Raw genomic sequence first — 113,981 nt, forward strand, 5'->3', positions numbered from 1 at the left:
CCAGCACCCTTCCGGCACCACGAGCGGCAGGTGGCAGACCAGCCGGGTGTTGTCGACACCGACGTGCGGCGGGATCGCGGTGCGCGGTGCCAGCAGCGAGAACATCGCATTCGGCGATGCGCCCGGCACGCGCGGCTGTGGAATGCGCGAGAGAATCTCCATCGTACGCGGCGCCTGAACAGCGTTTTCCGGCACTTCCACGCCTTGCTTCAGCAAGTGGATCGCGGACCAGTCGGTGTTCCGGTTCAGCGGCCGCCACTGGTCCAGCGCCTCTCGCTCCTCGTACTGGATGTAAGGCTCCAGTTCCGCGCGCCCCGACTTGAGCAGCGCCAGCATTTCCTCGCGGATGTCCTCGAAGCCGGCTTCCAGCTCCGCCAGCCAGGGCGTGGTGTGGCGCGGATGGAACTCGCGCTCGACGAGGCCCGGATAATGGAAGTGCGTGGGCTGCGAATGATAGACCCGGGTCTTGCGCAGCACGTTGTCGCGAAAGCGCGCGATACGCCAGTTCTGATCTTCGTCCGCGGCCGAGGCTGCATCCCTGCCGGCCTGCGTCAGCCTCTGTTCGCGCTCTGCCTGCCACGCCGCATGGAAGGCCTCCCCTGCCGCAAGCGCGGCAGCCAGCGGCGGAGCCAGCGGCGTATCGGGCTTCTGCAAGATCGCCTCGGCCCAGGCCTCGCCCGCGCCGGGATCGCCGAGCCGTTCGAGCAGCCCGGCCCGCATCACCAGCGCCATGAAATCGAGCGGAACCAGTTCCAGCGCACGATGCACCGCGTCCAGCGCCCGGCGCGGCTGGCGCAGCGCTCGGCGCAGGCCTGCCAGCTTGAGCCAGTGTGCTGCGGCCTCCCCGCCCGTGGCCGGATGATCCGCCAGCAAGTCTTCGAGCTGCTGGGCGGCTGCGGGCAACTGGCCGGCGGCGACAAGCCGGTCGACATCGGCGAAGGCGGGTGCGCTCGTCATGGCCGGAACGGCGTCCTCAAGCGGTTTCCACCGAAATCCCGGAAGGCTCGCCCCATTGCGGCACCCGGTCGTCTTCCAGCGAATAGCCGAAGCGTTCCACCCATGGCCGCAATATGTCGAACACAGGCTCAAGGTGCTTCTCGTAGCGGTGCCAGCGCCCGGCCGCACGGGTGTAGATCGGTTCGGTGACTTGCGAATAGCTCGCCGTGCGCACCACCCCGCGCGCGCGCGCTGCCTCCCGGTGATCGAAGTCCTCACCCTGCCAGGGCAGGCCGAGCCAGTCGAACAGCGGTGCAAGCTCGCGTGACTGATCGGCGACGAGGCGTTCATAGACGACCGTGCGCACGTCGAGACCAAAGACTTCCCGAGCCTGCGTCCAGTAGGCGAAGCTGCGGTCGTAGAGCCGTGCAGCCGTTTCCAGCTCGAGGAAATTGCTCATCGCATGATTGGTGCGGAAGTTGGTGATGTAGCAGCTGAGCAGCACGTCGCACGGATGGCGCAGCGCCAGAATGAACTTCGCATCCGGGAACAGGCGCCGGATCACGGGCACCTTGTTGAGATGCAATGGATGCTTGTCCAATACCAGCGTATCGGGCTCGAGTTCGCCCAGCGTGGCGACTTTCCCGAAATACTGCGCTCGGGCATCGGCGATGACGTCGGGCGTCAGGCCCGAAAGTGCTTCGATACCGCCAAGCTCGCGCTCGATATCGGCAATGAAGGGCTCCTCCTCCATGACCAGCGTGCCGGGCGCGGCCATCAGCATCGTGTCGAGCAGCGTGGTGCCCGAACGGGGGAACCCGAGCAAAATCACCGGCGCGGGCCGCTCCTGCGGCGGCGAGGCACTCCAGCCGGACACCCATTCTGGCGTCAGCGTGCGAATGCCGTCATCCACCATGTCGCGATAGGCCGTCGCCCGCACCCTCGGGTCCGACGGTTCTTCGAGATGGCGCTGGTTCATCTCGGTGAATTCGGCAAAGGCCTCGTCATGACGCCCCAACCGGTCGAGCAGGATGCCGCGCAACTGGTGCTTTCGGTTGGCCACGACGACATCGCCCGACGCCTCCAGCGCGGCAAAGGCCTCTTCGATCTGCCCCGACCGCTTGAGCCGCAGCGCGTCGATGAACGACAAGGTTTCCGGATCACCGCCCGCAGCCTCGGCCCGCTCACGCAGGGGATCGAGCTCGGCCTCGCGGTTGGTGCGCTCGTAAAGCGCGGCAAGGCCGACCAGCGAAGGCCACAACGCGGGCTCGATCGCCAGTGCCGCCTCGAACGCGGGTTCCGCAATGTCATATTCGTTACGCTTGCTGGCCTCCTGGCCGTAGTCGGACAGGACGCCGGCATCGCCGGGCGCGCGCCGCACGGCTTCCGCCAGCATCTCGTATGACCGGTCCTCGGCGCCGGCGCGGCGATAGAACGTGGCCAGCGCCAGCACCGGTTCGACATCGCCGTGATCGGCATCCGCCGCAGCCTGCAGGATTTTCTCGCCCTCTTCGAAGCGTTCGGCTTCAAGCAGCGCATTGCCCAGGTTGACCCGGATCGGCGCGGCATCGGGTGCCAGCTTCAATGCCCGCTCCAGCGCCTCGGCGGCTTCGCCATGCTGCCCAAGACAGCTCAAGGCATTGCCCAGATTGTTCCACAACGCCCAGTCATCCGGAAACCTGGCAAGCACCATGCGGTACAGGCGTGCCGCCCGTTCGAACTCCCCTGCCTCCTGCGCCAGATGAGCGCCAAGGCTCGCCAGCCGCAGGTTCGGCTCGGCAGCCGCCGCGGCGTCGTCGCAGAGCGCCAGTGCGTCGGCAGCACGCCCTGTATGAAACAGGGCTTCGGCCAGGTTCGTGCGTACTGTCAGATCCTGCGGACGGTGCCGGTGGGCAACCTCAAGATAGGGGACCGCCCGGTCAAAACGGCGGCGATGCGATTCCACCGCACCAGCCAGCGCGCCGAGAACAGGATCGTTGCCATGAACTGCAAACGCGCTCGCTGCCATTACGGCGGCCTCGTCCAGCCTGCCCGACCGCGCGAGACCGGCGATCTGCTGAATGTGTTGCTGGAGGGGTATCGATGCCATGTGCTGTCCGGACAATCTGGATAGCCGGCGCCGGGCCGGCCGGAAATAATAAGGCGGCGGCCATCCGTGGGGAAGGCCGCCGCCCAGGCTAATCACATTTGGATGCGATTAGAAGTTCATCGTCACGCCAGTGAAGATGTAACGGCCGAGCGCATCGTAGGTGCCCGGATAGGTATTGCCGTTACAAACGGTGCTGGCGCACGCGTTGCTGGTGACCAGCGGCGGCTGACGGTCGAACATGTTGTTCACGCCCAGACGCCACTGCAGGTGATCGCCGATGTCCCAGGTTGCCGTCAGGTCGAAGTAGTCCTGAGCGCCAATCTTGTAATCGAGTTCGTTGAGGTCACGCGTATCGCGGGTCGAAGCAAGGACCGGCGAGGAGCTGGTGTATTCCACCTTGACCGAGTTGAGGTGACGCCACTGAAGCGACACACCGAGACCCGATGCAGTGCGGAACGTCATGCGTGCCTTGTGACGCCACTTCGGAAGCGGAGTCGCCGCCGAGCTGCCGCACGTTGCACCGTAGAGGCCAGCGCAATCGTAAGGCGCGTTGAGACCGTCGTTGACGATGTAACGGTCAAGCAGCGTGCCCACCAGGTTCAGCGACAGCGTACCGGCGTTGCCGATCTCGGTCGACCAGTTGCCGTTGAACTCATAGCCACGAGTCTTGACGCCACCGACGTTCTGCGGGGTGTCGAGCACGTAGCCGTCCGAGCTCAGCCACAGCGAACCGGCCGCGTTGCGCTGCACCAGGGCGCAGGCATCGAGGTTCACGTCGTTGACGCACGAAGCCAGGATGGCGTCCGCACCGTAGCCCTGGATCGCGTTCTTCACCTTGATGTCGAAGAAGTCGATGCTCAGGTTGAAGCGCGGGATGAAGCGCGGAGCGAGCACCACGCCAAGGGTCTTGGTCGTGGCCTTTTCCGGGTTCAGGTCCGGGTTGCCGCCGATGAGGCCGTTGTACTGCTGCGCCGGGTTCGAGTTGACGCGCTGGCCCACCGAAAGACCCTGAGCAAGACAGCCAAGCTCGGTCGCCTCGATCTGGTGATCGGCGCAAGGATCGGTGATGCCGTCCAGAGCGACGATCTGCGGAGCGAACAGTTCCTGAATGTTCGGCACGCGAACCGCACGGTTGTAGCCGGCACGGATACGGATGTCCGAAACCGGAGCCAGATCCACACCGAACTTGAAGGTATCGGTGTTGAACGTGCGGCCGTTCGAGATCTTGTAGTGCGAATAGCGATAGCCGCCGTTGAACGACAGGTTCTGAACGAACCCGTCCTGAATCAGCGGGATATCGATTTCGCCGAAGAGCTCGGTGACCTTGTAGCTGCCGGCGGTGTCCAGCGTCGGAGCGCCCTGACCCGTCAGGTCGCCGGTGCTGAACGCGTTGTCCGCCTTCAGTTCCAGAGCATCGCGGCGATACTCCGCACCGATTGCGACGCTCACCCCGTCAGACGCCAGCGGCGACTGGATGCCGTATTCGCCGAGCATGCCCGAGAAGGTGGCGCTCATGACCTGCTGCGAGGTCTGACCCTTCAGGAAGCCGGTCGCGCTTAGGTAGCTGGTGGCAGCCTGCGACGGACCTGCCCCCGTGAAGATGTCATAGGGAACGCAGTTCGGGTCCTGGCCAGTCACGGCGACGCGGCAAGCCGGGTTGCCATTGGCATCGGTTACGATGTCAAGCGCATTGGCAAGGCGGGCAGCCGAGAACTCGTTGGAGTAAACCTGCGAGTAGTTCACCCGACCATACTGGTAGTACGCATCGTATGACCAGGCCGGGCCGAGATCACCCTTCGTGCCGATAACCGCGCGATACTGGGTGTGCTGAAGGTCGTTCTGACGCGGACCGCCTTCAACGTTACGGCGCAGGAGCTGGAAGAACGCCTTGTTGTAAGACGCGCCCGTGATCGGGTCGATATAGTCGACCGCACCCGGAGCAGCCGAGCCGTACACGGATTCATAGAGGCTGGGCACCAGCGGGAAATTGCCGATGTAGCCATTGACCAGGTTGCTGTCCGCGCAAATGACCGACTTCTGCTGCGCCGACATCAGGGCGTTGTCGCAGTTGATGGTCAGCGTGTTGCCGAAGTCGCCCGAAGGAGCGATCTGCGCCACGGTGCGATCGTCCATGAACATGAATTCCATGTACGGATGGATCGCTTCGTTGATTTCGTAATCAGCGAAGACGCCGGCGGTGTAGCGCTCGTCCGGACGCTGGAAGTAGTTCAGCGGCGCGTAGTTGTAGCGCTGGACCAGACCGCGGGTGAAAGTGCCCGCGCCAAGACCACCGATAGTCGACGTGTAGGCGGGCGCGCCTGAACCGGTCGTGCCGGAGGTGTCGTAATAGATGCCGGTGCCGATCGCGTTGGTCAGCGAGCCGCCGCAGCTGAAAGCACCGCCGTTGCTGACACCGATCGTGCACGAGGAATAGTCGCGCTTCTTCTGCAGGACAGCCTGGGCCTTGCGGTAGGTGACATAGGCAGTGGCATGGCCACGGCCGTCGTCGAACCCGGTGCCGAACACGGCCGAGATGTCGTACTGGCCGCCGTCGGTGACGTTGCCGCTCGGGTAATCGAAGCCCGAGAAGCCTGAAGCCTGGCGCGCGTCGAGCAGCGGCGTGATGAAGCTGTTACGGTTGTTGTGGTTGTACAGACCGTAGTTGGCATCGATCTTGAAGCCTTCGAACTCGGTGTCCATCACGAAGTTGACGACGCCTGCGACGGCGTCGGCACCGTAAGTCGCCGAAGCGCCGCCAGTCAGCACGTCGACGCGCTTCACGAGCGCGGCGGGGATGAAGTTGAGGTCAGCTGCCGAAGTAGTCGTGTTCGGGTCACCGGTCATCAGACGACGGCCGTTGATCAGGACCATCGTGCGCGACGGGCCAAGGCCGCGAAGGTCGACGGTCGCGGTGCCGGTCGCGCCGTTGGCCAGCGTCGAGCTCTGAGCTGCAACAACCTGCGGCAGCGAGTTAAGCAGATCCTCGGTACGGGTCGTGCCGGAAAGCGAAATGTCGTCCGACGTCATGGTGGTGATCGGCGCAATCGAGGCCTGGTTCGGCGAAGCGATGCGCGTACCGGTGACGATGATGGTATCCGTCGGAGCCTCGTCCTCGGCATCCTGCGCGTAAGCCGCGCTGCTGAACAGAGCAAAGCCCAGCACCAACGGCGCTGCACCCGCCCGAAGAGCGGTTAGAGTATGGTTTTTCACTTGCGTGTCCCTTTTTCTAAGGCGCGGTGTGACCCTTTGCGCCTTCGATTCCCCGGCATGCCATCAGCCTGTGACTGTCTGACCACAGCCGGTAGATGTGCTTTCAATACCCAAAGCAGGACTTGATCAAAGACCTTAGGACATCAAATCGCAACATTACCTCCCCCTTGTGGCAAATTCGCCACAACACCCCCTGTTCATCTGCCACACGCCTAGGATTACAGAGAATTCACTTTGCAAATTTCGTTCAAACCGGCGTCACCCGAACGCAACATCATTACTACTCAACGACATGAGACATTCACTTTGCTACAACCTCAAGCAGGGTAGCTAACCGGGCGGCAATGACAGTATCGCCGGGGCAGCTTGCACAAAAATGCATCTCGGATAAAATCGACAACTTTCCCCTGCCCCGCTGAACGACGCGCTTGCCGCAGAGCCGGGCCGATTGCTACACCCCGGCCACCATGACGATACGGGGAGGCGCGCCTTGAGCCGCAGTTATCTGGCAGCACTGGTTGCGGTGATCATGGCCACACAGCCGGCCCGGGCGAGAGCTGGTGAGCAAGACGCACCGCCGGCAGAACCCTACCTTCAACTGATGGCTTGCCGGGCCATATCTGACGCCTCGGAACGCCTCGCCTGCTACGATCGGCAGACCGCCGCATTCGAGGAAGCGACGCGCAGGCGCGAGATCGTCATCTCCGACAAGAACGCGGTCAAGGCCGCCCGGCGCGGCCTGTTCGGCTTCACCGCGCCAATCGGCAAGCTCATGGGTTTCGGTGGCGACGACGACGAGGCCGAAGAGATCAAGGAAATCGAGAGCACTGTGACCGGGGCTCGCCACACGAGCAACGGCTGGCGCCTGGAACTCGAAGACGGCAGCACATGGGAACAGAACGATACGCGCGACTTCGTTCTCTCACCCAAGCCAGGCAATCCCGTGAAGATCACCCGCGGCGTGCTGGGCACCTACTTCGTGTCGGTGAAGGGCCAGCGCGCGGTCAAGATGCGCCGCATCAACTGACAAAGCCCGAAAACGGCGTTACCCGAAAAGGGACCGCTTCCCCAAAAGTCATTCCAGCCGAGGCCCGGCCATGGCGGAAAGCGGGGGCGGACCGCTGTCAGACCGCGCTAGAGTTACCATTCAAGGCTAACGGCCGGTAACACTTTCTTCAATCGCCGTGGTGTAAGGGCAACGCCGACGAGCCTTTGATGCCGGATTCACACTTGGCGATGGCGACCACGCACTTGGAATAACAAACGTGCAGTACGAGCAGGATCAATCCGCAAGACGAGGCCCGTGGCCAACAGGTTACAACCGCCACCGATTTTGTCTGACCTGTTCGAACAGGCGAATGCCGGTTCGATCGAGATAGACTTCAAACACGGGCAGCAACGCGTCCTGCACACAAGACGCAGATGAGCCCCAAGGATGGTCAGCCCCTATCCTGCACCGGCAGGCAATGGGAATGCCCAGGGTAACAGGGAATACAGGACGTGAAATCAGCACTCATGAGGACTGCCCTGCGTGGCGCAACGTGTCTTTCCGCTGCCACTCTGGTGGTAAGCGTTGCCGGCACCGCAAATGCGCAGGACAGCGCAGCGCTTCCCGCTGCGGACGAAACCGCCGATGCGACCGACACTATCATCGTCACCGGATCGCGACTGGGCACGGAAGATGTCAGGGCTCAACCGGTCTCCGTTCTCACCGGTCAGGCGATCACCCAGCAGGGCTACACCAACGTCGGGCAGGCGCTCACCGCGCTCCCGAGCTTCGGCGTCCCGGGCAACTCGGTAACCGGCTCGCAAGGCACGTTCGGTGCTGGCCAGACCTTCGTCAACCTCTACAATCTCGGTGCGCAGCGCACGCTGACGCTGATCAACGGCAACCGCTTCGTCAGTGCTGGCACCTCCTCGATCTTCGGCGCCGTTCAGGGCTCGCCGGTAGACCTCGCGCAGATCGCGCCTGACCTTGTCGACCGCATCGACGTCGTCTCGGTCGGCGGCGCGCCAATCTACGGTTCGGACGCCATCGCCGGTACCGTCAACGTGATCCTCAAGAAGGACTACCAGGGCATCTCGCTCACCGGTTCTTCCGGCATTTCCGAACACGGGGATGCCCGGGACTACAACGCCTCGCTGCTCATCGGCCAGAATTTCGACGGCGGCCGCGGCAACATCACGGTGAACGTCTATTACGATCACCAGAACGGCCTGACCACTGCCGCCCGCAAGGCGACAAACGGCGACAAGACCTTCTTCGGCACCGATCCCTCGGGCCAGTACACCTATGCCCGTTTCGACGGCGGCCTTCACTACTCGATATTCACCAACACGGGCCTCCCGGCGGTGGTCGACTCGGTCGCGCTCTATGGCGGTGGCGTCTACGCCGGCTTCACCGATGCGAACGGCAATGCCCTTTACTTCAACAAGGCCGGCCAGCTCACCTCGTTCCAGAACGGAACCCCGCTCGCCAACGGCATTACGGAGGCAGGCGGCGACGGCTTCGCGATCAACGACTACTCCAATCTGCTGACGCAGAGCCAGCGCATCCAGGGCACCGCTCTGGCCAACTACGAGTTCTCGGATCACCTGCGCTTCCACGGCGAGTTCTGGCTTGGCCGCAACCAGGCATCCAACCTGGCCGACCAGCCTTACTACTCCACCTATTTCTTTGGCCCTGCCGGCAGCGCGAACGGCAACCTGATCCTGTCGACCAGCAACCCGTTCCTGAGCGCGGCTGATCAGGCGACTCTGCAGAGCCAGCTCGCCGCCTACGGTCTGCCGACCGACACGTTCTACATGGCGCGTGCCAACACCGATCTTTCTACCGGCGCCTTCAAGACGACCACGACGCTCTGGCGCGTGGTCGGCGGACTCGATGGCGACTTCTCGGTCGGCGATCACGACTTCACCTGGGATGCGACCGTCAACTACGGTCACATCACCTCGCACACGAAGTCGCGCGAACTGGTCACGCAGAATTTCTTCAATGCGCTTGATGCCGTAACCGACGGCAGCGGCAACATCATCTGCAATCCGGGCTACACCAGCGCCACGATCGCGACGATCAGCAGCACCTGTGCACCGCTGAATATCTTTGGTTACGGCAACGCCAGCCAGGCATCGCTCGACTATGTCACCGCGCTGTCCCGCACCAGGCAGGTCAACACCCAGCTCGACATCGTCGCCGATGTGAAGGGCGATCTCCTCACCCTGCCGGCCGGCAAGGTCCAGGCCGCGCTCGGCTACGAGCACCGCCGCGAGAGCCAGAGCTTCGATCCGGGCCTCTTCTACACCGGCGAATTGCAGGCAGACGGCAGCTACGCCGGCTATGGCAACTCGGTTCCGATCGACCCGGTTTCGGGCGCCTATCACACCGACGAAATCTTCGGCGAGATGAACGTGCCGGTGGTCTCCTCGGACATGCACCTCCCGGCGATCTATCGGCTCGATCTGAATGGCGCGGGCCGCTACACGAAGAACAGCCTGACCGGCGGCAACTGGTCCTACACCTTCGGCGGGTCGTACGCGCCGATCAAGGACATCGCCATCCGCGGCAACTACACGCATTCGTTCCGCGCGCCGTCAGTGACGGAACTCTTTGCACCCTCCGGGTCGGTTTACGAATTGGCTAACGATCCCTGCGACGCGCGTTTCATCAACGACGGCCCCAACCCATCCGTACGCGCAGCAAATTGTGCCGCGGAAGGTCTGCCGGGCAAGTTTGTCACTGCCGACAACCCCAATGGACTGTCTTACATCTCGGAATATTCGCAATTGGGTACGGGTGGCGGCAACCGCGACCTTGAGAACGAGTACGCCAGGAGCTGGACCGTCGGCGCTGTCCTGACGCCCACCGTCCTTCCGGGACTCCGGATCACGAGCGACTATGTCAGCATCGACGTCTCGAACGAGATCACGTCACCCGGCGTCGAGGCATTGCTCGCGGCGTGCTATGATTCCGCCGATTACCCGAACTTTTTCGCATGCGACACATTCACCCGCGACGCCACCGGCCAGATCGTGGACTTCACGGATGACTACTTCAACATCGCGATCGAGAAGTTTCGCGCGTTGCAGAGCACGCTGTCCTACGCGCTTCCGCTGAACAAGCTGGGACTGCCGGATGGCGCCGGCATGCTGAACCTTTCGGCGAACTGGCTGCACACCTTCAAGCACTACTACCGGGTCGGCACGTCGGACCAGCAACTGGTTCTGGACAGCTATACCGATCCCAAGGATGCAGTGACCGGCAACATCGACTGGCAGACGAAGGACTTCGACTGGAACTGGCAGGTCATCTACTACGGCCCGTCGAAGATCGACCCCAACGCGGCAGACAGCGCGTACGAGTATCCGAACATGTCAGCCTACTGGATGGTCAACACCTCGATCGGCATCAAGGCGAACGAAAACTTCGACCTGCGCCTGATCGTCAACAACGTGTTCAACCTGGGCATTCCCTCGCCCTACACCTCGTACAGTGCCAGCAAGTACTACGACGCTCTCATGGGCCGGTACTTCCGCATGAACGCGACCGTAAAGTTCTGATCAAGCCGTAACGCGCGCGTCTTGCGTGCGACAAAAAAGAAGGGCGGAACATCACTGGATGTTCCGCCCTTCTTTTTAACTGCAGGCCACCATCGCAGGATCTGGCCTGCCTGCTTCGTCACGCGACACCCGTCAAACCACCCCGATCGCCAGCGCGCCGTCGCCTTCCTCGATCCGCACGGTCGAGCCGTCGGGGATCTCGCCCGCCAGCAGCTTTTCGGCCAACGGATCCTGCAGGTAGCGCTGGACCGCACGCTTGAGCGGCCTTGCGCCGTAGACCGGATCGTAACCCACCCGGCCGAGCCAGCGCTTGGCCGCATCGGTGAGATCGAGCACGATCTTGCGGTCCTTGAGCAGCTTCTGCACCCGGTCCACCTGGATATCGACGATCGGCCCCATGTGTTCCTGACCGAGGCGGTGGAACAGCACGATCTCATCGAGGCGGTTGAGGAACTCGGGGCGGAAATGCGCCTTGACGACATCCATCACCTGCGGCTCGACGCTATCGACGTCCTGCCCTTCCTCAAGGCTCGACAGGAACTGGCTGCCAAGGTTGCTGGTCAGGATGATCAGGGTGTTGGTGAAATCCACCACCCGGCCCTGACCGTCGGTCAAACGGCCATCGTCGAGTACCTGCAACAGCACGTTGAACACGTCCGGGTGCGCCTTCTCGACTTCGTCGAACAGCACGACCTGATAAGGCCGGCGCCGCACCGCCTCGGTCAGCACGCCACCCTCGTCGTAACCGACATAGCCCGGAGGGGCGCCGATCAGGCGGGAGACCGCGTGCTTCTCCATGAACTCGCTCATGTCGATGCGCACCATCGCGGTGTCATCATCGAACAGGAAGCCGGCGAGCGCCTTGGTCAGTTCGGTCTTGCCGACACCCGTGGGGCCGAGGAACAGGAACGAGCCGAGCGGGCGGTTCGGGTCCTGCAGGCCCGCGCGGGCGCGCCGCACGGCCTTGGACACGGCCGAGACGGCATCCTTCTGCCCGATCACGCGGGCGCCGATAACCTCCTCCATCTTCAGGAGCTTCTCGCGCTCGCCTTGCAGCATCTTGTCGACCGGCACACCGGTCCACTTGCTGACGACACCGGCGATGTCGTCCTCGGTCACTTCCTCGCGCAACAGGGCGTTCTCGGCCTGAGCCTGCGCCTCGGCAAGCTGCTTCTCCAGCGCCGGGATGGTGCTGTAGGACAGCTCGCCCGCCTTGGCATAGTCACCGCCACGCTGCGCCTGCTCCAGTTCGATGCGCGCCGCATCGAGTTGCTCCTTGATCTTGCCTTCGGCCGCAATCTTGTCGCGCTCGTTCTGCCAGCGGGTGGTCAGCTCGCTCGACTGTTGCTCGAGATTGGCGAGTTCCTCGCGCAGGTTCTGGAGTCGGTCGGCGCTAGCCTCGTCGGTCTCCTTGGCCAGCGCCATTTCCTCGATCTTGAGCTGAACGATACGACGGTCGAGCTTCTCGATCTCCTCCGGCTTGCTTTCCACTTCCATGCGAATGCGGCTCGCGGCCTCGTCCATCAGGTCGATCGCCTTGTCGGGCAGGAAGCGGTTGGTGATGTAGCGGTTGGAAAGCGTCGCCGCCGCCACGATCGCGCCGTCAGTGATGCGCACGCCGTGGTGCAGCTCGTACTTTTCCTTGAGGCCGCGCAGGATCGAGATGGTATCCTCGACCGTGGGCTCGCCCACGAAGACGGGTTGGAAGCGGCGCTGCAGCGCGGCGTCCTTCTCGACGTACTTCTGGTACTCGTCGAGCGTGGTCGCGCCGATGCAGTGCAGTTCGCCGCGCGCGAGGGCGGGCTTCAGCAGGTTGCCCGCATCCATCGAACCTTCGGAGGCGCCCGCGCCGATCAGCGTGTGCATCTCGTCGATGAACAGGATGATGTCGCCTTCGGCACCCTTCACTTCGTCTAGCACGGCCTTGAGGCGCTCCTCGAACTCGCCGCGATACTTGGCGCCCGCAATCAGCGCGCCCATGTCGAGCGCCATCAGCTTGCGGTCCTTGAGGCTGTCGGGGACGTCGCCATTCGCGATGCGCAGAGCGAGGCCCTCGGCGATGGCGGTCTTGCCGACACCGGGATCGCCGATGAGGACGGGGTTGTTCTTGGTGCGGCGCGCGAGGATCTGCACGGTGCGGCGGATTTCCTCGTCGCGGCCGATCACGGGATCGAGCTTGCCGTCCTTCGCGGCCTGGGTCAGGTCGCGGGCGTACTTCTTCATTGCGTCGTAGGCGTTCTCCGCCCCCGCGCTGTCGGCGGTACGACCGCCGCGCAGTTCGGTGATCGCGGCTTCGAGTGCCTGCGCAGTGACGTTGCCGGCCTTGAGCGCCTGACCGGCGGGCGTCGTGCCGGCGAGCACCAGTGCCAGCAGCAACCGCTCGACGGTGACGAAGCTGTCACCCGACTTGGTGGCCAGCTGCTCCGCGGAATCGAGTACACGCACGGCATCGTTGTCGAGACCTGGCGAGGCCTGCGCGCCGCTGCCCGAAACGGCCGGCACCTTGGCCAGCGCCTTGTCGAGCTCCTGCGTGGTGAATGCCGCATTGCCGCCCGCCCGCTGGATCAGCCCGGCGGCCATACCCTCACTGTCGTCGAGCAGCGCCTTAAGCACGTGCTCGGGGCTGATGCGCTGGTGGTTCAGACGGATCGCAACGGTCTGCGCGGCCTGAAGGAAACCCTTGGCACGATCGGTGAACTTTTCGAGATTCATGGTGTGAGATGCCTCCTGATCCCGGATATATAGTGTTGCATATTTGCAACACAAGAGCCTCTACCCAATTATAATGCGCGCCTAATGTGGGCGGTCTTTGACAGTGCGCAACCATGCGCACACGAAAAAGGGCAGCCCGTTGCCGGACCGCCCTTTCACCACGTTTTCAGATGGTTCAGTGTTCGCCGATGGGATCGGGATTGCCATCCGGATCGCCAATGACGTCCTTCGGGGCGTTCACTGCCCCCAGAAGCAGCAAGCCCGCCAGATGCGGCGTCGCCATCGAAGTCCCGCTGATGGTGTTGTAGCCGTCCCCCTTCCAGGTCGACTCGATGTTCACCCCCGGCTCGGAATAATCGACGATGGACCCGTAGTTCGAAAAGTACACCCAGGTGTCGGTTTGCTGGAAAGCGGAGACGACATAGATATTTGTCGCCGCCGGATCGGCGCCGGCATGGGCGGGCGAATAGTTGCTGGCATCATCCCCGCTGTTGCCCGCAGCAATCGCGAACTTCACCACCGATGACGCGGCCAGTACGGCAGAATCGAGCGCACTATCGACGGGGCCACCAAGGCTCATGTTCGCTACATCGCCTGCCTGGCCGTTCTGCCCAACCCAGTCGACACCGGCGATCACGCCCGCGTAGGACCCGCTGCCGCGCCGGTCGAGTACGCGAACGGGGATGACCGTCGCCCCGGCGGCAACGCCGATCACGCCGATCGAATTGTCCTTCGCACCGATCGTGCCCGCCACATGCGTGCCGTGGCCATTGAGGTCATCAGTCAGGCCCGCTTCGCGCGTGACGAAGCCATTGCCCAGCGATGTATTCACCGTGAGATCGGGGTGCGTGGCATCAATGCCCGTGTCGATGATCCATGCCCGTTTGCCGACGCCGGAAACGCCACCCTTGACGCGCGTCACGCCCCATGGCGTCGTCTGGCCGGTGCTTCCGCCGCCTCCGCTACCCGGCTTGCCCTTTGTCGCCTGGATCGGCGAAAGTTCGATCACCCGGTCTGGCTCGCAATAGGAAATCGACGGATTGCGGGCCTTCATCTGCGTGACGGCCTGCGCACTCATGTGCGTGGAAAACCCGTGGATCGTGTACTTGTACACGTGGCCGACCTGCCCACCGGCGGCATTGGCAGCGCGATTGGCTTCGGATTGCACGGCCCCGCGATTGACCGCCTTCTTGTTGAACACGCAAATGTAGGAATTCGGGATCACATCTCCCGTTTTCGCCAATGCGGGTCCTGCCATCAGAAGCGCAGCAGTCGTACATGCCAAGGTTGCGACGAGTTTCTTTTTCATGTGCCCTCCTCACTGAAACCAGCTTTTTCGAACGCCTGGAAATTCAGATTAACCCATTGATTTTCAACGTCGAGTAATTCCTGCCCTATTAGGTATACAAAATTTGGCCGACCAGCCGGACACACCGATAGCAGCCTGTATTCATTGAGGTATCGGTCCATTCGTCCGGTTCCATTTCAATGTGTAAAACGAGAGTGAACCTTTGCCGCTAACCTTTGTCTGCGCTTCGAGAAACGGAATCGCACGCAATTTCGCGCGGCTACTGTCGCGCGCTCCGTCGCGTCAGCGTTAAATCGACAGCGCTGTTCACTGGCTTCTTGGCGCGCGCACGGCCATCGCCTAGCCTTGCCGGATAGAACGTGCAGCAACAGGCGAGAGGTATCGAGACGTGGCGAAATTCACCCCCCAGCAGGCAGCGGACGTCCTGGCGATCAAGCAGGTCATCTACGAATGGGGCGACGAACTCGACATCAACAACGGCCTGTCGATGCGCAAGGCGGACTGCCTGTCTGAGGACGTGCAGTATTTCGTGGGCGGTGAATGGCGAGACGGACTGGCGGGCGTCGAAGCCTTCTACAAGGGCCGCGCCGAAGCCATGCAGGCAGGCGCCGGGCTGATGACCATGCGCCACATCATCACCAGCCTGCGCGTATCCTTCGACGATGCCGATCACGCCAAGGTCGGCTACCTGCTGGTGTTCTTCGCCGCGCTCACCGATTTCGACAAGTACTGCGACCCGCTGGCGGTCGCCGACGTGAAGATGGAGTGCCGCCGCGATGCCGACGGCGAATGGCGCATCACCCGCTTCGACAGCGGCCAGATCTTCAAGCGGGGCTGACCCGCTGCGCGTGGTACGAATGCCACCACGCGTCGATCGCCTCGGCGCGGTCTTCCAACACGCAGAACAGCGGATCGGCGAAACGGGCCCATTCGGCGCGGCAGCCGGGCGAAACATACGTCAGCACCGGCACGCCCGCGCCGATGGCAGCCATGAACGCCGACAACAGGCCCGCTCGCGCCGCTTCCAGCTTGCCGAACTTGTTCAGGATCACGAGATCACAGCCTGACGCGATCTCGCCCTCTACCGTATGACTGGCGAGCGCCGCCCCTTGCGGATCGACGTTGCACACCCCGTCCTGACACAGGTCGGGATGATAGAGCCGGAACACCGCGCCGGTGCCTATGAAGTGCAACTCCCCCGCACCGCCCCGCTCTCCCCGGTCGGGACGGGACGATTCGATCACGCCGCCGATTCGCACCCGTGCCTGCCAGCGACGCGTGAAATCGCGGAACAATTCCTGAGCCGCCTTGCTGGATTCGGCCTCAACCACGCCGACCGGGAACATGCTGACAATCATGGGCCACCTCATGTGCTGACGCGCGCAGCAGACGGCAACCCCATACTATATCTATGAAAATATAGAAAGAGCACGGTGACGGCGCGAGCCGAACGGCCCGTCGTGGCCGCCAGGATCCTGCTGCAACGCAATGACTTTGATGCGTCGCACAAAGACCGTTTTCAAACTTCGAACAAAACTATATACATAGAGATATAGATAAGGGATGAACCAAGGGGCGGCAGGGAGCGTCCCGAGAACTGGCACAACAGGAGGATTTTCTATGGTTTTCCGCGATTTCGTGGAGGATTTCGTGCGCCCTGAGGGGGGCTGCACATCGGGTAGCAATGGCCGGCACCGGCGGGCCTTATTCCAGCAGGCCTTCTCCATACTGGCGTTGGGTACGGCACTGGCCGGGGTCTCGGGCGCGCGGCCCGCCAAGGCGCGGGATGCGGAGGCCCTTCTCGCCGACACCGCCGATGCCGCGTCCCCAACGGACAGCGGCGGCAGTCCCATACTGGTCACGGTCCGGCGGCGCACCGAGGATTCGCAGAAAGTCCCGGTCGCGATGTCCGTGGTCAGTGCCGACACGATCACCCGCACATACACGGTCAACACCAGGTCCCTGACCGAACTCGTGCCGACGCTCGCCTACAGTTCGCCCAATCCGCGCAATACCACCTTCAAGATCCGCGGGCTCGGCGCGGGCGTCGCCGCGATCAGCGCTGGCAACGACGGGCTGGAGCCGGGCGTCGGCTTCTATGTCGACCAGGTCTATCACGCGCGGCCGGCCACGGCGTCGTTCGACTTTTCCGACGTCGAACAGATCGAAGCGCTGCGCGGCCCGCAAGGCACCCTGTTCGGCAAGAACACCACCGCTGGCGCCATCAACATCACCACCAGGAAGCCGCAGTTCGACTGGGGGGCCGATGGCGAACTCTCGCTGGGTTCCTACGACATGGTCCGCGCCAGCGCCGCCGTTACCGGCCCGCTCGTGGACGACACGCTCGCCTTCCGCTTGTCCGGCCTCATCAACCGGCGCGACGGGCTCGTCACCAATGTCCGTTACGGCAAGAAGCAGAACGACATCGACAACAAGGCCTTCCGCGCCCAGTTGCTGTTCAAGCCCGCCAGCAATTTCAGCTTCCGCCTCATCGGCGACTGGTCCAACGTCAAGGGCGACTGCTGCGTTCCGGTATACTGGAAAGTGGTGCCGACGCTGCGCTCCGCATCGCGCCAGTATGCCGCACTGGCTGCGGGCCAGAACTACGAAGTGCCCAGCACAAATGTCTACGACCGCGAGACCGACATCGACAGCGCTCTCAACGTTGATACCAGCGAGGGCGGCCTCTCCGGCACGGCCGAACTGGACCTTGGCGCCGTGACGCTGACATCGGTTTCCGCCTGGCGGTTCTGGAAATGGGACGTCAACAACGATCGCGACTACACCGGCCTTTCGATCCAGACGATCCAGCGCATCCCCTCTCGCCATGACCAGTACAGTCAGGAACTGCGCCTCGCCTCGAACGGGCACGGCAAGCTGGAATATGTCGCGGGCCTCTATTTCCTCGATCAGACGATCACGGCCAACCAGAACACCGTCTATGGCCCGCTGGCCGCCTACTGGCTGCTGGGCTCGACCTACCCGGACAATCTGCTCGACGGCTACGGGCTCACCAACCACACGAAGTTCACGGCAAAAAGCTACGCGATCTTCGGCGAAGTGACCTGGCGCCCGCTGCCCCGCCTCGCTGTTACCGGGGGTATCCGCTATACTTACGAGGACAAGGACGGCAGCTACAATGCGACGACCTCCGGCGGCCTCGAAACCACCGACGCCGCGCTCATCGCCGCCAAGAACTCGATCCTGCGCGCCCAATCCTACACCGGGCACGTCGGCGACGGCAGCGCATCTGGGCGGGTCAACCTGGCTTACGACCTGACCGATGGGATCATGGTCTACGCCGGCTATGCCCAGGGGCAGAAGTCCGGCGGCATCAACATGGCCGGTCTACCGGTGGACACCGCAGGCAACCCGGTGCTGAGCAAGGCGGTCGTCGGGCCGGAAACCCATTCCTCCTGGGAAGCCGGCATCAAGGCCAGGGCATTCGGCGGCGCGCTGACAGTCAATGTCGATGCCTACCACACCGACGTCACGGACTTTCAGGCCAATACCGTCGACACCGTCGCCCCGGCTGCCCTACGCACATACCTTTCGAACATTCCCAAGGTACGCGTGCAGGGCGTGGAACTGGACGGCGCCTTGCGCATCGGAATGCGCTTCTCGCTGCGCTTCGCGGGCGCCTATACCGACGCCAAGTACGTCTCCTACCCCAAGGCCCCCTGCCCGATCGAAATGGTCGGCGGCAGCAGCACCGTCTGCGACCTAAGCGGAAAGCCGCTGCCGGGCACATCGAAATGGTCCGGCTCGGTGGGCGGCGAATATGCGCTGCCGGTCCCGGTCGGCCCGGTCTCGGGAGACCTCTACTTGCGCGCCGACGTCAGCGCGAAGAGCAGGCAGTACGGCGACGGCTCTGACTCGGCCTATCTGATCATGCCCGGCTATGCGCTGGTGAACGCCAGCATCGGCTACCGCACCGGCGCATGGGAAGTGGCCCTGTTCGCGCGCAACCTGTTCGATCGCAACTATCTGGAGAATGTGACGGCGCAGACCGGCAACAGCGGCCTAATCCTCGCCAATCCGGGCGAGCCCCGCGTGGTCGGCGTCACACTGCGCCTGCACCATTAGCCCGGCAATTTGTGCGAAGAGGTCCAGCAGCCTCTTCGCACCCCGCTTGCGGCGGCCTGCGTCTTTGCTAGACAATCACTTATGCGCAAATCCCCCCTGTCGAGCACTGCCGCTCTCGCTGCCGCCCTTCTCCTTTCAACCAGCCTTGCCGCACCGCTGGCGCCGCTGCGCGCCGCGCCGGTTGCAGAACGGACCCAGCCCGCTCCGGTCTCTCCGCAGGAACTGGTTTCCAAGGTCGATATTCCCTACGAAAAGTTCGTCCTGCCCAACGGGCTGACGACCATCGTCCACACCGACCGCAAGGCGCCGGTTGTGGCGGTCACGATCTACTACAAGGTCGGATCCAAGAACGAACCGCGTGGCCATACCGGTTTTGCGCATCTCTACGAGCACCTGTTCTTCGGCGGCTCGGCCAATGTGCCCAATTTCGACGTTCCCCTCGAAGCGGCCGGATCGACGCCGACCAACGGCTCCACCTGGTACGACCGCACCAACTATGTCGAGACCGTTCCCACCGGCGCGCTCGATCTGGCGCTGTTCATGGAAAGCGACCGCATGGGCCACCTGCTACCAGCGGTGAGTCAGGACAAGCTCGATAAGCAGCGCGGCGTCGTCCAGAACGAGAAGCGTCAGGGCGACAACCAGCCCTACGGCCTCTACGACTACTATCAGGCCGATGGGCTGCTGCCGGTCGGCCATCCCTACCGCCATTCCACCATCGGCTCAATGGCCGATCTCGACGCGGCGACGCTCACCGATGTGCGCACATGGTTCACTGACCACTACGGCCCCAACAACGTCGTGCTGGTTCTGTCGGGCGACATCGATGCGGCCACCGCGCGGCCCAAGGTGGCAAAGTGGTTCGGCGATATCCCGCGCGGACCGGACATCGCGCCGGTTGCAGCAGGGCCCGTCACTCTGCCCGCCCCCGTCTCGCGTGACATCACCGATCAGGTCCCGGTCCTGCGCCTTACCCGCAACTGGACCGCGCCGGGCCTGAACGATGCCGAAACACCCGCGCTGAAGGTCGGTATGCATATCCTCGGCGGCCTTGCCAGCTCGCGGCTCGACAACGAGCTGGTGCGCGGACGGGAAGTGGCCGTCTCGGTGACCGCCTACGACCAGATCTTCCAGCAGCTGAGCTTCCTGACGATGTCGATGGACGTGAAGCCAGGCGTCGAGCGCGCCACGGCCGAAATGGCTTTCGACAAGGTACTCGCCGACTACCTGCGCGACGGCCCGACCGAAGATGAAGTGCGCCGCGCCGTCACTTCGCTGCTCTCCGGCGAGATCGGCGGTCTGGAGCGCGTCGGCGGTTTCTCCGGCAAGGGTGCGACGCTGGCCGAAGGGCAGGTCTATTCGAACGATCCGGCGCACTACAAGACAGACCTTGCCGCCATGGCCGCCCTTACCCCGGCCTCGGTCAAGGCAGCGCTGAACAAGTGGCTCTCGCGCCCGGTCTATGCCCTGAACGTGGTGCCCGGCGCGCGCACCGAAAGCGGCGACCAGATGGGCGGCTGGGGCGACGAAGCCGATCACGCCGCGCCCCCCGCCGATCCGCACGCAAAGGTGCCTGCGCTGCCCGCGGGCCCCGCCCGGACCGCGCCGGACGTGCAGCCTGTCGCCGCACTGACATTCCCGGCCATCGAGCATGCGACGCTGTCGAACGGCATTCCGGTAACCCTTGCGCGGCGCACTGCCGTGCCCAAGCTGGTGATGGCGATTGACTTTGACGCCGGCTATGCAGCCGACGCGCTGGATACGCCGGGCACGCAGGGGCTGATGCTCTCGATGCTTGATCAGGGCACCGCAACCCGCGATGCCACGCAGATCGCCGAGGAGCAGGAACGCCTTGGCGCGGACATCAATATCGACGGTTCGGTCGATGCCAGCACCGTGACTCTGAGCGCGCTGACGGACAACCTCGCTCCATCGCTGGCGCTCACGGCCGACCTGATCCTGCACCCGGCGTTCAAGGACAGCGACTTCGCACGCGTGAAGGCGCAGGCACAGGCCGCGCTCGCGCAGGCATTCTCTTCGCCCAGGGACCTTGCCTCGCGCACGCTCAATGCAGAACTCTATGGGCGACATCCCTATGCTCAGCCGGCCGATGGCCTTGGCAACGCGGAATCGCTCGCGGCCCTCACCCCGGCGGAAATGCGCGCCGCGCATGACGAGTGGCTGCGTCCCGATCTCGCCCGTATCGCCGTGGTCGGCGATGTGACGATGGCACAGCTCAGGCCGTTGCTCGAACAGGCCTTCGGTGGCTGGAAAGCGCCCGGGGCCCCGGCACCGGTCAAGCCGCTCGATGCCCCGCTCCCGGCAGCGAAGAAGGGCCGGATCATCCTGATCGACCGCCCGAACTCGCCGCAGTCCGTGATCATGGCCGGGCGCGTGCTGCCAATCACGGGCCGCACGCCGGGCGAAGAGCCTCTGGCCCTAGCCAACGACGTGCTAGGTGGCGATTTCCTCTCGCGCCTCAACCTCGACATTCGCGAGGACAAGGGCTGGTCCTACGGCGTCAGCACCGGTGTGGCGCAGCCCGCCGGCCCCAGCATGCTGGAAATCTCCGCCCCGGTGCAGGCTGACCGCACCGGCGACACGATCAGGGCCGTGATTGCCGACATGAGGGCCTTTCCGGCAAAGCAGCCGGTCAGCGACGAGGAACTGCAGCGCGTCACCGAAGGCTCGATCCGTGCGATGCCCAACCAGTTCGAAACGAACGCCGCCGTGCTCTACGCGATCCGCAAGAACGCGCGCCTCCACCGTCCGGAGGACTACTACGAACAGCTTGCGGGCAAGTACCGCGCTATCGGTGCGGACGCCATCGGCAAGGCGGCAGCGCAGTACCTGCAGCCTGATGGTCTCACGTTCGTCGTCGTCGGAGATCGAAAGGTTGTCGAACCGCAATTGCAGGGCCTCGATCTGCCGGTAGAAGTACGCGAAGCCCCTTCGGGCCCGGAAGAGGAGTAAACCGCATGACTGTCGCCGGAAGCTACGACTGCATCACAAAGACCCCGATGGGCCCGCAAAAGGGCGTGCTGACGATCGTGCCGGGTGAAGGCGATACCTTCACCGGGAACATCGCCGGAGACCTCGGCTCGATGGACATCAAGAACGGCACGATCAGCGGCAACACGCTGACCTGGCAGATGAAGATGACCATGCCGATGCCGATGGACCTCGACTGCACCGCCACCGTCGAGGGCGACGCGCTGACCGGCAAGGTCAAGGCCGGCATGTTCGGCACGATGGATCTGACGGGAACACGGCAGGGCTAAGGCTGCTTTCCAGAACACACGAAAAGGGCTTCGCAAGCATCTGCCTGCGAAGCCCTTTTCGTATGCCGAAAGCGCCGGATCAGGAGGCCAGCTTGGCCTTCAGGATCTCGTTCACCACCTGCGGGTTGCCCTTGCCCTTCATGGCCTTCATCGTCTGGCCAACGAAGAAGCCGAACAGGGCTTCCTTGCCTGCCTTGTACTGCTCGACCTTGTCGGCATTGGCGGCGAGGACCTTGTCGACTTCGGCTTCGATCGCGCCGGTGTCCGATTCCTGCTTGAGGCCTTCGCGCTCGACGATCGCGCCGGCATCGTCGCCGGTCTCCAGCATGATCTCGAGCACCTGCTTGGCGGCAGAACCGGAGATCGTGCCCCTGGCGATCAGGGCGAGCAATTCCGCGCCCTTCTCCGGCGTCACCGGCGACTCATCGAGGCTGGTGCCCGACTTGTTGAGCGCACCGAACAGTTCGGAGATCAGCCAGTTGGAGGCCTGCTTGGCGACTTCGGCGGGCTGCTTGCCCGCGGCCTTGGCGGTTTCAGCCAGCAGCAGCTCGAACCAGCGCGCGGTGTCGACATCGGCGGTCAGCACGCCCGCGTTGTAAGGCGACAGGTCCAGATCGCTCTCGTAGCGGTGGCGCTTGGCGTCCGGCAGCTCGGGTAGCGAGGCGCGGCAATCCTCGAGGAACGAGTCATCGAGTTCGAGCGGCAGCAGGTCCGGATCCGGGAAGTAGCGGTAGTCGTGCGCGTCTTCCTTGCTGCGCATCGAGCGCGTGGAGCCCGTGTTCGGATCGAACAGCCTGGTTTCCTGCACGATCTTGCCGCCGCCTTCGAGCACGTCGACCTGACGGTTCGCCTCGTGCTCGATCGCCTGCATCACGAAGCGCACCGAGTTCACGTTCTTGGTCTCGGTGCGGGTGCCGAACGGCTCGCCCGGCTTGCGCACCGAGACGTTGACGTCGGCGCGCATCGAGCCCTGATCCATGTTGCCGTCGCACGAGCCGACATAGCGTAGGATCGTCCTGAGCTTTGTCAGGTAAGCCCCTGCTTCCGCAGGCGAACGCATGTCCGGGCGACTGACGATTTCCATCAGCGCCACGCCCGAGCGGTTGAGATCAACGTAGGACATCGTCGGGTGCTGGTCGTGCATCAGCTTGCCCGCGTCCTGCTCGACATGGATGCGCTCGATGCCGATGGTCTTGGTCGAATTCTCGGGGTTCTTCTCGTCGAGAACGATCTCGATCGACCCCTCGCCCACCAGCGGGTGGTAGAGCTGGCTGATCTGGTAGCCCTGCGGCAGGTCGGCGTAGAAGTAGTTCTTGCGGTCGAACCGGCTCCACTTGTTGATCTGCGCATTGATCGCCATGCCGGTGCGCACCGCCTGACGGATGCACTCGCGGTTGGGGACCGGCAGCATGCCCGGCATCGCCGCGTCGACCAGCGAGACCTGCGAGTTCGGCTCCGCGCCGAACGCGGTCGCCGAGCCGGAGAACAGCTTGGACTGCGACGTGACCTGCGCGTGGACTTCGAGGCCGATCACGACCTCCCAGTCACCGGTTGCTCCCTGGATGCGGTATGTGCTCATTTGTCGTCTTCCCGCCGATTTGACCGGACAATCTGGCGCCAGAGGCCCTTCTTGTGCCGAGACCATTCTTTTTCGGTAATCTTTTGCCTACGAGGCCCGCTTGCCAGATCGCCAACAACTTCAATGAAGCCCATGACAATCTCGCCTAGGACACTCACCACCACTTATCAGGCTTCGCCGTAAACCCGGCCCGCTGTTCGATCGCGAGGCCCGCGTTCAGCACGCCTTGTTCGTCGAAGGGCTTGCCGATGATCTGCAGGCCCAGCGGCAGCCCCTCGCGGTTGAGCCCGGCCGGGACCGACATCGCCGGCAGGCCCGCCAGCGAGGCGGGCACGGCGAAGACGTCGTTGAGGTACATCTTGAGCGGATCATCGACGTTCTCACCCAGTGCGAAAGCGGCGCTCGGCGCGGTGGGCGCGAGGATCACGTCGCATTCGGTGAAGGCGTTCTTGAAGTCGTGGCTGATCAGCGTGCGCACCTTCTGCGCCTGCGTGTAATACGCATCGTAGAAGCCCGCCGAGAGCACATACGTGCCGATCAGGATGCGGCGCTTCACTTCCGCGCCGAACCCGGCGGCGCGGGTGGCGGCGTACATGTCCTGCAGGTTGGCGCCATCGGGCAGGTCGCGCAGGCCATAGCGCACACCGTCATAGCGCGCGAGGTTCGAGGACGCTTCGGCCGGGGCCACGATGTAATAGGCAGGCAGCGCGTACTTGGTGTGCGGCAGCGAAATCTCGACGATCTCCGCGCCCGCGTCCTTGAGCCAGGCGATACCGTCGTCCCAGCTCTTGGCGACGTCCTCGTCCATCCCGTCCATGCGGTATTCGCGCGGGATGCCGACCTTCTTGCCCTTCATGTCCGCCGAGAGGTTCACAGTCCACTCGGGCACCGGCATGTCGAGGCTGGTCGAATCCTTGGGATCGAACCCGGCCATGGTCTCGAGCATGATCGCGCAGTCGGTCACGTCACGCGCCATCGGCCCCGCCTGATCGAGCGAGCTGGCGAAGGCGACGATGCCCCAGCGCGAGCAGCGGCCATAGGTCGGCTTGATGCCGGTAATGCCGGTGAAGGCGGCAGGCTGGCGGATCGAGCCGCCGGTGTCGGTGCCGGTCGCCGCCGGGCACAGCCGCGCGGAGACGGCAGCGGAAGAGCCGCCAGAGGAGCCGCCCGGCGCCAACGCCGCATTGCCGCCATCGTTGCGGCGCCAGGGCGAGATCACATTGCCGAAATAGCTGGTCTCGTTCGAGGAGCCCATCGCGAACTGGTCGAGGTTGAGCTTGCCCAGCATGCCCGCGCCCGCATCCCACAGCTTCTGGCTGACGGTGCTCTCGTACTCGGGCTTGAAGCCTTCGAGGATGTGGCTGGCCGCGGTGGTCTGCACGCCGACCGTGGCAAACAGGTCCTTCATGCCGATCGGCACGCCGCCCATCTTGCCCAGCGCTTCGCCCGCAGCGCGCTTCGCGTCGATGGCCTTGGCGGCCTCGATCGCCGCGTCAGGAGTGGCGACGATGAACGCGTTCAGCGCGTCCTGCGCCGCCGCGACATTGGCATTGAAGGCTTCGGCCACTTCGACGGCGGTGAAGTCGCCCTTGGCAACACCGTCGCGGATGGCTGCTACGCCGAGTTCGGTAAGATCAGTCATGCTGTTTTCCAGCCGTTGTGTGCCGCCCTTGCTTCGACAAGCTCAGCATGAGCGGGGATAGTTTTGTTTCGTTTCCAAGACCGCTCATCCTGAGCTTGTCGAAGGATCACTCGATCACCTTGGGCACGCCGAAGAAGCCGTGTTCGGCTGCCGGGGCATTGGCCAGCACGGCATCGCGCTTGCCGCCGCCGGTGAGCGGATCGGCATCGATCACGTCGTCGCGCAGGCGCAGGGTGTTGGGGATCACGGCGGTCATCGGCTCGATGCCGGTGACGTCCACTTCGCCCAGTTGCTCGACCCAGGCGAGAATGCCGTTGAGTTCAGGCACCATCGCCTCAAGCTCTCCCTCGGATACCTTGATCCGGGCGAGGCTGGCGATCTTGGCCACGGTTGCGGTATCGACCGACATGGCGGTTCCTCAATGATGGCGGGACCGGCGGGCGGCCCCCAATATGAAAACAGGCTGAAAGCGGGCGCTAGCACCCGCTTCCGGCCTCATCAAGCAGTCAGGGAGCCAGTCAGCTCCCGGCCGCTCAGGGATGGGCCGGAGCCCCGGCGCCCTGTTCGCCATGCGCGCCCTGCATCTGCATCTGCTGGAGCTGCTGCATGATGCGCTGCTGCTGCTCGATCTCGGCGCGGCTCTTGAAGTCCAGCAGTTCGATCTCGAAGGTCAGGTCAGTGTTCGCCGGAATATCGCCCACGGCCTTGTCGCCATAGGCCAGCGACGAGGGAATCTCGACCTTGTACTTGCCGCCGCGCTGCATCTTCACCAGCGCCTTGCTGAAACCGGGAACGACTTCGCCCAGTGCCATCGGCACCTGCTTGGCCTGATCGAACACCTTACCGTCGGGCAGCGTTCCCTTGTAGTTGATCAGCACCACGTCATCCATCGTCGGCGAATCGCCGCTGCCGGCGGTCAGCGTCTCGACCTGGACGGCGGGCGGCATGGCGGCATAGGCAACGCCGCCGGCGGCCAGCGCGAGAGCGGCCACGCCAAGCCAGATCTTGGTGAGCGAGCCCTTAGCGATCGGCTGCAGCGGGACGCGGGTGATCTCAGTCATCGTCGGAAAGACCTCGTTGGGGTTCGCCCCGGACAAGTGCGGATACACAAAGGGCGCGGATGGAATTCCGCGCCCTCATGGCTCAAGCGGGCCTTGCGTTCAAGCGTGAACCCGCGATTTTGAGGTGCCCTGCGCAAATGCGCAGGAAACAGCGCTTACTTGACGCCGTCGCGCTCCATGCGCTTGCGCTCCAGCTTGCGGGCGCGGCGGACAGCAGCGGCCTTTTCGCGGGCGCGCTTTTCCGAGGGCTTTTCGTAGTGACGGCGCAGCTTCATTTCGCGGTACACACCCTCACGCTGCAGCTTCTTCTTGAGCGCACGAAGGGCCTGATCAACGTTGTTGTCGCGAACCATGATCTGCATAAACCGAAACACCTCACAAATCGAAGACCGGAGCCCCGCATGCCGACGCGGGGAAGGCCCTCATATAGAATACGAAATGACGCCGAATCCCACCGGGGTCGGCTCGAAGTTGGGGGCCGCTAGCACCGGACGGACGAAAAGGCAAGCAATCTTGCCGCAGATCTTGCCCTCGCCAATACTTGCAGCGCAGGGGAAACGCAGCTTTCCGCACGCTTGTACCACGGCCCCGCCCTTCACGCCAGCTGGTCGACGATAAGACCGCTGCTCGCAGTAGTGGTGGCGCTCGACGCCGAATACGTCGAACCGCTGGCCAGGCTCGCGCGCAGATTGTCCATGAAGGCCTGCATAGAGGCAAGCACGTCATCCACCGACATCGTCGAATCATCGCTCGACGCACTGTCCGAGCTGTCATCCGAGGAAGACGGCGGCGGCGGTGGCGGCGGGCCGCCCGGTCCACGCGGACCGCCGGGACCACCCATGCCCTGCATCCCGTCCAGACCTTCGGTACCGTCTATGCCGGCGATTTCCGTGCCGTCTTCCGAAGCAGCCATTTCCGGTGGCGTACCGCCGGCACCGGAGGGCCCCTGCGCGAACAGGCTCTGCAGCTCGGCAGCCTGGTCCTCGGTAAGGGTGCCGGCATCGACCTGATCGGAAATCAGCGAATCGATACGGTCCTTCATTTCGGACGGATCGAGCTTGCTCGAGGACGTTCCGCTGCTTCCCGTCCCCAGCGCGCTGTCAATCGAATCGAGCGCGCTTTCCAGTGCCGTGGCATCGGTTTCGCTGATCGATCCGGCCTCAAGCGCTGCCGAGATCTTGTTATCCATATCGGTACGGGGATTCATGGGCGGGCGTTGCATGCCCGCCGAAGACATGACTTGCATACTTCGGTCTCCAATAACTGGAGTGGGGTCGCATCCCTGCGGCGGGAGTAGCCGGTCATGGATAAGACTACCTCAACCAGCTCTAGGCAAATTTCCCTATTTATGGACACAAAGAGCCCCTGCGCGTGGCGGAGATTGGAAATCCGCGCATTCGCGGCTAAGGCGGCCCCATGCCTCAACCTTCCTTTATAGCGGCCTCGCTCTTCGTCGCGCTGGGCGGCGGTACCGGCGCATGGCTGCGTTTTCTCGTCGGCCGGGCCTGGACCGCCATGATCGGCCCCATTCGCGCGAGCGAGTTTCCCTTTGCCACGCTCACCGTGAACGTGCTCGGCAGCCTGTTCATGGGCCTGCTGATCGGCTGGCTCGCCCGCTTTGGCAGTCATGGCGAAGGCACGAGGCAGTTCCTCGCCATCGGTCTGCTCGGCGGCTTCACGACGTTCTCCTCATTCAGCCTCGACATCGTGACGCTGACTGAACGCGGACAGCTCGGCCTTGCCGCGTTCTACACCAGCATTTCGGTGATCGCGGGCGTCGTGAGCCTGTTCCTCGGCCTCGCGATCATGAGGCACGCCGCATGACCGAAGCCGTCCGCCAGTTCACCGTGGGCCATGACGACGACGGGGTACGCCTCGACCGCTGGTTCAAGCGCCACCTGCCGCAAGTCGGCTTTGCGATGGTCTCGCGCTGGGCGCGCACCGGCCAGATCCGCGTCGACGGCAAGCGCGCCGATGTCGATACGCGGCTCGAAGCGGGGCAGGTCCTGCGCGTGCCGCCGGGCGGTGACGTGAAGGCCGACGGCAAGCCTGCCCGTCCCAAGCGCGAGCTGACCGAAGAGGAAATCGAACTCGCCGATTCGATGGTGCTGACGCAGGACCGCGCCGCCATCGTGCTCAACAAGCCACCGGGACTTGCCACGCAGGGCGGTTCGGGGATGAAGCAGCATGTCGATGGCCTGCTGGATGCTTTCGCCAATGACGGCCCGCGTCCGCGCCTCGTGCACCGCCTCGACAAGGACACTTCGGGTGTCCTCCTGATCGCCCGCACGCCGGGCAGCGCCGCCTTCTTCTCCAAGCGCTTTTCCGGGCGCTCGGCCAAGAAGATCTACTGGGCACTAGTGGTGGGCGTGCCCAGCATCTCCGATGGCATGATCGAACTGCCGATCGCCAAGCAGCCCGGCACCGGCGGCGAGAAGATGCATGTCGACGAGGAAGGCGGCCAGCCCGCGCGCACCCGCTACCGCGTGCTCGACCGCGCCGGGAACCGCGCCGCCTGGGTGGAACTGCATCCCCTCACCGGCCGCACCCACCAGCTGCGCGTGCACATGGCGGCGATCGGCCATCCCATCGTCGGCGACGGCAAGTATGGCGGGCAGGACGCGTTCCTCTCGGGCACGATCAGCCGCAAGATGCACCTGCATGCCCGCCGCCTGATCATCGAGCACCCGGACGGCGCCCCGCTCGACGTGACCGCGCCGCTGCCCGAGCACTTCGCCAATTCGATGGCCAATCTCGGTTTCGACGAGGCGGATGGCGCCGAACTGCCTCCCGCGCCGCCCGAGGCGACCAAGGCCGACGAGAAGCGCGCCGCCAAGGCCCACGCCAAGGAATACCGCAAGGAACGCCGCGGCGAGCGCCGCAAGCGCAGCGACAGCCCCTCAGGCCGCGTTCGCTCCGGCAAGCCTGCAGGCAAGCCCGGTTCGAAGGGCCCCGGAAAGCCCGGCGGCAAACCGTCCGGCCGCCCGACCTGCCCCGGCGCGCGCAAGCCGGGCGGCTCCGCGCCACGCGGGTCATCCCCCCGGGGTAAGCGGTGAAACTCGCGGTCTTCGATTGCGACGGCACCCTCATCGACGGGCAGGCCTCGATCTGCGAAGCGATGGAAAACGCCTTCGCGGCCTTCAACCTGCCTGCCCCGCCGCGCGGACAAATCCGCCGCGCGGTCGGGCTCTCGCTGCCGCAGGCAATCCGCCAGCTCCTGCCGGACAGCACACGCGAGCAGCAGCATGCGATGGCCGATGCCTACAAGGACGCCTTCCGCACCGCGCGCACCGAAGGCCGCGTGGAGCAGCCGCTGTTCCCCGGCATCGAAGACCTGCTGCGCACCCTGCACGGCGCGGGCTGGACGCTTGCCGTCGCTACCGGTATGTCCGACCGCGGCCTGACACATTGCCTTGCCAACAACGGCATTTCGGACCTGTTCGTCTCGCTCCAGACCGCCGACCGCCATCCGTCCAAGCCGCACCCGGCGATGCTGGAGGAAGCGCTGTTCGAAGCGGGCGCCCTGCCTGAGGAAGCCGTGATGATCGGCGACACCGCCTACGACATGCAGATGGCGGTCAGCGCGGGCACCCGCGCGGTAGGCGTCGACTGGGGCTATCATCACCCGCACGAACTGGAAGCCGCCGGTGCCGAGAAGGTGGTCGAGACACCTGCCGAACTGCTGGAATACCTAAGCGCATGAGCGAGAAAGACCCCGCCGCCGGACGCTTCGCCGCGATCCAGATGACACGCCTGATCGGCGTCGCCTGCGTGGCGTTGGGCATCGTCTTCGCCACGGACCGCGTCCTGCCGAACCTGCCTGACTGGGTGGGCTATATTCTTATCGCCAATGGACTGGTGGACGTGTTCGTGATCCCCCAGATCCTCATCCGGAAATGGCGCAGCCCGAAATGAAGCGTTTCTACAAGAGCGTAACGGTCGAACAGGCCGCTGACGGCTGGCGCGTGCTGCTCGACGGGCGCAGCATCAAGACGGCGGGTGGCCGCGCACAAGTGCTGCCGACGCAAGCCCTCGCCGAGGCTTTGGCGGCGGAATGGGAGGATCAGGGCGAGGAAATCGACGCCGCCCGCTTTCACTTTCGCGATCTGGCCGATTTCGCCATCGACGCCGTCGCCACCAGCCGCGCGCAGGTGATCTCCGATCTGTTACCCTACGCCGAAACCGACACCCTGTGCTACCGCGCCGATCCGGACGAGGCGCTCTACAAGCGCCAGCTCGAAGTCTGGGAGCCGCTGCTAGCGGGCGCAGAAGCGCGGCTGGGCGTGAAGTTCGCCCGGATCTCGGGCATCGTCCACAAGCCCCAGCCCACCGAAACCCTCGCCCGGCTGCGGCAGGAACTGGAAGCCGAGAGCGACTTCGCCCTTGCCGCGCTCAAGATGCTCTCGAGCCTTGCCGCATCGCTGACGATCGCCATCGAGGCCGTGCGCCCCGGCGCCGATGCGGACGTGCTGTGGAAGGCCGCCGAACTGGAAGCCGACTGGCAGGTGGAACTCTGGGGCGAGGATTGGGAAGCCACCGAACGGCGCAAGGCCCGCTTCGAGGCATTCACTCTGGCGATGCGGGTGGCGGAACTCTCCCGCACGACATGAAGCTTGTCTTCAGCCGCAAGGGTTTCGACAGCACCGCGGGCGGCGCGCCCTCCCCCATTGTCGGAGGCGTTCCGGTCTCGCTGCCGATCCCCACGCAGGGCCGCTCGCGCACGACCTTTGCCGATCGCAGCCTTGGCGAACTCGTCGCCCAAACCACGCGCGGCAAGCTGACCGGTGCGGACCTGTGCCATGACGATCCGATGTTCGCTGACAGACTATGCTGGTTCGGCCAGTGCGGCGCGGCGCAGGGGCATCTGGCAAAACACGGCGTCGGCCCCGGCGACCACTTCGTGTTCTTCGGCCTCTTCGCCGATCCCGAAACCGGCGAGCGGCATCACCGCATCTTTGGTCATATGGAAGTCACGGCCATGGGCGGCCCCGGCACTGTCGAAAAATCGCCGCACTGGCAGGAACCACCCCGGCACCATCCCCACCGTGAGGGAGACTGGCCCGCCAACAACACGATCTGGTTCGGCCCCGGCCAGACCTCCCGCAGCGCCCCCGATGCCCTGCGCCTGACCGTGCCCGGCGGCCCGCTCAACCTCTGGACGGTTCCGCCCTGGCTGAAACGCCAGGGCCTGACCTATCACGACAAGCCGGACCGCTGGCGGCGCGGCGGACTGCTCGATTCCGCCAAGCGCGGACAAGAATTCGTCTGTGACATTGGCCGCGCACGGGAACCGCGCCGCTGGCTGGATGGCGTGATCGCGTTGATCGAAGGCACCTGATACGGAAAAGCCCGCCCCGGACGAACCGGAACGGGCTTCCCGACGGTAGCAGGCCGAAGCCCGCCCCCATCCTTCTTGAGATCAGAACTTCGCGCCGAGCGCGACGATCGCGTTGTGGCGGCTGATGTCGGACTCGTAGTTCGAGTAACGGTATTCGGCCTTCAGGAAGAGGCGATCACTCAGGTCGTACTGGTAGCCCGCGCCGAGACGGAAACCGTCACCGTTGGCGCCGTCCGAAGCGGAATCAACGCCGTCCGTGTAAGTCGCGCGGATGCGGGCGTTGGTGTAGCCGCCCAGAACGTAGAGCTTGCTCTTGTCGCCGACCGAGGTGCCGAGACGGACGACCGCCGCCAGATCGCGGCCGGTCTTCACGCACAGACGGTCACCTACGGTGAGGACGTCGCTGGCGCATTCCTTGACCGTGCTGTCAGCAACGGTGCCCTGAATGCCGACGAACATGCCGCCCGAAAGCGGAAGGTCGTAGCCGGCCGAAATGCCGTAGTTCACGCCTTCATCGGATTCACCGTCCACCGACACCGAATCCAGGCCGGTTTCGACCTGCACGAACGCCTGGGCGTTGGCGGCAGCGGGAATGGCGAGCAGCGCGGCAGCGGCGCCCGCAATGGCGAACTTCTTCATGGTAACTCCTGCTTGTACTTATCGCCCGCACCGGGATCCGGCAGCGGGGAGGCGCCGCTTAGAGGAGAAGAAATTCCCGTGAAAACAATTTTTTGAAAATCTACCGCAACAAAAACGTCATAGTTGCGCTAAAGCAACAACCAGCCAACTACAAAAACAAAAAATCCTTCAGAATTCGGCCAATTCAATCAATTTCAATTCGACAGGTCATTTGGTCATTTTTATTTTTTCGATGAAATGTCATCTAAAACCGACGAACACCTTACCCGTACATTTTGGGCGACATACTTACTCGAGCCAAACCAAGCTCAACCGCCCTTGATCCAGTCCGCCACTTGCCGCGCCACGTCGTTGGCCGCCTGATTGAGTGCCGGGCCGACATATTTGGCCTTGGGCTCCACGCCGGTCACCACGGCCTCGAACCGCTTGGTGACGACCTCGCTGCCCGGCGCGCCGCTGCGAATGGCGTCGAACCGCACGACCACCGCACCACGCGGCACATCGTAGCCCATCTCCAGCAGGCGCCCGCGCAAGAAAGTCTCGCCCGTTACTTCGAAATCTCCACCTTCGACAACCAGCCTGCCGGTCTCGGTGCGGACTGTTTCGGCCAGCAGCGAGCGGAACTCACGCGCGGGCTTTTCAATCCAGGCGGCGTTCTGAAGATACGCCAGCTGCGAGGCATCCACCCGCACCGGAATGCGCAGGACGTCGAGGCTGCGGTCGGTCTCCGGGTCCATCACGACGATCGCGTCGCTCAGCTTGCCACTGGCCGTCGCGCCCGTCGGCGCGGTCTCCTCCGGCGTCAGGCGAAACAGCTGCTCGGGCGCCTTTTCGCCAAGGCTGATGCACCCTGAAAGGACAAGGCAAGACACGGCGAACAGCGCGCCTTTGAGGATACCGGGTGCAGCCGCAGGCCTCATCGCTTTTCCCATCATCGCCCCATTCACGGTTTGTAGTCGGGCAGTGTCTGCCCCTTGATCAGGGCGCCAGCACCCTGCTCGTCGATCTTCTCGGTCACGTTGCGCAGCGCCTTGCTGGTCGCGCGTAAGTCGCGGATGGCCGCTTCAGCCGCCGGCAGCGTACTCTGCGAAACCCGATCGAGCGCTGGCTGCGCGTGTGCCATGGTCTTGTTGAGCTGATCCATCGACTTCTGTGCCGAAGCCAGCGTCTGGCGCAACTGCACGGCGAGCGAATTGCCTTCGCTGCCCAGCAGGTCGCTCGCCTTGTCGGACACGCCCTGAAACGAGGCCAGCGTCTGGGTTGCCTGATCAAGAGTGCCCTGCAGCTCGACCAGCGTCTTGCGTACTTCGGGTGCGGCGACGGCCAGATCACGCGTCATCTTGTTTGTATTCTGGAGGATACCGCCAATCGCCTTGCGGTTATCCTCGGACATCAACAGGTTGAGATTCTCGGTCAGTGTCGCCAGCCGCTCCATCAGCAGCGGGGCATTGGCCAGCACTTCGCTGAGCCCGCCCCGGGTGGTGGGAATGACCGGCACGCCTTCCGGTCCCGGCTCGGTCAGCAGCGGCGCGCCTTTCTTAGCGCCTTCCAGCTGGATGTCGGACACACCGGTAAAGCTGCCCTGTATCGTCGCCGAGGTGCCGATGGTGACCGGCACGTGCTCATCCACCTTGATCCGTACGCGCACAAAGCTGGGATCCTTGCGCCACAACTCTATCCCCTTCACCTGACCGACACGCACGCCGGAATAGGCGACTTCCGACCCCTTCGCGAGCCCGTCGACCGACTGCTTGAAGAAGATGTCGTATTCGTTCTGCGCGCCCTGGTTCAGCCGCGCGAGCCACAGGACAAAGGCCGCCAGCGCCGCCAGCAGCACCAGCGTGACAGCTCCTACCCAGACATTATTGGCCCGTGTTTCCATGCCCTAAGCCTATGCCCCCGTCTTGCCTGTGCTGTCCATGGCGCTTTCCACTTCGGGATCGCCCTTGGCCGCCAGTGCCGCCCGGCCACGCGGGCCGTTGAAGTATTCCTGAATCCACGGGTGATCGAGCGCGAGCAGTTCCGGGATCGTGCCGACCGCGATCACCTGCCGGTCGGCGATCACCGCCACCCGGTCGCAGATCGCGTAGAGCGTGTCGAGATCGTGGGTAATCAGGAAAACGGTGAGTCCCAGCGTCTCCTTGAGCTCGCGCGTCAGGCTGTCGAACGCGGCCGCGCCGATCGGATCGAGGCCGGCGGTCGGCTCGTCAAGGAACAGCAGCTCCGGATCGAGCGCCAGCGCGCGGGCGAGGCCGGCGCGCTTCTTCATGCCGCCTGACAGTTCGCTCGGATACTTGTATGCCGCCTCTTCCGGCAGGCCGGACAGGCGCACCTTGAACCGCGCGATCTCGCTTCGCAGGTCCGGCGCTATCTCCGGGTAGAACTGCTTGAGCGGCACTTCGACGTTCTCGCCCACGGTCAGCGTGGAGAACAGCGCGCCGCCCTGGAACAGCACGCCCCAACGCGAGCGGATGTCGATCCCCGCCTCCTCGTGTGGCTGGAGCATGTCGTGCCCGAGCACTTCGACCCGGCCTGCAGTGGGATGCTGCAGCCCGATGATCGAGCGCATCAGCACCGACTTTCCGGTGCCCGATCCGCCGACGACGCCAATCACCTCGCCCTTGCGCACCCTGAGCGAGAGATCCTCGTGAATCACGTGTTCACCAAAGGCATTGCGCAGGCCTTCGACCACGATCGGGTATTCGCCCTCATAGCCGCCTGACAGATCCGTCATTTCCAGCCGATCTCGGTGAAGAAGATCGCGAAGAACGCGTCGAGCACGATCACCGTGAAGATCGCGGTGACCACCGCCTGCGTGGTGCGGGTGCCCACTTCCTCGGCGTTGCCGGATACCTGCATGCCCTGATAGCAACCGAGCAGCGCCACGATCAGCGCGAACACCGGAGCCTTGATCAGGCCGATCCACACGTCGGTGATCGGCACCACTTCCTGCGTGCGTTGCAGGAAGGTCCAGAACGGGATGTCGAGCGCGAAGTTCGAGATGAAGGCGCCGCCGATGATAGAGAGCACCGCCGAATAGAACCCGAGCAGCGGCATCATGATCATCGAGGCGAGCACGCGCGGCACCACCAGCGCTTCCATCGGCGAGACGCCGATCGTGCGCATGGCGTCCACTTCCTCGGTCAGCTTCATCGTGCCGATCTGCGCGGCGAAGGCCGATCCCGAGCGGCCCGCGACCATGATCGAGGTCATCAGGATGCCCAGTTCGCGCATTGACAGACGCCCGGTCAGGTTGATCGTGTAGATTTCGGCCCCGAACTGCTCGAGCTGCACCGCGCCCTGCTGCGCGATCACGATGCCGATGAGGAAGCTCATCAGCCCGATGATCCACAGCGAGTTGATGCCCACATACTGCATGTGGTGCACCAGCGCCGTACCGCGCAGCCGCGAGGGATGGCGCAGGGTGGTGAACAGCGCCGCAACCAGTTCGCCCAGAAACGCGATGGATTGCAGGAAACCATTGCCCCAGCCGATCATCACATTACCCACGTCGCCCAGCGTGCGCATCAGCAGCGAGGGACGCGGTTGCGGCTCCGCCTCGTTCTCCTGCATGTTTCCAAGGGCAGCGAACAGCCGCCGCGCCTGTTCGCTGGCACCGGTCGTCTCGATGCCCCGATCGCGCGCATAGCTCGACACGAGCCAGGCCCCGGTGGTGTCGATGTCGGTCACTTCGGACAGGTCGATGCGCTGAAACTGGCCGTCGAGCGGCCGCAGCCGCGCGTCCAGATCTCCCAGAGAAAAGACGCGCAAGTGCCCTTTCAGCGCCAGTGTGCGGACGCTGCCATCGTCGCTCTCCGACAGGGTAAATTCCGCGTAATCCCGCATCCCGGCCCGTATTGAGGGAAAAAGCGTGGACCGGCAAGTGGTTCCACGGCTGCGATGAACTGTGTCACCATTCGTCATGAAGCATCCTTGCGGCGAAAGCATGGCACTCTCGCCTTGCGCGCAAACCCGCCCGCTGGCAAAGCGCCCGCGCCATGACAGAAACCACGCCTGAAACCGCCCTGGACAAGACTTTCGACCCCGCCCAGATCGAGGCGAAGTGGTATGCCCACTGGGAAGAAAACGGCCTGTTCCACCCGGAACGCCCGGACGCGCAGCCCTTCACCATCGTGAACCCGCCGCCGAACGTCACGGGCAGCCTGCACATCGGCCACGCGCTCGACAATACGCTGCAGGACATCGTCATCCGCTACGAACGGCTGCGCGGCAAGGACGCGCTGTGGGTGGTGGGCACTGACCATGCGGGCATTGCCACGCAGATGGTGGTCGAGCGCCAGATGGAGGCGAAGCAGGACAAGCGAACCAACTACACGCGCGAGCAGTTCATCGACAAGGTCTGGGAGTGGAAGCACGAGAGCGGCGGCACCATCACCGGCCAGCTCCGCCGTCTGGGCTGCTCGATGGACTGGAGCCGCGAGCAATTCACCATGGACCCGCACTTTACGAAGGCGGTGGTGAAGGTCTTCGTTGACCTCTACAATCAGGGCCTGATCTACCGCGACAAGCGGCTGGTGAACTGGGACCCCAAGCTCAAGACCGCGATCAGCGACCTCGAGGTGGAAACCCGCGAGGTCCAGGGCGGCTTCTGGCACTTCAAGTATCCGCTCTCGGACGGATCGGGCTTCATCACCGTCGCCACCACGCGCCCGGAAACGATGCTGGCCGACATGGCCGTGGCCGTGAACCCGGAAGACGAGCGCTACAAGGCGCTGCTGGCGCGCAAGGCGACCGTGATCCTGCCGATCACCGGGCGCGAGATCCCGATCGTGGCCGACGAGCACGCCGATCCGGAACTGGGCTCGGGCGCGGTGAAGATCACGCCGGGGCATGACTTCAACGACTTCGAGGTGGGCAAGCGCGCCGGGTTCAAGCCCGCCGGGATGCTCAACATGCTCGATGCCGAAGCGCATGTCTGCCAGACCGCGGACGGCCTCATCCCAGAACAGTTCCTCGGGCTCGACCGCTTCGAGGCGCGCGAGCAGATCGTCGCCGAGATGAAGGAACTGGGCTTCCTCATCCCGCACGTGGTGAAGGACAAGGAAGGCAACGACGTCGAGCACGACGCCGAGCCGCGCACGATCCAGACGCCCTACGGCGACCGCGGCGGCGTGGTGATCGAGCCCTGGCTGACCGACCAGTGGTACGTCGATGCCGAAAAGCTCGCGCAGGCGCCGATCGAGGCGGTGCGCTCGGGCGCGATCGAAATCGTCCCGAAGACCTGGGAAAAGACCTTCTTCAACTGGATGGAGAACATCCAGCCGTGGTGCGTCAGCCGCCAGCTCTGGTGGGGGCACCGGATTCCGGCGTGGTATGGGCCTGACCTCTCGAACCCCGACAACTTCAAACAACCGCAATCTGGCAACAGAACATACGTTCCATTCGTAGCTGCTCAGGAAGACCAAGCGCTGGCGTTAGCCAGAGAATACTATGGCCCAGACATTGAAGTCTGCATCCCTGAATCCGGTGAAGGCGAATACCTCTATTCGGTTTCCAATGGTCAGCTTAGTTCTGTGACTCTGACACGTGACCCGGACGTTCTCGACACCTGGTTCTCCTCCGCGCTGTGGCCCTTCGCCACGCTCGGCTGGCCGGACGATGCCGAACTGGTGAAGCGCCACTACCCCAACGACCTGCTGATCTCCGGCTTCGACATCCTGTTCTTCTGGGATGCACGCATGGCGATGCAGGGGCTGCACTTCATGAAGGAAGTGCCGTGGAAGCGGCTCTACCTGCATGGTCTCGTACGCGCGGCGGACGGGGCGAAGATGTCCAAGTCCAAGGGCAACGTCGTCGATCCGCTCGGCCTCATCGACCAGTACGGCGCCGATGCGCTGCGCTTCTTCATGGCCGCCATGGAGAGCCAGGGCCGCGACGTGAAGATGGATGAGAAGCGCGTCGAGGGTTACCGTAACTTCGCCACCAAGCTGTGGAACGCCGCCCGCTTCTGCCAGAGCAACGGCATCGGCGCGAGCACCTCGGTCGCCGCGCCTACCGCCACCAGCGCGGTCAACAAGTGGATCATCGGCGAAGTCGTCGAGACCCTCGCCGAACTCGACAAGGCGATGGCCGACCTGCGCTTCGACGCAGCAGCGAACACCGTCTATCACTTCGTGTGGGACCAGTTCTGCGACTGGTACATCGAACTGGTGAAGGGCAACTTCGACGAGGAGACCAAGGCCGTCGCCGGCTGGGTGCTCGACCAGATCCTCGTCATGCTCCACCCCTTCATGCCCTTCGTCACCGAAGAGCTGTGGAGCAAGATGGGCGACCGGGAAGGCTATCCGCTGATTACCGCCGCGTGGCCTGCTCCCGAGGCGACGGTCGATGCCGATGCCAAGCGCGAGGTCGAATGGCTGATCGCGCTGATCGGCAACCTGCGCGGCGCCAAGGCCGAACTCGGCATCGCGCCGGGCGCGCGCCTGACGGCCTACCTCGCAGATCCCTCGGACGCGACCAAAGCGATCATCGGGCGCAACGGCACGGCGGTGGACCGCCTCGCCCGCCTCGATGCGATCCATTTCGAAGCGGCGCCGGCGGGCGCGGCGATGCAGGTCGGCGCCGGCGATGCGATGCTGACGATCCCGCTCGAAGGCGTGATCGACATCGCCGCCGAAAAGGCCCGTCTCGAAAAGGCGCTGGCCGCCTCGCAGAAGGAAGCCAAGTCGCTCGAAGGCCGGCTGTCGAACCCCAAGTTCGTCGAGAAGGCCAAGCCTGAGGCGGTCGAGAAGGCTCGCGCTGATCACGCCATGCACGCGGCGGAAGCGGAACGGTTGGCAGCTGCGCTCCAGCGACTGGGGTAAGAGCATAACGTCCTCCTCCCCCTTGATGGGGGAGGGATACGAAGGCTTGGCAGCTTGTCTGCCTTGCCGGAGTTGGGTGGAGGTGAAGACGAGCGCCACGCTTCGTCGTCACCCCCCTTCCAACTGCGCCTAGCCTCGCTGCGCTCGTCAAGGCTTAGTATCCTTCCCCCATCAAGGGGGAAGAACAACAGTGCCCCAACCGCAATTTCATTTTCCTACCCGCACAGCTTCTGCCACTCTGGCGCAATGTCCGCCCTGCCCCGCCTCCACCCTGCCTCTTCCACACAAGGTGACAGTCCGGCGCAAGGTGACACATTCCTTTCCCTCTGGACCGTGTAAAGCGTGTCAACCTGATCTGTAACCTTGTGACTTTCACACCCCCATGCTGACTTTGGCCACCACCACTCCGGGCGAACCGGAACTGTTCGCCTCGCTGCAGGGCGAAGGCCCCTCGATCGGGCGGCCGAGCACCTTCGTGCGCCTCTCACGCTGCAACCTCGCCTGCCAATGGTGCGACACCGCCTACACCTGGCGTTTCGAGGGTGATAACCGCCCGCACCGCGACGACGCGGCCTTCGAGCGCAACACCAACCAGCTCACCATGGGCGAGGAAGCAGTGGCGCAGGCCATTGCCGCGCTGCCGCCGGACCGGCTGGTCATCACCGGCGGCGAGCCGCTGTTGCAGGGCGCAGCACTGGCCCGCATGGTGGAAGCACTGAACCGCATCCGGCCGGGAATGCACATCGAAATCGAGACCAACGGCACAGTCGCCCCGCACGCCGCGCTCGATCCCATGGTCCACCAGTTCAATGTCAGCCCCAAGCTGGCGCATAGCGGCAATCCGGCCGATCTGGCCCTGATCCCGGAACGCCTCGCCGCATGGGCCGCCGATCCGCGCGCCGTGTTCAAATTCGTGGTGGCGGAACCCGGCGATCTGGCCGAAGTCCTCTCGCTACAGGAGACTTTCGCCATTCCCGGCGACCGGCTGTTCCTGATGCCCGAAGGCCGCTCCGGCGATGTCCTGCGCACCCGCAGCATCTGGCTGGCGGAATTCTGTTCGCAGAACGGTTTACGCTTCACCGATCGCTTGCACATCCACCTGTGGGGAGACACGAGAGGAACATGAACGAGGCCTCCCCCATTCCAAGCGGTGAAGATCCCACCTGCGAAACCGAAGTTCCGCCGCAGGAGCTTCCCACGATCAGGGGCGACCTCACGCAGGGTCCGATCCTGAAGACGCTGCTGCTGTTCTCGGTGCCGATGCTGCTGTCGAACGTGTTGCAGACCCTGAACGGCTCGGTCAACGCGATCTGGGTCGGCCGGCTTCTGGGCGAAAGCGCGCTGGCCGCCACTGCCAATGCCAACGTGCTGATGTTCCTGCTCTATGCCGCGATCTTCGGCTTCGGCATGGCCACCACGGTGCGCATCGGCCAGCATTTCGGCGCACGCGACATCCTGGCCGCGCGCAAGACGTTCGGTTCGGGCACGGGCTTTTCCGCGGCACTTGCGATTGCCGTGGCCATCGCGGGGTGGGTCTACGGCCCCGCCATGCTCCACGCGATGAGCACGCCCGATGCCAGCAGGGAAGAAGCCCTGGCCTACCTTCGGGTGATGTTCTTGGCGCTGCCCATCGCGTCGGTCGGCCTGATGGTCTCGATGGCGATGCGCGGCGCGGGCGATTCCAAGACGCCGATGTTCGCGATGATCCTGACGGTGGTCATCGACGCCGTGCTCAATCCGGTGCTGATCATGGGCTTCGGCCCGATCCCGCAACTGGGCATCACCGGGTCTGCGGCGGCCACCGCCTTCGCCAACATCGCGGGGCTGGTCTATCAGGTCTGGCGCATCTACCGGCAGGACCTGCCGATGCGCCTGCGTGGGCACGAACTGGGCTATTTCCTGCCGCGCAGCGAGGACTTGCGCTACATCGTCACCAAGGGCCTGCCGATGGGTGCGCAGATGCTGATCGTCTCCTCCGCCAGCCTGATCATGGTCGGTCTCGTCAACCGCGAAGGGCTCGACGCCGCCGCTGCTTACGGCGCATCGCTGCAGCTGTGGAACTACCTGCAGATGCCGGCCATGGCGATCAGTTCGGCGGTCAGCGCCATGGTCGCGCAGTCGCTGGGCGCGGGCGATCATGGCCGCGTCGGCAAGGTGACGATCACCGGCATGTTCACGAACCTCGTGATGTCGACGACCGTGGCAGCACTGATCGTCGGCTTCGACCATACGCTGCTGGCGCTGTTCCTGGGCGGCGACAGCCCGGCCATGCCGATCGCCGAACATATCCAGCTGGTCTGCACGGCTTCGTTCGTGATCGTCTCGATCACCGTGATCCTGACCGGCACGATGCGCGCCTATGGCGCCGTGGTGGCGCCGCTGGTGATCATGTTCCTGGGGCTCTATCCGGGGCGTCTGGGCTTCTACTGGCTGGCGCGTCCGGTGATCGACAGCGAGGCGGTGTGGTGGGCCTATCCGGTCGGCTCGGTGCTGACCGTGGTGCTGACGCTGGGCTACTACCGCTTCGGCAAGTGGCGCAGCGCGTTCAGCATGTGAGGATGCGGTCCTCCCCGGCGCGCGGGGAGGAATGAAGGTCAGCGCCCCTGCGCGCGCCAGCGATGGACCGTACGCAGCACCATTTCCTCCTCGCCGCCTGAGCTGCTCCACAGCTCGGTGAACGAGGGGTCCGCCGAAGCCGGGCGCTTGTGTTCCTCGAGGTCGTCAAAGGACACGCGAATCGGGATCGCCACGCCCTCGCCGCAGATAATGCATTCGCGGTTGCGCAGGGCCGGGATGGAATCGAGGAAGCCGCGCGCGCCTTCGGGCATGGCGGCGCGCACGAAGGCCTGGTCGCGATCGTTGTTGAGGCGCATCGAGATGATCGTGCCGCACTGCGACAGAACGCCTTCGGCAAGGTCCGAAGGACGCTGCGTGATCAGGCCGAGCGAGATGCCGTACTTACGGCCTTCCTTGGCGATGCGCGACAGGATACGCCCGACAGAAGAGCCGTCGGCGTTCTTCTCGCTGGGCACGTAGCGGTGCGCCTCTTCGCAGACCAGCAGCACCGGCCGCGTCTTTTCCTCGCGCGCCCAGATGGCGAAGTCGAAGACAAGGCGGCTGAGCACGGCGACGACCGTGCTGGTGATGTCCGAGGGAACGCCCGAGACGTCGATGATCGAGATCGGCCGTCCGCACGAGGGCATGCGGAACAGCTTGGTGATGAAGCTCGCCATCGTATCGCCGACCAGCATGCCCGAGAACATGAACTGATAGCGCGGATCGCCCTTGAGCTCGTCGAGCTTGTTGCGAATGCGCAGGTAGGGCGCACTGGTGTGCCCCTTGTCGAGCTTGCCCATCTCGTTGTTGATGATGGTGCCGAGATCCGAGAGCAGATAGGGGATCGGTGAATCCACGGTAATCTTGCCCACCTGCTCGGCCAGCCGGTTCTTCGAACGCGCTTCGAGCAGGCACTTGGACAGGATCTCGGAATCGAGCTGCCGATCGTCGCCCCGCGAAGTCAGCAGGATCTCGCAGTGCTCCTCGAAGTTCATCAGCCAGTACGGCATCTGCAGGTTGGTGACGTCGAAGATCATGCCCGTGCTGCGGAATGCCGAAGCGTATTCACCGTGCGGGTCGACCATGATGATATGGCCTTCGGGCGCATGTTCGCAAATCCGGTGCAAGATCAGCGCCGCGCTGGTCGACTTGCCGGTACCGGTAGAACCGAGCAGCGCAAAGTGCTTGCCCAGCAGAGCGTCGACATAGAGGCCGGCACGGATGTCCTTGGTGGGATAGACATTGCCGATCTGGATCGAACTGCGCCCGTCGCTCGCATAGATCTGGCGCAAGTCCTCGCTGGTGGCCGGATAGACCAGCGCGCCGGGGATCGGGTAGAAGGTGACACCGCGGCGGAAACCATGGATACGACCCGTCAGGCGCTCTTCCTGGCCTTCGCCAAGAAAGTCCGCTTCCACGACAATGTCGCCGGGGCTGTGGGGATCCTGCTTCTGGTTGCGCACACTGGCGAGAAGCCAGCCGTTGCCGACACGGATCTTGACCTGGCTGCCGACCTTTCCGGACAGCGCAATCGACGGATCAGGATCACTGGATATCTCGTTCAGACGGTTGGCATCGAAAACGATCCGCGTGCCTGCACCGGCAATTTCCAGAACGACCCCAATCGGTGTCATCCCGTGATGAGCCGTCTGACGGCCCAAGGGGGTTTCGGCAGCCGTCACCTCGTGAGCCTTGTCGAAACCGTCAAGTCGCATCTGATCCATTCAACACCAGAATTTGGGGCACCTGATGCTGCGTAAATCGCCGGCGGTTAATTTACCCCTAAAGCCGCTCAACCTCAAACGAGTGCGAAAAGGCGCCCGGCCAGCCAGCCCATGCCCACCGACACGAATACGGCCAGGAGCCCGTAGGCAAAACCGTAATCCTGCGAAAAGTGGGCGATCGCCAGCTCGACGCCCAGCTTGCGCACTTCCACGTGACTGCTGGCCGAAGCCACAACGCGGCCCTTGGAGATGGCAAAAGTCTCCGCCGTGTAAGTCCCCGTCGGCACGCGAGAAGGCAGGCCGATGCGGGCCTGATAAAGCACCTGCTCGCTGACTTTCACCCCGCCTTCCTCCTCGCGGTAGAGGCCGTTGTGACGATTGAGATCGACCAGACCTGCCGCAAAGCGGGCCTGTTCCGCCGGGTTGATCGCCCCGATCGGCGAAAGCTGCAGCCACTTCAGCCCCAGTTCGTAGATCGCCGCAGTCTTGTCATCGACGATATCCGCGATTGGCCGGGTGGACGCGATGGCATAGTAGGACGGTGCGGAGCGGAGCTCGGTGCTGGCGGCGTTGAGCCAGATTCCGGCCACCTTCTGCTTCTCGCGAAGGACAATCGACTGCGTCGGTCCTTTGAGGACCACGACAATGTCGTAATCCTGCGCCGCGCGCGAACCTTCGGGTGTGAGGATGGCACCGAAGAGCAGCAGTTCGGTGCCGGTAAAGCCCTGCTGCAAGTCCACTTCGTGCTGCGAGACTTCCGGCACCAGGATCGGATCGCGCGCACCGCTCAGCAACGGCAGGGCGCAAAGCGCAAGCAGCGGGGCCAGCCAGCGCCTCACAGCGGCGCCATCGTGTAGATTTCGTCCGGCCGGTAGCCGAGCCCCAGCGCCATGCGCGCAGCGACCAGCAGCACGATCGCGGCCAGCAACAGGCGCAACTTCACCGGATTGGCCTTCTGCGAGAACATCGCACCGATCTGGGCTCCGGTGACCGACCCGAACAGCAGCAGCGACGCCAGGACGATGTCGATCGCATGGGTGGTGAGCGCATGCATCATCGTCGTCGCCATCGTCGTGAACAGAATCTGCCACAGCGAGGTACCGACAACGACATTGGCGCTCATGCCCAAGATATAGAGCATGGCTGGAACAAGGATGAACCCGCCGCCGATGCCCATCAGCATCGTCAGGATGCCCGTCCCCATACCCAGCAGGAGGGGCGCCAGCGGTGAAATGTAGAGGCCCGACCGGTAGAAGCGCCAGCGCATCGGCAGGCTTGCCACCATCGGGTGGTGCCGCCGCTTGCGCGCGGCAATGGGCACGCCGGAGCGCTCCGCACGGATCGCCTGGATGCTCTCTTTCGCCATCAGGCCGCCGATCGAGCCCAGCAGCAGCACGTAGAGAATGTTGATGACGGTATCGATCTGTCCGAGTTTTTCGAGCAGGTTGAAGAGGATTGCGCCGATGCCGGTGCCCAGAATGCCGCCGGCCACCATCACCGAGCCCATCTGATAGTCGACACCGCCACGCCGCGAATGCGCGAACACGCCCGACACGCTGGCACCGGTCACCTGGCTCGCGGCTGACGCAGCTGCGACTGTGGGAGGGATACCATAGAAGATCATCAACGGGGTCGTCAGGAACCCGCCGCCCACGCCGAATATGCCGGAAAGCAGCCCGGTGATCGCTCCCAGGGCAACGATGATCAGACCGTTGACCGAGAGGTTGGCAATGGGAAGATAGACATCCATTTCTGGGTCCTCGCTACCGCAGTGCGGCACGCGAGAAAAGGCGCGATTCAGAAACCTGCGGAAAGTGTTACAGCAGGCCCGGAACCGGGTGCCGCATCGCCAGCCGCACGAAAGCGCCAGTCCACGGCAATCCGGCTGAACACCCTCGCATTCAATGGCATTGTCACAACGGCAGACGGCCCCAGGTCAAGCCGCGAGGCGCCTTTCTGCACACCGCCCCAAACTCCGCCGCCAATGCGCAGCCCGCCGCGTCTCAATGGCATGATGCGCCGGTCGAGCCGTAATTGCCCATCAGCAAACGGTGTCGCGAAGCGGCCGCCGACATAGCCAGCCTGCAGATAGCTTTCAGCCCGCACGCCGAGTGGCAAGGCGAAGGGCGGTAACTCCGTGTAGGTCAGAACTGCAGGCTGCACGGTGGCTTGCCCCTGGTCTGTCAGGCGCCCTTCGACCGCGACGACAAGCGGAAGTTCCGGCAGAGGGCGTGCCGACACCCCCAGAGCCGCAGCCGTCTCGCGCTCCATACCCAGCGCAGCTGTCCCGCGCAGGTAGGCGGCCGGACGGAAGCGAGAGGCCGTATCGAGGCGGTATCGCAAAATTGCCCCTGCTTGACTGCCGCCGTAAACGGCGGGCAATGGACCATGCGATCGTGTCCCCCCGAGATCATGACGAAACAAGGCCCATGCGTCGGCCGACCAACGCCCCGCTGAGGCCCGGCCAATCGCAACTGGCGGCACGCCGCGAGGTACGGCGTCCAAACGCAACGGAGGTCCACCTGCACCTGCAAAGTGCGGCTGCCGGACGCGGTTCAAGCCATATGCCGGCGAGGATGCAGACATCAACATTCCCGCAGAAGCCCCCAAGCCCAGTGGATCTGCATACCACCCTCGGCCGCCAGCCCCCAAGAACCGGACCGGAGGCTGAGGCGTTCTTGCATCGTGTGCATGGCCGGAGGCTTTCCCAGCCACACCAATGAATGATTCGCCTGCAATCACGGGCCGATCATGGTCCGGAATTGCGGCAGCGAGCGCGTAAGTATCCATTCCCGGAAACGACTGCGGCCCACTTCTCCACGGCCCATCGGAACGGGTACGGTCAATTTGTGCGGATCCCGCTTCGGTCATGGCACCGCCAGCCAGCACTGGTGCTTCCCAGGTCGCAACCCTGCCTCCGATCCATCCGGCCAGCACCGCCAGAAGCGCAACGAGTGGCTGCCCACGCGGCTGGGTTGCCACCGTCACAGGGATGACGCCCTGCCGGTAGCAGCCGTCACCGGATGCGCCGCATGCTCGGTCTTGTCCCAACGGACAGCCGCACCGCGCAAAGTCCGCAAGTAGCTGGCGAAGGCCTTGCGGCCCGCGAGTATGGCGATGAAGTTGGCTACAGGCACGCGCACCACGGCCAGCAGCCCCTCAGTGACGCCATATTCGTGGGCCGTAAAGGCGAACCGGGCTACCAGCCGCCACGCAAGGCCGGCCAGGCAAAGCACCAGCATGACATGCAACAGCGGCGGAATGGCCATTGCGCGCCGCGCGCCCATCAGCCATGCGAGGCCCAGCAATCCCTCGATGACCACCAGGGCATAGCCGCAAGTCAACACAAGCGTGGCCAGCGGCCCGCGACGGTCGCGCACCACCATCCAAAGGTCGGCAATTCCCTTCCCCCAGCCGAGGCGGTCCCAGCCCTGAAATGCAATCCCGTGTACCCAACGCGCCTTCTGGCGCACCGCATCGTCGAGACGGGCGGGAAAATAGGCGCGCGTTGCCACGAGGCCGCCCTCTGCATCGCGAACCCGCAGGAAACGGGAGGTACCGCCTTCGCGCCAGACCAGTACGCCCAGTTCATAGTCTTCGGTCAGGCATTCGGCAGCGAAAGGTCCGGGACTCCCTTCGGCCTTACGCCGCCGGGCGATCCCGTCCATGATGTCCCGGGAGAATCCGCAGGCCACGCCCGCAGCCGGGATTGCCGCCCCCAGGGCATCGCGGACAACCAGGACCTTGGCATGGGATTCGGTGAACTCGTCCGAATAGTGGCCCGCCACCCAGGGCGATGCCGGCTGCGGTTCGGGCCTGACCGGCAGTTGTACGAAATCCGCAGCTGTCAGCCCGGCGTCGATGACCGCCAGTTCAGCCGGGTGGACCATGTCTTCGGAATCGTGCAGAACGACGCTGCGGAAGCGATATCCGCATCGGCGTTCATCGTCACACAAGGCGGTGTAAAGGCGATTGAGGCAATCCGCCTTGGTAGTCGGTCCGGCATTTTCGTGGATCACGATCCGGACGCGCGCATCTCCGCCCGCACCGGACATGGCTGCCGCGACAGTGCCCGGATCGTTGGAATAGCAACCGACGTAGAGGGTGAAGTCATCTTGCCGCCAGACAGACAAGGCATGACGCACCGTATGACCGATAACTTCGGCTTCCTGCCAGGCAGCAATCAGGATCGCGGCCCGGCCCTGCAAGGGTCTGGCTGCCTCGTCGCGCGAGATCGTCCGGACCCGCGCCTGGCCGGTCAGCTTCAGCCATATCCAGCAAATATCCACGCCGATGTCATCGATGGCTCCCAGGAGGAACCAGAACCCTGCGAACAGCAGCAGTTCCTGTTCGATGCATTGCGCGGCTGCGATGGCAATCTGGATAGCGTCAGTGGCCCCCACCACTCCCCTTTCCTGCATTCAGATGATATCAAGCCCTCAACTGGCCCGGCTTTGCCGGCCCTCTTCTGAAGAACACCCGAAATCACACATATGACCATGCCCAGACATTTTGCTAATAAATTAGCCAACAGTTTCACAAAGTTAATGGGCGGCGACGCCGCGTCAGGAATCATTCTCATTCTCGTTGCGGTATTGGCGATCATTTGCGCAAACACCGGATGGTCATACGCTTACCACGCACTATTCCATCATGAACTGTCGTGGACGCCGGTGCAGAAACTCGACACTTTGCACTTGTGGATCAACGACGCCTTGATGGCGGTGTTTTTCTTCGTCGTGGGACTGGAGATTAAACGCGAAATACTGGACGGTGAACTTTCCAGCGCGGCCAAGCGCCGCCTGCCGGTGCTCGCTGCCGCCGCCGGCATGGCGATGCCAGCGCTCATCTATCTGCTCGCCGCGGGAACCAGTCAGCCGGTCCAGCGAGGCTGGGCCATTCCGGCCGCGACGGACATCGCCTTCGCCGTCGGCGTGCTGGGACTGCTGGGTAACCGCGTTCCGCCAGCCCTGCGGCTGTTCCTGCTGACTGTCGCCATCGTCGATGACCTTGGGGCCGTGGCGATCATCGCGTTGTTCTATACCGCGCAGATCAAGTTCGCCTGGGGCATCGGCGCGCTGGTCTTCCTTGGCGGCCTGATCCTGCTGAACCGGCGCAAGGTGTTCAGCCTGCCGCTCTACCTCGTGCTTGGTTTCGGCCTTTGGTACTGCGTACTCTATTCGGGCATCCACGCGACGATCGCCGGTGTCGTCTTCGCTTTCACCATTCCGCTCAAGCTGTCGCCCAAGGGAGACAGCATGCTGTTGCGTCTCGAGCACGCGCTGGCGCCATGGAACAGCTACCTGATCGTTCCGCTGTTCGGCTTTGCCAATGCGGGCGTGGCGCTGGGCGGGATTGGCCTGTCCGGCCTGCTTGATCCAGTACCTCTGGGTATCGCACTTGGCCTGTTCCTGGGCAAGCAACTGGGGATCTTCGCAGCCATCGTGACAGCCGACCGGATCGGCTTTGCGCCGCGACCCTCCGGGGCAAGCTGGATGCAGCTATGGGGAATGGCGGTGCTGTGCGGGATCGGCTTCACCATGAGTCTGTTCATCGGCGCCCTCGCCTTCCCCCGCCACCCGCTGCTGGTCGAGGAAGCCAAACTGGGCGTGCTGTTCGGCTCGCTGCTGTCCTCCTTGCTGGGGTACGCCATCCTGCGTCTGGCCAAGGCGCCGGAGGCACCCCGGCCAGACTGAAGGCGGCCCTACCAGACGCCCACGTTGGGCATGCTGGCCCAGGGTTCGGCAGGCTCCAGCTTGCCGTCCTGCAGCAATTCGATCGAAATCCCGTCAGGCGTGCGGATGAACGCCATATGGCCGTCGCGCGGCGGCCGGTTGATGGTCACACCGGCGTCCATCAAACGCTGACAGGTGGCATAGATGTCATCGACCCGGTACGCGAGGTGGCCGAAATTGCGGCCGCCCGTGTACTCTTCCGCCGAGCCGTCGTCCGGCGGCCAGTTGTAGGTCAGCTCGACTTCGACATCCTCCTGCCCTTCGGGCGCGAGGAAGATGAGCGTGTAGCGCCCCTTCTCATCGGAAAACCGGCGGGTTTCCTTCACGCCGATCAGCTCGAAAAAGCGGATCGTCGCGTCCGGATCGGTTACGCGGATCATGGTATGGAGGTATCGGGTCACGGAATCACTTCCTCAGTTCATCGACAAAAAAGAACGGTTCATCGTGCATACAGCCGCATGGCGGCATCTCATGCACACCCACAGGGAGAGCTGCCATGTCCGACGATAGCCCAGAGACCAGCCACCGTTCCAGCCTTACCATGCGCGGTTTCGCAACACCGCGCTTGATCGTGAGTTCCGTAATTCTTGCAGCTGGCATGATCGCCGGCGGATACATGCTGGGCGACGGGCTGAAGCGCGCGCACCGCGCAGACCGCGCCGTGACGGTGCGTGGCCTTGCAGAACGCGAAGTGACCGCGGACCTTGCGACCTGGACCATCACATATTCCGCGACAGCTGGCGACCTTTCGTCGGCACAGGCCAGTGTCGATCACGACACCACGCAGATCCGGGCTTTCTTCCGCGAGCTGGGCTTTCCAGCCGATGCCCTTCAACCAACCGGGGTGAACGTCTCACAGTACAAGGACAACGGAGTCCCGAATTTCACCGTGCGCCAGCGCGTGACGCTTCGCACGCACGACATCAAGCGTGCCGAGGATGCCGTGCGCCGACAGTTTGACCTGGTCCGCCGAGGCGTCATTCTCGAGGAAGGCTCGGGAATGTCCTACACCTTCACCAAGCTCAACGACATCAAGCCGGACATGGTCGCCGCGGCCACGAAGGACGCACGTGCAGCGGCCGAGCTGTTTGCCAAGGACAGCGGTGCGGAAGTGGGCGCCATCAAAAGCGCCACACAAGGCTACTTCTCTATCGACGCCCGTGATGGCGATTCCGGCGGAGGCTGGGGTGTATCCGATACGCCCTACAAGAAAGTGCGCGTCGTCACGACGATCGACTTCTATCTCAAGTAGATATTGACTCAGAAAGATAAAACCCGTCCGGATCGCTCCGGACGGGTCCTCCTGCGAAACAGGTTTCGCGTGTTCGTTCGATCAGAACGAAGCGGTCAGCGTACCGACCACGGTGTCGTCGGTGAAGCCGTCGACGCTCGGACCGGTCACACCGATGTACGACACGCTAACCGAAAGCGGGCCAAACACCGTCGCCGAGGCGCCGATCGACCAGTCCCAGCCCGTGCGGTCATCCAGACCGTTCAGGAATTCCGGAGCGAGAACACCATCGGTGTAACCGATGTGGCCCGAAACTGTGAGCGGGGTGTCGGGGATCGCGACATCAACATTGCCGTAGAGATACAGGTTGTCGTCGTGGCCGAGACCCTTCTGCTTCCAGTCATAGGCCACGCCGACCTTGACGGTCGCCGGACCGATATCGCCCGAAAGCGATGCGTAGGGCTCCCAGTAGTTCGCGTCACCGACATGACCGCTGGGATAGACGTAGTAGAGCAGGCCCGCATCAAGCGTCAGGCCCGACGTGACTTCGCCCGACCAGCCGGCGAGGATGTCCAGTTCCTGCTGACCGTAGACGTCACCACCGTTGATCGATGACGACCAGGTGCTGACATAGAGGCCCGATTCATGCGCCACGGTGATGCCGCCCTGGATGGCCGGATCGCCGCTCGACAGCGAAACGCCGCGGAAACGGTAGTCGGTGGTCAGCGCAACGTTGCCCGAGATGGTGATTGCGGCCGGTGCGTCAGCCTCGTCGGCGAATGCCGGAGTGGCGGCAAGCGCGGTACCCGCAAGAAGAGTTGCGGCAATGGCGCCGCGGACGGACATGGTCATATTTATTCCCTCACAATTTTTTTCAATGCCTCGTCCCACCTGCATCTGCCGTGCCGTGCCTCGTGGCGGGCCGGTTCGCGACAGCACAATAATGCTGCAACGCACCACAGTGGCGCACAAGGAAAATTTCAATTCAGAGACAATCTGGAAACAATGTGTGGACTTTTTGTCACTATTGCACGCATCCGCGCGCATCTCTTGTTTTGCAATGGACCGACTCGTATACCGCATCACAACGAATGCTTGCGAAATTCAGAAACCTGCTGGCTCGTTCATCCGCAACGAAGCCCCGTTCGGTACCCGCCGGAGAGCGCGTTTACGCAATCGGCGACATTCACGGACGCATCGACCTTTTCGAGAATCTGATCCGCCTGATCGAGGATGATGATGCCGCGCGGCGCCCTGCCCGCACAACAGTTGTCCTGCTCGGCGACCTCGTCGATCGCGGGCCGGACAGCGCAGCCGTGGTCGCTCGCGCCCGCGACTGGGGACGGACGCGCAAGATCGAATATATCCAGGGCAACCACGAGGAAATGCTGCTGTCCAGCCGCAGCAAGATCGACGCGCTGCGCGGCTTCGTGCAGTTCGGAGGGTGCGAGACGATCCAGTCTTACGGCGTCGATGCCGAAGCGATATTTGCGGCCGATTTCGAAGAACTGCAGGCACTGATGAACGCGGCCATCCCACAGGATGACGTCGATTTTCTCTCCAGCTTCCAGAAGATGGTCCGGATCGGTGACTATCTGTTCGTCCACGCCGGCATCCATCCTGACACCCCGGTCGAGGACCAGACCGGGCGAGACTGCCGGTGGATCCGCGAGCCGTTCCTCAGCTACAAGGGTGATTTCGGCGCCTGCATCATCCACGGCCACACGATCACGGAGCAGCCGGACGTACGCCATAACCGGATCGGCATCGACACCGGCGCGTTCCTGCACGGCACCCTTACCGCGATCGGCCTCGAAGGCACGGATCGCTGGTTTCTGCAGGCCCACCACGATGCTGCAGCTGGCGAAGCCAGCGTAGCAGCCTGATCCATCTCCGAAGGAATATGCCGGGGAGCCTGTAAGCCGGGTTCTGTACCTGGCGTGGTCTCCCAAAACAGGGACCTTACGCCGCGGTGGCAGCCATTCCTCTTGGCGGTGCATTGCTGCATCGCTCCAGCGACCAACCCGGGCTGCCTGGGTTCGAAACCGACCCGCCATCGGAAGATGGCCAGCAGCCCCTATTCGGTCTTGCTCCGGGTGGGGTTTGCCATGCCGCTTTCCGTTACCGGAAGCGCGGTGCGCTTTTACCGCACCCTTTCACCCTTGCCTGTGCCTGCAAGAGGCCATCGGCGGTTTGCTCTCTGTGGCACTTTCCCTGAGCTTCGGCAGGCCTGAGAACCTCCCTCGCCCGGCGGGCGTTACCCGCCACCCTTGTTTCGTGGAGCCCGGACTTTCCTCGGCATTCTTGCGAATGACGCGGCTGCCCGGCTCCCCGGCGACGCGTGCCCTAGCACGAATTTCGGATAAGGGAAGCTTACCGTGCGCGGCCCGTATCGCGCTCCAGCAGAAGTTCAAACAGGATGCCGCCGATTTCGCCGTCGATCTCGCCATCGATGAACATCGGTCGCCAGCGCCGCTGGAACGCCCGCACCGCGGCGCGGCCATCCGCGATGTCGTAACCGAAGCGCTCCAGCGCAAGATAGAACGCGCCGGGATTGTCGTAGAACAGGTTCATCTTCGCGGCCGGGATGTCGAGCGCGAGCCCCAGTTCGCCGAGGCGGTGCCAGTCGAAATATTCGCCCGGGTCCTGCTTGCGCGCGGGCGCAATGTCGGAATGGGCAACGACATTGGCACGCGGGATGTCGTGCCGGTCCATGATGTCCGCGAGCAGCGGCAGCAGCGCATCCATCTGCGGTTCCGGGAAAGGCCGGTAACCGAATTCGTGCCCCGGATTGGCCAGTTCGATACCGACACTGGCCGAGTTCACGTCGGTAATCCCGCGCCAGTAGGACTGGCCGGCGTGCCAGGCCCGTTTTTCCTCGGGCACCAGCGAGGTGACAATGCCTTCCTCGTCGATCAGATAATGCGCAGAGACTTCCGCGGCGGGATCGCACATGCGCTGCAGCGCCTCTTCGGCGCTCTTCATGCCGGTATAGTGCAGCACCACCATTGAGACGGGCAGTTTGCGCTCGTTCCAGTTGGGCGATTCGACAATGCGGTTAACCAGCCAGCGGTTCATCGCTCTTGCCTCCCGCCCATGCCGTTCGCTCCCTCAGGCTCCGGGAAGGACCGCGCCGAGGACCAGCGCATCTTCCGCAAGAACATATTGCAGCTCGCCCCCCTGCTCTCCGGCCAGCTGTTGGATCATCGCGGCCGGCGCGGTGCGGCTGGAAAGATCTCCGGGCGGCAAGGAGCCTTCAAGTGCCCGGCCAATGTCCCGGTCGAATGCTATGCGCTGCCCAGCGGCGCGCACAACGATTTCGGACGTGCCATCGCGAAATTCAGCAGCGATATCCAGCGTGCCACCGCGGGGCAGTGCCTCCATGCCGAACAGGGCGAAATTGAGCAGGACCTTGATCGCGGGCTTGGGCAGCGAGTCGCTCGAAAGGGCCCAGTTGAGGACGATCCGGGCATTGTTGGCCACCAGACCGTCGACCAGCACGCGCGCCTCGCTGACGGGCACCATCTCGCCGAAACCGCCCGCCGCACCGAACGCGAGACGGAAGAACTTGAGCTTGTCGGCGGAAATCCGTGCGCTCTGGTCCAGCAGCTCGAAACAGCGCTGGCGCATCTCCGGATCCTTCTCGTCCGCCAGCAACTCCAGCCCGTTCGACAGGGCGCCGACCGGGCTGAGCATATCGTGGCAGAGACGCGAACACAGGAGACTTGCAAGTTCGAGCGAGCTCGTGGTCATGAAACAGGCGCTTTCCATTCTCTTGGCTGACCGGGGCCGATATCAGCTTTGCTACGCAAGGTCCCCTCAAACCATGCGAAAGGTCAATTCCCGGAAACCATTCCCGCTATCGCGCCAGAAAGCAACATGCCCGCCAGCAATGATCGCCCAGATCCGCAAATCGCCGGTGGAATGTTCGCAATCCACGGCGGACGGCACCGGATGACCCACCGGATGCGAGTGGTAATAGCCCAGCACTTGCGGCGCTCCCGTCCGCGCGGCCTTGTGTGCGGCCAGCAGGGCAGCGGGATCGATTTCAAATCGCAGGCGCGGCTGATCAGAGACATTGACAGCCTGCATGGCAGCCTCGATGCGCGCTTCCCCTCCCGGTTCGCCGCAGCCCAGCAGCAGCCCGCAGCATTCTTCCGGCGCGGCGCGCTCCGCTTCGGCGCGCAGTGTTGCCAAAACACCACTTGTCACTTCGATAACCATCCCCAAATCCTAACCAAGATGGGGGGAAACGGAAACATCATCGAAGGCCGGATCGGCGATACCGGCGGACGGCTCGACAAGGCACTGGCCGAGGCGAGCGGGCTGTCGCGCGAGCGGGTGAAAGCGCTGATGGGCGAAGGCCGCGTGTCGCTGGCGGGCAAGCGGGCGTCGCAGGCTTCGTTCAAGGCCGAACCTGGCACGCCTTTCGCGATCACCGTGCCCGAAGCCGCCCCCGCCGAAGCGGTGGCGCAGGACATTCCCCTTCAGGTCGTGTTCGAAGATGAGCACCTGATCGTCGTGGACAAACCCGCCGGGCTGGTCGTCCATCCCGCTGCCGGAAACCTTGACGGCACGCTGGTGAACGCCCTGCTGCACCATTGCCGCGGCCAGCTTTCGGGGATCGGCGGCGTCGCACGCCCCGGCATCGTCCACCGCATCGACAAGGACACCTCGGGCCTGCTCGTCGTCGCCAAGACCGACCGCGCGCACGAGGTGCTGGCCGCCCAGTTCGCCGACCATTCGATCGAGCGCGCCTACAACGCCGTCGTCGGCGGGCGTCCGATCCCCGCGTCCGGAACTGTAACCGGAGCGATCGCCCGTTCGAATACCAACCGCAAGAAGATGGCGCTGGTCGAGGACGGACGAGGAAAGCACGCAGTGACGCACTTCAGGACCCTGGAACTGCTGAAAGGCGCGACCCTGATCGAATGCCGCCTGGAGACGGGGCGCACCCACCAGGTGCGCGTTCACATGTCGTCAATCGGCCATGCGCTATTGGGAGACCCTGTCTATGGACGTACACCTTCAGCGATTCGCCCGATCCTCCAGAGGCTCGAATTTTCTCGCCAGGCGCTTCACGCCGCGGAACTCGGCTTCATCCATCCCGTTAAGGGGGAGAAGGTCCACTTCGTCAGCCCGATTCCCGACGATATGCGGACACTGATCGACGAATTGCGACACTGAAATCGGTTTTATGTGCTATCATGAAAAGGTGGCCACAAGCTAAGATGCCTAGCAAGGGTCTTTGACCGCTGGCCGACCTAGAAAGGACGGAAAAGATAGTGAGCACCAAGCAACGCAACCTCCCCGCGGTACCCGCACTGGGTGGCGAGCAGAGCCTCAACCGCTACCTCTCCGAGATTCGCAAGTTCCCCGTGCTGAAGCCCGAGCAGGAATACATGCTCGCCAAGCGCTATCAGGAACACGAGGATCCCGAAGCTGCCGCGCAGCTGGTAACCAGCCACCTGCGCCTCGTCGCGAAGATCGCGATGGGTTACCGCGGCTATGGGCTGCCTGTCTCTGAACTCATCTCCGAGGGCAACATCGGCCTGATGCAGGGCGTGAAGAAATTCGAACCCGACCGGGGCTTCCGCCTCGCTACTTATGCGATGTGGTGGATCAAGGCCTCGATTCAAGAGTTCATCCTGCGCTCGTGGTCGCTCGTGAAGATGGGCACCACCGCCGCGCAGAAGAAGCTGTTCTTCAACCTGCGCCGCATGAAGAAGAACCTCGACGCCTACGAGGATACCGACCTGCACCCCGAAGACGTCGCCAAGATCGCGACCACACTGGGCGTTTCGGAAACCGAAGTCGTCAACATGAACCGACGCATGATGATGGGCGGCGATGCCTCGCTTAACGTCTCGCTGCGCGAGGAAGGCGAAGGCCAGTGGATGGACATCCTGCAGGACGATGGTCCGCTGCAGGATGAAATCGTGGCCGAGGCCGAGGAAAAGACCGTCCGCCATGACATGCTGGTCGAGGCGATGGACGCGCTCAACGATCGCGAGCGCGACATCCTTACCGAACGCCGCCTGACTGACGACCCCAAGACGCTCGAGGAATTGAGCCAGGTCTATAACGTCAGCCGCGAACGCGTGCGCCAGATCGAAGTGCGCGCATTCGAAAAGCTCCAGAAGGCCATGAACCGCATAGCGGGCGAGAAAAGGCTTATTCCCGCCGTCTGACATACTGTCATCCCGGGAATTTCGAGACCGGGCTGCCTTGGGGCAGCCCGGTTTTTCTTTGTCCTCACAAGCTGCAGAAAACTGGGGAAATCACACCAGGTTTAATAATTTGTAAGGCATAAATGTGCCATTTCCAGCGCTGCTATGGCTGCCCGCTTCTTTGCCTGGAAACGCCTGTCAGGTGTCTTGTCCATACTTGCCACCCTGATCCTGTGGAGTGGCTGGGCCGGTGCCGCCGCAGCCGAAGACGTGCTGATCCCGTCCTCCTTGTGTCATGCGGTTTCGCAAACCATGACAAAGCCCCAGACGACGCCGCCCGGCTTCACTTGCAAGGGCAAAGCCTCCGGTTACCAGGCGGGCAGTGTCTGGCTGCGTACACGCGCAAATCAGCACGGCATCGATCCGAACGACCTGGTGCTCAAAGTGCACAGTTCACGGTTCGACCGGCTTGAAGTGGCTTTCACATACACTGATGGGCGCGTCATCTATCAGCACGTCCGCGGCGGCGACTTCGGCACGCATTGGCGCACCGGCGGGCAAATCGCCTTTGAAGCCCCCGTGCGCGACGCACCCGTCCGGTTCGTCACCATGCGGTTCGACCGGCTGGCGAGCGTCAACCTGCTGCGCATGAGGCTGTTGAGCCGCGGCGAAGCCGCGATCCAGTCCATTGCACTGGCGATCTGCGTTACGGCGGCGCTCACGCTGCTGCTGCTCGGCGCGGTCTACAACACATCGCTGGCTCTGGCGCTGCGACGGCAATTTCCTGTCTGGCAGGCGGCCTGGGCCGGAAGCGTTCTGCTATGGGGCGTGATCTGGTCGCAGCTGGGCCTGTTGATCGTGCCGCAGATGGCCGGCACCTTGTCCTCCCAGACCTGTACAATGCTGTCATGCCTAGCGGTGACATTCGCCGCCTGCAGCGCGATCACCGCACTCGATGGTCCCGAACTGTCGCGCGCCGCGCGCTGGTTTACACTGGGGCTCGCCGGCTTCGTCAGCCTTCTGGGCGTCCCCATGTCCTTGATGCGTTCGGGGCCCATCGACGCGGCCGCGCTGGCGCTCGGCATTACCATCATCGCGCTGCTGGTCTGCGTTGCGGGATGCCTCATCTGGGCCTGGCGGCACGGCAGCATCGAGGCCCGCTCGTTCGCCGGCGCATGGTCGATTCCCATTTTGACCCTTGGCGGCATCGAGTTCATCGATACCCGCACGATCTTCTGGGGCGGCGGATCGCAATTGCTGATCCTGTTCGCGGCGGCCTGGCAGACTGTCTGGCTGGCCGTGGCAGCTTCCCGGACCCATGCCCATATGCGTATCGAGCATGATCGCGCACGACAGGCCGAAGCTCAGGCGCACGAACTGGCCCGGCGCGATCCGCTGACCGGGCTGCGCAACCGGCGCGGCTTCGTCGAAGCCGTCGCCCCCATGCTGGAACTGGCTCATTCGGGCAGTAGCCCGGCTGCCCTGCTGCTCTTCGACATCGACATGTTCAAGCGCATCAACGACACCCACGGCCACGATGCCGGTGACACGGTGCTGGCCACCATCGCCCGCCGCATCGAGCGCTGGGAAGGCCCGATGTGCAAGGTCGCCCGCCTGGGTGGCGAGGAATTCGCGCTAATGACCACCGGCATGGACGGTTTCGCGCTGGAACAGTTCGCCGAAAGCGTGCGCATGGGCATCGCCGCCTGCGATCATCACGAAGCCATCGGCCCCGGAACCGTGACCGTCAGCATCGGTGTCGCCCAGGCCGACGAGGACAGCGATTTTCGCGAACTCTACCGGCTCGCGGACGAGGCGCTCTATCGGGCCAAGCGGCTGGGCCGCGACCGCGTCATGTTCCATTCGCCCGGTCAGCCCCCGTCCGCCTCCATCGGCGGCGTGCAGGTGTCCACGCTGCATTGAATGCCGCGCCATTGCCAGACGGCGGGAACAGGCTCTAGAGATCGCAACGTCACCAACACTCGGGTTCTCGCCAGTTCATGCGCTTCATCGCCAGGATCATCGTCTGGTTTCTCGCCATCAGCGTCGGGCTGACCGTGCTCTACCGCTTCGTTCCGCCTCCGGTGACATTCACCATGCTGACCGACGGCAACGGCATTGCAAAGGACTGGCAGCCGCTGAGCCGGATCGACCGCAACATGGTCGCCGCCGTTGTAGCCGCAGAAGACGGGAAATTCTGCAGCCACAGCGGCTTCGACACCGATGCCATCGAAAAGGCGATGGAGCGCAATGCCCGAGGCAAGCGCCTGCGCGGCGGATCGACGATCAGCCAGCAGACCGCCAAGAACGTCTTCCTGTGGCAGGGAGAGGGCTGGACCCGTTACTTGCGCAAGGGGCTGGAAGTCTGGTTCACATTCCTGATCGAGCACTTGTGGGACAAGCGGCGGATCATGGAAGTCTACCTCAACGTGGCCGAGACAGGCATCGGCACTTATGGCGTGGAGGCCGGTGCACAGCGCTATTATGGCAAGTCGGCCGCACGGCTGACGCCGCTGGAAGCCGCCCGCATTGCCGCGGCCCTGCCCAGCCCCAAGACCCGCAGTGTCAAGAACCCGGCCGGCTTCACCCGCCGTTACGGCAATACCATCGCCGCCCGTATCGGCACCGTGAAGCGCGACGGCTACGACGCCTGCGTCTACGAGTAGGCCTCAGCGCGCAGCGAGGCCTGCCGGGTTGTTTTCGGTAAGCCGGCTGCGCAGTGAATTCTGCAGGAACGCCGTCAGCACATAGTGGCCGACCAGCATCGGCAGTTCCAGCAACTGCCGCTCGTCAAGGTGCTGCGCGAGCACGCCCCACACTGCGTCGCTGATCATAGCATCGCTGTGCAGATCGTCGGCGGCCTGCATCACGGCGCGGTCAAGCTCCCCCCACCCCGGCGCCTCGGGGCCTTCGGTGATCCGTTCGATCTCGTCCGGGGTGAACACCTTGCCCCGCGTGGCCTTGACATGCTCGCCCCACAGATAGGGGGCGCCATAGAGCCAGCCGGTCCGCAGGATCGCCAGTTCGCGCACCCGGTCAGGCAGCGCACTGCGGATCGAGGCGGCGACGCCGAGATCGATGTAGCCGGCAAAGAACTCCGGGCTATGGGCGAGCGTTGCAAAGAACGGCGCCAGCGGCATGCCCTCGGGATAGCCATAGAGCACGCGCAACTGCTCCATCGCCGCAAAGTGCCGTTCGTCGAGTTGGTCCTCGCTCAGGAATGGCAAGCGTTCCCTGGCCCCCGTCACCTGCTTGGTTCGCTCGGCGGCGTCCCACGGCATTACCTCGTCTCCCTCATCCCCCGCGCGATTTACGCGTCTGGATCAAGGCTATCGCAGGCGAGCGCCCCGGGGAAGCGGGGCAACTGCCATTACCGCCAGAGGGATGCAGCGTTACCCCGGACAGCAAAAAGGGGAGAAACCTTGCGGTTCCTCCCCCGATTGTTCTGGGGCTCCGATCGGTAGGATCAGAAACCGACAACCAGCGTGCCGCTGATCGCGCGCGGCGCTCCAATGTTGCCGTATGACGAAGAGGTCGTCAGACCGCCCGAAACCGAGCCGTAATAGACTTCGTCGAACAGGTTGGTGATGTTGAGCTGCACGTAGCTCTTCTCCAGCCCATAGTTCTCAAGCGAGAAGCGCACGTCGAGATCAGCCACCGTGTAGCCCTTCAAGGTCACGGTGTTGATGTCGTTCAGGAAGCGCGCGCCAGTACGCTTGACCTGGAAGCCCAGCTCGACCGGCCCCAGCGTGCCCTGCACGCGAGCGCCGTAGGTGTACTTCGGTGCACCTCGCTCACGCTTGCCGTCGGTCGTCACGTAAGCCACGCCGTCGCTAACGTAGCACGAGTCGCCAAGCGAGCTGCTGCACGTGTCGCCGTAGATCGTATCGCTCTTGATGTCCGACTTCAGGTAAGAACCGAAAGCATAGACAAGGATCGGCTTGATCGGACGCCAGGAAATGCTGCCGTCAACACCGTACTTGTCGACCTTGCCGAGGTTTGACGTGATGTTGCAGTCACACTCGACGTTGTAAGCCGAAGCCAGACGGTTGTTGTAGGTGTTGTACCAAGCAGCGACCTGAGCCTGGATATTACCTGACTGGTAGCGGAAACCCAGGTCAAAGGCGTCGGACGTTTCCGGGGTCGGCTTCGAACGCGCGTCCGACTTGGGGTAATAGATCGCCCCGTAGAGGTCGTCGGTCCCAGGCACCGAGAGGTTCTTGGCGTAGCTGACAAACACACTCGCTTCCGGGGTGAACTTGTAGGTCAGGCCAAGGGTCGGCAGGAACTTCTTGTAGTTCAGCGTCCGCGATTCAGGGGCCACGCTATCGGGATTAGCGGCAAGATAAGCAGCCGCGTCTGCCGACGCCACGCAGTCGCCATAGCCATCGCCCGGGCTTGTGTTGAAGCAGTACTGATTGAGCTCACGCTGGAAGAACGGCATGCGGGCGCCGATCTGCACGATCAGGCTATCGTCCACGAACGAACCTCGATACTCGGCTGAGATCTGGTTCAGCATGGCGATCGACTTGCGGTCACGCTTGTTGAGCATGAAGCCGTCGGCCGTGAAGATCGGATCGTTGACCGGGAACACGTCATACGGCTCGCCGTTCGACTGCAGAAGGCCGATCTGGCCGCTCTGGCGGTGCTTCGCACGATCGAATGTGTACGACAGGCGAACACGGTTCTGGTCGTTGATGTCGTAGGCCAGGTTCGCGATCACACCGATGCGGTTGGTCTGGGTCTGGCTCGGCGAGAGAACGCGAACCCTGTCCAGCAAGTCGCCGTCACCGTTGAGGTCGACACCCGCATAATAACCGCCGCCAATCTGGCCGAGCAGGCCATCGGCATTGGCATATTCATATGCAGTCGACGTGCCGCCGCCATTCGCCTTTACATACTGATAGTACGGTTCGACGTTGAGGATCAGGTTGTCGGCCAGCGTGAACCGCGAAGCAACGCGGATGTTCCCGGTATTTGAAGGGTTATAACGGCGTTCGAACGGTGAACCGCAGCTGTTCGGGCTGTCGGCGACACCGGCCTCAGGTGTATCGGTGGTGCACGGCGTGCCGTCATACAGATCGTAGAAACGGCTGGCCGGCGTAAGATCGACCGTATTCCTGTAGGGCGAACCGTTGAAGTTGTTACGGTTCTGGTTGTAGTGGCCGGCGATCGAGATGAAGTCACCGTTGTCGCCGATCGGCTGGTAGATCTTGCCGTTGTACTGCTGCTTGTCGACGCCGCCGTAGTTCGAGAAGGACGAATCGTTGCGGGCTGACGAGGCCGAGAACCAGGCCTTCGTGCCGAACGGCGTGAACACGCCGGTCTGGATCATGCCGAACACGCGGTAGTACGGGCGGCTGCCCGGATCACCGCGAGCAATGATGTCACCGTAAGTGGCGCTGACCATCGCGCCCATTTCGTCGGTAGCGTCGAGTGAGCGGATGTTGATCGTGCCGCCGGCGGCCGAAGCGGTCGGGCTGTCGACGTCGGTCGAACCGAGACTGACGGTCGCGGATTCGATGACTTCGGGATCGAGCATCTGGTTTGTGTAGAGCGCGTAGTTGCCCGAGTCGTTGAGCGGGATGCCGTCAACGGTCTGCGAGATACGGTCCGAGCCGAAACCGCGAACAGTGAAGCTGCCGCCCAGCGAACCCCAGGGGTCATTGTTGGTGAAGCTGACGCCCGGAACCAGGTTCAACGTTTCGTTGATGGTCTGGCCGGCGGTCTGATGCTGGATCAGTTCCTTGGTGATGGCAACTTTCGCCTTGGGCGTCTGGGGCACATCGATGCCGCCGACGGCAGTTTCACGCGCGCCGGTCACGACGATCGCATCGCCCTCGAACTCGGCCGAACCGGTCGACTGTGCAAATGCGGGAACGGCGAGGAAAGCGGTGCCGACGGCCAGCGTGCTGGTCGCGGTCTTGAAAACGGAATGGAACTTCATTCTAGCCCCCTGAGGTCTTGAGACTGGGTGGACACAAAGTGCAGCGATGTGGTTATTGCCCTCCGCCGCAATTTTGCTGCGGCAGCTAAGAGCAGCCAGATATGACAACTCTCTGACGTTTGGGATTCATTTGCGTTCGCATTTGCGGAATTTTGTGACGCCAGTGTCATATTCTCCAAATGAAAAATATTTTATATAATAAAATCAATATATTATTAGGTATCGAAAATATCGCACTGCGGCAAAAATATCACGCAAAAGGTATTCTGCCCCACCCGTGATCCGTGCTCTTGCGGCAACCAGATGCCCTCTTCATTCCCTGCCCCGACGCTGCACGCAGGTGATGTTACGTCATAGCTTGATGAAGCCGTACAGGCCGTGCCACACACGCCGCCTATGAGTGCAGGCCATAACCACCACCATGGGCACAGCCACGGGCGCGGGCACCACCATCCGGCGCCGCCCGCGGCCGGTCATGCAGGCCGCGCCTTCGCCATTGCAGTAACGCTCAATCTCATTTTCGTGGCTGCGGAAGTCGCGGCCGGTTTCATGAGTGGCTCGATGGCGCTACTCGCCGATGCGGGTCACAATCTTTCCGACGTGCTTTCGCTACTGCTTGCCTGGGGCGCCAGCGTTCTGTCGGCCCGGCCGCCCTCAGCCCGCTTCACCTATGGTCTGAAGAGTTCCTCGATCCTCGCGGCAATCGCCAATGCCACGCTGCTCTGGGTCGCCGTGGGGGCCATTCTGGTCGAAACGATCCGGCGCTTTGCCGAACCCGCGCCGGTCGCGGGCACCACGATGATGGTAGTGGCCGGGATCGGCATCGTCATCAATGCCCTGTCCGCCCTGCTGTTCGCCAAAGGCTCCAAATCGGACCTGAACCTGCGCGCCGCCTTTGTTCACCTGCTGGCCGACGCCGTCGTCTCCGTCGGCGTGGTCGTAGCAGGGCTGATCGTGCTGCTGACCGGCTTCGCACTGATCGACCCGATCACCTCGCTCGTCATTACCGCCGTGATCGCGTGGTCGAGCTGGAGCCTGCTGCGCGATTCGCTGCGGATGGGAATGCTGGGCGTGCCGGACAGCATCGATGCCCCACAGGTTCGCCTTTATCTGGAACGCCTGCCCGGCGTCGAACGGGTCCACGACCTGCACATCTGGCCAATGAGCACCACAGAAACGGCGCTGACTGCGCATCTGGTCATGCCCGGCGGTGCCCCCGGCGACAGCTTTCTGCACGAGGTCGCGCACGACCTCGAACATGACTACGGTATCGGTCACCCGACCATCCAGATTGAGACCGACGGCGACTGCAACTGCTCGCTGGAAAGCGAGGCCGTCGTCTAGGGGAGGACACAGGTTCTGCCCCTAGGCCGCTACGAATTCGTGCCGGGCGCCAAGAAAGTCCTCAGGATCGATAGCAAAGCCCGACGAGATGCAACCCTCCTGCGTCAGCCGCAGCTTGAGCTTGCCCTCGAAATGGGTCGTCGCCTGCCCGGCATCGGCAATCTTCCAGACGAGGGCGTAAATCCCGTTCTGCTCCTTTGACAGGAACGCGCCGAGCGGACCACCTGTCGTATCATCGGGCTGGATGAACGCAACACGGGTATCGCCCACTCTGAGCAACACACGCCGCCCGGCCTGAGGCCGTTGGGTGCGCGAATCCTCCAGCACTTCCCCGTCGACCACCTCGGTGAAGAAATGCAGCACCTTCGCCATGTCTGCCGTGACGCAGGCTATGTGGTCCAGGCCGGCTACACCGCAGGCATGGCCAGCCGCCACCAGCGGATTCCAGTTGCCCCGGTCATAGGGATCGTTCGGCATCGCCAGTTCGCAGACCTCCAGCAGGACGCCTCCGGTCGATTCGGGCTTTACGAAGAAGAACACGCCATAGTCACTCGCGACGGTGCACCCCGCTTCACGGAACGCGGCACTGGCCGCCTTGCCGTCCGGAACCTTGATCTCGAACGAGTGGAAGGACTGCCCGATCTTCGCCGCCATGCGCGCAAAGGGCTTGGTCAGGTCATCCGCATGGCGCGGCGCCATGGGCTCGACCATGTGGTCCGTCACATAGAGCAGCGCCGCGTCACGGTCCTCGGCAGGGAAATAGTTCTCAGCGAAGACCAGTCCGCCCAGGGCATCCTGATAGAGCAGCCGGCACTTGTAGATATCGGTCGTGGCGTGGATCGTGTGGATTATGCGTGAAACCGGAATACGGCTGCCGGTCATGGCACTTCCCCCCTGTTCGTTCTTTGTCAGCGAAAGTGTAGGGCACCAGCCGCACAGACCAAGCGCACTCATTGGGGAGAGCAGCGGATATCGCGGCCGCGACGCGGCGGCTGGACGCCACAAATCCCTTCAGTCATGCTCTGACTGGAGGTAAACGATGACCGATCAGATTCATGAAGGCGGCTGCGGTTGCGGCGCTCTGCGCTACCGCGTTGAGGGAGAGCCCATCTTCGTCAACAACTGCCACTGCAACCAGTGCCAGCACCAGACTGGCTCCACCTCTGTGGTCAATGCGTTCTACGAAGGCGATCGGATCGAAGTGCTGGCTGGCTCCTTCACCGAACACGAAGTCAAGGCCGGCAGTGGCGGGCCACATGTGATTTGCCGCTGCGCGCAGTGCGGCACCGCGGTGCTGAGCTATTACCCCCGGTTGGGAAGGCTCGGCGCGGGACTGCGGGTGGGAACGCTTGACGATCCCTCATGGGTGCGGCCGGACGCCGTGATCTTCACCTCCGAGAAGATGCCCTGGGTTGCCCTGCCCGAAGGCATCCCCGCATTCGAAAAGACCTACGCCTTCGCAGACGTGCTCCCACCCGAACGCATCGCCCGCATGATGGCACTGGCAGAACGGCGGCAGGCCGGAGAAGGCTGACACAAACGCAAAGGGCGGCCCGCGCTTGCGGACCGCCCTTCGTATTCTGGCTGTGCCGGGCTGAAAAATCAGGCCGCAGCTTCGGTCTTGTCGCCCTTGTGCACGCGGACTGGTTCCTTGCGGCCTTCGACCACTTCCTTGTCGACCACGACTTCGGCGATGTCGCCTTCGGTCGGCAGGTCGAACATGGTGTCGAGCAGCAGGCCCTCGACGATCGAGCGCAGGCCGCGAGCGCCGGTCTTGCGATCAATGGCCTTCTGGGCAATCGCCTCGAGCGCCTCGTCAGTGAAGGTCAATTCAACATCTTCCAGCTCGAAGAGCTTGGCGTACTGCTTGACCAGTGCGTTCTTCGGCTCGCGCAGGATCTTCACCAGCGCAGTGATGTCGAGATCCTCCAGCGTCGCGATCACCGGCAGACGGCCGACGAATTCGGGGATCAGTCCGAACTTGAGAAGATCCTCGGGCTCCGCCTTCTGGAGCAGCTCGCCCACGCGGCGCTTGTCTGGATCGGCGACATGCGCGCCGAAGCCGATCGAACGCTTCTGCAAGCGGTCGGCGATGATCTTTTCGAGACCGGCAAAGGCCCCGCCGCAGATGAACAGAATGTTGGTCGTGTCAACCTGCAGGAACTCCTGCTGCGGATGCTTGCGGCCGCCCTGCGGAGGTACGCTCGCAGTAGTGCCTTCCATCAGCTTGAGCAGCGCCTGTTGCACGCCCTCGCCCGAGACGTCGCGCGTGATCGACGGGTTCTCGGCCTTGCGGCTGATCTTGTCGATCTCGTCGATGTAGACGATGCCGTGCTGCGCCTTCTCGACATTGTAGTCGGAAGCCTGGAGCAGCTTGAGGATGATGTTTTCCACGTCCTCACCCACGTAGCCCGCTTCGGTGAGCGTGGTGGCATCGGCCATGGTGAAAGGCACGTCGAAAGTCTTGGCCAGCGTCTGGGCCAGCAGCGTCTTGCCGCAACCGGTCGGGCCTACGAGCAGGATGTTCGACTTCGACAGCTCGACGTCGCCCTGCTTGCCGCTGTGCTTCAGGCGCTTGTAGTGGTTGTGGACAGCCACCGACAGCACGCGCTTGGCGCGCTGCTGGCCGATCACGTAGTCGTTCAGCGTCTCGCAGATTTCGAGGGGAGACGGCACACCGCCGTCCTTCTTCCCCGCGATGCCAGCCTTGGTTTCCTCACGAATGATGTCGTTGCACAGCTCGACGCATTCGTCACAGATGAAAACCGTGGGGCCCGCGATCAGCTTGCGCACTTCGTGCTGCGACTTGCCGCAGAAGCTGCAGTAGAGTGTGCTTTTCGCGTCAGATCCGCTCAATTTCGTCATTTTCCGTCTTAGGCCCCCTGCTGAGGCGACTCGGACAGTCTACTCTGGCAAGGGGCGGTTTATCAATCCTAGGCTGGAATGCTTGCCACTGGCTAAACATCCAGCCCCGTATCCGAAATCAACTCGAAGCAGCACCGTCGGCGTCGGGCCGCGTCTCGAAAACCTTGTCGACGAGGCCAAACGCCAGTGCTTCCTCGGCTTCGAGGAAGGTGTCGCGGTCCATCGCCTTCTCGATCTCGTCGAGCGACTTGCCGGTGTACTTCACATACATATCGTTGAGACGCTTGCGCATCCGCAGGATCTCGCGCGCCTGAATCTCGATGTCGGAGGCCATGCCCTGCGCACCGCCCGAAGGCTGGTGAACCATGATTCGAGCGTTCGGCAGCGCGATGCGCATGCCCGGCTCACCGGCGGCCAGCAGGAAGCTGCCCATCGAAGCAGCCTGGCCGATGCACACGGTCGAAACGCGCGGCTTGATGTACTGCATGGTGTCGTGGATCGCCATGCCCGCCGTGACCACACCGCCCGGCGAGTTGATGTACATCGAAATGTCCTTCGAGGGATTTTCCGATTCGAGGAACAGCAGCTGGGCCACGATTAGCGAGGCCATGTGATCCTCGACCTGACCGGTGACGAACACGATGCGTTCGCGCAGCAGGCGCGAGTAGATGTCGAAGCTGCGTTCGCCGCGGCTGGTCTGCTCGACAACCATCGGCACCAGGGCGCCGGTGACGGGATCAGTGGTGAACTTTCCTTGGGCGCCTGAGGCGCCAAACAGGTCGAGCATGGGAGTCCTCTATCTGGTTTGGATCGTCTATGTCGCGTGCCAATCACCGATGTTCAAGGGCTTTAACCCTTCAATCGGCGTCGCGTTTGCGACAATCTTTGCCCTCCGTAAGGAAAATTTGTTCCTCCTGTCCGTCATTCCCCGGATTCCACGCAAAAAACGGGCCAGTTTTTGAACGGTTGCAGGCCGAACCTGCCTGGCGCAGGATCGCGGCTGCTGGATACATGAGGAAACAAGAGCCTATGGGTTTCTCCCGAGTTGGACTGATGCGGGCGGTTTGCGCCCCACTCGTAACACTGTCTGTCCTGACGCTGGCAGGGCCCGGCGCATTCGCGCAGGAGAGCCCCGAGACCTACCTCAAGCGCATCGAGTCGATCGATGATGCCGGACCACACCTCAACGCAGTCATCGCGCTCGATCCGGGCGCCGCCAAGGATCCCGACGCGATCGCAGCTGGCGTAAGCGCACCGCTCGCGGGCCGTGTCGTTCTGATCAAGGACAACATCGAAACGCGCGACATGCCGACCACCGCCGGCAGCCTCGCGCTGAAGGACAACATGACCGGGCGCGACGCAACGCTGGTCGCAAACCTGCGCAAGGCGGGCGCGATCATTCTCGGCAAGACGAACCTTTCGGAATGGGCCAATTTCCGCGGCAACCGTTCCTCCAGCGGCTGGAGCGGCGTGGGCGGGCAGACGCACAACCCCTACGCCATCGACCGCAGCCCCTGCGGCTCGTCTTCGGGCAGCGCGGCAGCAGTCGCGGCGGGCTTCACCTGGGCGGCCGTCGGCACCGAAACCGACGGGTCGATCACCTGCCCCGCCTCGGTCAACGGCATTGTCGGCTTCAAGCCCACCGTAGGCATGGTCAGCCGCAAGCATGTGGTGCCGATCAGCACCAGCCAGGATACCGCAGGACCGATGGCGACGAGCGTGGAGGACGCGGCCCTGCTGCTCACCGCGATGGCAGGCAGCGATCCGGCCGATCCGGCGACGGCGGACGCCGATGCGCACGCCATCGACTTCACCAGGGGCCTCGCTCAGGCGAGTCTCAAGGGCCTGCGCATCGGCGTGCTGCGCCGCCAGCCCGACCCGCTTCCCGCCGTCACCGCCCTGCTCGATCAGGCCATTGCCGACATGAAGCGCGCAGGCGCCACGATCGTGACAATCGCCTACGCACCGAACGCCGCGATCGGCGACGCCGAAAACACCGTGCTGAACTATGAGTTTCGCGAAGGCATCGACGCCTACCTCGCCGGTCTTCCCGGCGATCCCCCGGCCCGCGACCTTGCCGGGCTGATCGCTTTCAACAAGGCGCATGCCGCACAGGAAATGCGCTGGTACGGTCAGGAGACCTTCGAAGAAGCGCTCGCCACCACCGATCGCGAGGCCTACGAAAAGGCACGCGAGACGGCCAGACGGCTCGCAGGAGCGGAAGGCATCGACAAGATGCTCAAGCAATATGGCGTGGACGTGCTGATCGCGCCGACCACGGCCCCGGCGTGGCCTGTCGATCCCGTCCTGGGTGACCACTACGTAGGCGTCGGTGCGGGCGCACTGGCCGCAGTCGCGGGCTACCCGCATCTCACCGTGCCGATGGGACAGGTCGAGCGGCTGCCTGTCGGCCTGTCGTTCATCGCGGGCCAGTGGCAGGACGCCAAGGTCCTGAAGATCGGCGCCGCCTACGAACGTGCGCGCACCGCCACATTCGCGCGCCCCTCATTCCGCAACTGGCACGAATAAGTCACTCCGAAACAGGAACGGCCCGGCGCGCCATGAAGCGCACCGGGCCGCCCGAATTCGTCAGCCTGAAACCGATCAGTCTTCGGTCTTGGCAGCCGCCTTCTTGGCAGGAGCCTTCTTGGCCGGAGCCTTCTTGGCAGCCGGCTTGGCTTCACCCTCGTCAGCAGCCTCGGCCTTCTTGGCTGGAGCCTTCTTCGCGGCCGGCTTCTTGGCCGGAGCCTTCTTCGGAGCCTCTTCTGCAGCGGCCTCCTCAGCAGCCGGAGCCTCCTCGGCGGCAGCGGTCTTCTTCGCGGCAGCCTTCTTGGCCGGGGCCTTCTTCGCGGCCGGTTTCTTGGCCTCGGTAGCCTCGCCGTCGGCATCGGCCTCGATCGCGGCCTGCAGCTCGTCGCGGGTCACTTCGCGCTCGGTCACGTCCGCCTTCTCGATCAGGAAGTCGACAACCTTGTCCTCATAGAGCGGCGCGCGCAGCTGGGCGGCCATCATCGGATCGTTGGCGACGTATTCCATGAAGCGCTGGCGGTCTTCGGGGCGGTACTGCTGCGCTGCCTGCGAAACCAGCATCGACATTTCCTGCTGCGAGACTTCGACGCCATTGGCCTGGCCGATTTCCGACAGGAGCAGGCCCAGACGCACGCGGCGCTCGGCGATCTTGCGGTAGTCGTCCTTCTCGGCCTCGATTTCCTTCAGCGCGGCTTCGGGATCTTCCTCGTGGCCCGCTTCGTGGGTGAGCTGCTGCCAGATCTGCGAGAACTCGGCCTCGACCATCGTCGGCGGCACGTCGAAGTCATGACCGGCGGCCAGCTGATCGAGCAGCGAGCGTTTCATCGCGGTGCGGGTCAGACCTGCTGTTTCCTGCTCGAGCTGGCCCTTCAGCAGGTTCTGGAGCTGTTCAAGGCTTTCGAGGCCCAGTTCCTTGGCGAAATCGTCGTCAATCTTCGATTCGGCCGGCGCCTTGATCTCGTGGGCGGCGATGTCGAAGGTGACTTCCTTGCCCTTGAGGTTCTCGACCGGATAGTCCTCGGGGAAGGTCACGGTGATGACACGCTCGTCGCCCGCCTTCATGCCGACAAGCTGTTCCTCGAAGCCGGGGATCAGGCGGCCCGCACCGATCACGATCGGCTGCTTCTCGGCCTTGCCGCCTTCGAACTCGACGCCGTCGAGCTTACCGGTGAAATCACAGATCACCTGGTCGCCATCAGCGGCTTCGCCGTCCTTGGTCTCGAAACGCTGTTGCTGCGAGGCGATGCGCTCGACCGCTTCGGCCACGGCTTCCTCGGCCACGGGCACGACCAGCCGTTCCAGCTTGAGGCCTTCCAGCGAAGGCGCCGCAATCACGGGCAGCACTTCGAGGCTCACGGTCAGTTCGGCGTCCTTGCCCTGCTCATAGCCTTCGCCAAGCGCGATATCCGGGTTCATCGCCGGACGCAGCGCCTTGTCGGCCACAAGCTTGTCCATGGCCTCGCGGATGGTTTCATTCAGGGCGTCGCGATGGATCGCCTCGCCGTGCATCTTCTTGACGAGATTCGCGGGCACCTTGCCAGGGCGGAAGCCGGGCATCTTCACCTGCGGGGCGATCTTCTTGATTTCGCCCTCGACGCGCTCGACGATGGTCTTGGCGGGGATGGTCACCGTGTAGGCGCGCTTCAGGCCCTCGTTGGTGGTTTCGACGATCTGCATTTCGATGCCTTCCTGTGCAATTCAAGGGGCCTTTTCGGCCGATTTTCTTGGCTCACCCTCCCACAGGCGGCGGACTGGTGCGGGCGAAGGGACTCGAACCCCCACATCTTGCGATACTGGAACCTAAATCCAGCGCGTCTACCAGTTCCGCCACGCCCGCTTGGATGAAGCCTGAAACTCAAGGGACGGGCCCTTAGAATGTCGCGCGGAAAAGGGCAAGCGCCGCGACGATGCGCGCCCGCACGGATATATGCCTGCCCCCTTGCGGGACGCCCGATTGCAGCCCACGTTGGTCGAAACGCGATTCACAAGAGGTAGTCATGGCCACCCAGCCCGGCGAAGTCCCCGGCACCAGCCCCGCCGAAACCCCCGTTCCGCCCAGCGAGCCGTTCGAACCGGCTACGCCGCCCGAGACGGAACCCGACTATCCCGATTTCGATCAGCCCGACACGGGCCCGGCGGAGATGCCTCCGCTGGATTGAGGCAGAGCGCGCAGCCGCCCGCACTTTTTTGACTACCGTGTCGCGGTGCATCCGCCGGGACCGGATGGCATGAATTTTTCGTACCCCGTCCCCTCATTTGGAGGTAACACCGGGCGCGTCTCATACCGAAAGTTCGTCATTCAACGAAGCGGACAAAAGGAGGGAGAGCCATGCCCATTCCAAGCCCCAAACCCGCGCATGTAGTCTATCGTACCCGGCGCATAGAGGAAATGCTCGCCTGGTATGCCACCGTCTTCGGCGCGGAGGTGGTGTATCGCAATCCGGTTCTGGCGTTCCTGGCTTTTGACGAGGAACATCACCGTTTTGCCTTCGCCGACCTTTCCGTGATCGACCCCGATGGTTCGGACGCGGCACAGGCGCCGGTCGGCGTCGATCATGTGGCCTATGACGTCGCTTCCATGCGGGATCTCCTGGAATCCTATGCACTGCTGAAAGATGCTGGAATTGCACCTTATTGGGCTGTCAATCACGGGATGAGCACCTCGCTCTACTACGCCGATCCCGATGGCAACCAGATCGAATTCTCCGTCGATTGCTTCGACACCAAGGCCGAAGGTACAGACTATTGGAGCGGCCCGGAAATCGGAAACAACCCGGTTGGCGTCGAATACGATCCCGACCTCTGGCTAGAGGCGCTGCGCAACGGCACGCCGGAGCGCGAACTGCTCAAAATTGATACGTCTGGCAGTGTCTCGCCAATCCGCGGCAAGCTCGGCTCGTTAGCCTGACACCAGCTCCCTAACGCTGCAGGCCCGTCAGCGCCTGAAACAGCGACAAATCCTTGGCCTTGATCTGCTGGGTTCCCGACTGCGGCGCACATTCCATGCAGTAGGCCTGCACGCCCTGCACCGCGAACAGGCTCTTGACCTGCCGCAGGGCCCGGGCCGCCTGCGCCTGCTGGCGCGCGGCGATCAGGCCGGCGAAGTCGTAGGCTGCAGCATCGCTTGTGGAATCGGCCTCGATGTCCTCGAAGAAGCTGGTGAAGGGATCGGACGGTTCCTGCAGGAATTCGGCGTGCCACTTGCCGTTGCCGACGCCGCCTGCCTTGGCGGCATAGGCCAGCGCGGTATCGAGATTGCCCATCTCGTCGACCAGCCCCAGTTCCTTCGCCTGCGCGCCCGGCCAGATGCGGCCCTGCCCGATGGCGTCGATCTGCTCCGGCGTGCGCCCGCGCGCCCTGGCCACCAGCCCCAGGAACTTGCCGTAGATGTTCTCGACCGAGGACTGCATCAGGTCGTCCAGCTCCGGCGTGAACCCGCCAAAGACGTCCGGCTGCCCCGATAGCGGCGTGGTACGCACGCCGTCACTGGTCACCCCGAAATCTGCCAGCGTCTTCTCGAAGCTGGGTACGACCGCAAAGACGCCGATCGATCCGGTGATTGTCGCGGGTTCGGCAAAGACCTTCTGCGCCGGCGTGGAGACCCAGTATCCGCCGCTGGCAGCAAGGTTGCCCATCGACACTACGACAGGGATCTTCGCATCGCGCCAGCGCTGGATGGCGCGGCGGATGCGCTCGGAGGCCATGACCGACCCGCCCGGCGAATCGATGCGCACGACCAGCGCCTTGTAGCCTTCGCCGGCAGCGTCATCGAGCAGCCTGGCGATCCGGTCGCCCCCCGCCTGGCCCGGCCCGGCGTCGCCGTCGACGATCTCCCCGGCGATGGTCACCACCGCGATCGCCTTGCCTGACGCTTTTTCGGGATTGGCCTTCAGCCAGGTCGCAAGCCTCGTGTGCGCATACGGCACGTCGTCATCATCGTCGGCGGACTTACCGGCAAGCTCGGTCACTCGCTTGTCGAAATCGGTCTTGTCGCCAATGCGGTCAACGATCCCGGCCGCCTGGGCGCCTTTCGCGAAATCACCGCCCGCAGCCTTGATTGCCGCCACCGGATCCGACGCCAGTTCATTCACATGCGCCTTGGGCCGGGCTTTTTGCACATCGGCCTTCCACGCGCCCCACAGCGCACCATAGGTGTTTTCATAGTCGCTGCGCGCCTCAGGCGACATGCCAGAGCGCATGAAGGGCTCCACCGCGCTCTTGTGGGTGCCTACGCGATAGACGTGGGCGTTGACCTTGAAGCGGTCGATCAGCCCCTTGTAATAGTTCACCGTGCCGCCCGGTCCGGTCGCCACCGCCTCACCCATCGGATCGAGCCAGGCCTCGCTGGAATGCGCGGCGAGCTGGATACCGTCATCGAGATAGACATTGGCAAAGGTGAGCACCGGCTTTCCGGCCTTGCGCACCTCGTCCATGGCCGCGCCAATTTCCTTCAGATGGACGAAGCGGCCACCCATGAAGCGCGACAGGTCGAGCACGACCACCTTGACCCGGTCGTCTTTCGCCGCAAGCCTCATCGCGCGTTCAATGTCGCGGGCCGCGAATTCATGCGTCGGTGCATCACCCGACAGCAGCACGTCGAGCGGATCGACGTTGCTCTTTTCCTCGACCACGACTCCATCGAGATCGAGCAGCAGAGCCCCCTTCTGCACGTGTCCGGCCGTCGGGCGGGCCGTGAGCGCAGCATAGATCACGCCGAAGAACAGGATCAGGAACAGGAGCGCCAGGGCATCCTTGATGCCAACCAGCAATTTCCAGATCTTGCTCGCAAATTTCATCGATGTTCCTGCCTTTCGTGCCGGGACCTTACCCACACTCGTTCCCGCTTGGAAGGGAAGCACACGCACCGGATGCACGTTTATTGCTCGAATGTGCCATGATAGTGCGTCGATGTGCCGATGGCTGCATGGCTGCTGCGAAAATTCGCGTTGGAAACCCCGACGAACAGGCTTGAGCCGATGCTCCACCGCGCCTAAGGCATCATCTTCAATGACATCGCCAGAATATACCTATCCGGAAGGCGCCGCCGCCTTCCCGCACCGCGGCCTCGTAGGCATCGGGGGCCTTGCCCCGCACGAGATCTGGTTCCTGCTCGACGAGGCGGAACAGTGGGTCGCGCTGAACCGCGAGGCGAAGAAGCACCGTGAGGTTCTCTCGGGCCTTACGATCATCAACGCCTTCTTCGAGAATTCCACGCGCACGCTGCTCAGCTTCGAGATCGCGGGCAAGCGCCTCGGTGCCGACGTCGTCAACATGGCGGTGGCCACATCGAGCGTGAAAAAGGGCGAAACGCTGATCGACACGGCCATGACGCTCAACGCCATGCGCGCCGATGCCATCGTTATCCGCCATGCCAGTTCGGGCGCGGTGCAGCTAATCGCGGACAAGGTGGATTGCCCGGTGCTCAACGCAGGTGACGGCCAGCACGAACACCCTACGCAGGCCCTGCTCGATGCCCTCACCATCCGCCACGCCAAGCGCGGTTTCAACGGACTGCGCGTCACCATCTGCGGCGACATCCTGCACAGCCGCGTCGCCCGCTCTAACATCCTGTGCCTCAACTCGCTGGGCGCCGAAGTGCGCGTCTGCGCGCCGCCCGCGTTGATGCCCGCGGATATCGAGCGGATGAACGTACAGGTCTTCCACGATTTCGACGCAGCGCTCAAAGGCGCCGACGTGGTGATGATGCTGCGCCTGCAGATGGAGCGCATGGAAGGGCAGTTCATCCCCTCCCCGCGCGAATACCGGCACCTCTACGGCCTTTCGATGGAACGCCTTGCCAAGGCCGAACCCGATGCGCTGATCATGCACCCCGGCCCGATGAACCGGGGCATCGAGATCGAAAGCGATGTGGCAGACCTTGCCGGCCGCTCTCAGATCACCACGCAGGTGGAAATGGGCGTTGCCATCCGCATGGCCTGCCTGGACGTGCTGACCCGCCGGGGCCGCAAGGTGGAGGGCTGGGCATGAGCTTCCACGCACCACTGACGGTCACGAATGGCCGCCTCCTGCTTCCCGATGGCGAGATCGTGCCCGGCGCGGTCCGTTGCGAAGGTGGCTTCATCAGCGCCCTGGGGCCTGATGTGACGCCGCAGCCCGGCGATCTCGTGTTCGAGGCCGCAGGCAAGCTGGTGACCCCCGGCCTCGTAGACCTGGGCGTGTTCGAGATCGACAAGCCCGCGTTCCACTTCGGCGGCATCACCCGCGCTGCGCTGATGCCGGACCAGAACACCCCGCTCGACATCCCTTCGCGCGTGCGGTTTGCGGCGCAGTCGGGCAAGCCGGACTTCTGGGTCCACCCGCTGGCCGGTGCCACGCGCGAACTGAAGGGCGAAGCACTCGCCGAGATCGCCCTCATGCGCGCTGCGGGTGCCCGCGCCGTCGCCACGGGTCGCCGCTGGATCGGCGATTCGGGAACGATGCTGCGACTGCTGCACTACACCGCAATGCTCGGCCTTGTCGTGATCGTCCACGCCGAGGATGCCGGAATCGTCGGCAAGGCCGTCGCGACTTCGGGCGAGATGGCCACCCGACTGGGTCTACCGAGTGCCCCGGCACAGGCCGAAGCCCTGGCGATATCCCGCGACATCGCGCTTGCCGAACTCGCTGGCGCCGCGATCCACTTCCGCAATGTGACGACCGCCGCCGGACTCGACCTCGTCCGCGCAGCCAAGGCACGTGGACTGAAAGTGACGGCAGGCGTCTCGCCCGCCTACTTCATGCTCTCGGACCTCGCCGTTGCGCAGTTCCGCACCTTTGCCCACCTCTCGCCGCCGCTGCGGCCGGAAGATGACCGCAAGGCCGTCATCGTCGCCGTGTCGGACGGCACGATCGACGTCATTGCTTCCGGCCACGATCCACGCGGGCCCGAAGACAAGCGCCTGCCCTTCGCCGACTCGGCCCCCGGCATGGCCGGCGCCGAAACGCTCCTGCCGCTCACGCTCAATCTGGTTCGCGACGGAGTCATCTCGATGGGCCGCGCCTTCGATCTGCTCGCCGCTAATCCGGCCCGCCTGCTTGGCGCCGATGCCGGGCGGCTGGCGGTGGGCGCAGAAGCGGACATTGCCGTGGTCGATCCCGACCGGCCATGGATCGTCAATTCGGACAAGATGGCGGCGAGCGCGGGCAACACGCCCTTCGACAAGCAACCCGTTCAGGGCCGCGTGCTCGCGCTGTTCAAGGGCGGCGTCACCGTGCGCACCAAAAAGATCCGCGCTGCCTGACGGAAAAAAAGGCCCCCGTCCCGAAAGACGGAGGCCCTGCAAGGTTCACATGGGTGTGTTGAAACTCTAAAGGCTTGCCAGCTTCGCGGGTGATTGCACCTTGTCGGGCAGCGCACCCGGCAAGGTGCGTGTGCTGGCATAGGCGAAGCAGCCATGACCGCGATCACGAACAGTGGAACACAGCGTCCGGGCGCCGCCGCGGTCAAACCCTTCCGCAGCCACGCGGAAGAAGCGCTGCCCGCGCACTTCGGCCTCGGTGATACGCATCGTGTGATCCTTGAGCGCCGGATTGCGGGCCACGAAAATGCCCCAGGCGCGCTCGGCGCCTTCCAGCGTACGGAACGAGCCCAGCTGCACCAGATGCGTGCCCCCAGCGACATAGGCGCTGCGCTCAGTGCCGAGCGGCTGCACCATGGGCTGCGAGACGAACTTGGTACTTGCGGACTTCGGCGCCGCGGGAGCAGCGCTGGTTGCCAGCGGAGCCGGACCCGACTGTACTGGCGGCGCGAACGCGGCAGCGAACGTGCCCGGTTCATTGCCCGCCGGGGCAGCCGTTTCAGGGGGGGCAGCGACGACCGGCGGCAGTTCCGCAGCGGGAACCGGCTGCGGCGCGGCAGGCTGTGCCAGGGCCATGCGCGCCTTATCCTGCCCATCAGCCTGCGGCGCGTTCAGCGCCAGCGCGGCGGGCTGACCGGCGTCGGCGCGCACGGGAGCACCGAGCAGGCCCGCCACGCGGGCCTGAAACTGTTCGGGACGGGCGCGGCGCGACCAATCCTGCAGACGAGCATCCAGCTGATCAGCCGGAACGTCCTGCGAGGCGATGATCCGCGCCTGGGTCCAGTGCCCGCCCAGCGCGTAGGCATAGGCGAGGTTCTGGCGGGTCTTGGGCGTATCGTCGCCACTGCGCAGCGCGTCGGACAACAGGCCCACGGCCTGCTCCGGACGGCCGGCGAGGGCGAGGGCAAGGCCAAGATCGCTCGCCGGAATTTCGTTGCGCCAGCGCGTCAGCGTCGTCAGCGCTTCGGCATCGCGGCCCGAACCGGCATAGGCCAGCGCAAGACCAAGGCCGATGCGCGGGCTGTCCTCACCCAGGCTGACTGCATCTTCGAAGGTGGTCGCGGCCGATTCGAAACGCCCCGCGGCCAGATAGGCCTGCGCCAGAGCAACGCGATCGGAAGCATCGCGCGGCGACTTGGCGACGCGCTTTTCCGCGGCGGCAATTGCCTTGTCCGTTTCGCTTCCTGCGCTCTCGCCCGAAGCGGCTGGGGCACCGGAGCTGGCAAGCGGAGCATGCCCGGAGCAGCCGACGAGCAGCGCGGCGGCCATCGCGGTACAAACCGCGAAGCCGGCAGTGCGGGTGTGGGTGTTGGAGCGTTGCATCGAAACTGTTTCCCCCCGGATCTCTTTCGAGCCTGTCACATCAGCGTCCCGTGCCACCAGACCCCTGAAGCTGTGCGACTTCAGGAATTTCGGACAGGTATTTGTCGAGTGCCTCGGTTACGAGAACCTGCGCACTGCGGTTGAGCACGACAGCCGCCATCTTGAGGCGAAAATGGCGCTCGGCATCGAGCCGGAGCGTAAAAGCCGCACGGCGGCCTTCGGGTGCTGAAGGCTGCGGCGGCGGAAAGGACTGATTGATGCGCCAGGCAATCTGCTCGATCTGGCGCAGGACTTCTGGCACCTCGCCGCCCGGTGCGGCCGCTGACGGGGCAGCTTCCTGAACCGGTGCAGGAACAGCAACAGGTGCCGCAACCGGAACCGATTCACGCGGCCGTTCGTTGCCGTGACCCCAATCGTTCCAGCCCAGATCCTCAGGGGGAGCGGACCCGGCCCCGGTGACCAGCTTGATAGCGTCCTGCCGGCGCATGGCGGGCTTGGCACCGCCCTTGCGGGCCAGCAGCCTCGGCGTAAGCGAGGCGAAGGCTTGGTGTTCGCTCATCGCGCGCCGCCTCAGGATCCGGCCACACGGCGGCCGAAGCCGCCGACCGGCCGCGCTGCATTTTGCAGAACATGAGGCTGGCCGCTGCCCGGAACCGTGAAGACCGTTCGGCGGAAATTCCGCTCGAGACGATCAGCGATGTAGTTCCACAGCGCGGTGACTTCTTGCGAGGAACGGCCGTTGGGATCGACTTCCATCACCGTACGTCCGTCGATCATCGACGCGGCAAAATCAGTGCGCTGGTGCAGCGTGACCGGCGCCACTGTGCCGTGCTGCGAAAGCGCGACGGCCGCTTCGGCGGTGATGCGCGCCTTGGGCGTGGCCGCGTTGACCACGAACAGCAGTGGCTTGCCCGAGCGTTCGCACAGATCAACCGTAGCACCGACGGCGCGCAGGTCGTGCGGGCTGGGCCGGGTGGGAATGACGATGAGTTCGGCAACCGAGATCACGCTCTGGATGGCCATGGTGATCGCCGGCGGGGTATCGATCACCGCCAGCTTGAAGCCCTGCTGACGCAGGACCTGCAGATCGTTGGCGAGCCGCGCTACTGTGGTTTGAGCGAAAGCGGGCAGTTCCGCTTCGCGCTCGTTCCACCAGTCCGCAAGCGAACCCTGCGGGTCGATGTCGATGAGAACGACCGGGCCAGCGCCGGCGCGCTGCGCCTGAACGGCGAGATGGCCTGACAGGGTCGTCTTGCCCGATCCGCCCTTCTGCGATGCCAATGCTAGTACGCGCAAACCAAGACCCCCAAGAATAGAAACGCATCAGGCCGGTAAGGCCCTCTTCGCCAGAAATTCTCAGATCGTTCCTAATTTTAAGTTAAGCGCAGGAAGAGACGAAAAAACGGAAAAACCGGCCAAATTTGTGCCTCTTGATCGCCTCGATAAGGCCTTGTTCACCATTTCCCGTAACAAGGGTTATGGCCTGACTTCGTAGTGCTGCAGCGTTGTAACTGGCGCACACCACCCATTCCCGCTTACCATTCCGTTAGTTCCGGGGCACAAGCACGCAATGATCGACGCGAAGAAATTTCTGTCGCTTTTCTGTTTTGGCAGTCTCGCGGCCATCGGTGCCGGACTACCGGCCGCCAGTGCCTGGGCTGACGTCAAGGCCGGTGTCGATGCCTGGACGGCCGGCGACTACAGCAGGGCCGTGAAAGAATGGATGCCGCTAGCCAAGCGCGGCGATGCCGACGCCCAGTTCAACCTGGCCCAGGCCTACAAGCTAGGCCGGGGTGTGCCGACGAACCTGGAAAAAGCCAAGGAGCTTTATGGCAAGGCCGCCGCACAAGGACATGTGCAGGCCGCAGACATCTTTGGCTTGCTGCTGTTTCAGGACGGCGAACGTGAAAAGGCCCTGCCCTATCTCAAGGCATCGGCGGCGCACGGTGATCCCCGTGCACAGTACATTCTGGGCGTGGCGCACTTCAACGGCGATCTGGTAGAAAAGGACTGGGTGCGCGCCTATGCACTCGTCAGTCTCGCCCAACAGGCGGGATTGCCGCAGGCGACACGCGCGCTGGCACAGATGGACTCGTTCATTCCCCTGGCAGATCGCCAAAAAAGCGTCATTCTCTCCACCCAGATCGCCGCCGACGCTGAAGCCACGCGCGAGCGTCTGGCCACCTCCACCGAACTCGGCGGGGCTCCTGTCGCAGGCGAGGCGATGCTTCCTCCCATGGCCGATGCCGTACCTCCTGCTGCCAGCGTGCACCGTGCCTCCTCGCCGGACATGGCAATTGCCGACGCGGCGCGCCTTGCCGGAAGCGACAGCCCGGCAACAGCGGGAGCCGACTACGCCCGCCCTCAATCGCCCCCTGCACAGGTGGCCAGCGGCCCCGCCCCCGCTTCGCCCGCGGTGCCTGCCCGCCCGGCTGCGGCAGTTGCCCCGCCAAGATCTGTCGCGGTCCCGTCGGCGCCTGCGGCCTCCGGGCCATGGCGCGCGCAACTGGGCGCTTTTGGCGTCCCCGGAAATGCCAATGCGCTCTGGGCGAAAGTGAAAAGCCGCCCCGAACTGTCCGGTCACGGCAAGCTGCTGGTTCCCGCTGGCAGGCTGACCAAGCTGCAGGCCGGCGGCTTCGCCACCAAGGCCGAAGCCGATGCGGCGTGTTCACGTCTGACGGCGGGCGGTTTCACCTGTCTCGCCGTGCAGGACTGACACCGGGCGCTATCCTTGCCTGAGGCGCCTACCGACGCGGCCACCTCTCCTGCCACATCGCAGCGGCTGCCGGTGCTCGACCTGATCCGCGGCGTAGCCGTGCTCGGCATCCTGACGATCAACATTGCCGCGTTCGCCGGTCCAATGGCCTCCAGCACCTCACCCAACCTGCCTCATCCGGTGGGCCCCGCAGACGAGACTGCCTTCGCCTTTTCGTTCCTGTTTTTCGAAGGCAAGATGCGAGCGCTGTTCTCGCTGCTGTTCGGGGCTGGTCTGGTCCTGTTCTGGGAGCGCACTGAAGCGGCCGGGCGCGACGGGGATGTGCTGCAGGTGCGCCGGCTGTTCTGGCTGATGGCGCTCGGCGCGCTGCACTACCTGCTGCTGTGGTGGGGCGATATTCTCTTTCTCTACGCCATCTGCGGCCTCGCCGCGCTGCTGCTGCGGCCACTCAACGACCGCCTGCTGTTGATCATCGCGCTGGGGCTCTACTACGCATGGCACTTGTGGGGCCTGTTCGAATCGGCAGCCACGATCTCGGCCGAGACCGCCTTGCGCCAGGGCGCAGCCACGGCGGCACAAATCCATCTGCTTGCCGAATGGCTCCAGCCGGTGCGCAGCTGGGCTGCGCAGGAACTGAGCGAAAGCCACCTGGGCTTCCTTGGCCTGATCGCGGTAAAGCTGGAACAGCGCCCGTTCTGGCAGGTCCAGATGGTCTCGGGCAATTTCTCCGAGACTTTGCCCCTGATGCTAATCGGCATGGTGCTCTACCGGCGCGGTCTGTTCACAGGAACGATGGCACGTTCACGACTGAAGGTGGTCGGTGTGACCTGCACTGCCGCCGGGCTGGCACTGACCGCAATGTTCCTCGGCTGGGCCTGGCCACGGCACTTTCCTCCCGTAGCGATGCACGCCGCACTGGTATGGGGGCTCGCCATGCCGCACCTGCTATGCGGCTGTGGCTATGCAGCACTGCTGGTCATGGTCACACCGCAACTGGCTCCAACGGCGTTAGGACAACGCCTGATCGCGGCGGGGCGAATGGCGTTCAGCAACTATATCCTGACCAGCCTCGTCATGACTTTCGCATTCTACGGCTGGGGAATCGGCCTTTTCGGGTCGATCGGCCCTGCAAAACAGCTCCTCTTCGTCCTCGGCGGTTGCGCCCTGATGCTCGGCTGGAGCAAGCCATGGCTGAGCCGCTACCGCCGCGGCCCGCTCGAGTGGCTGTGGCGATCGCTGGTCGAGCGCAAGATACTGAAAAACCGAATTTGATAATCATTCGCAAAAGTATTGCGATCCATTCTCATTTGCGTATAGTGGGGACCGAAGAGGATTCGCCCATGTACGTTTGTATCTGCAACGCCATTCGCGAAAAGGACCTGCGCACCGCGGCCCGCTGCTGCGGGGGTAGCGCCGAGTCGGTCTACGCCGCCCTTGGCCATACGCCGCAATGCTGCCAGTGCCTGGAAGAGGCGGAAGACATCATTTCGGAAGAGACCATGGCAAGCAGCGCCAGCCTTTCGGTCGCAGCCTGAACGGCACACCGCCCCCGAGCGGGGAAACATCGCAATAATCCGCGGCGCAACAGTAATTCTGCGCCACGTCAGCCTTGTACTCATTTCCCTGAGGCCGCATATTATGCCCTCCTCAGCCAAAGGAGTTGCTCACCATGCAAGGCGACCCGCAAGTCATCGATTTTCTCAACAAGGCCCTGCTCAATGAGCTGACCGCGATCAACCAGTACTGGCTGCATTACCGTATGCTGGACAACTGGGGGATCAAGAAGCTCGCCGAGTACGAGCGCCACGAATCGATCGACGAGATGAAGCATGCGGACACGCTGGCGGACCGCATTCTGTTCCTTGAAGGCCTTCCCAACTTTCAGGCACTCGGCAAGCTGCGCGTGGGCGAAGGCGTCGAGGAAATCCTCAAGGCCGACCTCGCGCTCGAGCACGACGCGATCCCGCTGCTCAAGGAAGCCATCGCCCATTGCGAGGCCGTGCGCGACTTCGTGAGCCGCGAGATCTTCGAACGCATCCTCGAAAGCGAGGAAGAGCATGTCGACTTCCTCGAAAAGCAGTTCGACATGATCGAACGCATGGGCATCCAGAACTACTGCCAGCTGCAGAGCAAGCCGGCCGAAGACTGATCCCTGCGGTGACGGGGGTGCCCCTTCAGGCCGCGCCCCCGCCCGCCGCCGCGGTTAGTCGCTAACCAGCGGCGCGTCCTTCTTCGCATCGGTCCGGTACTTGTCGAACCACGCAAGGATAGCCGAAGCCTTGGCCGCCGACTGTGAAGGCCGCGCGGCGATGCCGCCGTGGCTGGCACCGGGCACCTTGACCATCGCCGTCGGCACGCCGCGGATCTGCAGCGCGGCATAGTACTGCTCGGACTCGCTGTCGGGCGTGCGGTAGTCCTCGGCCCCGACCACTACGAGCGTTGGCGTCTTCACATTGCCGACGAGACTGAGTGGCGAGCGCTTCCAGTAGCTCATGGGATCTTCCCAGGGCTTCTTGTCGAACCAGTAACGCGAGGTGAACGGCGTTGAATCCATCGTCAGCGCCTCGCTGATCCAGTTGATCACCGGCTTCTGCGACGCTGCAGCCTTGAAGCGATCAGTCTTGCCGACGATCCACGCCGTCAGCACGCCACCACCCGAGCCGCCGGTGACGAAAAGGTTGTCCGGGTCGGCCACACCATCGGCGATGACCGCATCGACGGCGGCCATCAGATCGTCGTAGTCGGTGCCCGGATAGGCCCGGTCGATCAGGTTCGCGAATTCCTCTCCATAGGAAGTGCTGCCGCGCGGATTGGTGTAGAGCACCGCATAGCCGTGAGCGGCATAAAGCTGGTAATCGGTCGAGAATACCGGCGCATAGGCCGTGTTCGGGCCGCCGTGAATCTCGAGGATCAGCGGCGCCTTCTGCCCCGGCCGGAGGCCCGGAGGCGTCACCAGCCAGGCATCAATCGCGCGGCCGTCCGGCGCGGTCACCTGCAGCTTGCGCACCGGCGCCATCGCCTTGGCATCGATCCAGGTGCCATTGAGGTCGGTCAGGCGCTTGCCCCCGCCCCCGCCCGTCACCCACAGGTCGGCCGGTTCGCTGGCGCTGCCGGCCGTATACGCCACCTTCCCTGCGGCCGATACGCTGAACGCGCCGCCGGTGTAGGGCCGGTCGAAATGCGCGCCTGGCGACAAGCCCTCGGCCACGGTCTTCATCGAACCGTCGAGCCCGACGCGCGCGATCTTGGTACGGGCCTGGTCGTCGTACTGAACGTAGATCGCGCCATTGCCCGCCCATTCGAGCGCATCGATCGACCGATCGAGCTTCGGCGTCAGCAGCCGCACGCCACTGCCGTCCGCATTCATCACGTAGAGGTCGTTGTTCTCATAGGAGCGGTTGACGTCGTCATAGCCGGTATAAGCGATGTGCTTGCCGTCAGGCGAAAGCCGCGCCGCGCCGTCCGGTCCCTGCCGGGTGGTGAGCGCCGTCACCGCCCCGCTCGCCAGATCGAGGCTGTAGACTTCGAAATTGTTGATGTCGCGCTGCCAGTTCTCGTGGCGGTTGGCGGTAAACACGATCCGCTTCCCGTCCGGCGTCCACGACAGCGGACCGCCATCGTCGAACTGGCCGAACGTCACCTGCCGCGGCGCGCCGCCATCGGCCGAGACGACGAAGATGTGGTCGAACCCGGCTGGCAGATAGCCTGCCCCGTCGAAGCGGTAGGTCACGCGGTCGATCACCTGCAGCGGCTCCGCCCACTTGGCACCTTCCGGCCGGTCAGCAGGCTGCGATCCCAGCTTCATCGGCTCGCCAGGGACGCGCATGGTATAGGCGATCTGGCGGCCGTCCGGAGACCACGCGATGGCGCCGGGACTGTCGGGCAGTGCGGTAATCTTCACGACCGCGCCACTCGCCAACCATAGCACATGGAGCTGCGGGGAGCCGGTGCCATCGCTCGACACATAGGCCAGCCGCTTGCCGTCCGGAGACCAGCGCGGCGAGAAATGTGCGCCAGGCCCTGTGACCAGTGGGCGCTGTTCTCCCGAGACGGCATCAACCAGCCAGATCGACGGCACGTCCTTGTCGGTCATGATGTCGCCGCTGGAACGGACATAGGCGATGTGCGATCCGTCAGGCGAAATCTCCGGGCCAGTCACGCCGTCGAGCTTGAACAGGTCCGCGGGGGTAAACGCCCGCTGCGGCCCGTCCGCGTCGGCTGCGCTGTCGGCCGCAAGGGCGAGCGGCGCGGGAACCAGCGTGCATGATGCCAGCATGATCGCAGCGAAGCGGTCAATTCTGATAGAGGACAAACGTCGCACTCCTGCAAATGGGGGGATGGCGCATGTCTTGCCCGGTTCGGCGAAAAATTCCACCCTGTCCCTCGGCTCTGTCAACGCAGATGGCTGGCAAAGCAGGAAAACGTGCTAAAGCACGCCCATGGAACCACCGCGCCAGCGCAACACTTTCGAATTCGAGGACGGCGGGTTCATCACCCTCGTCGTCGTGATCACCGTCGCCTTCGCCTTCCTGCTCGCGCCCTATTTCGGCGCAGTGCTGTGGGGGGTGATCGCCGCAATCATGTTCCAGCCGATGACGGCCCGCCTGTCACGCCGGTTGGGCGGCCGCGCCAACCTTGCCACATCGATCGTGCTGCTGGGGCTGGTGGCGGTGTTCGTGGTGCCCACAATCCTGCTCGGCATCAGTTTGGTGAACGAGGCAACCAGCCTCTACAACCAGATCAGCAGCGGCGAGATCAACGTCGGCAAGATGATCCACGACCTGCACGCGGCGCTGCCTTCCAGCGTGAAGCGCTTTATCGCGCAATATGGCCTTTCCGACTTTACCCGGATGCGCAACGAATTCGGTTCTAGCATCACCAGCAGCCTGCAGGGCATCGCCGGACGGCTGCTGACGGTCGGCCAGGGCGCGCTGAGTTTCATCGCCGGGCTGGGCGTCATGCTCTACCTCAGCTTCTTCCTGCTGCGCGACGGAGACCACTACGGGAATCTCGTACGCGATGCCTTGCCGTTGCACCATGAAACCCGCGATTCGCTGATCCAGCACTTCCTGCTGGTCGTGCGCGCAACCATGCGCGGCACCGTGGTCGTCGCCGTGGTGCAAGGGCTGCTCGGCGGCATCATTTTCTCTGCTCTGGGGATCGAGGGCGCGCTGATCTGGGGGGTGATGATGGGCTTCTTCTCGCTCCTGCCCGCCGTCGGCACCGGCATCATCTGGGTCCCAACCGCCATCTACCTCTTCGCCACCGGAGCGATGGGCAAGGCAGCCATCCTCGTGTTCTGCGGCGTGTTCATCATCGGCATGGTCGACAACGTGCTGCGCCCGATCCTCGTCGGCCGCGACACCCGGATGCCGGACTTCGTTGTGCTGATCGCCACGCTGGCGGGCCTTGAGTTGTTCGGCCTCAACGGCTTTGTGATAGGCCCGGTGATCGCCGCGCTGTTCATGGCCGTCTGGACCCAACAGCGCGACTGCAAGCGGTCTATGGCGCAGGCGGCGGGAGACGAGACGGCCGGAGAAGCGAACGCGGAAGCGCACCCTTCGTAACGGACGCACGAACGCCGCCAAGTGCCGCAATATGTGGTGAGCCCGACAGGATTCGAACCTGTGACCCGCTGATTAAAAGTCAGCTGCTCTACCTACTGAGCTACGGGCCCACTGCCGCACTTTGGCTACGGAACGGGTCCCCTAAGGGCCGGGCGCGGCTTGGTCAAGCGGGCTGATAGCTCCCTCACGCTCAATCCGGTCAGCGGATCGCGCCAACCGGCCGCGATCTCGGTCGCCGGGCGCAGCACGAAGGAGCGCTCGCGAAACGCCGGGTGCGGGATCACGAGGCTGGTCTCGCCTTCGCCGCCCACCCACGCGCCGCCGTTCCACAGCACGATATCGAGGTCTAGCACGCGCGCGCGCCAGGCTTGCCCGCTGCGCCTGCGGCCAAACTTGCGTTCGATCTTCTGCAACTTGTGGAGCAACTCATCCGGATCACGCTTGCTGCGCAAAAGGACGGCGGCATTAGCGTAGCGGCGACGCGATGGGCCGAGCGGCGCAGTCTCGATAACCTGCGATGCGGCCAGGACCTTGGACTTGCCGTGATCTAGTGCCTTGATCGCCGCATCGATCACTGCGCGCGGGGCACCGTGGTGAGGGTGGCGCATGTTGGAGCCCAGCGCGATCAGATAACGGTGTCTGCCCATGCCGCTCAGATGTCCTGTGCGATGCGGGTATAGAGCTGCGGGCGGCGGTCGCGGAAGAAGCCCATGCCGGCACGGTGCTTGGCAGCGCGGGCAAGGTCGATCGTTGCAACCAGCGCCCCGGTCTCGTCCTTACCGAATTCGGCGAGGAAGTCGCCCCATTCATCGGTGATGAAGGAATGGCCGTAGAACGCCTGTTCGCTGCCGGTCTCGGACTCGATGCCGATACGGTTGGCGGCAATCACCGGCATGCAGTTCGACACGGCATGCCCAAGCATCGCCCGGCGCCACATGCGGCTGGTGTCGAGTTCCGCATCATAGGGCTCGGAGCCGATAGCGGTGGGATAGAACAGCAGTTCCGCCCCCGTCAGTGCCATCACCCGCGCGCATTCGGGATACCACTGGTCCCAGCAGATCCCGACGCCGATGCGGGTGCCGAAGATATCCCAGACCTTGAACCCGTCATTGCCGGGGCGGAAGTAGTACTTCTCCTCATAGCCCGGCCCGTCGGGGATGTGGCTCTTGCGGTAAGTACCCATGATCTGGCCATCCGGACCGATCATCGCGAGGGTATTGTAGTAGTGATGCCCATCGCGCTCGAAGAAGCTGGTGGGGATCGCCACGCCCAGCTTCGCCGCCAGCGCCTGCATCGCGATCACCGATGGGTGCGCGGCGGTGGGACGCGCCAGCGCAAAAAGCTCCTCTTCCTCCGTCTTGCAGAAGTAGGGGCCTGAGAACAGTTCAGGCGGCAGGATGATCTGCGCGCCCTTCCCTGCGGCCTCCTCGACCAGCGCCGAGACGGCGGCGATGTTCTCCGCCTCATCGGCGGAACCAAGGGCAAGCTGGAGGGCGGCGACAGTGATCCCGGTCATGCGCCGCCCTCTATCAGGGACGCTTGCGGAACAGAAGCGTCATGCGGTCACTTTCGCCGATGGCCTGGTATTTTGCCCTGTCGGTATCCTTCAGCGCGAGCGTCGGTGGCAGAGTCCAGACACCGCCGGGCCAGTTAGCGCTGTCGTTCGGGTTGGCATTGATCTCGGACGTAGCCACGAGCTCGAATCCGTTCGCCTCGACGAACTTGATGACGTCTTCCTCGCGCAAGTAGCCATTGGCGCCGTTGGCGTATTCGAACGGCGCGTCAGCCTTGGCCCGGTGCTGCACGATGCCGAGCAAGCCGCCGGGCTTGAGCAGGTCGCGCATGCCCTTGATGTCGCTGTCCGCCACGCTGGAGCGCATCATGTTGTGCAGCATCCGGACGATCAGGACGTGATCGAACGTGCCCTTCTCCGCCTCTGGCACGGCATCGAGAGTGTAGGCTGCGAATCGGTCGGCCGGGAGGCCGGTGAAGCTGGCAACGTCGGCCGGGTATCCTTCGGCCGCCTTGCGCGTGCGGGCTGCAGCTTCGGGGGTCATGCGCAGTGTGACGGGATCGGCATAGAGCCCGACGAGATTGCCCTTTTCCCCCAGATAGAGGCCCAGCAGCCGCGAGTACCACTCGCCGCCCGGTGCGAACTCACCAACCTTCATGTCCGGACGCACGCCGAGGAAAGCCAGCGTCTCGGAAGGATGGCGATAAACGTCTCTCGCGCGGTCATCCTTGCGCAGCGGACTGGCAAACACCTGCCCCAGTGCGGCCTCGCAGCCATCGCAGGAAACCGCCGCCTTGTTTTCCGCGGCAGCGTGCACACCAAGCGGGATACCGGCAAGGACGAACAGGGCAGAGGCGGCAAGCATAGGACGGCGCATCGGGGAGTCTCCGCATTCGTGGTTGCGATTCATTCGCGACCAAGGGAACCTAGCCCGGCCCGCAGCAATGACAAGCGACTGTACCGTCCCTATCTAGCTGGCGACCAATCCCCCCGGACTGAAGGACAGGACCCAACATGGAAACGGCAATCGTGGCAGGCGGATGCTTCTGGTGCACCGAAGCAGTGTTCCGCGACGTGATCGGCGTAAGCGAGGTCGAAAGCGGCTATATCGGCGGTTCGGTGGAAAACCCGACCTACAAGCAGGTCTGCTCGGGCGCGACCGGCCATGCAGAGGCGATCAAGCTCACATATGATCCGCATGCGATTTCCTATGCCGAGATCCTGGACGTGTTCTTGGGAACGCATGATCCGACGCAGCTCAACCGCCAGGGCAACGATGTGGGCACGCAGTACCGTTCGGCGATCTTCCCGCTCGACGATGCCCAGCGTGCGGAGGCGGAGGCGGCCATCGCCCGCTCGAACGGGGAACATGGCGGTAAGGTGGTGACGGCCATCGAAGGACCGGCGCCGTGGTATCCGGCAGAGGACTATCACCAGGAATACTGGGAAGGCGAAGGTCAGCGCAATCCCTACTGCCTCGCGGTCATCCCGCCCAAGCTGATGAAGCTGCGCAAGAGCTTTCAGACCAAAGTGAAGGCCTGACGGTTACGCCTTCACATCGAACAACGTGCCTGGCTCGATCGACTTGCGCCAGGCATCAGCGCCCTGCCCATAGGCCTGCGCCGCCTCGACGGACGAGGGAACGGTGTCGTTCAACGGTTTCGTGTCGGGATCGGAGGTGAAGGCGGTCTGCGTTTCGGTCGAGCCGTCATCGTAGAGGATCACGGTCGTCTTCACACCTTTGGAGACGGTTTCGGTGCGGGAGACCTCGGTCTTTTCCGCACTGCCGCTACCTCCTCCGCCGCCGTGAGGGCCGCCCGCACGCGCGGAACGGCCCGCAGCAGCCGTTGTCGCGGCATCGGCGGAATCAGAATCTGAGTCACCACTGCCATCGGCCGATTCCGTGCCGTTGAGGCCCAGCGCCTGCTTCACGGCATCGCCGTCCTCTGCGCTCAGCTTCCCCGACTGGACATCGCTGTCAATTCGCGATTCCAGCGCCTTGCGGAACGATTCGCTGTCGAGCGATTGTGCTGCCGATGCCGAAATCGAAGGACTGCTGTTCTGAAGGTCCTCGACGTCCTTCTGGACAACCGCGATCTTCTCCGCCGACAGGCCGCTGGTGCGCAGCATCGTGGAGAGGTCGTTGCTCGATCCGACGGCGGAAATGGACATGAGAGGTTCCTTTACAGCCATGAAGAACGGCTGCTCCGGACAGCTTTATAGGGATATTCGCGTGGTTTTTCGCTTTCACTCCCTAAAGCATCACGCCTGCCAGCGCGCCACGAAGAACCCGTCCAGCCCGCCTGCGTCTGCCAGCATACCTGGGTCGGTTCGCAGCCAGCCTTCAGCAGTGACCTGCAGCCCTTCCGGCAATTCGGCAGGCGACACCGGCACTGGCTGGAGCGTGACCTTGCGGGCCTGCGCCTCGCCTTCTTCGGGCTCCAGCGAACAGACAGCATAGACCAGCGTGCCGCCGGATTTGAGCCAATCGCTGGCCCGCGCAATCAGCGCTGCCTGCAGGTCAACCATCTCCCCGATCTGGCGCGGACCGATGCGGTGAAGCACGTCCGGATGGCGGCGGCAGGTACCGGTTGCGGTACACGGTGCGTCGAGCAGCACCGCGTCGAACGGCAGCAGCGGCTCCCACGCCAGAGCATCGGCTTGCACAACCTCAGCCGAAAGGCCGGTGCGTTGGAGGTTTTCGCGCAGCCGCTCAAGCCGCCGTTTGCTGATATCGAGCGCGGTGACTTCCCAGCCCGCGGCGGCGAGTTGCAGCGTCTTTCCGCCCGGCGCAGCGCACAAATCGAGCACGCGACGCCCCTCCCCACTGCCCAGCAGCCGCGCGGGCAGGCTCGCGGCAAGGTCCTGTACCCACCAAGCTCCTTCACGGAAGCCCTCGAGCTTTTCAACGGCCGTCCCGCGCGGCAGGCGGACGTGACCGGGCATCAGCGAAATGCCGCCCAGCTTCTGCGCCCAATCCCCGGTCTGCGCCGGATCGCGCAAGGCCAGATCGAGTGGCGGCGGCACGGCAAGACCGGCAGCAATGGCATCGGCCCTGACGCCCCAGCGCGCATGGACGGCATCTGGCAGCGTCGGCACTCCGGGCAGTGCCACCTCGCCCTTCAGCAGTGTCGAAAACACACCATGGGCCAGCCGTCTCGGCCCGCCGGCCAGCAGCGGCAGTCCGGTTGCGATCACGGCATGGGCCGGCGTTTCCAGCCGCAGCACCTGCGCCAGCATCAGCTCCAGCACCGCGCGCGGCTTGGCATCGTCGGGCAGGCGCTGGCGGGTGGCGCTGTCGATCAGCACGTCGAGGTCCACCTTCCAGCGCAGGACTTCCCCGGCGATCGCACGCGCCAGCGCCCGGTCGGCATCGCCCCTCACCCGCGCCAACGCGGCGCCTGCCGCCTGATCGAGCGTTTCGCCCCGCCGCAGCACGGCATCGATGAGGTTCAGCGCCGCACGGCGCGCGGGAAGTCCGGGAATATCCATGACCTGCCCCTATAGCGGATTGCGTTTTGCCGCCAGCCACCCCACATGCGGTTCATGACACAGCGCGCCACCAAACGTCCTGAAGAGTTCAAGAAGCCGGCCCACTGGACCAATGACCCGGCACCCAAGCCGCAGGCCGCAAAGGAACAGGCCGATCCCGATGGCCTTTCTCCCACCCGCTACGGCGACTGGGTGCGCAAGGGCATCGCCGTCGATTTCTGATCGCAGGGGTTTCCCTGATCTGCCCAACTCACCAGAAGGGTCCCGCACATGACCCGCATGCCCAGTTTCTTCATCCCTCACGGGGGTGGCCCCTGCTTCTTTATGGACGATCCGCGCGGCACTTGGACCGGCATGGCCGAATTCCTCCGCGAACTGCCGCAGAGACTGCCCGAACCACCACGCGCGATCCTTATCGCTTCAGGTCACTGGGAGACCGACGGCTTCGCATTTACCGGGGCCGCCACGCCAGATCTGATCTTCGATTACTACAACTTCCCGCCGCACACTTATGAACTTAAGTTCCCGGCGCCCGGTGCCCCGGACCTTGCCGCGCGCGCAGCAAACCTGCTGACTGAGGCCGGACTGAGTGCCCATGTCGATCCCGGCCGCGGCTACGACCATGGCGTCTTCATTCCGCTGATGGTGGCGTGGCCCGATGCCGATGTTCCGGTTGTGGAAATGTCGCTCGACCGTTCGCTCGATCCCGCGCTGCACATCGCTGCGGGCAAGGCGCTCGAACCGCTTCGCGACGAAGGGGTTCTCATCATCGGCTCGGGCATGAGCTTCCACAACATGCGCGGTTATGGAGATCCCCGCTTCACGCCCGTGTCTCGGGAATTCGACCACTGGCTGACAGCTGGCGTTGAACAGGATGCCGCCGCTCGTGCAGCGGCTCTCGCACAATGGGCCGAAGCGCCGTCGGGACGCCTTTCGCATCCGCGCGAAGAACACCTTCTACCGCTCATGGTGACGGCCGGTACCAGCGAACTGGCGGGTCAGCGGGTTTACAATGAAGTGGTCATGGAAACCGCGCTGTCCGGGTTCCGTTTCGACTGACCTGTCCGAAAATTGGCGATGGCGATCTAACCGCTGGCAACGCAGCGGTTGCGCCCGCCGCGCTTGGCAGCATAGAGCGGCTCATCCGCTGCCGCCAGCCAAGCCTCGACCGACGCGGTAGCCTCGCTCAACGGTGCGATGCCGAAACTGGCCGTGACTTGCAACGTCTTGCCGTCCGGCAAGGCGATGCTTTCGGCCTCCACCGCCTGTCTGAACCGTTCGGCGGCCCAGAAGGCATCGGCAGCCTCTGTCTCCGGCATCAGCATGGCGAATTCCTCACCGCCCAGCCTTCCGGAAATGTCGATCGGCCGGCAGGTCCCCATCAGGATCTCCGCCAAAGCCTTCAACACCGCATCGCCCGCCAGATGGCCATACGTGTCATTTTGACCTGCTTGAAATGGTCGACGTCAATCAGCAGCAGCGAGCACGGGCGACCATAGCGCCGGAATCGCGCGATTTCCTGCTCGGCCATTTCGATAAAGCCGCGACGGGTCAGAATGCCCGTCAGTTGGTCACGCTGTGCGATCCGCCGCAGTTCGAGTTCCTTGACCACGATCCGTGCGAAATTCGACAGGATCGCTACTTCCGCATCCGAGAACGTGCGCGGCTCCAGATCGATCGCACATAAAGTGCCGACGTTGTAGCCTTCAGCCGTCTGCAGCGGGATGCCCGCGTAGCTGCGAATGCCGGGATGGCCGGTGACCAGAGGATTCTGCGCAAACAGCGGATGAACCGCTGCATCCTGTACAAGATAAGGCTCACTCTGTTCGATCGCGTGGGTGCAGAACGAAATATCGCGCGCGGTCTCGACTGCATCGAGGCCCCGGCGGGCCTTGAACCACTGGCGGTCGGCATCGACCAATGTCACGATCGCGATCGGGACCCGCAGCACGGTCCGCACCAGCGAAACGACGTTTTCAAACGGCTCTTCGGGCTCGGTATCGAGAACCTCGAGCTTGTGAACCGCCGCGAGGCGGGCGGATTCGTCAGATTCGGCAATGAGTAAATTCATTCGGCAACTCGTCCGTCTTGCGGCACCCACAATTGGGGATCACCGATATTGACGGGCAATCGGAATATCCGGCCCATGATTCTGACGTGAAGATTATTCCGTAACCCTTTGTTTGACAATCAATAATAGCGCCATGATCAATACCGGCCGATTAACCAATGCCTGGCGGCCAGGGCTTCACGGCAACAGTTCAATCGGCGTCCCGTCCGGCACCGATTCCCACAACGCATCCATCTCTTCATTGGAAACGGCGATGCAGCCGTCAGTCCAGTCGCCCGGGATACGCCCCACCGGAAGCGCATTGGGCTGACCATGGATCATGATCATTCCACCCGCCGAACGGCCCTGGGCCGCAGCATAAGCCATATCTGCCGCATTGGGATAAGAGATATGCAACGACAGGTAGTAACTGCTTTCCGGATTGCTCCAGTCGATCTCGTAGAGCCCCTCGGGCGTCCGCTCATCGCCCTCGAAGTGTTTGGGGCCGGACGGCGCACCGCCGAGCTGGATATGCTCGATCACGTGGACCAACTGCCCGCGCGTATAAAGATCGATAGTGCGCGCCGCCTTGTGGACGCGCACGAAGTCGATTTCCGGCAGGTTCAGGGCTGCCTGCGGCTGCGCGGCACCCAGCGTGAGCAAGGAGAGGAGCGGAGCAAGATTGCGCCAGCTCCTCATGGCCTCAGTCCACGAAGGGATCGCGCACGAGGATAGTGTCCTCACGCTCGGGGCTGGTGGATACCAGCGCAACCGGGGTTTCGATCAGTTCCTGCACGCGCTGGATATACTTGATCGCCTGCGCCGGAAGATCGGCCCACGAGCGGGCACCGGCAGTCGTGCCCTGCCAGCCGTCCATTTCCTCGTAGATCGGTTCGACTGCGGCCTGATCGGCGGCGTGGCTGGGAAAGTAGTCCAGCACCTTTCCGTTCAGGCGGTAGCCGGTGCAGATCTTCACTTTCTCGAAGCCGTCGAGCACGTCGAGCTTGGTCAGTGCGATGCCGGTCACGCCCGAGATCGCGCAGGACTGGCGCGTTAGCACCGCATCAAACCAGCCACAGCGCCGCTTGCGGCCGGTGACAGTGCCGAACTCATGGCCACGCTCGCCGAGGCGCTGACCGGTTTCGTCCTCCAGTTCGGTCGGGAACGGGCCCGAGCCGACGCGGGTGGTGTAGGCCTTGACGATGCCGAGCACGAAACCGGTCGCCGAAGGGCCAAGGCCCGAGCCGCTGGCTGCAGTGCCCGAGACGGTGTTCGAACTGGTCACGAAGGGATAAGTGCCGTGGTCGACATCGAGCAGCACGCCCTGCGCACCTTCGAACAGGATGCGGGCACCTGCCTTCCTGACCTTGTTGAGCCGCTTCCATGTGACCTGCGCGAACTGCAGCACGAAGGGCGCGATCTCGCGCAGTTCGTTGAGCAGTGCCTCGCGGTCGACCGGCGGCTGGCCGAAACCGGCGCGCAGCGCGTCGTGGTGGGCGCAGAGACGGTCCAGCTGCGGCTCAAGCGCATCGAGGTGCGCAAGGTCGCACACGCGAATCGCGCGGCGACCGACCTTGTCTTCGTAGGCCGGGCCAATGCCACGCCCGGTAGTGCCGATCTTGCCGGCACCGGCAGCGGCTTCGCGCAGCCCGTCGAGCTCGCGGTGAACAGGCAGGATCAATGGGCAATTGTCCGCGATCGCGAAGTTCTCGGCGTTGATTTCCACGCCCTGCCCGCGCAGCTTCTCCACCTCGGCCTTGAGCGCCCAGGGGTCCAGAACCACGCCATTGCCGATGATCGACAGCGTGCCGGTGACGATGCCCGAAGGCAGCAGCGAGAGCTTGTAGACCTGCTCGCCGACAACGAGCGTATGGCCGGCGTTGTGGCCGCCCTGGAAGCGCACCACGGCATCGGCGCGGCTTGCCAGCCAGTCGACGATCTTGCCCTTGCCCTCATCGCCCCACTGGGCGCCGATCACGGTTACGTTGGCCAACGTTTGACGCTTTCACTGCTGATTTGAAGTCCGCCGCGCGCCCTAGGGGAGTCGGACGCCGAGAGCAAGGCGCGGGTGACGATATGTGGCAATATGATTGCACTGAAACGGTTTGTCACAGCTTCGATATTGCCCGGGCGCAACCATAGGCCGATCATGTACGCGACCGGATTAGCCCTTGAAGTGAGAACCTTGCGCATGTTGAAGCTCCTCGCAGCCGCGCTGGCGATCGCTCTCGCAACCACGCCGCTGGCCGCCGCGCCGAATGCAGCGCAAGAGACGGCCATCGCCTACGGTCCCGACAGGCTCCAGACTCTCGACTTCACACCCGCTCTGCAAGTCCACGGCCCCGCCCCGCTGATCCTGTTCGTCCACGGCGGCGGCTGGAAGCGCGGCGACAAGGACAATGCCACCGGCCGCTGGAAAGCACCGCACTTCACCAGTGAGGGCTATGCCTTCGCCTCGATCGACTACCGGCTCGTTCCCGATGCCACGGTGGAGCAGCAGGCACAGGACGTGGCAGACGCCCTAGCCGCGCTGCTCAAACGGTCGCGCGAACTCGGCATCGCGCCGGGCAAGACAGTGCTGATGGGGCATAGCGCGGGAGCACATCTGGTCGCGCTGGTCGGCACCGATCCACGCTATCTGCGCAAGGCCGGACTTTCCTACCGGGATTTGGCGGGAGTCGTCCCCATTGACGGCGCAGCCTACGACGTACCCGCACAGATCGCCCAGAGCGGCCGGTTCATGCGCAAGACCTACCTGCAGGCCTTCGGAGAGGGCAGCCCGCGCCAGCTTGCGCTCTCACCCACGGCACAGGCCGCCTCGCCCAACGCCCCATCCTTCCTGCTGCTCCACGTCCAGCGTGCAGACGGAATTGCGCAGGCAAAGGAACTGGAAGCGGCCCTGCGCAAGGCCGGAACCCGCGTCGAGCGGCATGCCCTCGAGGGCAAGGGCCTGCGCGGCCACATGGAAATCAACCGCGATCTCGGCGATCCAGACTATCCGGCCACCACCATCGTCGACGGCTGGCTGGCCCGAACAGTGCACTAAGCCGGACGGCGCGTCGCGGCGGGCACGGTATCACGAGGCGGCATGACCGGTGGCGGGCCGAAATCCGGCTCGTCAAAATACGTGCCGGAAAGGTCGTGCGGGCCGGTGTAGAGCACCTGATAGAGCCGCCAGCCGAAGCGCCAGCGGTCTCCCTCGTGGACGAAGTGCTCGAAGTAGCGGCCAAGCGTGAGATTGGTGCGGCCGTCCTGCCACTGGCATTGCTCGGAGACCATGGTCCGTCCCGACGCGCGAGCGGTTCCTTCGATCGAGAGGATCGGTGTCTGGAAGGTCATGAACACGCGCCCGGCGGTGGCGATGATGCCGGCGAAGGCCTCGACGATTGACGCCCTGCCCTCCAGCACCATGCCCGCGATGCGCCACTCAGCCTGCCCGGCGAAGCAATCTCCAAACGACTGCAGGTCCTTGCGCCACACCGCATCGGCATAGCGCGCATGCAATTGGCGAATGCCCGCCTCGGCTGCTGCGAATTGCGGCATCGTCTTCCCTCCCTCTCCCGTGGGCGGAGAGAGTGGCAGTTTTACAGGCGCGCGGAAAGCCGCCGTTTCAGAGCGGAATGGCCTCGCCGTGCTCGAGCCGGTGTGAGCAGCCAAGTGCAACCGCATCGTCGCTCTTGCTGAGCGCAGCCACGGTCGCCCAGCCAATTGCCCGCAAACGCGCAGCCACGGCGCGGTCATGGCCAAGCGGCAGGAACAGTGCCTTGCGCTCGGGCATCCCGGCCACGAGCGCATCGATCAGCGGATCGGGATAGAGCGAGAACCCGGCGGCGGGTTCGCCCGCCTCGTCCCCGGCACTGCCCAGGATTTGATATGTGCCGCCACGCCCGAGCGCTCCGGAAATTCCCTCGGCATAGATCATGAAGCCGAACCATGACTGGTATTCGAAACCATGACGCTCCGAAGGATCGAGCGTCAGGCGGGCAGAACCGTCCACGCGTGCGGCGATCTCGCGCAGCCCGGCGATGCGGCTGGCTAGCACGCTTCCGGTATCGAAGGCGGCCAGCCGCTCGATCGCGGTTTCAAACGGCCCGACGGCGTAGAGCAGCGGCAGGTAGGCCTCGCCGCCCGCATCGACCAGCCCGCCCGCGTCCTTCGCGTCGAGCATCTGGCGCACGGCATCGATCTTAGCCGCGCCCAGAGGCAGCGGACCGGCGGACAGCGTATCGACCAGATCGGGCAGTGTGAAGTCGACCGAAATACCGGTCGCCCCGGCTGCACGCAGCGCTTCGATGGCGATCTCTACCAGTTCGGCGGCGGCAGCCACGGTGTCCGTCCCGATGAGCTCGGCGCCGAGCTGCAACCGCTCACGCGTGGGATCGAGCCCGTCGCCCTTGATCGTGACGACCTGCCCCGAATAACACAGCCGCAGTGGACGCGGCGCACCGGCCAGTCCGGTTGCGGCTATGCGCGCGACCTGCGCGGTGATGTCCGAGCGCAGCGCCAGCATCCGCAGCGACGCAGGATCGACGAAGCGGAACATACGCCGCACCTGCACACCCGCCATGCGGCTGGCCAGCGACTTCTCGAATTCGAGCATCGGCGTTTCGACGCGCTCATAGCCATGGCCCGCCATGACATCGAGCGCCGCGCGGCGCACCCGCTGGGACGCCGCCGCCTGCTGCGGCAGCCGGTCCCCCAGCCCCTCGGGGAGAAGATCGCGATCGGTATCCTGCATCATGGCCGCGCCCTTAGCGGGCTGAGGCAGGAATGTCGAATGGGTTGGCGCGCGGTCGTGCTCATCCATACCTGCGAGCCCCGTAACCATTGTTCGAAACCTCCTCCCAATCAAGCCTGCGCCAGAATGCCGCGTCATGAGGCACGACGAACCAGACGATCCCGAGGCCGTTAAACGGGCCGCGCACTTGCCCCCGCGCGGCTTCCCTGACGACGACGAGGAGGAAACCGCCGACGATTCCGCTGAATCGGCCGGTTTTGGCAGTCTGCTGAATATTGGCGCGCCCAAATCCGGGAAGGCGCCGGTCGTCGCGATCGAAGCGGCCGAAATCGCTGCAGCAGCCCGCGATGTCCAGTTGCATGCATCGGGGGATCTTTACGGTTCCGGCGAGCCGTTGCGAGAAACCAACGTGGTAGACTTTGCTTCGACGAGCGCTGGCGAACAGGACCTTTCGCCCGCCGAGGCGGAGCGTCGTCTGAGTGCTTCGGTGGTGAATGCACCGGAACAAACGCCGGATGATGTAAAGGCACGGTGCAGGCGGGTCCTCCCCGAAGCCTCTTTCGGTATGGCCGAAGCCGATATGTCCATGAACAGCGGCGAAGCCTCGCAAGTCCCGGAAACAGTCGGGGGTGCGGGAGAATCATCTGATGCCGAGGCAAATATCCCTGCCGACGAAGCCAGCGGCCCCGATGACTATCACAGATATGCGTTGGATCCCGAGCAAGGCGCAGCAGGAGCTGCTGCGAGCATCGCCCTGCTGCACGCAACCGAACCTCCCGCACACGGCCACCGGCTGCGCGCGCAGATCGGCGCGTCACTGCAGCCGGAGGACGAACCCGAAAGCTGGATCATGGGCCTGCTGCGCCGGATTTTCGGCTGGATTTGGCAGTAACGATCTGCACATGGTCCGATAGCGCGAACAACGAGCCATTGTCTGAAGACGCAACACCGCGCCGGATCAACGGATCCACGCTCGCATTCCCGTTTCAGGATGGCCAGACGCCCTAAAGGCCCAGTTCGTACAATGCACGTTCCACCACTTCCCGCGCAGCAGTGGGAGCATAGGGGAACGAGTTGAAGAACATTGCGGCACTGAGCTGCGGATCCTTGCTCCGCGCCTTCCCCAACCACGCTCCCGCTTCCGGCGCATTTCCGGCCAGATGCGAGGTCAGGGCGGCGATCAGTTCGATATGCTTGTGTGCACCCGGCATCTTCGCCGCCCGCACGCCGAAACTGGCAGCCTTCTCGAAATCGCCGAACTGCACATGCGTCAGCGCCCGCGCCGACACCATCGCATAGGCCAGCGGATCGAGTGGACTGAGATCGAGAGCAAGCGCCAGATCGCGGTCCGCCCGTTCGGCGCTGCCTGCGATCGTGCCCACCAGTCCCCGGTTGTACACGCCTTGCGCGTAATTGGGGCTAAGGCTGGTCGCCCGGTCGAACCAGTCGAGACTATCCTGCAGATTGCCATCGAGCCAGCAGCAACGGCCGACATTGAAATGCGCAAACGGATCGAGCCGGTCAGCCTCTACGGCGCGCTGCGCCAGCATCCGGGCCTTTTCTGCCTCTGCCTCGGGATCGCCGCCATAGAGCAGGAACGCGTTCTGGAAATGCGTGAACGAGCGTCCGCCGAGCGCCAGCGAGAAATAGGGATCGAGTGCCAGGGCCTGATCGAACAGGCCTGCCGCCTGCGCGTTGTCAGCCTTGTTGAACCGGTACATGTGATCGAGCCCAAGGTGAAAGGACGACCAGGCGTCCAGTGCGGATGCCGGCCTTCCGCGTGCCAGACGTGCTTCGTTCTGCGGGATCAGCACCGCAAGATTGGTAATCACGTGCGAGGCGATCTCGGGCCTCAGCTGCTGCAGGCCGCGCATCTCGCCCCGGTAGCGCTCTGCCCAGACCAAGCTGCCATCGGATGTGTCGGCCAGCGTCACGCTGACGGTCACATCCGGGCCCGCCCGCTCGATCGTTCCAGTGACACAATAGCGCACACCGAAGGCACGGCCGACGCTAACGGGATCAGCATCGGCGCCGCGGAACCGGAAGCTCGACCCCCGGGCGATCACGAAAAGCGAATGCAGCCGCGACAGGTCCATGATGAGATCGGCGGGCAGGGCATCGGCGATAATGTCGTGCGGCCCCGGCTCACCCAGCAACTGAAAGGGAAGCACCGCCAGCGTCGGGCGCCCATCGCGGCGCTCACTGCCGGCGGCGGCGCGCTCCGGCTCGGTGACAGAGGCCATCAGTCCCGGCACTGCCTGCTCTTCCTGCCGTTCGATGGCCGCCAGCCCCACAAAACGAAAGCCTTTGCCATGGATGGTCCGGATGAGGCGCTGCTGGCTGCCATCGTCGCCAAGCGCCTTTCGCGCCGCCTTGATGCGTGCGGCAACGGCGGATTCCGAAACAATCCGGCCGTCCCAGATCTTTTCGACAAGCTCGTCCTTGCTCACGAGCCGGTCGAGGTTCTGCACCAGAAGGATCAGCAGCGAGAGCACTTGCGGCTCGACCGGGACGCGCGTTCCCGCCGCGCGCAGTTCAAACCGCGCCGTGTCCAGCTCGAAACCTTCGAAGCGGTACGTAAAGGAACCGGATGCCGGCAATCGGGGCTCCTCTTCATGAATATTCACGAAAAGGTCAGACATCTTCACGTCAACGTCAAGCATCGCCTGCCATGACGCTGTATTTCCTGACTATCGGAAGCAACCGATAGAAATCAGATTTTGAGGAGATTGGAAATGCCGCTCGTAACTATCGATGTCATCAAGGACGTGTTCACGCCGGATCAGAAGCAGGAACTGATCAGCAAGGTGACCGAGGCCATGGTCTCGGTCGAGGGCGAAGCCCTGCGGGGTGTGACCTGGGTCCGGATCATGGAAGTCGAACAGGGCGACTGGGCCATCGGCGGGCAAATGCTCGGCGCAGGCGACGTCCACGCCATGGCGGGCAGGAAAGCCGCCTGAAGCGATCGGGAAAGAGGGGCGGCGGCCCGGGTGCTGCCCCCTTCGACCCGCTCTGCATACGAAAAGGGCCGGTGCCTCATGGCACCGGCCCTTTCCGTTGGAAGTTTGATTACCGGCGGATCAGGCGAACTTGAGCGCCTTGACCATCTTCACGCCCGGCAGCGCGCAGGCGGCTTTCAGCACGGTTTCGGGCACTTCAGTATCGACCGACAGCAGCAGCACCGCCTCGCCGCCCGCTTCACGGCGACCGAGGTTGAAGGTGCCGATGTTGATACCATTCTCGCCCAGCAGGGTGCCGATGCGGCCAATGAAGCCCGGAGCGTCCTCGTTGACGATGTACATCATGTGGCCGGCGAGCTCCGCCTCCACCTTGATGCCGAACATCTCCACCAGGCGCGGTTCCGAGTTGTTGAAAAGGGTGCCCGCAACCGAACGCTCACCGGCTTCGGTCTTCACCGAAACGCGGATCAGCGTGTGGTAGTCACCCTCGCGCTCGGTCTTCACTTCGCGCACCTCGAGGCCGCGCTCCTTGGCGAGGTACGGTGCGTTGACCATGTTCACCGTGTCCGACTGGACCCGCATGAACCCGGCGAGGACGGCAGCCACCATCGGCTTCATGTTGAGTTCGGCCGCAGCGCCTTCGGTATGGATCGAGATCCGCGGGATCGAATCGCGGGTCAGCTGGCCCACCATCGAACCCAGCATTTCCGCCAGCTTCATGTAGGGCTTGAGCTTCGGCGCTTCCTCGGCAGAGAGCGAAGGCATGTTGAGCGCGTTGGTGACGCCGCCGTTCACGAGATAGTCGGCAAGCTGCTCGGCCACCTGCAGCGCGACGTTGACCTGTGCCTCGGTAGTCGAAGCGCCCAGGTGCGGCGTGCAGATGAAGTTCTTGGTGCCGAACAGCGGCGATTCCTTGGCCGGTTCGGTCTGGAACACGTCGAGTGCAGCGCCGGCGACATGGCCGGAGTCCAGCATATCTTTGAGCGCGGCTTCATCGACGAGACCGCCACGCGCGCAGTTGATGATACGCACGCCCTGCTTGGTCTTGGCGAGGTTCTCGCGGCTGAGGATGTTGCGGGTCTGGTCGGTAAGCGGCGTGTGCAGCGTGATGAAATCGGCACGCTCGAGAAGCTGGTCGAGTTCGACCTTCTCCACGCCCATTTCCACAGCGCGCTCGGGCGTCAGGAACGGGTCGAAGGCGACGACCTTCATCTTGAGTCCCAGCGCGCGGCTGGCAACGATCGAACCGATATTGCCCGCGCCGATCAGGCCGAGCGTCTTGCCGGTGACTTCAACGCCCATGAAGCCGTTCTTCGGCCACAGGCCCTGCTGGGTCTGCGCGTTGGCTTCGGGGATCTGGCGGGCCAGCGCGAAGATCATGGCGATGGCATGCTCGGCGGTGGTGATCGAGTTGCCGAAAGGCGTGTTCATCACGACGACGCCCTGCGCCGACGCGGCCGGGATATCGACGTTGTCCACGCCGATACCGGCGCGGCCGATGACCTTGAGGTTCTTCGCCGCAGCGAGAATTTCCTTGGTCACCTTGGTCGAGGAACGGATGGCCAGACCATCGTATTCGCCGATGCGGGCGATGAGCTGTTCCGGCGTCTCGCCGGTGATCACGTCGACGTCGCAGCCACGCGCTTCGAAGATGCGGGCGGCATTGGGGTCCATCTTGTCCGAAATGAGGACTTTGGGCTTGGTGGTCATGTTTCAAATCCTATCGTCACCCCGGCAAAAACCGGGAACGTGGGCCGCAACCGCGGCATGCGAAGGAGAGCGGTCCCGGCCTTGGCCGGGACGGCGTTGAATATCAGGCGGCAGCCTTGGTCACGGCGTAGGCGTAGTCGAGCCAGGGCCCGAGCGCCTCGATATCCGCAGTGTCCACGGTCGCGCCGCACCAGATGCGCAGCCCCGGAGGAGCATCGCGGTAGCCGGCGATGTCGTAAGCGGCATCTTCCTTTTCGAGGACGGCGGCGAACTTCTTGATGAAGTCCGCGTCGGCCCCTTCGACCGAGAGGCAGACCGAAGTCTTCGAGCGGATGCCGCTGTCAACCGCAAGGTGGCTGAGCCAGTCGCGCTCGGCGACGATCTTGTCGAGCGCGTGGGCATTGGCGTTGGAACGCGCCATGAGGCCTTCGAGACCGCCCAGCGAACGCGCCCATTCGAGCGCGAAGATCGCGTCTTCGACAGCCAGCATCGAGGGAGTGTTGATGGTCTCGCCCTTGAACACGCCCTCGGCCAGTTTGCCCTTGGAAACCAGACGGAAGACCTTCGGCAGCGGCCAGGACGGGGTGTAGGTTTCAAGGCGCTCTACCGCGCGGGGGCCGAGGATCAGCACGCCATGGCCACCCTCGCCGCCCAGCACCTTCTGCCAGGAGAAAGTGGCGACGTCGATCTTGTCCCACGGAATGTCGTAGGCGAACACGGCACTGGTCGAGTCAGCGAAGGACAGGCCTTCGCGGTCGTCGGGAATCCATTCGCCGTCGGGCACGCGCACACCAGAGGTGGTGCCGTTCCAGGTGAACAGGACGTCGTTCGACCAGTCGATCTTGTCGAGATCCGGGAGCTGGCCGTAATCGGCGCGCATCACCGTGGGTTCGAGCTTGAGCTGCTTTACGGCATCGGTGACCCAGCCCTCACCGAAGCTTTCCCATGCCAGCGTCGTCACGTCGCGGGCGCCGAGCATGGTCCACATGGCCATCTCGAAGGCACCGGTGTCCGAACCGGGCACGATGCCGATGCGGTGCGTATCGGGCAGCTTCAGCACTTCACGCATAAGGTCGATGCAGTACGCGAGACGCGACTTGCCGATCTTGGCGCGGTGCGAGCGGCCGAGCGATTCGGTGGCGAGTTTTTCGGGGGCGTATCCGGGCGGCTTGGCGCAGGGACCGGAAGAGAAATGCGGACGCGCAGGCTTGCGCGCCGGTACCGTGATATCAGTCATTTAAGACTCTCCTTACAGAGAGCACGCGCGGCGTTGGGACCGCGTGGCCCGAAGCCGCATCTAGTGGCCGCCCGTTTTTTGTCAATCGGTTTGCGGTGAACCAGCCGGCCACAGTTCACAGGACGTGGTGGCCGCCTGACCCATTCAGATTGGCACGACAAGCGGCAGAAAGGTCTTGTTAACCACCTGGTGAGACACTGGTGCTCATGCGCAGATACCTGCTCATCCTGCCCCTGATGGCCGCCCTGAGCGCCTGCATGGACGTCCCGCAGGCACAGGCCCCTCGCAAACAGGTGGTGCGTCAATCAACGACGACGTTCAGCCCGGAACCCGAATTCCGGCAATGCCTCTCGGAACTGGGCGCACAGCATGCCTCGTTCACGCCGTTGCCCGACCGGTACTTCGGCGCGGGTTGTTCAACGATTGAGACCGTGCATCTTTCCAGCCTGCAGAGCGATACGGCATCGCTGGACCTGACCAATCTCGGTCCGGTCACCTGCAATGTCGCCACTACGTTCGCGGCATGGGCCCGTTATGGTGTCGATCGTGCAGCGGAACAGATTCTGGGCAGCAGGCTCGCCCGAATCGAAACATTCGGCAGCTACAGCTGCCGCAATGTGGCCGGTACCAGCCGACGCTCAGGCCATGCCACCGCCAACGCCATCGACGTATCCGCCTTCGTGCTGGCTGACGGACGGCGTATCTCCGTGCTGGATGACTGGAACGGCGGCACGCTCGCCGAACAGCGTTTCCTGCGCGTTGTTCACGCCAGCGCCTGCAAGCGGTTCGGCACGACGCTGGGGCCCGACTACAACTCGGCCCATGCCAACCATTTCCACGTCGAAGCTGACGGCGCCGATTTCTGCCGGTAGGCGCGGCCAGAACAGGTCAGGCTGCGATCGTCGTCATCTTGAAGGGAATTTCGAGGTCCAGCTTGACGCGGCACTCGCCTGCGCCCGGTTCGGCACTGAACCACTCGCTCTGAATAACCGCCCGGCAATGCACTCTGGCCCTCCCGAGATTCCAGGAATCCAGCCACTCGCAATAGAGGCTTGAGAGATACCGCGGAAAGTGGCCGACCAGAATGCCGTCCACATAAACCTCGACGCTGACGCGGCCGGGAGGCGCGTCACAATCTCGTGACAGCACGGCAATACACGAATGGCGGCGTCCTGAACGCGCCTTCTCCCGGAAAATCGAGCGGATGCCGGCCTGCCTACGCGCAGTGCCGGCGAGCTCCAGAGCGTATGTTTCGCTCCCATGCAACAGAATCGCCAGACCTTCCGCAGCCGATTCGTCGGGAACAGGCCTGCGGCTAAAGCCGTTCAAGCCTTTGAAAAAGCCTTCCAACATTGTGCGTCCCTTCACGCTCCGTCCGCGACCCAGGGCAGAGCATGTGATGGGAATGTTAGCTTAGTTTCATTACATGTTAACCCGCGCAGCACAGCAATCCACGACGGCAATGAAAAACCCGGGGAACCTTGCGGCTTCCCGGGTCTTCTTCAACCGGCCACTTGCGCGGCTGCAGATCAGATCGGCAGCTTGTAGAAGCGCGCCGCGTTGTCCTGCAGGACCTTCTTCTTCACTTCGTACGAGTAGCCCCCGAGCACGTTCCTGATGTGCTCCTGCACGCCCGGATAGAGCGAAGTCGGGTGCGGGAAGTCGGTTTCGAACATCACGTTGTCGACGCCGATGGTTTCCAGCAGCTGCTTGGGGCCGACCTTCTCGAACCAGAAGGTGCACATAAAGTGGTCGCGGAAGTAGTCCCACGGCTGCTTCTTGAGGACACCGCGCATCGACGGCAGCATTTCCTGGAACTGGTGCTCCAGCGCCTCGACGGCGAAGGGAATCCAGCCCATGCCGCTCTCGATCAGGCCGATCTTGAGGTTCGGGTGCTGGTCCAGACGGCCCGAGACCATCCAGTTGCCGAGCGTGGCGGCATTGCCGATCGAGAACATCGTCGCAACCACCGACAGGATTTGCTCGAACTTGAAGCCTTCCCAGGTCAGCGTGTTCGGATCGATCGCGGCGTTGAGGTGGAAGTTGAGCGGGATGCCTTCGGCATCGATCATCTCGAGGAACGGCGTCCAGTAATCATGATGGAAGCTCGGCACGCCTACGCGCTCGGGGGTGTCGGGCAGCACGAAGCCGCGCAGCCCCATGTCGATGCAACGGCGGGCTTCCTTCTCAAGCTCCGCCTTGTCCCAGAACGGCAGATGCGCCATCGGGAACAGGCGCTGACCGGACTCGTTCTGCCAGTCTGCATTGAAGTCGTTGTAGGTCTTCATGATCTGCAGGGCGAGATCCTTGTCGCCCAGCGTCATCAGCATGCCCGCCTGGGTGATGCCAGAGTTCTGGAAGCAGATCTGCGCATGGACGCCCATGTCGTCCATCGCGGCAAGACGCGGGGCGATCTCGTGACCGCCCGCGTGGCTTTCCTCCAGCGTCGGGAACGACAGGCGGCCCAGCAGCTTGTTGTTGTCCTTGCGGATCACGTTGCCGCCCAGCGTGCCGCAGTTGCGGTCACCGATGTACCAGCGGTCGACGCCGTCGGCATCGCGCTTCACATAGGGCATCTTGTCCTTGTAACCGGCCGGTGCACGGTCGGTGAACAGCGTCGGCGGTTCGACGATGTGGGTGTCGGTATCAACGATCTTGATACCCTCGAGCGAGGGATCGAGACCGCCGGACTGCGTGGCATAATCCACCTCGCGGATGACGCCACCCTTCGTATAGCCCTCAGCGGACCAGTACTTGCGCGCGGATTCGGCCATCTCCTTGGTGTCAGTATCGGCCATTGCGATTCTCCCGAAAAAGTTAATGGGCCTCATTTCGCAACCAGTCCGTCCGAATTCAATCGGATAGCCCAACGCGGGCGCGATGAATGGCCCGTGAGGCTCAGAACGGCCCCGCTGCGAGATCGCCTTTGTTGCCCGCTGCGTGCCGCTTGGGCATGAACCGGGTGGGAGAAGGACTATGACACAGACGCCTACGCTTGACGATATCCGCGTTGATTTCGACGCCCCCGACAATGTCCCGAAGGACCGCATAGTCGAACTTTCCTTTGCAATGGGAGGCGTGCCCAACGACCTCGTCGACCCGTACGAACCGTGCGGCTGGCTGTCCGGGCCTGATATCCCGCGCCTGCTGTTCAATCCACCCAGCCGACAAGGCCTAGGCGCGATCAGCGGCAACCAGCGTGGCAACTGGGTCGTCACGCACTACGAGGACATCAACCGCGTCTATACCGACAACGAGCATTTCTCGAACAAAGGGACAGCGGAATTCCAGCGCCTGATCGGTGAAACCTTTCCTTCGATCCCCCTCGCGATTGATCCGCCGGACCATTCCAAATACCGCCTGTTCCTCACCCAGTTCCTCGGCCCGGCGACAATCACCCGCGTCATGGAGCCGGTGATCCGCGACGTGCTCGACGAAATGATTGGCGAAATTGCCCCCAAGGGCGAAGTCGACATGGCCTGGGATTTCGCCCGTGTATTCCCGGTACGCATCTTCATGGGCATGATGGGCTTTCCCAAGGAGATGTTCGACGATTTCCTCGAATGGGAATGGAACATCCTGCACTCAGGAAACCTTGAGAAGATGCAGTGGGCGCTCTCCAGCGTACTCAAGTTCCTGCGCGGATTCATTGCCGAAAAGGAAGTGAACCCCGATGAGTTCCTCACCAGCTCGATCGTCCACGGCACGATCCAGGGCCGCCGCTTCACCGAGGACGAGAAGATCGGCATGGTCTGGTTCCTGTGGCTGGGCGGGCTCGACACTGTCGCAGCAACCATTGCGCAGATGTACCGCCGCATGGCGCTGCAGCCCGAACTGCAACGCCAGCTGCGAGAGCATCCGGAACTGATTAACGGCGCGGTCGAGGAATTCCTGCGCACCCAGCCGATTCTTTCGTCAGCCCGTACCGCTACCAAGGACTTTGAGTGGCACGGCATTCAGGTAAAGAAGGGCGACAGCTTCTCCTGCCTCAACCCCGCGGGCAACTTCGATCCCGCACGCTTCAAGAACCCGCGCGAATTCGATCCGACCCGGACGGGCAACCGGCACTTCACGCTGGTGGGCGGCATCCATTCCTGCCTTGGCGGCCATCTCGCCCGGCGCGAATTGCGCATCCTGCTGGAAAAGTGGTTCCAGAAAATTCCCGAGTTCCGGATCAAACCCGGCGCCGATACCAGTGTGTTCCCCGGGCTGCTGTCTATCCGCAACCTGCCGATCGTGTGGGATGTCCCCTGAAAGGCGGCATCACCACAGGGCCGGCTTGGCAACCATCAGGTAGAAGACCCCGAGCAAGCCAAGGAATGCGGGCCAGCCGAGGCCGACCCACCACAACATGGTACGGTAGTACTCGGCCCCAAGCGGCGTGCCGCTGTCCCGGGCCGCCTGCGCCAACCGCTGGGCCTTGATCTGCAGGCGTACGACCGGTGCCCAGCAAGCGAATGCCAGCAAGTAGAGCACATAAGTCGCGACCAACCAGGATTCGGTCAGCGAGTAGCCCACGATATACACCAGCCACAGCCCGCTGACAGGCTGGACAACCCCGCTCGTGCCGGTGAATATCCAGTCGGCGAGCACGACCATGCGCCCCACGCTGGCGATCGTGGCGGGATCCCGCGTAAGGTGCGCGTTCCAGAAGTACCATGCCGTCCCCGCTCCGAACCCGAACAGGATCGTGCTGCTCAGCACGTGGATCCATTTGATGACGAAATAGAGTTCCATCATCGCTTGTCCGCGATCGCACCATGCACCGCTATCAGCAGCAGAATTGGCAGGTTCTTGAGCAACGGCCCCAGTGGATCCAGCCACAAGGCAGGCAAGGCGATGCCGATGACCAGCGTATATCCCAGCACAGCGGCAAGCTGAACGGGCGTCGCCCATCGCGCCCGCCGGTCGAAGAGCACCATTGCAGCAATACCGATGTCGAGCAGGCTGCTGCTAATCCGCAAGGGTGCAACCAGCGCATCAGGCAAGCCCAGTTCGGCGGTAAACCGGGCCGTCTGCTCGGCTCCATGCACAAGCCCGAGCCATGCCGATGCCAGCCAAAGGAAAACGAGCATGGCCCTCAACGCAGGTGCAAGAAAGAACAGCCGGGCATGCCAGCGGTCCTGCACTTGCGCCGGGCGATCACGCAGCGCCTGTTCCAGACTTACCGGCTCGAAGCCGATGGCATCTGCAAAAGCCTCGCTGTTGCCCGCGTTTCCAGCAATCATCTGGACAAGGCTGTTGGTCGCAATTGGTCCGTCGCCAGCGAAATCTCCAAGCCGCCCCAACATCCGCATGACAGGCATCGGAACCGTCAGCAAGCGCGCCGTGCCGAAACCCAGCCAGCTCCGGTAGCGTTCCAGCAACTGCCGCAAGTCCAGGGTTTCCGGGCCGACCGGCTCCAGTGTCTGCCCGGTAAAAGCGGTATCTTCGCAGACAATGCGGATGGATCGGGCGAGGTCCCGCACGTGAATGGGCGTGAAGAAGAAATCCCCCTTTCCCGGCAAGGGAACGAAGAGCGGCAGACCAGCCATCCCGCGCATCAGTGACGTGCCCCCATAGCTCCCGTCGCCATAGACCAGCGAGGGCCGCAGGATCGTCCAATCGATACCCGAACCACGAAGCACCTGTTCGCCTTCGAGCTTGGTCAGGGAGTAGTCGGTGGCCACGTCCGGCCGGGCACTGATCGCCGACACCAGAACGACACGCCGCACACCCGCTTCACCTGCCGCAGCATGGAGCGCCTGTGGCATCGCTACATGCACCGCATGCAGATCCCGCCCCCGCAGCAAGCCTGCAGCATTGACGACCACGTCGATGCCTTGCAGAAGCGGCCGCCAGCGGTTCGCATCTGTCGCGCTTGCAAGGTCCATCTCGGCGACAGTGATCGAGGGAAATGCGCGCTCGACCTCTCGGGCACGGCGAACCACGGCCACAACGTCATACCCCGCAGCGGACAGTTCCGACAGCACATGGCGGCCAATGAAGCCCCCTGCGCCGAAGACCATGATTCGCATCGTTTACCCTCTACGGAAGGCCTAGCAGAGGCGAAGTCTTCAGAACACCGTCCGGGCACCACGATCCGATCTGCTTTGGTGATGATCGAGGCAGGAGGCACCGGCGGGGAAACGCATCATCGAAGCGCGTATTGCCGCTCAGGACTTGAGCCGTCACGCCTTGGGCGATTGACCCCAAACGGGCGCCGGCAGACCTTCGATCGTGAAGCAGAAGGACAGGCTCCATGACATTTGAAGGCACTGAACAGTTGCTGGCCCGAACACAGGATTTCGTGAACGAGCACCGCTCGCTCTATCTTCAGTCTGGCGGTGCCATGGGGCACATTTTGGACTTCAAACATGCCGGCGCCCGTGGGCTTCTCCCCTCGCTGCTGCTGAAAACGATCGGACGCAAATCTGGACGTATATTCGTCACCCCCTTGATTTACGGAATCTATGGCGACGAATGGGTCGTTATCGCCAGCAAGGGCGGCGCGCCGGAACATCCCGCGTGGTACCTCAATCTCACGGCACAGCCATCAGCAGGAATGCAGGTCGCCACCCAGGCATTCGAGGTGCAGTGGCGTGAACCCGTCGGCGAAGAGCGTGATGCGGTATGGGCATACATGGCGCACCTTTACCCTCCCTATGGCGATTACCAGAAGGCATCGGAGGGACGCGTAATTCCCGTGGTCATGCTCTCACCGAAAGCCGAATTGGCGCCCTTCTCAGCAGAACTGATCTGACCCCGTGACCCCGATCGAGGAATTGCTGGCACGAGACGAGATCCGTACGCTCAAGGCCCGCTACTTTCGGACGTTCGACACCAAGGACTGGAACGCATTCCTGAGCCTGTTCACGGAAGATGCCACGCTTGAGTTTGATCTCGCCGTTCCGGTGCAAGGCCAGCAGACGCCTTCTGTGCGGCTCGAAGGGCAGCGCGCAATCGGCGAACACGTATCGTCTCCGGATGTCACCGCGCAGACCGTCCACCATGGCCACACCTGTGAAATCGAAATCCTCAGCAGCGACGAGGCACGTGGCATCTGGGCGATGGAGGACATCGTCGATTACGGCCGAACGCTCATCCACGGTTATGGCCATTATCACGAAACCTACCGGCGCACCGGTGCAGGCTGGCGCATTGCATCCGTGCACCTCACAAGACTGCGGTATAAACAGACTCTGCAGGACCGCATCGTGCTCTGATAGTTAGAAGACCAGCGCCGCCCCTTCCACGCCTGCGATCACCCGCCCGGAATCGATGAGCGATTGCTCAGCCGTAAGGAAATGCGCGTTGCCCGCGCAAATGTCACGATAAGCCCGCTGCAACGGGTGGCCATTACGCAGGACCGTAGTGGTGCAAGCGGCATAGGCAGTCTGGGCGATGCGCATGGCTACAACGTAGATATGGCTTGCCGAAAGGCGGCCGTCGAGGCGCAGGTCCTCTGGCACATCCCCGGCACATGCCGCGTCATAGAGCTTGTCGAAAGTCACGCGCAGATAGGCTTCGGCAGCACGTGCGTCGGCTTCGGCAATCGCGATGTCGCGCTGGAACGTCATGGTCTCGCTCATCGTCGTGCCGTCAGGGCGACGGCGGCTCGCAGCATAGGCCATCCATTCCTCCAGCACACGCCGCGTGGCGCCGATGGCGAAGGCACCGTGCGACAGGCATGGCAGGGCCATGAAACCCATGCGGTAGAGTGGCCCGCCGCGCCGCTGGACCGGCGCGCTGGTATTGTGGAAGAAGTCGGCGTGCAACACTTGGTCGTTCACGGCGAAATCGTAGGAACCGGTGCCGCGCAGTCCCATCACATCCCAATTCCCGAGGAACGTCACCGTATTGCGCGGCGCAAGGCCGATCAGCATGACCGGCAAGCCTGCCGCGTTCATCACCGGCTTGCCGTCTTCGTGCAGGACGTATCCGCCCACGAGAAACTGCGCATGGGGGCTTCCCGAGCCGAAGGAATAGCGGCCGGAGATGCGATAGCCCTCGCCTTCGCGCACGGCCTTGCCAGTCGGTGCAGCCTGCCCCGCGGCGTGAACGTAGCGTCGCCCTTCGGGAAAGATCGCCGCCACCGCCCTGTCACCGAGATAGGCGCCCGCGACCGCTCCGCCTGTCATGACCGCATGGGCATACCACCCCGCTGAACCGTCCCAGTAGGAAAACTCTGCAATCACATCGATGATGTCGGACGGATGCGCTTCCGCCCCACCCACCTCGCGCGGCGCCATCATCGCGAAGACGCCCGCCTCGTCCATCAGCCGCACAATCGCGGGATCAAGTTCGTTCGCCGTCTCATGCGCCGTCGCGGCCGCATCGATCTGCGGTCCGAGCGCGCGGATGCGCTCGCGCCAGGTTTCCCCGGAGCGCAAAGACGCCGGTTCGGCCATCATGGTCGCCATGGTCTGTCCTTGTCCTATGCGGGCGTGAATTCGATCGGCAGCCCCTTGATTCCCCAGACACCGGGAAACGGACGCCAGCCGGGGATGCCATCGGCATGGGGACGGCGCATGTGCTGCGCGATCAGGTGAATGCCCTCCTGCAACTGGGCCCGGGCAATGTATTGTCCGAGGCACATGTGCTTGCCCATGCCGAAAGCAACGTGCCGGTTTTCCGCGACAATTGGACGATCAGGGTCAAAGCGATCAGGGTCGGCGAACAGGTTCGGATCGTGCCCGGCAACGTTCAGATTGAAGAACAGGATAGTCCCGGCCGGAATGCGCACATCGCGGTATTCGATGTCCTTCGTGGTGACACGAAACGCGGAACTGGGATTGAACACCCGCAGCGTCTCCTCGACCACGCGGCGGCAATAGTCGAGGTCCTCGGCACAGCGCTCGTAGATCGCGGGATTGTCCACCATGAGGTGCATCATGTAGGTCAGCACGTTCTTCGACGTGTCGTAGCCGGCTACGAACAGGAAGATGATGAGGTCCGCCAGTTGCCGCTCGCTGACATCGCCCTCCGCTCCCGCCTCGATCAGCATGTCCAGCAGGTCGGGTTCCTGCCCTTCTCGTGGCTTCGCGCGCCGCTGGGCGAAGAGGTCATGAGCGAACGCATCGAGATGCTCGAAAGCCGCATCGAGCGCGGGCACACGCGACTTGTCCATGGAAAAGGCCAGGCCCATCGTTTCCATGGACGTGCGTAGTCCCGGTATGACCGAAAGCGGCGCCCCCACCATCTGCGCGGTTACCGCGATGGGGTAGTAGGAGGCGAATTCCTCGAAATCAATCTTCTCGCGAGGCGCCCACTCAGCCAACAGGCGCTCCATCGTCTCGCGCATGACCGGGCGGAGCTGGTTCGCATAGCGGGGCGTGAACTTGCGCGCGAACGTATCGCGCAGGAACTTGTGCTCGCGGTCGGGCAATGCAATCATCTGCTCTTCGGCGAACCGGCCCCACGGCGAGCCGCGGCAGTCCATGATCTCCACGATCCCGTCGAAACTGGGCCGCAGCGCATCGTCGCGCACCATCAGGTCACGAATGGCGTGCAGATCGAAGACTGCATAGCCCTCACTTGTCCGAGCAAGCCAAGGATGCTTCGCGCGGGCCCTTTCGAACTCCGGCCACGGATTTTCGGCAAATTCAGGTGCGCTCCATTCGAGAAAATGGAGATCAAGCGCGGCTACATCCTGCATGACCCAGACCTCTCCCGCTTCGGCCTTTGTTGCAGGCCTAATGCGAGATGGACTGTATCATAGTAGCATGGCAGGCAAAGCGTCTGGACTGGAACGCATGACCGGCTCGTTATGCCTGAACAGGAAAAGATCTATTCAGCTGCGTCGCGGATTTCCGCATCCATGTGATAATCGGGCAAAGCGTCCAGCGCCTGTCGCAGAGCCTCCCCCCAGCCAGTCGAGACAGACTGAAAATAAGGATCTGACGCATCGATACGGCGTTCATGAAACGGCGTAAAGTTGTCGCGCTCTATCACCAGAAGATCGAGCGGCAGACCCACCGAAAGATTGGCCTTCAGCGTCGAGTCGAACGAGACCGTCATCAGCTTGACCGCAG

At 63.6% G+C, this 113,981-nt stretch carries 104 protein-coding genes, 2 tRNA genes and 1 other RNA gene (2 of these 107 running past the window's edge); 44 read left to right on the forward strand and 63 right to left on the reverse strand.

All coding sequences use genetic code 11. From position 1 onward, the window contains the following. The 3 genes from MTR64_RS01515 to MTR64_RS01525 form a co-directional block, all read right to left on the reverse strand. Positions 1-957, reverse strand: partial view of an aspartyl/asparaginyl beta-hydroxylase domain-containing protein gene (locus MTR64_RS01515; protein WP_243990051.1) — the 5' portion only. 207 nt of this gene lie to the left of the window's left edge; the window shows 957 of its 1,164 coding nt (coding positions 1-957); it begins with the start codon at positions 955-957; the stop codon falls past the left edge of the window. Between the two features lie 16 nt (positions 958-973). Further along, positions 974-3,025 (reverse strand): tetratricopeptide repeat-containing sulfotransferase family protein, encoded by a 2,052-nt coding sequence (locus MTR64_RS01520; RefSeq protein ID WP_243990054.1) that lies wholly within the window; start codon positions 3,023-3,025, stop codon positions 974-976. Positions 3,026-3,133: 108 nt separating this feature from the next. Further along, positions 3,134-6,235 carry a TonB-dependent receptor domain-containing protein gene (locus tag MTR64_RS01525; RefSeq protein WP_243990056.1) on the reverse strand — a complete coding sequence of 1,034 codons (3,102 nt, stop codon included), beginning with the start codon at positions 6,233-6,235 and terminating at the stop codon, positions 3,134-3,136. A gap of 490 nt (positions 6,236-6,725) precedes the next feature. Between MTR64_RS01525 and MTR64_RS01530 the strand changes: the two genes are divergently transcribed. Together MTR64_RS01530 and MTR64_RS01535 are read left to right on the forward strand one after the other, a co-directional pair. Beyond that, the gene (locus MTR64_RS01530) at positions 6,726-7,262 is read left to right on the forward strand and encodes a hypothetical protein (protein WP_243990058.1); all 537 of its coding nucleotides are present in this window, start codon (positions 6,726-6,728) and stop codon (positions 7,260-7,262) included. Positions 7,263-7,735: 473 nt separating this feature from the next. Then, a complete protein-coding gene (locus tag MTR64_RS01535; RefSeq protein ID WP_243990060.1) occupies positions 7,736-10,792 on the forward strand; it encodes a TonB-dependent receptor domain-containing protein in 3,057 nt (1,018 codons plus the stop codon). A gap of 132 nt (positions 10,793-10,924) precedes the next feature. On the opposite strand, the gene clpB is transcribed toward MTR64_RS01535, so the two are convergent. Both clpB and MTR64_RS01545 read right to left on the reverse strand, forming a co-directional pair. Beyond that, positions 10,925-13,504, reverse strand: coding sequence for an ATP-dependent chaperone ClpB (gene clpB, locus MTR64_RS01540; RefSeq protein WP_243990062.1), 2,580 nt, complete (start codon positions 13,502-13,504; stop codon positions 10,925-10,927). A gap of 175 nt (positions 13,505-13,679) precedes the next feature. Then, the gene (locus MTR64_RS01545) at positions 13,680-14,813 is read right to left on the reverse strand and encodes a S8 family serine peptidase (protein ID WP_243990063.1); all 1,134 of its coding nucleotides are present in this window, start codon (positions 14,811-14,813) and stop codon (positions 13,680-13,682) included. A 388-nt stretch (positions 14,814-15,201) separates the two neighbouring features. Here MTR64_RS01545 and MTR64_RS01550 point away from each other — a divergent pair, with 388 nt between their 5' ends. Then, the gene (locus MTR64_RS01550) at positions 15,202-15,651 is read left to right on the forward strand and encodes a nuclear transport factor 2 family protein (protein ID WP_243990065.1); all 450 of its coding nucleotides are present in this window, start codon (positions 15,202-15,204) and stop codon (positions 15,649-15,651) included. Here MTR64_RS01550 and MTR64_RS01555 read toward each other — a convergent pair. Beyond that, complete coding sequence (locus tag MTR64_RS01555; RefSeq protein WP_243990068.1) at positions 15,638-16,171, reverse strand: DUF2478 domain-containing protein; 534 nt, start codon at positions 16,169-16,171, stop codon at positions 15,638-15,640. The genes MTR64_RS01550 and MTR64_RS01555 overlap by 14 nt on opposite strands. Before the next feature lie 262 nt (positions 16,172-16,433). Here MTR64_RS01555 and MTR64_RS01560 point away from each other — a divergent pair, with 262 nt between their 5' ends. The 3 genes from MTR64_RS01560 (at position 16,434) to MTR64_RS01570 (ending at position 22,180) form a co-directional block, all read left to right on the forward strand. Next, positions 16,434-18,899, forward strand: coding sequence for a TonB-dependent receptor (locus MTR64_RS01560; protein ID WP_243990070.1), 2,466 nt, complete (start codon positions 16,434-16,436; stop codon positions 18,897-18,899). Between the two features lie 81 nt (positions 18,900-18,980). Next, on the forward strand, positions 18,981-21,872 hold the full coding sequence (locus MTR64_RS01565) for a M16 family metallopeptidase (RefSeq protein ID WP_243990072.1): 2,892 nt from the start codon (positions 18,981-18,983) through the stop codon (positions 21,870-21,872). A 5-nt stretch (positions 21,873-21,877) separates the two neighbouring features. Continuing rightward, positions 21,878-22,180 (forward strand): hypothetical protein, encoded by a 303-nt coding sequence (locus MTR64_RS01570; protein ID WP_243990074.1) that lies wholly within the window; start codon positions 21,878-21,880, stop codon positions 22,178-22,180. A gap of 79 nt (positions 22,181-22,259) precedes the next feature. Here MTR64_RS01570 and gatB read toward each other — a convergent pair whose 3' ends face one another. The 6 genes from gatB to MTR64_RS01600 form a co-directional block, all read right to left on the reverse strand. Then, positions 22,260-23,759 carry an Asp-tRNA(Asn)/Glu-tRNA(Gln) amidotransferase subunit GatB gene (gatB, locus tag MTR64_RS01575; RefSeq protein ID WP_243990076.1) on the reverse strand — a complete coding sequence of 500 codons (1,500 nt, stop codon included), beginning with the start codon at positions 23,757-23,759 and terminating at the stop codon, positions 22,260-22,262. Between the two features lie 154 nt (positions 23,760-23,913). Further along, a complete protein-coding gene (gatA, locus tag MTR64_RS01580) occupies positions 23,914-25,401 on the reverse strand; it encodes an Asp-tRNA(Asn)/Glu-tRNA(Gln) amidotransferase subunit GatA (RefSeq protein WP_243990077.1) in 1,488 nt (495 codons plus the stop codon). 106 nt (positions 25,402-25,507) lie between these two features. Next, positions 25,508-25,810 carry an Asp-tRNA(Asn)/Glu-tRNA(Gln) amidotransferase subunit GatC gene (gene gatC / locus MTR64_RS01585; RefSeq protein ID WP_188817805.1) on the reverse strand — a complete coding sequence of 101 codons (303 nt, stop codon included), beginning with the start codon at positions 25,808-25,810 and terminating at the stop codon, positions 25,508-25,510. A 124-nt stretch (positions 25,811-25,934) separates the two neighbouring features. Next, positions 25,935-26,462 carry an FKBP-type peptidyl-prolyl cis-trans isomerase gene (locus tag MTR64_RS01590; RefSeq protein ID WP_243990079.1) on the reverse strand — a complete coding sequence of 176 codons (528 nt, stop codon included), beginning with the start codon at positions 26,460-26,462 and terminating at the stop codon, positions 25,935-25,937. A 155-nt stretch (positions 26,463-26,617) separates the two neighbouring features. Beyond that, a complete protein-coding gene (gene rpsU / locus MTR64_RS01595) occupies positions 26,618-26,824 on the reverse strand; it encodes a 30S ribosomal protein S21 (protein ID WP_007011585.1) in 207 nt (68 codons plus the stop codon). Between the two features lie 233 nt (positions 26,825-27,057). Further along, positions 27,058-27,669 carry a hypothetical protein gene (locus MTR64_RS01600; RefSeq protein ID WP_243990080.1) on the reverse strand — a complete coding sequence of 204 codons (612 nt, stop codon included), beginning with the start codon at positions 27,667-27,669 and terminating at the stop codon, positions 27,058-27,060. Between the two features lie 209 nt (positions 27,670-27,878). On the opposite strand from MTR64_RS01600, the gene crcB reads away from it, so the two are divergent. The 6 genes from crcB to MTR64_RS01630 are packed head-to-tail and all read left to right on the forward strand — an operon-like array spanning position 27,879 to position 31,800. Beyond that, positions 27,879-28,286, forward strand: a complete 408-nt coding sequence (gene crcB / locus MTR64_RS01605; protein WP_243990082.1) for a fluoride efflux transporter CrcB — start codon at positions 27,879-27,881, stop codon at positions 28,284-28,286. Next, positions 28,283-29,518 carry an RluA family pseudouridine synthase gene (locus MTR64_RS01610; RefSeq protein ID WP_243990084.1) on the forward strand — a complete coding sequence of 412 codons (1,236 nt, stop codon included), beginning with the start codon at positions 28,283-28,285 and terminating at the stop codon, positions 29,516-29,518. Before crcB ends, MTR64_RS01610 begins: the two co-directional genes overlap by 4 nt. Further along, complete coding sequence (locus tag MTR64_RS01615; protein ID WP_243990085.1) at positions 29,515-30,165, forward strand: HAD-IA family hydrolase; 651 nt, start codon at positions 29,515-29,517, stop codon at positions 30,163-30,165. The genes MTR64_RS01610 and MTR64_RS01615 overlap by 4 nt, the downstream gene beginning before the upstream one ends. Further along, on the forward strand, positions 30,162-30,377 hold the full coding sequence (locus MTR64_RS01620) for a hypothetical protein (RefSeq protein ID WP_243990086.1): 216 nt from the start codon (positions 30,162-30,164) through the stop codon (positions 30,375-30,377). The genes MTR64_RS01615 and MTR64_RS01620 overlap by 4 nt, the downstream gene beginning before the upstream one ends. Next, positions 30,374-31,072 (forward strand): ATP12 family chaperone protein, encoded by a 699-nt coding sequence (locus tag MTR64_RS01625; protein WP_243990260.1) that lies wholly within the window; start codon positions 30,374-30,376, stop codon positions 31,070-31,072. Before MTR64_RS01620 ends, MTR64_RS01625 begins: the two co-directional genes overlap by 4 nt. Continuing rightward, complete coding sequence (locus tag MTR64_RS01630) at positions 31,069-31,800, forward strand: hypothetical protein (protein ID WP_243990087.1); 732 nt, start codon at positions 31,069-31,071, stop codon at positions 31,798-31,800. Before MTR64_RS01625 ends, MTR64_RS01630 begins: the two co-directional genes overlap by 4 nt. An 81-nt stretch (positions 31,801-31,881) precedes the next feature. Here the strand turns inward: MTR64_RS01630 and MTR64_RS01635 are convergent, their stop codons facing one another. The 5 genes from MTR64_RS01635 to MTR64_RS01655 form a co-directional block, all read right to left on the reverse strand. Then, entirely contained in the window at positions 31,882-32,439 is a 558-nt protein-coding gene (locus MTR64_RS01635) for an outer membrane protein (RefSeq protein WP_243990088.1), read from the reverse strand. 308 nt (positions 32,440-32,747) lie between these two features. Further along, positions 32,748-33,359 (reverse strand): ABC-type transport auxiliary lipoprotein family protein, encoded by a 612-nt coding sequence (locus MTR64_RS01640; RefSeq protein ID WP_243990089.1) that lies wholly within the window; start codon positions 33,357-33,359, stop codon positions 32,748-32,750. A 23-nt stretch (positions 33,360-33,382) separates the two neighbouring features. Further along, positions 33,383-34,321 carry an MlaD family protein gene (locus tag MTR64_RS01645; RefSeq protein ID WP_243990090.1) on the reverse strand — a complete coding sequence of 313 codons (939 nt, stop codon included), beginning with the start codon at positions 34,319-34,321 and terminating at the stop codon, positions 33,383-33,385. Between the two features lie 9 nt (positions 34,322-34,330). Next, positions 34,331-35,173 (reverse strand): ABC transporter ATP-binding protein, encoded by an 843-nt coding sequence (locus tag MTR64_RS01650; protein ID WP_243990091.1) that lies wholly within the window; start codon positions 35,171-35,173, stop codon positions 34,331-34,333. Then, positions 35,170-36,285, reverse strand: coding sequence for an ABC transporter permease (locus tag MTR64_RS01655; RefSeq protein WP_243990094.1), 1,116 nt, complete (start codon positions 36,283-36,285; stop codon positions 35,170-35,172). The genes MTR64_RS01650 and MTR64_RS01655 overlap by 4 nt, the downstream gene beginning before the upstream one ends. A gap of 152 nt (positions 36,286-36,437) precedes the next feature. On the opposite strand from MTR64_RS01655, the gene MTR64_RS01660 reads away from it, so the two are divergent. The 3 genes from MTR64_RS01660 (at position 36,438) to MTR64_RS01670 (ending at position 41,819) form a co-directional block, all read left to right on the forward strand. Beyond that, positions 36,438-39,263 (forward strand): valine--tRNA ligase, encoded by a 2,826-nt coding sequence (locus MTR64_RS01660; RefSeq protein WP_243990097.1) that lies wholly within the window; start codon positions 36,438-36,440, stop codon positions 39,261-39,263. Between the two features lie 382 nt (positions 39,264-39,645). After that, positions 39,646-40,389, forward strand: a complete 744-nt coding sequence (locus MTR64_RS01665; RefSeq protein ID WP_243990099.1) for a 7-carboxy-7-deazaguanine synthase QueE — start codon at positions 39,646-39,648, stop codon at positions 40,387-40,389. After that, positions 40,386-41,819, forward strand: a complete 1,434-nt coding sequence (locus MTR64_RS01670; protein WP_243990101.1) for an MATE family efflux transporter — start codon at positions 40,386-40,388, stop codon at positions 41,817-41,819. Before MTR64_RS01665 ends, MTR64_RS01670 begins: the two co-directional genes overlap by 4 nt. Positions 41,820-41,857: 38 nt before the next feature. Here the strand turns inward: MTR64_RS01670 and MTR64_RS01675 are convergent, their stop codons facing one another. From MTR64_RS01675 to MTR64_RS01695, 5 genes are all read right to left on the reverse strand, one after another. Then, the gene (locus MTR64_RS01675) at positions 41,858-43,534 is read right to left on the reverse strand and encodes an ATP-binding protein (RefSeq protein ID WP_419144905.1); all 1,677 of its coding nucleotides are present in this window, start codon (positions 43,532-43,534) and stop codon (positions 41,858-41,860) included. An 83-nt stretch (positions 43,535-43,617) separates the two neighbouring features. Then, positions 43,618-44,382, reverse strand: coding sequence for a TIGR02186 family protein (locus MTR64_RS01680; RefSeq protein ID WP_243990105.1), 765 nt, complete (start codon positions 44,380-44,382; stop codon positions 43,618-43,620). After that, complete coding sequence (locus MTR64_RS01685) at positions 44,379-45,293, reverse strand: sulfite exporter TauE/SafE family protein (protein ID WP_243990107.1); 915 nt, start codon at positions 45,291-45,293, stop codon at positions 44,379-44,381. Before MTR64_RS01685 ends, MTR64_RS01680 begins: the two co-directional genes overlap by 4 nt. Before the next feature lie 47 nt (positions 45,294-45,340). Beyond that, positions 45,341-45,886 (reverse strand): hypothetical protein, encoded by a 546-nt coding sequence (locus MTR64_RS01690; protein WP_243990109.1) that lies wholly within the window; start codon positions 45,884-45,886, stop codon positions 45,341-45,343. A gap of 641 nt (positions 45,887-46,527) precedes the next feature. Next, on the reverse strand, positions 46,528-47,949 hold the full coding sequence (locus MTR64_RS01695; RefSeq protein WP_243990111.1) for a glycosyl transferase family protein: 1,422 nt from the start codon (positions 47,947-47,949) through the stop codon (positions 46,528-46,530). A gap of 87 nt (positions 47,950-48,036) precedes the next feature. Between MTR64_RS01695 and nhaA the strand changes: the two genes are divergently transcribed. Next, complete coding sequence (gene nhaA / locus MTR64_RS01700) at positions 48,037-49,239, forward strand: Na+/H+ antiporter NhaA (RefSeq protein WP_419144903.1); 1,203 nt, start codon at positions 48,037-48,039, stop codon at positions 49,237-49,239. An 8-nt stretch (positions 49,240-49,247) separates the two neighbouring features. Here the strand turns inward: nhaA and MTR64_RS01705 are convergent, their stop codons facing one another. Further along, on the reverse strand, positions 49,248-49,679 hold the full coding sequence (locus tag MTR64_RS01705) for a VOC family protein (RefSeq protein ID WP_243990115.1): 432 nt from the start codon (positions 49,677-49,679) through the stop codon (positions 49,248-49,250). Between the two features lie 140 nt (positions 49,680-49,819). Between MTR64_RS01705 and MTR64_RS01710 the strand changes: the two genes are divergently transcribed. Beyond that, on the forward strand, positions 49,820-50,530 hold the full coding sequence (locus MTR64_RS01710; RefSeq protein WP_243990261.1) for an SIMPL domain-containing protein: 711 nt from the start codon (positions 49,820-49,822) through the stop codon (positions 50,528-50,530). 81 nt (positions 50,531-50,611) lie between these two features. On the opposite strand, the gene MTR64_RS01715 is transcribed toward MTR64_RS01710, so the two are convergent. Next, positions 50,612-51,361: a TorF family putative porin gene (locus MTR64_RS01715; protein ID WP_243990117.1), complete on the reverse strand. Its 750-nt coding sequence runs from the start codon at positions 51,359-51,361 to the stop codon at positions 50,612-50,614. Positions 51,362-51,600: 239 nt separating this feature from the next. Between MTR64_RS01715 and MTR64_RS01720 the strand changes: the two genes are divergently transcribed. Continuing rightward, positions 51,601-52,395 carry a metallophosphoesterase gene (locus MTR64_RS01720; protein WP_243990119.1) on the forward strand — a complete coding sequence of 265 codons (795 nt, stop codon included), beginning with the start codon at positions 51,601-51,603 and terminating at the stop codon, positions 52,393-52,395. A gap of 16 nt (positions 52,396-52,411) precedes the next feature. On the opposite strand, the gene rnpB is transcribed toward MTR64_RS01720, so the two are convergent. From rnpB to MTR64_RS01740, 4 genes are all read right to left on the reverse strand, one after another. Then, positions 52,412-52,844, reverse strand: an RNA gene (rnpB, locus tag MTR64_RS01725) — RNase P RNA component class A. 38 nt (positions 52,845-52,882) lie between these two features. Next, the gene (locus MTR64_RS01730; protein WP_243990121.1) at positions 52,883-53,587 is read right to left on the reverse strand and encodes an N-acetylmuramoyl-L-alanine amidase; all 705 of its coding nucleotides are present in this window, start codon (positions 53,585-53,587) and stop codon (positions 52,883-52,885) included. Between the two features lie 33 nt (positions 53,588-53,620). Beyond that, positions 53,621-54,262: a histidine phosphotransferase family protein gene (locus MTR64_RS01735; protein WP_243990123.1), complete on the reverse strand. Its 642-nt coding sequence runs from the start codon at positions 54,260-54,262 to the stop codon at positions 53,621-53,623. 66 nt (positions 54,263-54,328) lie between these two features. Continuing rightward, positions 54,329-54,733 (reverse strand): Mov34/MPN/PAD-1 family protein, encoded by a 405-nt coding sequence (locus MTR64_RS01740; RefSeq protein ID WP_243990125.1) that lies wholly within the window; start codon positions 54,731-54,733, stop codon positions 54,329-54,331. An 18-nt stretch (positions 54,734-54,751) separates the two neighbouring features. Here MTR64_RS01740 and MTR64_RS01745 point away from each other — a divergent pair, with 18 nt between their 5' ends. The 4 genes from MTR64_RS01745 to mtgA all read left to right on the forward strand — a co-directional run bounded on the left by MTR64_RS01745 (position 54,752) and on the right by mtgA (position 59,345). After that, positions 54,752-55,696 carry an RluA family pseudouridine synthase gene (locus MTR64_RS01745; RefSeq protein WP_243990127.1) on the forward strand — a complete coding sequence of 315 codons (945 nt, stop codon included), beginning with the start codon at positions 54,752-54,754 and terminating at the stop codon, positions 55,694-55,696. Positions 55,697-55,794: 98 nt separating this feature from the next. Then, positions 55,795-56,700 carry an RNA polymerase sigma factor RpoH gene (gene rpoH, locus MTR64_RS01750; RefSeq protein WP_243990129.1) on the forward strand — a complete coding sequence of 302 codons (906 nt, stop codon included), beginning with the start codon at positions 55,795-55,797 and terminating at the stop codon, positions 56,698-56,700. Positions 56,701-56,844: 144 nt separating this feature from the next. After that, positions 56,845-58,602, forward strand: coding sequence for a diguanylate cyclase (locus MTR64_RS01755; RefSeq protein WP_243990131.1), 1,758 nt, complete (start codon positions 56,845-56,847; stop codon positions 58,600-58,602). 77 nt (positions 58,603-58,679) lie between these two features. Further along, entirely contained in the window at positions 58,680-59,345 is a 666-nt protein-coding gene (mtgA, locus tag MTR64_RS01760) for a monofunctional biosynthetic peptidoglycan transglycosylase (protein WP_243990133.1), read from the forward strand. Positions 59,346-59,348: 3 nt separating this feature from the next. Here the strand turns inward: mtgA and MTR64_RS01765 are convergent, their stop codons facing one another. After that, the gene (locus MTR64_RS01765; RefSeq protein ID WP_243990135.1) at positions 59,349-59,960 is read right to left on the reverse strand and encodes a carboxymuconolactone decarboxylase family protein; all 612 of its coding nucleotides are present in this window, start codon (positions 59,958-59,960) and stop codon (positions 59,349-59,351) included. A gap of 185 nt (positions 59,961-60,145) precedes the next feature. Continuing rightward, positions 60,146-62,626, reverse strand: coding sequence for a TonB-dependent receptor (locus tag MTR64_RS01770; protein WP_243990137.1), 2,481 nt, complete (start codon positions 62,624-62,626; stop codon positions 60,146-60,148). 396 nt (positions 62,627-63,022) lie between these two features. On the opposite strand from MTR64_RS01770, the gene MTR64_RS01775 reads away from it, so the two are divergent. Beyond that, entirely contained in the window at positions 63,023-63,970 is a 948-nt protein-coding gene (locus MTR64_RS01775; protein ID WP_243990138.1) for a cation diffusion facilitator family transporter, read from the forward strand. Positions 63,971-63,991: 21 nt separating this feature from the next. Here the strand turns inward: MTR64_RS01775 and MTR64_RS01780 are convergent, their stop codons facing one another. Further along, a complete protein-coding gene (locus MTR64_RS01780) occupies positions 63,992-64,852 on the reverse strand; it encodes a VOC family protein (protein WP_243990139.1) in 861 nt (286 codons plus the stop codon). A gap of 157 nt (positions 64,853-65,009) precedes the next feature. On the opposite strand from MTR64_RS01780, the gene MTR64_RS01785 reads away from it, so the two are divergent. Continuing rightward, the gene (locus MTR64_RS01785) at positions 65,010-65,504 is read left to right on the forward strand and encodes a GFA family protein (RefSeq protein ID WP_243990140.1); all 495 of its coding nucleotides are present in this window, start codon (positions 65,010-65,012) and stop codon (positions 65,502-65,504) included. Between the two features lie 68 nt (positions 65,505-65,572). Here MTR64_RS01785 and clpX read toward each other — a convergent pair whose 3' ends face one another. After that, entirely contained in the window at positions 65,573-66,835 is a 1,263-nt protein-coding gene (clpX, locus tag MTR64_RS01790) for an ATP-dependent Clp protease ATP-binding subunit ClpX (protein WP_243990141.1), read from the reverse strand. Between the two features lie 118 nt (positions 66,836-66,953). Then, positions 66,954-67,622: an ATP-dependent Clp endopeptidase proteolytic subunit ClpP gene (gene clpP, locus MTR64_RS01795; protein WP_268740682.1), complete on the reverse strand. Its 669-nt coding sequence runs from the start codon at positions 67,620-67,622 to the stop codon at positions 66,954-66,956. Positions 67,623-67,864: 242 nt separating this feature from the next. On the opposite strand from clpP, the gene MTR64_RS01800 reads away from it, so the two are divergent. Beyond that, positions 67,865-69,364, forward strand: coding sequence for an amidase (locus MTR64_RS01800; protein ID WP_243990142.1), 1,500 nt, complete (start codon positions 67,865-67,867; stop codon positions 69,362-69,364). A gap of 75 nt (positions 69,365-69,439) precedes the next feature. On the opposite strand, the gene tig is transcribed toward MTR64_RS01800, so the two are convergent. Together tig and MTR64_RS01810 are read right to left on the reverse strand one after the other, a co-directional pair. After that, positions 69,440-71,041, reverse strand: coding sequence for a trigger factor (gene tig / locus MTR64_RS01805; RefSeq protein WP_243990143.1), 1,602 nt, complete (start codon positions 71,039-71,041; stop codon positions 69,440-69,442). A 75-nt stretch (positions 71,042-71,116) separates the two neighbouring features. Beyond that, a tRNA-Leu gene (locus MTR64_RS01810) sits at positions 71,117-71,201 on the reverse strand. Between the two features lie 160 nt (positions 71,202-71,361). Between MTR64_RS01810 and MTR64_RS01815 the strand changes: the two genes are divergently transcribed. Together MTR64_RS01815 and MTR64_RS01820 are read left to right on the forward strand one after the other, a co-directional pair. Beyond that, positions 71,362-71,523: a hypothetical protein gene (locus MTR64_RS01815; protein ID WP_243990145.1), complete on the forward strand. Its 162-nt coding sequence runs from the start codon at positions 71,362-71,364 to the stop codon at positions 71,521-71,523. 170 nt (positions 71,524-71,693) lie between these two features. After that, entirely contained in the window at positions 71,694-72,272 is a 579-nt protein-coding gene (locus tag MTR64_RS01820; RefSeq protein ID WP_243990147.1) for a VOC family protein, read from the forward strand. Positions 72,273-72,282: 10 nt separating this feature from the next. Here MTR64_RS01820 and sppA read toward each other — a convergent pair whose 3' ends face one another. Beyond that, positions 72,283-74,160: a signal peptide peptidase SppA gene (gene sppA, locus MTR64_RS01825; protein ID WP_243990148.1), complete on the reverse strand. Its 1,878-nt coding sequence runs from the start codon at positions 74,158-74,160 to the stop codon at positions 72,283-72,285. A 211-nt stretch (positions 74,161-74,371) separates the two neighbouring features. Here sppA and MTR64_RS01830 point away from each other — a divergent pair, with 211 nt between their 5' ends. Together MTR64_RS01830 and MTR64_RS01835 are read left to right on the forward strand one after the other, a co-directional pair. Then, positions 74,372-75,352: an aspartate carbamoyltransferase catalytic subunit gene (locus tag MTR64_RS01830; protein ID WP_243990149.1), complete on the forward strand. Its 981-nt coding sequence runs from the start codon at positions 74,372-74,374 to the stop codon at positions 75,350-75,352. Further along, positions 75,349-76,605, forward strand: a complete 1,257-nt coding sequence (locus MTR64_RS01835) for a dihydroorotase (RefSeq protein ID WP_243990150.1) — start codon at positions 75,349-75,351, stop codon at positions 76,603-76,605. The genes MTR64_RS01830 and MTR64_RS01835 overlap by 4 nt, the downstream gene beginning before the upstream one ends. Positions 76,606-76,671: 66 nt before the next feature. Here MTR64_RS01835 and MTR64_RS01840 read toward each other — a convergent pair whose 3' ends face one another. Genes MTR64_RS01840 through MTR64_RS01850 form a run of 3 tightly spaced genes read right to left on the reverse strand, consistent with a single transcriptional unit; the run spans position 76,672 to position 79,281 of the window. After that, complete coding sequence (locus MTR64_RS01840; RefSeq protein WP_243990151.1) at positions 76,672-77,985, reverse strand: tetratricopeptide repeat protein; 1,314 nt, start codon at positions 77,983-77,985, stop codon at positions 76,672-76,674. Between the two features lie 40 nt (positions 77,986-78,025). Then, the gene (locus MTR64_RS01845) at positions 78,026-78,544 is read right to left on the reverse strand and encodes a hypothetical protein (RefSeq protein ID WP_243990152.1); all 519 of its coding nucleotides are present in this window, start codon (positions 78,542-78,544) and stop codon (positions 78,026-78,028) included. 11 nt (positions 78,545-78,555) lie between these two features. Then, complete coding sequence (locus MTR64_RS01850; protein WP_243990153.1) at positions 78,556-79,281, reverse strand: ParA family protein; 726 nt, start codon at positions 79,279-79,281, stop codon at positions 78,556-78,558. A 274-nt stretch (positions 79,282-79,555) separates the two neighbouring features. Between MTR64_RS01850 and MTR64_RS01855 the strand changes: the two genes are divergently transcribed. From MTR64_RS01855 to bfr, 4 genes are all read left to right on the forward strand, one after another. Beyond that, positions 79,556-80,701, forward strand: a complete 1,146-nt coding sequence (locus tag MTR64_RS01855; protein WP_243990154.1) for an SPOR domain-containing protein — start codon at positions 79,556-79,558, stop codon at positions 80,699-80,701. A 15-nt stretch (positions 80,702-80,716) separates the two neighbouring features. Next, positions 80,717-81,973: a DUF418 domain-containing protein gene (locus MTR64_RS01860; protein ID WP_243990156.1), complete on the forward strand. Its 1,257-nt coding sequence runs from the start codon at positions 80,717-80,719 to the stop codon at positions 81,971-81,973. A gap of 68 nt (positions 81,974-82,041) precedes the next feature. Beyond that, the gene (locus MTR64_RS01865; protein ID WP_243990158.1) at positions 82,042-82,236 is read left to right on the forward strand and encodes a (2Fe-2S)-binding protein; all 195 of its coding nucleotides are present in this window, start codon (positions 82,042-82,044) and stop codon (positions 82,234-82,236) included. Positions 82,237-82,370: 134 nt separating this feature from the next. Then, complete coding sequence (gene bfr / locus MTR64_RS01870) at positions 82,371-82,850, forward strand: bacterioferritin (RefSeq protein WP_243990160.1); 480 nt, start codon at positions 82,371-82,373, stop codon at positions 82,848-82,850. A 54-nt stretch (positions 82,851-82,904) separates the two neighbouring features. Here the strand turns inward: bfr and MTR64_RS01875 are convergent, their stop codons facing one another. Beyond that, the gene (locus MTR64_RS01875; RefSeq protein ID WP_243990263.1) at positions 82,905-84,977 is read right to left on the reverse strand and encodes an alpha/beta hydrolase family protein; all 2,073 of its coding nucleotides are present in this window, start codon (positions 84,975-84,977) and stop codon (positions 82,905-82,907) included. A 163-nt stretch (positions 84,978-85,140) separates the two neighbouring features. Here MTR64_RS01875 and MTR64_RS01880 point away from each other — a divergent pair, with 163 nt between their 5' ends. After that, positions 85,141-86,268, forward strand: coding sequence for an AI-2E family transporter (locus MTR64_RS01880; RefSeq protein WP_243990162.1), 1,128 nt, complete (start codon positions 85,141-85,143; stop codon positions 86,266-86,268). 34 nt (positions 86,269-86,302) lie between these two features. On the opposite strand, the gene MTR64_RS01885 is transcribed toward MTR64_RS01880, so the two are convergent. From MTR64_RS01885 to MTR64_RS01900, 4 genes are all read right to left on the reverse strand, one after another. Further along, positions 86,303-86,378: transfer RNA gene (locus MTR64_RS01885), tRNA-Lys, on the reverse strand. 15 nt (positions 86,379-86,393) lie between these two features. After that, on the reverse strand, positions 86,394-86,915 hold the full coding sequence (gene folK / locus MTR64_RS01890) for a 2-amino-4-hydroxy-6-hydroxymethyldihydropteridine diphosphokinase (RefSeq protein ID WP_243990163.1): 522 nt from the start codon (positions 86,913-86,915) through the stop codon (positions 86,394-86,396). A gap of 5 nt (positions 86,916-86,920) precedes the next feature. After that, positions 86,921-87,784 (reverse strand): N-carbamoylputrescine amidase, encoded by an 864-nt coding sequence (gene aguB / locus MTR64_RS01895; protein WP_243990164.1) that lies wholly within the window; start codon positions 87,782-87,784, stop codon positions 86,921-86,923. Between the two features lie 13 nt (positions 87,785-87,797). Further along, positions 87,798-88,658, reverse strand: coding sequence for a class I SAM-dependent methyltransferase (locus MTR64_RS01900; RefSeq protein ID WP_243990165.1), 861 nt, complete (start codon positions 88,656-88,658; stop codon positions 87,798-87,800). A 137-nt stretch (positions 88,659-88,795) separates the two neighbouring features. On the opposite strand from MTR64_RS01900, the gene msrA reads away from it, so the two are divergent. After that, complete coding sequence (msrA, locus tag MTR64_RS01905; RefSeq protein WP_243990166.1) at positions 88,796-89,323, forward strand: peptide-methionine (S)-S-oxide reductase MsrA; 528 nt, start codon at positions 88,796-88,798, stop codon at positions 89,321-89,323. A 3-nt stretch (positions 89,324-89,326) separates the two neighbouring features. Here msrA and MTR64_RS01910 read toward each other — a convergent pair whose 3' ends face one another. Then, positions 89,327-89,953 (reverse strand): hypothetical protein, encoded by a 627-nt coding sequence (locus MTR64_RS01910; RefSeq protein ID WP_243990167.1) that lies wholly within the window; start codon positions 89,951-89,953, stop codon positions 89,327-89,329. A gap of 90 nt (positions 89,954-90,043) precedes the next feature. After that, positions 90,044-91,273 (reverse strand): RsmB/NOP family class I SAM-dependent RNA methyltransferase, encoded by a 1,230-nt coding sequence (locus MTR64_RS01915; protein ID WP_243990168.1) that lies wholly within the window; start codon positions 91,271-91,273, stop codon positions 90,044-90,046. A 54-nt stretch (positions 91,274-91,327) separates the two neighbouring features. Between MTR64_RS01915 and MTR64_RS01920 the strand changes: the two genes are divergently transcribed. Continuing rightward, entirely contained in the window at positions 91,328-91,495 is a 168-nt protein-coding gene (locus MTR64_RS01920; RefSeq protein WP_243990171.1) for a DUF1674 domain-containing protein, read from the forward strand. Between the two features lie 48 nt (positions 91,496-91,543). Further along, entirely contained in the window at positions 91,544-92,332 is a 789-nt protein-coding gene (locus tag MTR64_RS01925) for a DODA-type extradiol aromatic ring-opening family dioxygenase (RefSeq protein ID WP_243990172.1), read from the forward strand. A 26-nt stretch (positions 92,333-92,358) separates the two neighbouring features. On the opposite strand, the gene MTR64_RS21440 is transcribed toward MTR64_RS01925, so the two are convergent. The 5 genes from MTR64_RS21440 to MTR64_RS01945 form a co-directional block, all read right to left on the reverse strand. Next, a complete protein-coding gene (locus tag MTR64_RS21440) occupies positions 92,359-92,682 on the reverse strand; it encodes a GGDEF domain-containing protein (protein ID WP_327194235.1) in 324 nt (107 codons plus the stop codon). Continuing rightward, complete coding sequence (locus MTR64_RS01930; RefSeq protein WP_327194236.1) at positions 92,676-93,344, reverse strand: GAF domain-containing protein; 669 nt, start codon at positions 93,342-93,344, stop codon at positions 92,676-92,678. The genes MTR64_RS21440 and MTR64_RS01930 overlap by 7 nt, the downstream gene beginning before the upstream one ends. A 177-nt stretch (positions 93,345-93,521) precedes the next feature. Beyond that, complete coding sequence (locus tag MTR64_RS01935; protein ID WP_243990173.1) at positions 93,522-94,022, reverse strand: L,D-transpeptidase family protein; 501 nt, start codon at positions 94,020-94,022, stop codon at positions 93,522-93,524. 4 nt (positions 94,023-94,026) lie between these two features. After that, positions 94,027-95,316: an adenylosuccinate synthase gene (locus tag MTR64_RS01940; protein ID WP_243990175.1), complete on the reverse strand. Its 1,290-nt coding sequence runs from the start codon at positions 95,314-95,316 to the stop codon at positions 94,027-94,029. Further along, the gene (locus MTR64_RS01945) at positions 95,304-95,516 is read right to left on the reverse strand and encodes a hypothetical protein (RefSeq protein WP_243990177.1); all 213 of its coding nucleotides are present in this window, start codon (positions 95,514-95,516) and stop codon (positions 95,304-95,306) included. The genes MTR64_RS01940 and MTR64_RS01945 overlap by 13 nt, the downstream gene beginning before the upstream one ends. Between MTR64_RS01945 and MTR64_RS01950 the strand changes: the two genes are divergently transcribed. After that, positions 95,515-96,369, forward strand: a complete 855-nt coding sequence (locus MTR64_RS01950) for an alpha/beta hydrolase (protein ID WP_243990179.1) — start codon at positions 95,515-95,517, stop codon at positions 96,367-96,369. The genes MTR64_RS01945 and MTR64_RS01950 overlap by 2 nt on opposite strands. Here the strand turns inward: MTR64_RS01950 and MTR64_RS01955 are convergent. Continuing rightward, on the reverse strand, positions 96,366-96,866 hold the full coding sequence (locus MTR64_RS01955; RefSeq protein ID WP_243990181.1) for a nuclear transport factor 2 family protein: 501 nt from the start codon (positions 96,864-96,866) through the stop codon (positions 96,366-96,368). The genes MTR64_RS01950 and MTR64_RS01955 overlap by 4 nt on opposite strands. Positions 96,867-96,933: 67 nt before the next feature. Then, positions 96,934-98,061 (reverse strand): ATP phosphoribosyltransferase regulatory subunit, encoded by a 1,128-nt coding sequence (locus MTR64_RS01960; RefSeq protein WP_243990265.1) that lies wholly within the window; start codon positions 98,059-98,061, stop codon positions 96,934-96,936. Between the two features lie 136 nt (positions 98,062-98,197). Here MTR64_RS01960 and MTR64_RS01965 point away from each other — a divergent pair, with 136 nt between their 5' ends. Next, complete coding sequence (locus MTR64_RS01965) at positions 98,198-98,953, forward strand: hypothetical protein (RefSeq protein ID WP_243990183.1); 756 nt, start codon at positions 98,198-98,200, stop codon at positions 98,951-98,953. 112 nt (positions 98,954-99,065) lie between these two features. Here MTR64_RS01965 and MTR64_RS01970 read toward each other — a convergent pair whose 3' ends face one another. After that, entirely contained in the window at positions 99,066-100,703 is a 1,638-nt protein-coding gene (locus tag MTR64_RS01970) for a winged helix-turn-helix domain-containing tetratricopeptide repeat protein (RefSeq protein WP_243990185.1), read from the reverse strand. A gap of 93 nt (positions 100,704-100,796) precedes the next feature. On the opposite strand from MTR64_RS01970, the gene MTR64_RS01975 reads away from it, so the two are divergent. After that, the gene (locus MTR64_RS01975; protein ID WP_243990187.1) at positions 100,797-101,021 is read left to right on the forward strand and encodes a tautomerase family protein; all 225 of its coding nucleotides are present in this window, start codon (positions 100,797-100,799) and stop codon (positions 101,019-101,021) included. Positions 101,022-101,141: 120 nt separating this feature from the next. Here MTR64_RS01975 and serA read toward each other — a convergent pair whose 3' ends face one another. Both serA and MTR64_RS01985 read right to left on the reverse strand, forming a co-directional pair. Continuing rightward, a complete protein-coding gene (serA, locus tag MTR64_RS01980; protein ID WP_243990189.1) occupies positions 101,142-102,731 on the reverse strand; it encodes a phosphoglycerate dehydrogenase in 1,590 nt (529 codons plus the stop codon). Positions 102,732-102,834: 103 nt separating this feature from the next. Beyond that, positions 102,835-103,968, reverse strand: a complete 1,134-nt coding sequence (locus MTR64_RS01985) for a phosphoserine transaminase (RefSeq protein WP_243990192.1) — start codon at positions 103,966-103,968, stop codon at positions 102,835-102,837. Between the two features lie 206 nt (positions 103,969-104,174). On the opposite strand from MTR64_RS01985, the gene MTR64_RS01990 reads away from it, so the two are divergent. Next, entirely contained in the window at positions 104,175-104,840 is a 666-nt protein-coding gene (locus MTR64_RS01990; RefSeq protein WP_243990266.1) for an extensin family protein, read from the forward strand. A 16-nt stretch (positions 104,841-104,856) separates the two neighbouring features. Here the strand turns inward: MTR64_RS01990 and MTR64_RS01995 are convergent, their stop codons facing one another. Together MTR64_RS01995 and MTR64_RS02000 are read right to left on the reverse strand one after the other, a co-directional pair. Continuing rightward, complete coding sequence (locus MTR64_RS01995) at positions 104,857-105,321, reverse strand: hypothetical protein (RefSeq protein ID WP_243990195.1); 465 nt, start codon at positions 105,319-105,321, stop codon at positions 104,857-104,859. A 176-nt stretch (positions 105,322-105,497) separates the two neighbouring features. Beyond that, positions 105,498-106,766, reverse strand: coding sequence for an amidohydrolase family protein (locus MTR64_RS02000; RefSeq protein ID WP_243990196.1), 1,269 nt, complete (start codon positions 106,764-106,766; stop codon positions 105,498-105,500). Positions 106,767-106,944: 178 nt separating this feature from the next. On the opposite strand from MTR64_RS02000, the gene MTR64_RS02005 reads away from it, so the two are divergent. Beyond that, a complete protein-coding gene (locus MTR64_RS02005; RefSeq protein WP_243990198.1) occupies positions 106,945-108,222 on the forward strand; it encodes a cytochrome P450 in 1,278 nt (425 codons plus the stop codon). Positions 108,223-108,231: 9 nt separating this feature from the next. Here MTR64_RS02005 and MTR64_RS02010 read toward each other — a convergent pair whose 3' ends face one another. Both MTR64_RS02010 and MTR64_RS02015 read right to left on the reverse strand, forming a co-directional pair. Beyond that, complete coding sequence (locus tag MTR64_RS02010; RefSeq protein ID WP_243990200.1) at positions 108,232-108,708, reverse strand: DUF2269 family protein; 477 nt, start codon at positions 108,706-108,708, stop codon at positions 108,232-108,234. After that, complete coding sequence (locus tag MTR64_RS02015; protein ID WP_243990201.1) at positions 108,705-109,985, reverse strand: SDR family oxidoreductase; 1,281 nt, start codon at positions 109,983-109,985, stop codon at positions 108,705-108,707. The genes MTR64_RS02010 and MTR64_RS02015 overlap by 4 nt, the downstream gene beginning before the upstream one ends. Before the next feature lie 224 nt (positions 109,986-110,209). Here MTR64_RS02015 and MTR64_RS02020 point away from each other — a divergent pair, with 224 nt between their 5' ends. Next, positions 110,210-110,710, forward strand: coding sequence for a nitroreductase/quinone reductase family protein (locus tag MTR64_RS02020; RefSeq protein ID WP_243990203.1), 501 nt, complete (start codon positions 110,210-110,212; stop codon positions 110,708-110,710). Positions 110,711-110,714: 4 nt separating this feature from the next. After that, a complete protein-coding gene (locus MTR64_RS02025; RefSeq protein ID WP_243990205.1) occupies positions 110,715-111,173 on the forward strand; it encodes a nuclear transport factor 2 family protein in 459 nt (152 codons plus the stop codon). Positions 111,174-111,176: 3 nt separating this feature from the next. On the opposite strand, the gene MTR64_RS02030 is transcribed toward MTR64_RS02025, so the two are convergent. The 3 genes from MTR64_RS02030 to MTR64_RS02040 form a co-directional block, all read right to left on the reverse strand. Beyond that, positions 111,177-112,370, reverse strand: a complete 1,194-nt coding sequence (locus MTR64_RS02030) for an acyl-CoA dehydrogenase family protein (RefSeq protein ID WP_243990206.1) — start codon at positions 112,368-112,370, stop codon at positions 111,177-111,179. Between the two features lie 14 nt (positions 112,371-112,384). Further along, positions 112,385-113,605, reverse strand: coding sequence for a cytochrome P450 (locus MTR64_RS02035; protein WP_243990207.1), 1,221 nt, complete (start codon positions 113,603-113,605; stop codon positions 112,385-112,387). Between the two features lie 131 nt (positions 113,606-113,736). Beyond that, positions 113,737-113,981, reverse strand: the final stretch of a protein-coding gene (locus MTR64_RS02040) for a peptidase (protein WP_243990208.1). 520 nt of this gene lie beyond the right edge of the window; the window shows 245 of its 765 coding nt (coding positions 521-765); its start codon lies off the right edge, out of view; the stop codon is at positions 113,737-113,739.

Source organism: Novosphingobium album (ex Hu et al. 2023), from assembly GCF_022832385.1.
Lineage (GTDB): Bacteria > Pseudomonadota > Alphaproteobacteria > Sphingomonadales > Sphingomonadaceae > Novosphingobium > Novosphingobium album.

Excerpts from the sequence above, each read along its gene's own strand:
- MTR64_RS01995 (WP_243990195.1), bottom strand. The coding sequence starts at position 105,321 with ATGTTGGAAGGCTTTTTCAAAGGCTTGAACGGCTTTAGCCGCAGGCCT.
- MTR64_RS01555 (WP_243990068.1), bottom strand. The coding sequence starts at position 16,171 with ATGATTGTCAGCATGTTCCCGGTCGGCGTGGTTGAGGCCGAATCCAGC.
- MTR64_RS01920 (WP_243990171.1), top strand. The coding sequence starts at position 91,328 with ATGACACAGCGCGCCACCAAACGTCCTGAAGAGTTCAAGAAGCCGGCC.
- MTR64_RS01645 (WP_243990090.1), bottom strand. The coding sequence starts at position 34,321 with ATGGAAACACGGGCCAATAATGTCTGGGTAGGAGCTGTCACGCTGGTG.
- MTR64_RS01610 (WP_243990084.1), top strand. The coding sequence starts at position 28,283 with ATGACCGAAGCCGTCCGCCAGTTCACCGTGGGCCATGACGACGACGGG.
- folK (WP_243990163.1), bottom strand. The coding sequence starts at position 86,915 with ATGGGCAGACACCGTTATCTGATCGCGCTGGGCTCCAACATGCGCCAC.
- clpX (WP_243990141.1), bottom strand. The coding sequence starts at position 66,835 with ATGACGAAATTGAGCGGATCTGACGCGAAAAGCACACTCTACTGCAGC.
- MTR64_RS01590 (WP_243990079.1), bottom strand. The coding sequence starts at position 26,462 with ATGACTGAGATCACCCGCGTCCCGCTGCAGCCGATCGCTAAGGGCTCG.
- MTR64_RS01660 (WP_243990097.1), top strand. The coding sequence starts at position 36,438 with ATGACAGAAACCACGCCTGAAACCGCCCTGGACAAGACTTTCGACCCC.
- MTR64_RS02000 (WP_243990196.1), bottom strand. The coding sequence starts at position 106,766 with ATGGCCGATACTGACACCAAGGAGATGGCCGAATCCGCGCGCAAGTAC.
- MTR64_RS01560 (WP_243990070.1), top strand. The coding sequence starts at position 16,434 with ATGGTTTTCCGCGATTTCGTGGAGGATTTCGTGCGCCCTGAGGGGGGC.
- MTR64_RS01880 (WP_243990162.1), top strand. The coding sequence starts at position 85,141 with ATGGAACCACCGCGCCAGCGCAACACTTTCGAATTCGAGGACGGCGGG.
- MTR64_RS01955 (WP_243990181.1), bottom strand. The coding sequence starts at position 96,866 with ATGCCGCAATTCGCAGCAGCCGAGGCGGGCATTCGCCAATTGCATGCG.
- MTR64_RS01570 (WP_243990074.1), top strand. The coding sequence starts at position 21,878 with ATGACTGTCGCCGGAAGCTACGACTGCATCACAAAGACCCCGATGGGC.
- MTR64_RS01770 (WP_243990137.1), bottom strand. The coding sequence starts at position 62,626 with ATGAAGTTCCATTCCGTTTTCAAGACCGCGACCAGCACGCTGGCCGTC.
- MTR64_RS01950 (WP_243990179.1), top strand. The coding sequence starts at position 95,515 with ATGTTGAAGCTCCTCGCAGCCGCGCTGGCGATCGCTCTCGCAACCACG.
- MTR64_RS01990 (WP_243990266.1), top strand. The coding sequence starts at position 104,175 with ATGCGCAGATACCTGCTCATCCTGCCCCTGATGGCCGCCCTGAGCGCC.
- MTR64_RS02035 (WP_243990207.1), bottom strand. The coding sequence starts at position 113,605 with ATGCAGGATGTAGCCGCGCTTGATCTCCATTTTCTCGAATGGAGCGCA.
- mtgA (WP_243990133.1), top strand. The coding sequence starts at position 58,680 with ATGCGCTTCATCGCCAGGATCATCGTCTGGTTTCTCGCCATCAGCGTC.
- serA (WP_243990189.1), bottom strand. The coding sequence starts at position 102,731 with ATGACCACCAAGCCCAAAGTCCTCATTTCGGACAAGATGGACCCCAAT.
- msrA (WP_243990166.1), top strand. The coding sequence starts at position 88,796 with ATGGAAACGGCAATCGTGGCAGGCGGATGCTTCTGGTGCACCGAAGCA.
- MTR64_RS01565 (WP_243990072.1), top strand. The coding sequence starts at position 18,981 with ATGCGCAAATCCCCCCTGTCGAGCACTGCCGCTCTCGCTGCCGCCCTT.
- MTR64_RS01830 (WP_243990149.1), top strand. The coding sequence starts at position 74,372 with ATGACATCGCCAGAATATACCTATCCGGAAGGCGCCGCCGCCTTCCCG.
- MTR64_RS02020 (WP_243990203.1), top strand. The coding sequence starts at position 110,210 with ATGACATTTGAAGGCACTGAACAGTTGCTGGCCCGAACACAGGATTTC.
- MTR64_RS01935 (WP_243990173.1), bottom strand. The coding sequence starts at position 94,022 with ATGAGGAGCTGGCGCAATCTTGCTCCGCTCCTCTCCTTGCTCACGCTG.
- MTR64_RS01820 (WP_243990147.1), top strand. The coding sequence starts at position 71,694 with ATGCCCATTCCAAGCCCCAAACCCGCGCATGTAGTCTATCGTACCCGG.
- MTR64_RS01855 (WP_243990154.1), top strand. The coding sequence starts at position 79,556 with ATGATCGACGCGAAGAAATTTCTGTCGCTTTTCTGTTTTGGCAGTCTC.
- MTR64_RS01900 (WP_243990165.1), bottom strand. The coding sequence starts at position 88,658 with ATGCGCCGTCCTATGCTTGCCGCCTCTGCCCTGTTCGTCCTTGCCGGT.
- tig (WP_243990143.1), bottom strand. The coding sequence starts at position 71,041 with ATGCAGATCGTCGAAACCACCAACGAGGGCCTGAAGCGCGCCTACACG.
- MTR64_RS01985 (WP_243990192.1), bottom strand. The coding sequence starts at position 103,968 with ATGACTGATATCACGGTACCGGCGCGCAAGCCTGCGCGTCCGCATTTC.
- MTR64_RS01740 (WP_243990125.1), bottom strand. The coding sequence starts at position 54,733 with ATGGTTATCGAAGTGACAAGTGGTGTTTTGGCAACACTGCGCGCCGAA.
- MTR64_RS01745 (WP_243990127.1), top strand. The coding sequence starts at position 54,752 with ATGGGGGGAAACGGAAACATCATCGAAGGCCGGATCGGCGATACCGGC.
- clpP (WP_268740682.1), bottom strand. The coding sequence starts at position 67,622 with ATGCTCGACCTGTTTGGCGCCTCAGGCGCCCAAGGAAAGTTCACCACT.
- MTR64_RS01970 (WP_243990185.1), bottom strand. The coding sequence starts at position 100,703 with ATGTCTGACCTTTTCGTGAATATTCATGAAGAGGAGCCCCGATTGCCG.
- MTR64_RS01925 (WP_243990172.1), top strand. The coding sequence starts at position 91,544 with ATGACCCGCATGCCCAGTTTCTTCATCCCTCACGGGGGTGGCCCCTGC.
- MTR64_RS01755 (WP_243990131.1), top strand. The coding sequence starts at position 56,845 with ATGGCTGCCCGCTTCTTTGCCTGGAAACGCCTGTCAGGTGTCTTGTCC.
- MTR64_RS01625 (WP_243990260.1), top strand. The coding sequence starts at position 30,374 with ATGAAGCGTTTCTACAAGAGCGTAACGGTCGAACAGGCCGCTGACGGC.
- MTR64_RS01545 (WP_243990063.1), bottom strand. The coding sequence starts at position 14,813 with ATGAAAAAGAAACTCGTCGCAACCTTGGCATGTACGACTGCTGCGCTT.
- MTR64_RS01875 (WP_243990263.1), bottom strand. The coding sequence starts at position 84,977 with ATGCTGGCATCATGCACGCTGGTTCCCGCGCCGCTCGCCCTTGCGGCC.
- MTR64_RS01620 (WP_243990086.1), top strand. The coding sequence starts at position 30,162 with ATGAGCGAGAAAGACCCCGCCGCCGGACGCTTCGCCGCGATCCAGATG.
- MTR64_RS02030 (WP_243990206.1), bottom strand. The coding sequence starts at position 112,370 with ATGGCGACCATGATGGCCGAACCGGCGTCTTTGCGCTCCGGGGAAACC.
- MTR64_RS01685 (WP_243990107.1), bottom strand. The coding sequence starts at position 45,293 with ATGGATGTCTATCTTCCCATTGCCAACCTCTCGGTCAACGGTCTGATC.
- MTR64_RS01845 (WP_243990152.1), bottom strand. The coding sequence starts at position 78,544 with ATGAGCGAACACCAAGCCTTCGCCTCGCTTACGCCGAGGCTGCTGGCC.
- MTR64_RS01815 (WP_243990145.1), top strand. The coding sequence starts at position 71,362 with ATGGCCACCCAGCCCGGCGAAGTCCCCGGCACCAGCCCCGCCGAAACC.
- MTR64_RS01800 (WP_243990142.1), top strand. The coding sequence starts at position 67,865 with ATGGGTTTCTCCCGAGTTGGACTGATGCGGGCGGTTTGCGCCCCACTC.
- MTR64_RS01720 (WP_243990119.1), top strand. The coding sequence starts at position 51,601 with ATGCTTGCGAAATTCAGAAACCTGCTGGCTCGTTCATCCGCAACGAAG.
- MTR64_RS01630 (WP_243990087.1), top strand. The coding sequence starts at position 31,069 with ATGAAGCTTGTCTTCAGCCGCAAGGGTTTCGACAGCACCGCGGGCGGC.
- MTR64_RS01635 (WP_243990088.1), bottom strand. The coding sequence starts at position 32,439 with ATGAAGAAGTTCGCCATTGCGGGCGCCGCTGCCGCGCTGCTCGCCATT.
- MTR64_RS01655 (WP_243990094.1), bottom strand. The coding sequence starts at position 36,285 with ATGCGGGATTACGCGGAATTTACCCTGTCGGAGAGCGACGATGGCAGC.
- gatA (WP_243990077.1), bottom strand. The coding sequence starts at position 25,401 with ATGACTGATCTTACCGAACTCGGCGTAGCAGCCATCCGCGACGGTGTT.
- crcB (WP_243990082.1), top strand. The coding sequence starts at position 27,879 with ATGCCTCAACCTTCCTTTATAGCGGCCTCGCTCTTCGTCGCGCTGGGC.
- rpsU (WP_007011585.1), bottom strand. The coding sequence starts at position 26,824 with ATGCAGATCATGGTTCGCGACAACAACGTTGATCAGGCCCTTCGTGCG.
- MTR64_RS01910 (WP_243990167.1), bottom strand. The coding sequence starts at position 89,953 with ATGTCCATTTCCGCCGTCGGATCGAGCAACGACCTCTCCACGATGCTG.
- MTR64_RS01775 (WP_243990138.1), top strand. The coding sequence starts at position 63,023 with ATGAGTGCAGGCCATAACCACCACCATGGGCACAGCCACGGGCGCGGG.
- MTR64_RS01945 (WP_243990177.1), bottom strand. The coding sequence starts at position 95,516 with ATGCGCAAGGTTCTCACTTCAAGGGCTAATCCGGTCGCGTACATGATC.
- MTR64_RS01520 (WP_243990054.1), bottom strand. The coding sequence starts at position 3,025 with ATGGCATCGATACCCCTCCAGCAACACATTCAGCAGATCGCCGGTCTC.
- MTR64_RS01780 (WP_243990139.1), bottom strand. The coding sequence starts at position 64,852 with ATGACCGGCAGCCGTATTCCGGTTTCACGCATAATCCACACGATCCAC.
- MTR64_RS01715 (WP_243990117.1), bottom strand. The coding sequence starts at position 51,361 with ATGACCATGTCCGTCCGCGGCGCCATTGCCGCAACTCTTCTTGCGGGT.
- MTR64_RS01640 (WP_243990089.1), bottom strand. The coding sequence starts at position 33,359 with ATGAGGCCTGCGGCTGCACCCGGTATCCTCAAAGGCGCGCTGTTCGCC.
- MTR64_RS01865 (WP_243990158.1), top strand. The coding sequence starts at position 82,042 with ATGTACGTTTGTATCTGCAACGCCATTCGCGAAAAGGACCTGCGCACC.
- gatC (WP_188817805.1), bottom strand. The coding sequence starts at position 25,810 with ATGTCGGTCGATACCGCAACCGTGGCCAAGATCGCCAGCCTCGCCCGG.
- MTR64_RS01840 (WP_243990151.1), bottom strand. The coding sequence starts at position 77,985 with ATGCAACGCTCCAACACCCACACCCGCACTGCCGGCTTCGCGGTTTGT.
- MTR64_RS01765 (WP_243990135.1), bottom strand. The coding sequence starts at position 59,960 with ATGCCGTGGGACGCCGCCGAGCGAACCAAGCAGGTGACGGGGGCCAGG.
- MTR64_RS01835 (WP_243990150.1), top strand. The coding sequence starts at position 75,349 with ATGAGCTTCCACGCACCACTGACGGTCACGAATGGCCGCCTCCTGCTT.
- MTR64_RS01675 (WP_419144905.1), bottom strand. The coding sequence starts at position 43,534 with ATGCGACTTGACGGTTTCGACAAGGCTCACGAGGTGACGGCTGCCGAA.
- MTR64_RS01670 (WP_243990101.1), top strand. The coding sequence starts at position 40,386 with ATGAACGAGGCCTCCCCCATTCCAAGCGGTGAAGATCCCACCTGCGAA.
- MTR64_RS01665 (WP_243990099.1), top strand. The coding sequence starts at position 39,646 with ATGCTGACTTTGGCCACCACCACTCCGGGCGAACCGGAACTGTTCGCC.
- MTR64_RS01975 (WP_243990187.1), top strand. The coding sequence starts at position 100,797 with ATGCCGCTCGTAACTATCGATGTCATCAAGGACGTGTTCACGCCGGAT.
- MTR64_RS01735 (WP_243990123.1), bottom strand. The coding sequence starts at position 54,262 with ATGACCACGAGCTCGCTCGAACTTGCAAGTCTCCTGTGTTCGCGTCTC.
- MTR64_RS01785 (WP_243990140.1), top strand. The coding sequence starts at position 65,010 with ATGACCGATCAGATTCATGAAGGCGGCTGCGGTTGCGGCGCTCTGCGC.
- aguB (WP_243990164.1), bottom strand. The coding sequence starts at position 87,784 with ATGACCGGGATCACTGTCGCCGCCCTCCAGCTTGCCCTTGGTTCCGCC.
- MTR64_RS01650 (WP_243990091.1), bottom strand. The coding sequence starts at position 35,173 with ATGACGGATCTGTCAGGCGGCTATGAGGGCGAATACCCGATCGTGGTC.
- bfr (WP_243990160.1), top strand. The coding sequence starts at position 82,371 with ATGCAAGGCGACCCGCAAGTCATCGATTTTCTCAACAAGGCCCTGCTC.
- sppA (WP_243990148.1), bottom strand. The coding sequence starts at position 74,160 with ATGAAATTTGCGAGCAAGATCTGGAAATTGCTGGTTGGCATCAAGGAT.
- gatB (WP_243990076.1), bottom strand. The coding sequence starts at position 23,759 with ATGAGCACATACCGCATCCAGGGAGCAACCGGTGACTGGGAGGTCGTG.
- MTR64_RS01965 (WP_243990183.1), top strand. The coding sequence starts at position 98,198 with ATGAGGCACGACGAACCAGACGATCCCGAGGCCGTTAAACGGGCCGCG.
- MTR64_RS01915 (WP_243990168.1), bottom strand. The coding sequence starts at position 91,273 with ATGGATATTCCCGGACTTCCCGCGCGCCGTGCGGCGCTGAACCTCATC.
- MTR64_RS01930 (WP_327194236.1), bottom strand. The coding sequence starts at position 93,344 with ATGAATTTACTCATTGCCGAATCTGACGAATCCGCCCGCCTCGCGGCG.
- MTR64_RS02005 (WP_243990198.1), top strand. The coding sequence starts at position 106,945 with ATGACACAGACGCCTACGCTTGACGATATCCGCGTTGATTTCGACGCC.
- MTR64_RS01730 (WP_243990121.1), bottom strand. The coding sequence starts at position 53,587 with ATGAACCGCTGGCTGGTTAACCGCATTGTCGAATCGCCCAACTGGAAC.
- MTR64_RS02010 (WP_243990200.1), bottom strand. The coding sequence starts at position 108,708 with ATGATGGAACTCTATTTCGTCATCAAATGGATCCACGTGCTGAGCAGC.
- MTR64_RS01960 (WP_243990265.1), bottom strand. The coding sequence starts at position 98,061 with ATGCAGGATACCGATCGCGATCTTCTCCCCGAGGGGCTGGGGGACCGG.
- clpB (WP_243990062.1), bottom strand. The coding sequence starts at position 13,504 with ATGAATCTCGAAAAGTTCACCGATCGTGCCAAGGGTTTCCTTCAGGCC.
- MTR64_RS01710 (WP_243990261.1), top strand. The coding sequence starts at position 49,820 with ATGCGCGGTTTCGCAACACCGCGCTTGATCGTGAGTTCCGTAATTCTT.
- MTR64_RS02015 (WP_243990201.1), bottom strand. The coding sequence starts at position 109,985 with ATGCGAATCATGGTCTTCGGCGCAGGGGGCTTCATTGGCCGCCATGTG.
- nhaA (WP_419144903.1), top strand. The coding sequence starts at position 48,037 with ATGACCATGCCCAGACATTTTGCTAATAAATTAGCCAACAGTTTCACA.
- MTR64_RS01600 (WP_243990080.1), bottom strand. The coding sequence starts at position 27,669 with ATGAATCCCCGTACCGATATGGATAACAAGATCTCGGCAGCGCTTGAG.